We start from the raw sequence: 115,343 nt of genomic DNA, 5'->3' as shown, positions 1-115,343 counted from the left end.
ACACAAAGATTACAATCAATACAATCGCCTTTGCCAGTAGAAGCTCTGTCTTCGTTTTTATTGAATTTGGCTCTTCCTATTTCTTTTTCACCACGAACATGGTCATAGGCAACATTGATAGATTTATTATCTAATAAAACACCTTGCATTCTACCATAAGGACAAGCGATAATACAGACTTGCTCTCTAAACCAAGCATATATAAAATAGAAAACAGCAGTAAAAATCAATAAAGCTATTAACGTGCTGGTATTGTTGAAAGGACCATCTTCTATGAGTAAAAATAATTTATCACTACCAATTAAATAGGCCAAAAAAACATTAGCAATACCAAAGGAAACTAGAAAAAAGATAAACCATTTAAGCAAACGTTTTCTGATTTTTTCTGCGTTCCATTCTTGTTTGGCTAACCGAATTTGTGCTCCTCTATCGCCATCTGTCCAAAACTCAATGCGGCGAAATACCATTTCCATAAAAATGGTTTGAGGACAAAACCACCCACAAAATATACGTCCGAAAGCGACTGTAAATAAAGCAAGTCCCACTACTCCAATAATCATGATAATCACAAATATGTGAAAATCTTGTGGCCAAAAAGGAAAACCAAAAATGTTAAAACGACGTTCTAACACATTGAACATCATAAACTGATGGTGGTTTATTTTTATAAATGGGGCAGAGATTAAGAATAGTAATAGGAAATAACTAACCCATTTTCTGCGCTCATATAATACTCCTTTTGGAATTTTTGGAAATACCCAAGCTCTTTTTCCTTTCGCATCAATAGTACTTATACTATCTCTAAAACTATCATCATTCAAATCGGACATGTCAGTGTTTTTTTAAGTGCTGTTTTATTTAACCGCAACTTTTGTACTATCTACAGAAGCGGCTACTGCTTCTTCCTTCCACTCTACAGCTTCTGGTTCTGTAGGTTTTGGATCTTTTGGATTTGTTCCTTGCAATGAAAGTACATAACTAGCTACTTTTTGAATATCTGAGGGTTTTATTGATGCTTTCCAAGAAACCATCCCTTTTCCGTCTCTTCCACCTTCCATTACAGTGTTAAAGACATTTTTAATACCACCACCAAGTAGCCAATATTTATCAGTTAGGTTTGGTCCTATTTGTCCACCACCATCAGGACGATGACACGCCACACAATTAGTAGTAAAAATAGCTTTACCAGCGGCAAGACTAGCTGCATCAGTTAATAACGTCACTTTCTCTTTACTCATCATATCAGGTGCCGTTTTCAGGTATTCATCTACGGCTAATTTTGCCTCTCGCATCTCAGTTTCAAATTCTTGCTTTTGGTCATAATCACCCATGACCTCGAATCGTACTAAATAGATACCTGCAAAAATAATAGTCCCATAAAATAGATATACCCACCATGGCGGAAGGACATTGTCTAATTCACGAATACCATCATAATTGTGATCGAGCATTACATCTGCTTCTTGCTCAATAGTTTTAGAACGTGTTAATTTCTTTAAAATATTTTGATAGAAAGTACTTTCTGAAAATGAGAAAGATTGAGCTTCATCTAATTGTTTCTTCTGTTCCTCTGTTAGCAAATGATACGTTACATTATCCACTGCGCTTGCTACAATTTCTATAGCTATCAGTAAGAAAAGAAATACGGCTAAAAACAACCCTACCATCGGAAATTTAATAAAGGCAGGTTGGTCACCAGAGTCGATGAAATATTCCAATGCTCCAAAAACAAAGGCAAAAATCAATGGTACTCTTACATATACTGGAATTATTTTTTTCATGTGTATATACTTTTAATTATTCTTTAATTGGTAATTCACTCAACTCTTTGATTGTTTCTTTCTTATAGGTATAAACCCAAACAAATAGACCAACAAAAAAAGTAAAACAAATGAGTAAGGAAATGATGGGATAAATGGCTACACCATCAATAGTTTCTAAATTATGTTTGATAAATTTTAGCATGGCTTACTATTTATTGTTTTTAACTTTTATATCGGTTCCTAAACGTTGTAAATAAGCAATCAGAGCCACGATTTCTCTATCTTTCATTGGAACAAATGCTTCCCCTTTAGCGGCTGCTTTTTTCTTGCTATCTTCATACGATTTTACAAAGTCAGGATCGTTGTATAGATTTTTTTCTATAGTGGCTGCTTGTTTGTCAATACTTTGTTTGGCATTGGCAATTTCAGCATCTGTATATGGAACACCAAGTGTTTGCATTGCTTTCATTTTAGCTTCTGTACTAGAATAATCCATAGCTTCATTAGCATACAACCATTTGTACCCTGGCATAATAGAACCTGGCGATGTACTTTGTGGGTTCCATAAGTGGTTAAAATGCCAATTGTCATTGTATTTTCCACCTTCTCGATGTAAATCTGGACCAGTTCTTTTTGAACCCCAAAGGAATGGGTGATCATAAACATATTCTCCTGATTTTGAGTATTCACCATAACGCACCACTTCAGATCGGAACGGTCTAATCATTTGAGAGTGACAACCCACACAACCTTCACGGATGTATAAATCACGACCTTGTAATTCTAATGGTGTATAGGGTTTTACCGCTGCAATGGTAGGAATATTTGATTTTACCATGATCGTAGGCACAATTTGAATAATTCCACCTATTAATATAGCAACAGTAGCTAATAAAGTCAATTGAATAGGACGTCTTTCTAACCAAGGGTGGAATTTTTCACCTTTTAATCTTCCTGGAGTTATCTTGGTAAGTTCAGGAGCTTCTGCTAATTCATCTTCAATAGGACTTCCTGCTTTAACGGTTTTAACAATATTGTAAATTAATACAATCATTCCTGTTAAGTATAATGTACCTCCGATGGCTCTCATCCAATACATTGGCATAATTTGGGTTACTGTTTCTAAGAAGTTACCATATTGTAATGTTCCGTCTGGTTTGAATTGTTTCCACATAGAAGCTTGGGTAAATCCAGCAACATACATTGGTAAGGCATATAATATAATACCTAAAGTTCCAATCCAAAAGTGGAAATTAGCTAGTTTTTCGGAGTACAATTTAGTTTTAGTCATTCTTGGTATTAACCAATAAATCATACCGAAAATTAAGAAACCATTCCAAGCTAAGGCACCAACGTGAACGTGAGCTATAATCCAATCGGTAAAGTGAGCAATCGCATTTACATTTTTCAAAGAAAGCATTGGTCCTTCAAAAGTGGCCATACCATAACCTGTAATAGCTACTACATAAAATTTCAAAACCGAGTCGGTACGAACTTTATCCCAAACACCACGCAAAGTTAACAATCCGTTAATCATACCACCCCAAGATGGCGCAATCAACATAATGGAGAATACCACTCCAAGATTTTGAGCCCAATCGGGTAAGGATGAATATAATAAATGGTGTGGTCCAGCCCAAATATAAATGAAGATTAAAGACCAAAAGTGAATAATAGATAATCGATAAGAATACACTGGACGATTTGCTGCTTTTGGTACAAAATAGTACATCATTCCTAAAAATGGTGTGGTCAAGAAAAAAGCCACCGCATTGTGTCCATACCACCATTGCACCAAAGCATCTTGAACTCCAGCGTAAACTGAATAACTTTTTAATGCTGAAACAGGCAATTCCAAACTATTGAAAATGTGAAGAACAGCAACAGTAATAAACGTAGCGATATAAAACCATATGGCTACATATAAATGGCGCTCTCTTCTTTTTAAGATTGTTCCAATCATATTGACACCAAAAGCCACCCAAATTAATGCGATAGCAATGTCTATTGGCCATTCTAATTCGGCATATTCTTTTGAAGTAGTATATCCTAAAGGAAGCGTTATGGCCGCAGCTACTATAATTAATTGCCATCCCCAAAAGTGAAGATTACTTAAAAAATTACTGAACATCCTTGCTTTTAGTAAACGCTGTAAAGAGTAATATACTCCCGCAAACATAGCATTACCTACAAAAGCAAAAATAACAGCATTGGTATGTAAAGGTCGTAATCTTCCATAGCTCAAAAACGATATTCCGTCTGTTAAATTTGGGAAAAGATATAAGGTAGCTAATAAAAGCCCTACTATCATTCCCACTAGACCGAATACGATCGTCGCATAGATAAACTTCTTTACAATTTTGTTGTCGTAATAAAATTGTTGCATTTCCATAATTAATTTGGTTTTTGTTCTTCTTTATTTGTTTTGGTTACTATTGGTACTTCTGTAATTTCAAGAGCACTTTTTGTGACAATTTTAGTATTGGGAGTTTTCTTTATTAACTCATCATCAAAAAGCATTCTAACTGATGGAGTATAATCGTCGTCATACTGACCCGTTTTTACGGCTCTAAGGAAAGCGTATAAGAACGCTACGGCAACAATAATACTAATGGAGATTAATAAATAAATGACACTCATACCTCTAATTTGTGTTACGCAAAGTTATTGTGATGGATTTTATAAAAACATGACATTTATCATACATAGTAAGATTTATGAAATAGTAGTTTCATTATGGAAATTTAGAAATAAAAAAATGAACTCGATATAAAATTTTAAGATTTTTTTTTAAATTGTTTAATTACCCTAAACTGTTATAAAAAATAACAATAAAACAAATCCAATATTGTCTTATGAAAGTATTTATAATTATTGCTTGCGTTCAAAAAAGTACTGCAAGACGACAAAAAAGTACTGCAAAGCCGCAAAACATATCTGCACAACTCCAAAAAAGTACTGCTACGCTTCAAAAAAGTAGTGCTCACGTTAAAAAAAGTACTGCAACACTCTGAAAAAGTAGTGCTCGAATGAAAAAAAGTACTGCAAGACGACAAAAAAGTACTGCACAAGCGCAAAAAAGTACTGCAAGACAGCAAAACATATCTGCAAAACACCAAAAATGTTGTGTTATTTGGCAAAACTGATTTGCTAAACACTAAAAAAATGGTGCAAAGCGCTCTTGTTGTTAAGTTATTTAGATAGGAAAATGATTAGTTGGGAATATTTTATATTTTAGGGACGAACTAGATAAAGCGAATAAAACATTCGCTTATGCACCCAAAAAGCCCATTATTAACTAAGCCTAGCAGGTTTGCTAAGCGCAATAAATAAGTTGGTTTCATTGATTTAGATTGCGTTTAAAGAAAAGAGTTGAGTGGTCTATCCAACTCCGTTACAAGTCTAACACGACCAGTGAGAGACCAGTAACTACACCCAACTGGCGGTTAGTAGATATTTTACCGCACACACGACAAAATAATCAAAAACTTAATCTAAAATATGACGATTTTAAAAATGAAAGATAACATTAAAGTATTTTGGTGGACATCAATTCTTTCAACAACTTTATTCTTTACTATAGGATACATTTTTTTTAGTGATATTCTTAATTATGGTGATTGGGTATATGTCTTTTTTCCAATCCATATTATTACCACTTTTTTTATTATGCTACCATTGTTATTGCCATTTTGGCTAATTGAAAAAAAGAATAGTTATACGAAAAACGATTTATTAATTAGAATTTTAAAAAAGACATTAATTGGAATTGTTTATATTATTTTGATATTGTGGATTTCAATTTTCAGTGACTCGCAACAAAGACATAGCAACCCTTTTAATTATTATGAGGACTTAAAATACTTGGGAATTTGTTCAATCATAACAATATTTACCTTTGTTTTAACTGAATATTATTTTACGTCAAAAAAAACTAAACTAGTTCATAATGAAATAAATATAAAATGAAAAAAATACTTTTCATACTAATTCCTTTTGTTTTATTTTCATGTTTTGAAAGAACAAAAAAAGACAAATACATAAACAACGAATTTGTAAAATTGCTCTGGAGCAACGAAAAATTTGACTGGATGCCTTCTTCTTTAATTTCTTATAACAATCAATTATATTTTGCAGATTTAAAAAACAATTTTTATTCCATAAATATAGAAAACGCAAAAGTTAATTTTAATATCAAAACTGATTACAATCCTATAAATAAGCCCCTAATTCAAGAACACAATTTATTCTTAACCGAATATGGAAATGACTTAAATTGTTTCGATAAAAACGGAAAATTTAAATGGAAAATTAATGGTGAAATAAATTTAAGAAATGATTTAGCTGGATATAATAAATCAATTTATGGTTCAGTAAAAGGAAATGGGTTTAGTAAAATAGATACTACTAATGGAAAAGTAGTTTGGTTTTTACCAAAAGATTCTAACATCACAGAAACAAATAAACCGACTTTTTATAAAGAAATAATTTATCTCGGCTTTTCAGAACTTTCATCAAAACTGTTGGCAATTAATAATGATAACGGAAAAATCATTTGGGAAAGAAAATATGAAAATTTTAAAACTATCAAACAATATAAAACTGAAAATGGACTTTTAGTATTACTTGATAAGAATTTTAAAAACGGAAAAATTTTAATGCTAAATTTTGAAAATGGTAATGAAATTTGGTCTAAATCGTTAAATCCTGATTTACACTACGAACCTTGTATTGTAAATAAAAATATAATTTTGAGTACTTATGACAACAAAATCATTTCTTTAGCTACTGAAAAAGGAAAAACAAATTGGATATTCAACATAAATAAAGACCAAGCAGCAACTGAAATTGTTAATCATGAAAAGAATATTTATTTTGGAACAATTAACAGAGATTTATATTGTATTAATTCTAACAACGGGAAAATTAATTTCATTCAACCTTTTAATTATGGAATTGTGAAACCAATTGTTTTAGAAAACAAAATATACTTTCCAACAGGTGGAAATGAAGTTTGGGTACAAAAATAAAAACATCTGCTAACAGCCGTAACCGTTGCACAACCTCTCCTAAAAACTAATTGTTCAAAATAAACACAAAAAACAACCTCGTTTAAGCACTTTTAAGCGAGGTATGTTTTATAGTAAATCTATTTCCTCCTCGCAAAATAATTACTCATAATCGTAACAAAACTTACAATAGTAATTGTGCTCAAGGGCATAATAATGGCGGCTACTATAGGCAATAGATTTCCTGTAATGGCAAAACCTAATCCAACTACATTATATAACAAAGACAAAATAAAACTCATATAAATAGTAAGCATGGCATTTTTTGAATAGCCCAAAAAGAAATCTATCCTGTTAAATTGAGAAGCATCCAGTATTCCATCACAAGCTGGTGAAAAAACATTCACGTTTTCTGAAATAGAAATACCTACGTTGCTTTGGGCTAATGCTCCAGCATCATTTAACCCATCACCTATCATCATGACGTTTTTACCTTCTTCTTGTAGTTTTTTTATAAATTCTAGTTTTTGTTCGGGCTTTTGATTGAAAACCAAAGTGGTTTTGGAAGGTAGCATTTTTTCTAAAATTTTGCGTTCTCCATCATTATCACCCGATAAAACGATAAGATTATAATTCTTGGCCAAATTTTCAAATAACAGTTCTAAACCCTTTCTATATTGGTTATTAAAAATATAACTTCCTTTATAAACACCATTGATTTCAACGTGTACTTTTGTTTTCTTATGGGTATTTTCGCTCATGTGTTGCAAAAATTGTGAAGAACCGAGTTTTACAGTTCCTTCTTCAAATGTTGCAAAAATGCCTTTCCCGATAATTTCTTCAAAATGCAACGGTTCTTTTTTGTCTTGACTTGAAATAAATTCATACAATCTTCTACTCAATGGATGATTGGAACCTCGCAAAGTATTATTCAATAATTGGAGTTCAAAATCATTCAATGCTTCGCCTTCATAGGTTATGGAAGTTTTTTTATTGGTGGTAATAGTCCCTGTTTTATCGAATACAATACTATCTACTTTGGCTAACTGTTCAATTACAATGGCATTTTTAAGATAAAATTTCCGATTGCCCATTATTCTTAAAACATTACCCATGGTAAAAGGTGCCGTTAATGCTAATGCACACGGACAAGCCACAATGAGAATAGCGGTAAAGACATTAAAGGCAGTGGTTACATCAATAAAAACCCAATATAAAAATGACACTACTGACAATAAAAGTAAAGCTGGAGTAAAATAGCGACTAATTTTATCGGTAATAGTTTTGTGTTGTTGCTCCACTCTTTTTTGAAAAACATCGTTGCTCCACAATTGGGTCAAATAACTATTGGAAACCGAAAAAAGTACTTCCATTTCAATCACTTTTCCTAATTGTTTGCCGCCAGCAAAAATCTTATCGCCCGATTTTTTCTCAATAGGAATGGCTTCACCAGTTACAAAACTATAATCAATAGCTGCTTTTGATGAAATTAAAATACCATCAACAGGAATTAATTCTTGATTTCGAATAAGTAATCGGTCTCCTTTTTCAATATCGTACACTTGCACCGCTTCTTCTTTTCCATTGGGTAAGACTTTGGTAATGGCTATGGGGAAATAGGATTTATAATCGCGTTCAAAGGATAGAAAATCATAGGTTTTTTGCTGGAATAACTTCCCTAATAACATAAAGAAAATAAGTCCACACATACTATCAAAAAAACCTTGTCCGTAGTTGAAAATGATATCCACAGTGCTTCGAACAAACATGACTACAATACCTAATGCAATAGGAATTTCGATATTCAGCATACCTTGTTTGATACTTTTCCAAGCAGCAACATAATATCCAGAAGCCGAATAAATAAAAGCTGGCAAAGCCAAAACAAAAATGAGCCAACGAAAAAAATCTTTGTATTGGTCAATCCAAAACTCATTGACTTCAAAATATTCAGGAAACGATAGTAGCATGATATTTCCAAAACAAAAAAAGGCAACCCCAATTTTATAGATTAAAGAACGATCAACTTTCTTTTTGCCTTCATCAAAATTGTCCAAAGTAATATAGGGTTCATAACCAATAGAACAGAGCATTTCCACAATTTCTTGTAATGTAGTTTTCTCGGGATTGTAGGTAATTCGTACTTTCTTTTCAGGAAAATTTACTTGCGATGTATTTATTCCTGCTTGAAGTTTTTGTAGATTTTCCAAAATCCAAATACATGAACTACAGTGAATATGAGGAATATAGAGTGAAACAATATGAGTTGTATTCTCTTCAAATTCAAGTAGTTTTGAAACAATGCTTTCATTGGCTAAAAAATCATATTTACCTTTAATATCTTGTGGCGTTGCACCTGGTGCCGACTGAAAATCGTAATAACACGTTAAATCATTTTGACTGAAGATTTCATAAACTGTTTTACACCCGTTACAACAAAAACTTTTATCATCAAAAAAAACAACGTCTTTCTCGATGATATCATTACCACAATGGAAACACTGTGATGTATTCATAATTTGCTCATTTTACCTACCACAAAAATGGGATTATGTTGTCCTCTAAAATATGATAATTATCATACTTTTGAATATATTTGTATAAAATTTATTTTTTATCTCTAATGAGTAAGTGTGAACAATGTATCGTAAGGCAATTTAGCTCTCTCAAAGTGCTGACAAAGGATGAATTGATAAAAATGTCTGATTGCAAAACATCATACACCATAAAAAAAGGTGAGTCTATTTTTGATGAAGGTGATATTACCAATGGCATTTATTGCATCAAGGAAGGTGTATGCAAACTCTCCAAACTAAGTTCCAACGGTAAAGACCAAATTGTGAAATTGGTGAAATCAGGAGAATTATTAGGTCAGCGTTCGGTTATCAGTGATGAACCTACAAATTTGAGTGCTGTGGCGTTAGAGGATATGGAAGTCTGTTTTATTCCTAAAACCGAAGTGTTACAATTTTTTACTGATAACAATAATTTTTCCATGAATGTGATGAAAAACATTTGTGGCGATTTAAAAGAAGCAGATGACCACATTGTCGATATGGCACAAAAAAGTGTAAAAGAACGATTGGCCGTAACACTTATTTACTTAGAAAAAACATTTGGCACCGACAACGATGGATCACTTCACATACAACTTTCTCGTGAAGAATTAGCCGGAATGATTGGCACCGCAACCGAAAGCTGCATTAGAATACTATCGGAATTTAATAAAAATGGTGTAATCGAATTGCTTGGCAAGCGTATCAAAATTGTTGACAAAATAAAGCTTAGCCGTTTAGCTGAATAGAAATATAAAAAACCCACTTAAATCCTTCGACCTAAGTGGTTTAAATTTTAAGGTAATGTTATTTATTTTATTGCTTTCTTGGTAAATGTTTGTCCATTATCTAAAGTTACTCTTACTATAAGTATTTGTTTTTCCCCAGACAATTGAATAGTCTCTAATGAATTAGAATCTACACTATTTTGATTGAAGAGTAATTTACCCAAAACATCAAAGATTTGAATTTTATTAATTTTTGTAGAAGTACTATAAACTGAAATACCATTATAGTTTGAAACGACTTTGATATTGTCCTCAGAAATTGTTGAAGTATTTGTCTCAATCGCTTTACTATATCTTATTTCAAATCGGTTATTAAAAATTCCTTTATCAGTGGCGAAATTGTAGATTCCAGCTTTTAAATCATGGTAAATACCAGTTTTTTTATCCAATAGATATATATTTTGTTTTCCTGCAAATATTCCATCAGTATTTGCTATGTTAATAGTATAATTGCCTGCATTTGATACTCGGTATCCGATTGGAACAACATCAGTATCAACAAAAGGTAAAGCTCTTCCTTGAATTACCAAATTATGTTTTTCAAAAATTGAATAAATATCAATATCATTACTTGTGAATGATTCTCCATCATAAAGTCGGTCAAAACTGTTTGTGGCACCATTGACATAACCAATAATCATTTGTCTCAAATTATTTTCGCTTGATAAGTTCAACCAAATTCTGTTTCTTTCAGTCTCTTCAGTTGTCACTCCAGAAGTTCTAAAAAATTGAGTATTGCTGCCTTTTTCTCTCATAGTATTATCAAAACTAATTGTTCCATCAGAAAAAACTTGAGCGAAAAATCCTTGTCCTGCTGCAATTTTTCCATTCGGAACCAAACTAGTATCTGTAAGTGGCGCAGTTCCTCCTGTCAAATTCCAACTTCCGTAATCTTGAATATTATATGGTCCTGTACCAGAATAAATTGTTACAGCTGTCCAGAAAAAGAGAGTACCGCCTAGCTCAGTATTATTTGGATGTTGTAAAAACTTTTTAGCGTCAATAGCACTTGGGTATGGATTGGCTAATAGCACAGTATTCCCTGGAACCATTGATGATACGTCATAACTATCCACATTTACATTAATAATTCCATTGTTAGGTTTACCTACGAATGAAAAGTTTACCGTTCCTGTGCCTGTTGAAAATGGTGCTATATTTTTAACTCTAGTAATAAATCCTTCGCCCAAACTAGTTGAACTTAGAGGATACCATACCCCATCTTTTGTTCCTGAAAGCCATCTGTAACTTAAATCGAACTGACTTGGAATTTGAGAAAAAACATTACCCTCTATAGGTGAACCCCAATATACATAAGCCCATCTTGTCATTGGTCTGGTAGTTCTAACGTAAGTAATATTTCCTGTGTTAACAGAAGCGTCATTAATTTGAACCAAACTGGCAGAATTATCAAATTTCAATGAACCTCCAGAAACGGTTACTTCATTTGTTATTAATAATGTATGCCCTGCTTTAAACTCAACATTTCCAGAATTTACTTGACAGGAACAACCTTCAACATCAGAAGTAGAAGTAAAATTACCAGCAAAAACTAGTCTTTGAGAACTATTTGGTGTCCCTGTAGACCAAGTAGAACCATTCCATGTATTTGTTGACGAAATCAAAGTTACAGTTGTTGCTGGAGAAATACAGCCAGAAGAGTTTTTTGCTGTTACGCTGTAAGTTCCTGCTGGTACTGAATTGAAGATAGTTGTATTATAGTAATTAACCCCATTTATACTGTATTTCATTCCAGTTTCTGTTGGAGCAGTAATAGTAATAGTTCCTGTGGCAGATGTACAAGTAGGTTGAGTAATTGAAACTGTTGGTTTTAAAGCAGTTGCTCCCGTATTTACAGTCACAGTTACAAAAGCTTCAGAAATCACACCTGTATTTGACTTCATTTTTACTGAAAAAATACCAGAATTAGAACCTGTAGCTATTAAAGTGTAAGTTGTAGCACTACTAAAAGCCGTTTGTGAAAGCCCTGGTCCAGACCACGAATAAGTATAAGGTCCATTACTTGGTGGAGGTGTAACTGAAAGTATAATTGAATTTCCTTGACAAACTGGAGAATTTGAAGTTACACTACCTGAACCACCTTGGTTTACTAAATCAGCAAAATTTAGGTCAGCATTAGCTCCACCATTACAACTAGCTAATAAATTGCTTCCAATGTAAATTCGTTCAGATGCATTACAACTCGCATCAGATAAAGTCCCACCATTGATAAAAATTATTGAAGAACCTTCAGCTAGAGTTAGTCGATTATTTCCTGATCGAAAAAATATAGTGGCATTATTTACTATAACTTGAATTGGTCCTAAACAACTTAAATCAAGGGCATCATTCATCGTAAGAGTTATATTATTTGTACCATTCCCTATATATAAGACACCATTACAAGCAGTAAGTGGAGCTGTTCCACATACAAGAGTACTTGCATTAACATTAGAAGAGATTGTACACTGAGCTACTCCTATAAAAGATGAAGAAAAGAGTAGAATTAATAATAGTATTTTCGCTTTCATAATTCCTATTCATTAAATTAAACATAAGTGATTTTAATCACTATTAAATTTACGCATTTTTCTCGAACTATAAAAATAAACTCGATATGCTACAAAATAATCCTTTGAAATACGACATAGTAAAAATAGAATCAAAAATAGTTTTTGATATGAAAATCAACACCTTATTTCTAACTTAAATGAAGGCTCTGAAATAATTTTTATTGTTAAGTATAATAGATGAAGCTCTAAAATAAAACTTGAATCTTAGTTAAGAAATTATGTTTAAAATGTTTGATAGATTCACACTATTATAATTTATATATTTGAATTTGAATTTATAGAGATGGAACAATACGGCAAAATTTTATTGATTGCAATGCCCTTTTTTCTATTACTGATTGTAATTGAAAAAACATACGGCTATTTCAAAGGTGTCAATCATGCTCCAATGATGGACAGCATTTCAAGCATCAGTTCGGGAATGACTAATGCTGTGAAAGATGCTTTAGGATTAAGTATTGCTATTATTTCCTATGAATGGATGGTTTCACATTTGGCTTTGTGGCATTTAAATGAAACTGTCCTTATTTATGTAGTAGCATTTTTCACCATTGACTTTTATGGCTACTGGAGCCACCGATGGGCACATCAAATCAATTTTTTTTGGAACAAACATGCTATTCATCATAGTAGTGAAGAATTTAATTTGGCTTGTGCCTTGCGTCAACCCATTTCTAGTTTTGTGAGTTTATTTACTTTTTTATTATTGCCTGCGGCTATTTTTGGTATTCCATCAAATGTGATTGCGATTACTTTACCCATTCATTTGTTCCTTCAATTTTGGTATCATACGCGTTACATTGGTAAGCTTGGATTTTTGGAAAAAATAATTGTTACACCTTCTCACCACAGAGTGCATCATGCTATTAATCCCGAATATATGGATAAAAATCATGGACAGATATTTATTTTTTGGGATAAACTTTTTGGTACTTTTCAAGAAGAATTAGAAACTGTTCCTCCTGTTTTTGGCATTACGCGACCTGTAGAAACTTGGAATCCAATCCGAATTAATTTTCAGCATTTGTGGCTTTTAATAAAAGATGCCTATCACGCTGATAATTGGAAAGACAAACTCACTATTTGGTTTAAACCTACGGGTTGGCGTCCAAAAGATTTTGAAACTAAATATCCAGTTAAAAAAATTACTGATGTTTATCGATTTGACAAATATGGAAAGCAACATTCGTCACTTTTAATGTATTGGTCATTAATACAATTGTTTGCTACCTTAGGTTTGATAAGCTACCTTTTTGGAGATATCGCAACCATTGGTTTGCCCAATATATTTGTGTATGGCTTTTTTATTTTTCTTACCATTTATAGTTACACCGAATTGATGGACACTCGAAAATTTTCAGTTTTTTGGGAAGGTTTTCGTTTCCTTTTTTCAATAGGAATTATTACCTATTATGGCGATTGGTTTGGGATGAATAGTCTATTTCCTTATGCTTCAATTATCTTAATTTCCTATTTTAGTATCTCATTACTCATGAGTTTGTATTTTGTTTTTGTAGATTTCAAACAATTTAAAACACCAAAAACGATATGATTACCTCATCAAATTCATTAAAAGGTTTTTTAGTTTTTAGCTTTTTGTATTTGGCTATTGTGTTGTTCAATTTTGAAACTATTAGTTGGTTTTTGAAACCTTTCTTAATACCATTTCTTTTTTATACTGTTTTGAATTCAACACCATTTACTACTAAAAAGTGGTTACTTTTAGCGCTACTTTTCTCTTGGATTGGGGATTGTATTTTACTTTTTGCAGATAAAGGAGAATTGTATTTTATCTTCGGGTTAGTTTCTTTTTTGATAGCGCATGTACTTTTGATTACTCTTTTTGTAAAACAAAAATCAAGTGCTAGTCACAAACAACATAAAGGTTTTTGGATAGGTTTTGTATTGGTATTACTGTATCTATTCGGTATGTTATTTTTATTAATTCCAAAATTAGGAGAATTAAAAATGCCTGTAGAAATTTATGCTATTATTATTTCGCTAATGTTGATTGAAACCGTAAAAGGAGTTTTCAATTGGAACGATAAATCCAAATATTTAGTACTATTTGGTGCCGTATTCTTTGTTACATCTGATAGCATTTTGGCTTTCAATAAATTTTACACACCTATACCTTTAGCATCATTTTGGATAATGTCAACCTATTTGATAGCTCAATTTTGCATTACTATTGGAGTCTTAAAAATGAATGAAACTAAATCTTAATTCATTCTTCCGATAGCACAACTTACAAATGATTTTGCTTTTGTTCCAAGAGAATTGTCGTCTCCTTGTTCTGGATAACCAATGGATTTAAGTGTTTCTTTAACGTTCTGTAGTGCCAAATCATCAGTATATTCAAAGGCAACTTCATTATCATCAACAATAACTTTTACATTAGTAATATTTGATAATTCACTCAATTTCTTTGTGATGGTATTTGCACAACCGCCACATTTTAAATTCTGAATTTTAACGGTAGTTTTCATTTTACTATTATTTTTTACAAAGTTACAATTAAAACAAAGAGTAAAGAATAATAACCATCTCGATTTCAATAATTTAATGTGGTAATTTGTCTTTTAAAACTCCATATAAAAATGTTCCAAAAACAGCACCAATTAAAACCAATCCAACACTGAAAAATCCTGCGCCTAAAAGAATAAAAATTGGTCCAGGGCAAGCACCAACCATGGCCCATCCTAATCCGAAAAGAATACCACCAATCCAATATCGAGCATTCCCTTTTTCTTTGTCTTGAATATAAAATGGATGACCATCATAATTCTTCCACTTTTTTCTTTTAATGAATTGAATGCTAATTAATCCGGTTGCAATGGCCGTCATAATAATGCCATACATGTGAAATGATTGAAACTGAAACATTTCATAAATTCGATACCAAGAAACTGCTTCCGCTTTTGTTAAAACAATACCAAAAATAAATCCAACAATACAATATTTTAATAAATTCATGGTTTAAAAAATTAGAGGTAAAATAAAATGAGCCATAATCAAGCCACCGATAAAAAACCCAATGACTGCTTTTAAAGACGGTAATTGCAAATTACTTATACCAGCAATGGCATGCCCAGAAGTACAACCTCCAGCATATCGTGAACCAAAACCAATCAAAATTCCTCCAAGGATGAGGATAAAAATCATTTTTGGTGATTGAAAAATTTGATTACCAAATAAAGTATCTGGCAATAACTTTCCATTAGGAGCATCAATTCCCATTGCGGTTAATTGAGAAATGGTTTTAGGATTTAAGGTTACATTGGAAGCATCACTCAAGAAATGAACAGCGACAAATCCGCCTATCATAGCTCCAAAAACAACGGCAAGATTCCAGCGTTGTGATTTCCAATCCCAATCAAAAAAAGGAACTTTTCGTCCAACACCAGTCATAGCACACAATGAGCGAAGGTTAGAGGACATTCCAAAAACCTTTCCAAAATAATTTAAAGAAAGCATGACCATTGCTATCAAAAATCCGGCAATTGACCAATGCCAAGTTTGCGTTATAAATTCCATTTCAATTTTTTTTTACAAAAATAGAAATATAAACTAGTTTGTAGCAACTAATATTTATTGAAAATAAAGTAATTTTGAAATCAAATCTAACACTGAAAATGAAAAATTACAACATAGAAATAAAATGGACAATCCGCTTTATATTATTGGTATTAGCTTGGGCCATTGGTGAAAAATTTATCGGATTACATGATATTTACATTGAACATTATGGCATATATACTAATCTATTCATTATACCAGCTTTTCTTTTTTATTATTTGGCACTAAGCGAAAAGAAAAAATACTTTTATGAGGGCAAAATGAGTTTTTCACAAGGGTTTGTAAGTGGTATTATTTTATCTTTTTTAATAGCGTTGTTAATGCCAATGGCACAATTTGTAATATACAAAAGCATAACACCTCATTTTTTTGATAATGTTATTGAATACAAATTAAAGCACAACTACATGACTTTAGAAAATGCCAAAACCTTCTTCAATTTAAAAACGTATATGATTGAAAGTTCCTTTGGTGCATTGTCTAAAGGTATCGTAACAGGAGCCATTTTTTCCTTTTTTATCAGAACAAAAAATAACGTAGCATGATTATTGCGTAACCGTAAAAAACTTTTAATACCATGAAAAAAATAATAAAACTTTCGGTAGTTGTTATTTTACTTTCTTTTTTTTCATCTTGTGTAAGCACACAATCTACGTTGAAAAATGTAGATGATAAAGCACCTATTCCAACAATTTCAAAAAACAATACTTTTGTTTTAACCGAATACAGCAAAGACAAAAATTATGGTTATGAACCAGATTATCCTATAAATGTTTTTTATAAAAACACGAAAGATGAAAATCTGAATGCAGAGCGATTTCTAAATGCATTGGCTGGTCCAAAAGGGGAAAAAATCACATATACCAAGCTCGAAAGTTGTTGTCCGTTTCCAACAAAAAGAAGCGAAATGGGAGCAGGTTTTTTGGATGTTTATGAGTTAAAATGGGAAGGTCAAAGCAAACCTATAAATCTATATTTAAACATATATGAAAAAGGGTATTTATTGGTTCCTGTGGGACTTTCAATAAAAAAATAAGACCTCAAATTATAAATTCACCATTATTAATTTATTGCTAACTTTGCACCTTAAAAATTCAATATATCATGAATATAAATTCCATTCCACAAATTAAGAATGTAGATAGTGGAAATTTCTTTGTTCTCGCTGGTCCTTGCGCTATTGAAGGAGAAGAAATGGCGATGAGAATTGCAGAAAAACTAGTAAAAATCACAGACAAATTAGCAATTCCATATGTTTTTAAAGGATCATTTAAAAAAGCCAATCGTTCTAGAATTGACAGTTTTTCAGGAATTGGTGATGAAAAAGCTTTAAAAATACTTCGTAAAGTTTCTGAAACATTTCATATTCCTACGGTAACGGATATTCATACTAATGAAGATGCAGCTATGGCAGCACAATATGTGGATGTATTGCAAATCCCAGCTTTTTTAGTGCGTCAAACTGATTTGGTTGTCGCAGCGGCCAATACTGGCAAAGTAGTTAATCTAAAAAAAGGCCAATTCATGAGTCCTGAAAGCATGAAACATGCTGTTCAAAAAGTGTTGGATTGTAATAATCAAAATGTGATGGTTACGGATAGAGGAACTATGTTTGGCTACCAAGACATGATTGTTGATTTTCGAGGTATTCCAACCATGCAACAGTATGCCACAACCGTTTTAGATGTTACTCATTCACTACAACAACCTAATCAAACTACTGGCGTAACTGGTGGAAGACCTGACATGATTGAAACCATTGCCAAAGCAGGAATTGCTGTTGGTGTAGATGGTATTTTCATAGAAACTCATTTTGATCCAGCTAATGCAAAAAGTGATGGTGCCAATATGCTTCATTTAGACTATTTTGAAAGTCTAATGACCCGATTAGTTGCTATCAGACAAACCATAAATCAGTTTTAATATTTATCTACCTATAATTTTGAAAAAAATAATTTTATTTTCAATTCTGTCTTTTATAGCAAGTCCTCAAACTATCTTTTCACAAGACACCATCGCTAAAACACCTGTCAGATATACAGCCCATAATAAAGGGAAAATATATGTTTATTGGGGTGGAAATCGGGAAAATTTTACAGAATCAGACATTCATTTTGAAGGAAATAATTATAATTTTACTTTGTATGACGTTGTTGCTCATGACAAACCAAAAGGCTGGCATGTTGATTATGTAAACCCTTCAAGGATGACTATTCCGGAAACCAATTTTAGAATTGGGTATTTCATTAACGACCATTATAATATTTCCCTTGGACTCGACCATATGAAGTATGTAATGGAACAAAATCAAGAGGTAAATATAAATGGTACCATAAATGAAGGAACACCATTTGATGGTTCTTACTCGAATGAACCCATTACTCTAACCGAAGATTTTTTAACTTTTGAACATACCGATGGCTTGAATTACATCAATACAGAATTTTGTAGAGTAGATGATATTTCACATATTTTCAAAGTCAAAAACACTGATAAATTCCAATTAAATATAACCGAAGGTGTTGGTGCAGGCTTATTATACCCTAAAACAAATGCGATGCTACTCGGAAAAGAAAGGCATGATGACTTTCATTTTTCTGGCTACGGTGTTTCTGCAAAAGTGGGGCTTAACTTTACCTTTTTCAAATACTTTTTTGTGCAAACAGAATTAAAAGGAGGTTATATTGACATGAATGATATCCGAACAACCAGTAGTCCTTCTGATACTGCTTCGCAACATTTTTTCTTTCTTCAACGAATTATTGCTTTTGGCGGAATTTTTAAAGTGTAATTTTTATTATTAACTTTAGTGCTTTAAAATTCTATTATGAAAAAAATTGCACTAAACTTTTTATTAATATTACTTTCCACATCAACCAATTCGCAGGTTACTTTTAAAGATTTTGCATCAGCAAAAGAGGCTAACGTAGTACCCTATTTTTCAATTAATAGTACGCTAGTTGTTCCTCTTTTTCTTCCTCCAGCACCAATTTGTAATGGAGATGTTGCTCCTGTATTACCTTTAACTTCTGAAAATGGTATTACAGGAACTTGGTTGCCAGCAATTGTAGATAATACACAAACAGCTACTTATACCTTTACACCAAATGCAGGTCAATCCGCTTCAAGCACGACCATGGTGGTAACCGTTTATCAAAATTGTGCTATAGGAAGTTTCGCCAGTGCCGTTTGGTTAACCAATTGTGCTTCGAATAATTTCTTCAATACTGTTGGTTCTGGTGCTTCTATTATTGGTCCAGCTCAAAATATTTTTCCAAACAATGATTTTGGAACTTATATTTCAAATTCAGGTACTTTTAAATTAAGAGGTGGAGAAGTTAAGACTTTCAAAACACCTTCAGCCAATATGTGTAGTGCGCGATTACATTATAGGATTTATCCACAATCAGGAACTCCTGGAGTTTTCACTGTTTTGGATTTACCCTTTTTTAATAATTGTGTAAGTGGTTCTTTCCCAAGCGGTGGTCCTTGTAATACTGGTGATCAAAAATGGCAAAGAGTATTGAATGATAGTCAATCTCCTATTGATTTAACCGCTTTTCCTCCAGGAAATTACGTAATTGAAGTATTTTATGATATCACTGGTGATGTAAATTCAACAACCCAATGTGATGATACTATTGTAATTAATAATAATGGCGCTAATTTTATAGCTTACTATACTTTACAAAACAACCCAACCTATACTTTTACCAATCCAACAAGTTGTGGTGCTTCGGATGGTTCAATTACTATTGAAAATTTAGCACCTGACACTACTTTTAGTTTGACATATTCCGATGATACAACTATCATTGGTCCAATAACAATCAATTCAAATGCTACTGGACAAGCAATTCTATATGGTTTAAATGCTGGAGTATATTCTAACTTTAACTATACCGTGAATGGTTGTGCATTTTCAACTACAAATACAGTGACCTTGACGGAACAACCAGTAACGCCAACATTTAATCCTATTGCACCAATATGCGCAGGCGATACAATAAGTCCTCTTCCAACCGTTTCCAATGAAGGAATTAGTGGTACTTGGACACCTGCTTTAAATAATCAAGCAACAACTACTTATACTTTTACTCCGAATTCCATTAATCCATCACCTATTAATTTAATAGTCAATGGAGATTTTTCTCAAGGAAACACAGGTTTCACTACAGATTACCAATTTATTACTAATGCAGGACTTGGTGGTATTCAAAGAGCGTATGGGATAGTTACCACAGCCAACTCATGGTTTCAATTTTTTCCTCCATGTTTTAGTAATTCTCCATCAGGAGGAAATATGATGGTGGTAGATGGCTCAACTTCAAATGGTGGAAATGATAAAGTTTGGGGTCAAACAGTAGCCGTTCAACCAAATCAAACCTATACGTTTAGTTATTGGTTGCAAACAATTGCCATGCCAAATCCCGCAGTGATTGAAGTTACCATTAATGGCGTTTCTATTGGAAGTATAACTGCTCCTTTAAACAACTGTCAAACTACTCAATATACATATACTTGGAATTCTGGTTCCAATACAACAGCACAAATAGCTATTTATGATAGAATCTTACCCTCAAATGGTAATGATTTTTCATTAGATGATATATCACTTGTTGCTAACACCAGTAGTCCATGTGTTACGACAACTACACTTACTATTACTGTTAACCAACCTACTCAGGCAACATTTGCTCCTATTCCAGCTATTTGTTCAGGTGGAATTGCGCCTACATTACCTGCAACTTCACTAGAAGGATTTACAGGAACTTGGTCTCCAAGTATAGTTGATAATACCCAATCCTTACTATATACTTTTACTCCAACGGCAAATCAATGTGCTATAGCTGGTTCGGTTGCTATAACAGTAAATCCTTCAATAGTACCAACATTTGGAATCGGAACAAATATTTCAGCTTGTGAAGGAGTTTCTTTGCAAGTAGTATTACCAACAACATCAGATAATGGAATAACAGGAACCTGGAATCCTTCAACTTTAGATTATTCAATTGTTGGAACAACAGTATATACTTTTACACCTTCAACTGGAATTTGTGCCAATATAACAACATTAACAGCAGTTATAAATCCTAATATCACTCCAACATTTACTCAAGTAACTCCTATTTGTTTTGGCGGACAATTGAATCCTTTACCTTCAACATCTTTAGAAGGAATTACAGGTACATGGTCACCAGCACTCAATAATTTGGCTACTACAACGTATACGTTTACTCCAACAACCGGTTTATGTGCTGTATCAAGTACAATGACTATAACGGTTAATCCTTATATTACTCCAACATTTAATGCTATTGCACCTTTGTGTGTTGGCGAAACTTCTCCTTCACTTCCAGTTACATCTATTGAAGGAATTTCTGGAACATGGTCTCCTTCTTCAATTAATAACACTGCTTCTGGAATTTATACATTCACACCAAGTAGTGGCGAGTGTGCTACTAATGGAAGTCTTTCTGTAACTGTTCAAGATGGATTCGATTTTGAAATAAGTGGAGGTTGTGTGGATTTTAAATTCATCCTTGAAGTAAAAGCTTTAAATAATAGTTTTGATATCAGTACAGCAAATTTTGAATGGTTCAACAGTAGCCAACAATCAGTTGGAAACAACTCAAACACTTTTAATGTTACTGAATATTTAAATTCTACCACTGCCATCGAAGAATTACCTATTACTTTCTCAGTAACCGTGTCTACTTCAAATGGTTGTTATAAAACCGAACCAATGACATTAGACAGAATATTTTGTGGCATTCAAAAAGGAATTTCTCCTAATAATGATGGAGATAATGAGTTTTTTGATTTACAATTGTTGAATGTGAAACACTTGAGCATTTTTAATCGTTACGGAATGAAAGTATTCAACAAAAGCAACTATACTAATGAATGGGTTGGTCAATCTGATCAAGGTGATGAATTGCCAGATGGAACATATTACTATGTGATTGACTTTAATGACAATTTACCTTCAAAAACGGGTTGGATTTATAAAATATCTGAAAAGTAAAAGTAAAAACGTCCCGAAAATCGGGATGTTTTTTTTTCATTCTTGGTTATAATTAATCAATCCCATATTGATCAAACAAATACATTAGCGAAGCCATGGTAGCAGCACCCAATTCCAATTCTCTTTTATTCACTGCATCAAAAGTGTCATTGGCTGCGTGATGGTGATCAAAATAGCGTTGAGAATCCGGTTTTAATCCTGCTTTTACTATTTTTTTCGAGGTTAATGGATTGATGTCTGCACCGGTTCCTCCTTTTACAAAACTGTGGATGAGATAGGGTTCAAATAAGGGTTTCCAGTTTGTTATTTTAGTAAAATTAGCATCATCACATTCAAAGGAAAATCCTCTTGGAGAAAATCCACCCGAATCACTTTCTAACGCAAAGATGTGATTTTCATTAGTATTCTTTGCTACTTCTTCGTACTTCTTTCCGCCATTTCCACCGTTTTCCTCATTCATAAAAAGTACTACTCTAATCGTGTTTTTAGGTTTGTAATTTATTTTTTTGAAGATTTCCAAAACACTCATACTTTGTACACATCCCGCACCATCATCATGAGAACCATCGGCTAAATCCCAAGAATCTAAATGTCCGCCAACCACCATGATTTTTTCAGGATGTTCTGAACCCTTAATTTCTCCTATAACATTATACGAAAGCACATCATCATAATGTTGACACGATTGTTTCATAAAGAATTGTAAACGACTGTTTTCTTTTAATTTTTTGCTCAATAATTCTGCTCCATTTGTACTAATAGCAGCTGTAGGTATGTATTGCGATTTTGGCAAATCACCATAGCTTTGAGCACCAGTATGCGGAAAATCGTCCAATCTTAAATTCATAGAACGAACAATGGTTGCTACTGCACCAAACTTTGCTGCTTCTTTGGCACCAGCATATCTTTGATCAACACAATTGCCATAGGATTTGCCAGTTTCTATATTTTCTGGTTCCATTGGTCGATTGTAAAAAACAATTTTCCCTTTTATTTTATCAACACCTAGAGTTTCTAGTTCTTTTATACTTTTCACTTCTATAACCTCAGCGGTAATTCCACTTTTAGGCGTAGCAATTGAACCGCCTAGGGCACAAATAGGAACAATAGTTTTTGTTTTTTTATCCAATATATAAGCCGTTTCTTTTTCGCCTCTAACCCATTTTGGCACCATCACTTCCTGAAGATAGACTTTGTCCAATCCTAAACTTTCTAATTGTTGCTTGGTGTAAGCCACTCCTTTCGCAGCACCTTCAGAACCCGATAAACGCGAACCGACTTTATTGGATAAATCGTCCAACCATGAGTAACATTTAGAATTAGTCAATGCTGTTTTGTAAATTGTAGACAACGTTTGTTCGTCTTTATTTTGGGCATGTAGCAATACAGAAAACAAAGGCAAAAAGAAAAGGATTTTTTTCATGGAATAATTTTTACCAAAAATAAACGAAAAAACATTTGGTCACAGAAAAAATATTTATTTACTTTGTATTTCAAAGTACTTTAATATGGAAAATAAAGATTATCTAAAAGACATTCAAGACATCAAACAAATGATGACGCAATCCTCACGATTTATTTCGTTAAGTGGTATATCAGGAATATTGGCTGGAATTTATTCTTTGATTGCAACATGGTTGGCCTACAAAACCATATACTTTGACACTTCCACCCTTGGTTCTTATGAAAATTTAGTTATTTCCTACGATGCAGTAGTACGATTATTTGTTATTGCAGCATCACTAATGATTGTTTCTATTTTTACTGGATTGCTGTTAAGCTTGAGAAAAGCTGCAAAAGCAAATGAGAAAATATGGAATCCAACATCTAAAAGACTATTGATTAACTTTTTAATTCCTTTGTTAACTGGTGGATTTTTTATCGTTTTCCTTATCGAAAAAAACATTTTCGGACTTGTAGCGCCTTTAACATTGATCTTTTATGGTTTAGCTTGTGTCAATGCCAGCAAATATACTCTTGGCGATGTTCGCTATTTAGGAATTACCATGATAATATTAGGATTATTATCAACATGGTTCTTGGGTTATGGTTTATTATTTTGGGCATTAGGATTTGGAGTTTGCCACATTTTATATGGTAGCATTATGTATTTTAAATATGATAGAAATTAATTGAATGAAAAGCATCATCCATAACATCAACAAAGCTTTTGACCATCGAATACGCCTTGGCATCATGTCTATATTAATGGTAAACGAAAGTGCCGATTTTAATATGCTAAAAGAATTACTTGGCGTTACCGATGGAAACCTTGCCAGTCATACAAAAGCACTAGAAACCGAAAATTATATTATGATAGAAAAGCAATTTATTGGTAAAAAACCAAATACACGTTATATCGCTACGGCGGAAGGAAAAAAAGCATTCAAGGAACATATTGATGCACTAGAAAAATTATTATCAAAAAACTAACGCTATTTTTTTATTCATATACTTTGAAATTCAAAGTACTTTTAAACTAATTAAAACATGAACAAAATCGTAACCATTTATTTTCTTAACAAAAAACAAAATTCAGTTTTAATACTGTTAGCATTGCTATCATTGACTTTGATACTATTGCGTGTAAAAATTACGCATGACATTTATTTGCTCTTTTTGATTTGGAATCTTTTTCTGGGCTATGCTCCTTATTTCCTTTCATCTAAAATAAGAACCACAATTCCTGGAACTTTTCTTTTCTATTTACTTTTAATTACTTGGCTACTTTTTTTGCCAAATGCATTCTATCTAATCACAGATTTTGTTCATCTTCATCACACCAATGCCATACTCTATATTTTTGATATTGTACTGTTAAGCTGTTTTACAATTGCAGGATTTTATTCAGGCATACTCTCTTTATTTGATATTCATTTCTTATTACAGATGAAATATTCATCAAAAATAGCTAGACTACTAATTGTCATAATTATTTACCTATCCGCTTTTGGAATATACCTTGGAAGAATACTTCGTTTTAACAGTTGGGATGTTCTCCATAATCCTTTTGACCTTTTTAACAGCATGTTAAAGAGTATTTCCTATTTCAATACTAATCTATTTACCATCACTTTAGGAACCTTTATTTTAATTATTTATAGTTTCTCATATTCATTAATAAACAAAAAAACAATTTAACTCATGGAAAATCAAGAAAATCAAAACACAGAAGGAAAATCATTTTTTCAATCAACAACCGCCAAAATGATTATGGTAGGTTTGCTCACGCTCTTTTTATTAATTCCCTTATTATTTGTTCAGGATTTAATTCAGGAACGCTCTCAACGCAAGTCTGAAATGATCAATGAAGTATCAGAACTTTGGGGAAAAGACATTATTTTTTATGGTCCAATTTTAAGAATTCCATATAATACATTTGAAAACTACAATGTTACTGATACCAAAACTGGGGTTACCACCATTCAGAAAAAAGCAACCACTAATTATGCTTATTTTTTCCCAAATGAATTGAGCAGTAATTCAAACGTAAAGAAAAACGAATCCTTGAAACGAGGTATTTTTAACCACGTAGTTTTCACGGCAGACATGAATTTCAAAGGAAATTTTACGGCTCCTTATTTTTCAAAGCTGAATATTGCTCCCGAAACTATTCAATGGGACAAAGCATCCATCATTGTTAAAACTACCAATTTAAAAAGCATTAAAAGCGAATTAAAAATTCAATTGAACAATGAAAAACTATCCTTTGAACCTCAGAATAATGATAAAAGTGAGTACAGCATTTTAGCAACCAATATCTTCGATTACAAACAATTAGCAAGCAATGACAAAATCAATTTCAATTTTGGAATAACGTATAACGGAAGTAATAGTATCAAGTTTATTCCTATTGGAAAAGTAACGAATGTTGCTATTGATTCGGACTGGAAATCACCAAGTTTTGAAGGTTCTTTTGCGGCCAATGATGCTACCAAAACCATTTCTGCAACAGGATTTCACGTTGATTGGAAAGTATTAGACATCAACAGAACGTTTTCTCAACAATACACCAATGTTTTACCCGATTTGGACGATTACCAATTTGGTGTGAAATTAATTGAAACTGTGGACGAATACCAGCAAAACGAAAGGGTTTCCAAGTATGGTTTCCTAGTTATTGGGCTAACGTTTCTTATTTTCTTCTTAATCCAATCGATAAGCAAAATCAACATCCATATTTTCCAATACTCCATGATTGGAATCGCTTTGATAATGTTCTACACTTTGTTGATATCCATAACAGAGCATAGTAGTTTTAGTTTTGCCTATGCAATTTCGGGAACTGCAGTTGTTGCGATGATTACTATATATTCTATTTCAATACTGAAGAATAGAAAGTTTCCATTGTTTATTGCAACGTCACTTACTGTTTTATATACTTTTATCTATGTGATTATTCAAATGGAGGATTATGCACTTTTAGTAGGTAGTATTGGATTGTTTTTCATACTCGCTGCGGTGATGTATTTCTCTCGAAAAATTGATTGGAGTAAATAAAATGAGTAATATCGTAAAGAAAGAATAACATGGAAATAACAACTTTAATTTATTCGATAGTTTTGATTTTTGTATTTGGAATGTGCAACATAGCTTTAATCATCTTATTTAATCTCAAAAAAACTAATAAATTTTTAATTGTCTTTATAGCTATACTATGGAACTTTGGGATGTCATTTTATGTATTTGAATTATTTCCTGGAGCTGAAAATTACTTTGCTAGCAAACGAATAGAAAGTTGGACTGGTCAGGAAATAAAAGTAAAAGATGTTTATGTTTATGAAGAAGTTGATGGCTTAAATGGAGATGGCTATTCACTGTTTTGCTACGATTTAAAAGATAATCAAAAAATAGATACCGTAAGACTTAAAAAACATTCTATTCAAGATGGGAATTGGGATACTCTAAAATGGGGAAAAGCACCAATTAATCCTTCAGATTCAATCTTTATGGAAAGTGCAATATTTTTAAATCTTAATAACAACAAAGATAGTCTGAGATTAAAAAAAATATATGATATCTTAAGATCAGATAGTTCAAAAAATAGTAGTTATTATTCATTTTTAAAAAAGAAAAATCGGAGTGGCATTTTATTAATGTATTTATCAGTCACCAATAAAAAATTTGTATTAATAAATAGTAGTTCTTAAAAGAATTAAAAAAAACACTTAAAAACCTGTTCTTTCGAACAGGTTTTTTTATTCAAAATTATCTAAGTCAATTTTCCAATCCAAGTCATCTCGATACCAAAGTTGACCTTGAGAAACTTCAAGCGGACAATCAAAATTATTGGTATATAAACTTCCTGTTCCTAAACCTTGCGGCATCAAATTATTTTGTAAAAAAGTAAATTGGACAATCGCATTCAAACCCACATTACTTTCTAAAGCGGAAGTAATCCACCAACCAATATTTAATTTTTCGGCTAATGAAATCCATTCTAAAGTACCACGAAATCCACCGATGAAACTTGGTTTCAAAATGATGTATTGTGGTCTGATTTTTTGCAATAATTGTTCTTTTTCAACAACCGAAAACACACCGATGAGTTCTTCGTCCAAGGCAATGGGCAAATTAGTGTTTTTACACAGAACTGACATCATGTCAGTATGATTTTTTTGTATCGGTTGCTCTATGCTATGTAATTTAAAACCAGTTATTTGATTAATTTTATTTAAAGCTTCATTTTCATTAAAAGCGCCATTCGCATCCACTCTAATCTCGATGGTTTTCTCATCAAAGTTTGCTCTGATAAAGCGCAATAAATCCAATTCTTTGTCAAAATCTATAGCGCCAATCTTGAGTTTTATACAGGTAAAACCTTGTGCAATTTTCTCCTCAATTTGTTGCTTCATGAATGCTTCATCTCCCATCCAAACGAGTCCATTTATGACAATAGATTTTTCCCCTGATGTAAATTTTGACGGAAATAAAACAAACGGATTTTGACTTTTTAAAGACTGAAAAGCCATCTCAATTCCAAACTGAATAGAAGGAAATTCGATTAATGCCTCCCACAATTTTTGCTCACCGAGATGAATATTTTCACAAGTCCATTGTAGTTTTTCTTCATAATCAGGTCTGTCATCAGCAGAAAGTCCACGCAGAATTCCACACTCGCCTATTCCTTTTTTACCGTTTTCTTCGAGTAGAATAAACCACGTTTCTTTGTTGGTCAAAACACCTCTTGAAGTTCCCGAAGGTTGCTTAAAATGAAGTATGTATTTGAAGTAATTTGCGGTCATTTTAGAGTTTAATACTTTCCCCTATTTCCAGCAACATTAAATCTTTGCCAGCATCAAAAAATTTCTTTTTGGCATCATCATGATTGATTACGATAAAACCAAATGTATCAAAATGACATCCTAAAATCTTATCACATTCCACAAAATCAGCGGCAAGTATCGCATCATCTACATCCATTGTAAAACAATTACCGATTGGTAAAATGGCTAAGTCTAATTTGGTTCGCATTGGAATGAGTTTCATATCCATAGTCAAAGCAGTATCGCCCGAAATGTAAATATTTTTATGTTCTCCTTCAATTACAAAACCTCCTGGATTTCCACCATAAGTACCATCAGGAAAAGAACTAGAATGCACAGCAGCAACATATTTTACTTTTCCAAAATCAAACTGCCAACTTCCACCATGATTCATAGGATGATATTGAAATCCTTTATTCCCAAAATAGGTTGCTATTTCCCAATTGGAAACAATCACAGCATTATTGTTTTTGGCAATTACTTCCACATCTTGAATATGATCAAAATGAGCATGTGTGACTAGAATATAATCTGCTTTCATTGTATTGACATCTATATGCGATGCCTTTTCATTACCGGTAATAAATGGATCAATGATGATGTGCTTTCCACTAACTTCAATTCCGATAGTCGAGTGTCCGTAGAATGTTATTTTCATGACTAATTATTTTAATTAAATATAATTTACGACCATATCTGATATAAAAAATATCAAACATAAAGCCAATAAGATTGATAATAAAAACGTACTTATAGCTAATTTTTTCAACTCCGGATCTAATAGTTTAGGGTTTTTATTTCGACTAACAGTCAATAAATGTCCAATCAATGGAAAATAAGCCACTACAAAAATGTATTGATCAAAATGAAATTCATTTAAATAGGCAAATAATAAAACCAGTAACATGGCTGAAATCACTAAGAAATAATGATACTTTTTAGCATTTTCTCCACCCATTTTTACTACGATAGTATTTTTCCCTGCCTTTCTATCACTCTCTTCGTCACGCATGTTATTTAAATTCAAAACGCCCACACTCAAAAAACCAATGGCAGTAGCAGGCAATAAAAGTAACCAATCCATACTTTTTGAAAACATAAAGTACACACCGAAAGTACTCACCAAACCAAAGAAAATAAAAACAAACAAATCACCAAAACCCCTGTAACCGTATGCCCTTTTTCCAACTGTATATCGAATTGCAGAAGCTATAGCCAAAATGCCTAACATCAAAAAGAACAAAGAATACAGGAGATAACTTTCTTTGAAGGCAAAATAAATTAACAACACAGCAAAAGTAAGTGTAACGAAAGAAGTTAACCCAATGGCTTTTTTCATTTCTTGAGGCGTTATAATGCCGCTTTGAATGGCACGTTTGGGTCCAACTCTATCTTCGTTATCTGTTCCTTTCACGCCATCACCATAATCATTGGCAAAATTGGAAAGAATTTGCAATCCCAAAGTGGTCAGCAAAGCAAAAAGTACAATATTCCAATTAAACATTCCTTGCGACATCGCATAAAAACTTCCCACAATAATTCCCGATACCGAAAGCGGTAAAGTTCGAACTCGTGCGGCTTCAATCCAGTGTTTCATTTTATTTAATATTAAATTTTAGATATTAAATTTTAGATATTTGATATTTGATATTCGATATTTAAAATCTAATATTTTTCTTTACATCCAATTGCTATTTGAGGTTTCAATTTCATACAGCCAAATGTTGACATACTCGTTTATTGTATCAAAATTTCCCAACTGGAAAGTAATATTACCGCCAGCTGTATGAATGGTTAATGAACCAATATTTAAACTCTTATGCCAAAATAATTGCGATATCGTTATGGCTTGTATCTTTCCAATTTCAACAATATCATTATCAATATCCCAAGCGCCACTTTGCTTAATAATATGATTTTCATTTATAAATAATCGATAATTTGAAAAACTAAAAAACAATACTGTAGCACAAAATACAACATAAAAAATCACCAAAACAGCATATTCAAAAACGATTTTGTCAATATAATTACCAAAAATATAATAACCAGTTAAAGGTAATACAATTAAAAGAAAAATTGAAAAAACCAATTTTCTAAAATTAGGACGCATGATCGCTCCTTTTTCTGGTAGTTTTTTAAACAATAGTTTCAAAATGGCATCGCGCTCAAATGCAGTGCAACCCGGAACTTCAATTAGCGATTTAGCATCTTGCTTTTCAGCACTTATAGCTTGTTTTATTTTAATTTCAAGCACATTCAATTTCTTTTGCAAGTAGTTTTGTGATACTTTGACAATTTGTACTTTCTCTGGCTTAAGTATAGTGCTTTTAGTATTAATCAACCCATAAGAAAGCAGTAAAGAGCCTTTTTGTTTGGTTATTGTGTAATCGAAAAACTTTAACAGTGTTCGCCCAATATTGATTAAAAACACAACACTAAACATAACAAGCACAAATACCAAACCCGAATACCACAACGAATTTTCGTCAACAAAACCTTCAAATCGCTCTGTACTAATAACATCCTCCGCTCCAGCTTGATGCAAATTTTCATAAATTGTAAAAAAGAAAGTCAAAATCAAACCGACGCTTTTAACGTAGTTAGACGTAATTCCTATTTTTAGCAAACTCAACAAATTAATTTTTATAAAAGGAATAAGGTTATCCTCAAGCTTTAATTCTGAAACTTTTTCTTCAGCGCCAACTGCTTTTCTACCATCATTTTCAAGTAATTTTGATTTTAGAGCAATCGCCATTTCATGAGAAATGGCTTTGATATTTCCCTCTTTGGTATCGCTTCCAGCGGTGTCAACATCTAAAGCATACACGCCAATAATCCGCTGAATTAAAGATTGCTGGATATTTACCTGCTGAATTTTGTGCAACTGAATAGTTGTTTTGGTTTTATTGATTATCCCATCACTGATGATAAACTCGTCGTTTTCATCATCAATGTAGAACGTAAAATTTCTATATTTTAAAAAAGAATAAACAGCCAAGTAAATGAAAATAACCGCTAAAATCAAAAATCCAATGAGAACAGATTTTGTATTGGCTTTCAACAAACTAATCACAATAATAGGCCAAGTGGCTTTAAGAACTTGAAAAACTGACTCTAAAAATATCACTAAAACACCAAACAAAGATTGGCGTTGTGGTTGATTAAAATTTGATTTCATTAAAGCTGTTTTTGAATTTTACCCATTAGCAATTGCTTGATGTTTTTAGCTTGTTCTATTGCTATTCCCGGGATTTCAATATCACTAGAGTTTCCGCCAGCGGTGAATATTTCGACTTTAGCTAAACCAAAAAAACGTGAAATAAAACCTTCATGCACGGCAACATGTTGCACTCTATTATAGGGAATAACCATTGTATTGGTGGAGATAATTCCATTTCTAAAAATAACGTCGTGTTCTCTGAAAGCAAAACCACGTTTGTTAAAGGATATTTTGGCAAAAAACAAGGTGAAAAAAAGTAATAACACAATAAGACCTCCTAAAATTAATGCCATATCCAATAATTCCTCAATAAAAATAACACCGAAAACTGCTGAAAATGTGATTGTAGTATAAACCAATAGAATATTGATAAGGATTACTTTCCAATACTTGGAATGCAACTTATTCAAGTTTACCGCTTCATATCTTGGTAAAGCGGCAATATCAATTGGTTCGTTGGTGAAGTTTTGCATACTATAAAATTAACTTTGTATTAATACTGTTAGCTATACACTAATTAAGGCAACCATTTTTTCTCAAAATTAGGTTTGCGTTTTTCTAAGAAAGCATCTCTACCTTCTTTGGCTTCTTCTGTCATGTAAGCCAAACGTGTTGCTTCGCCTGCAAAGACTTGTTGTCCTACCATGCCATCATCGGTTAAATTCATAGCGAATTTTAGCATTTTGATGGATGTTGGCGATTTAGCCAATATTTCTTGTGCCCATTCATAAGCCGTATCTTCTAACTCTTCATGAGGAATAACGGCGTTTACCATTCCCATTTCAAAAGCTTCCTGAGCGTTATAATTTCTACCTAAAAAGAAAATCTCACGCGCTTTTTTCTGTCCAACCATTTTGGCTAAATAGGCCGAACCATAGCCGCCATCAAAACTCGTTACATCAGCATCAGTTTGTTTAAAAATAGCATGTTCTTTACTTGCCAATGTTAAATCACAAACTACATGCAAACTATGTCCGCCACCAACTGCCCAACCTGGAACAACAGCTATCACAGCTTTTGGCATAAAACGAATTAAACGTTGTACATCCAAAATATTCAATCGATGATAACCATCTTCGCCCACATAACCTTGTTGTCCGCGTGCCTTTTGATCACCACCAGAACAAAAAGAATACACACCATCTTTGGAACTTGGACCTTCGGCAGAAAGCAACACTACACCAATTGAGGTATCTTCTTGAGCATCATGAAAAGCTTGGAGTAACTCAGCAGTAGTTTTTGGACGGAAAGCATTGCGAACATCAGGTCGATTGAATGCAATTCGGGCAACACCATTACATTTCTTATAGGTTATATCTTCAAACACTTTAGCGGTTTGCCATTGTATTGTAGTCATAAATTTAAGTTTTATTTATTCTTGAGAATTAGTGTAAAAATAAATCATTTTTTGACTTATTCACTATGGGTTTTCATATTCTTGTTAATTAAATCTTTCTGCACTTGTGAAGTAAGTTGGAAGAACTAGAAATCATGCTTTGTTGTTTTTGTTTTTTTTGCTTCTAGATATTATTTTTAAAAGTTAAAACTGGCGTTTTCTCTTTTAAAAATCGCACGAAGTGACGAACATAAGATTAAAACGAGACGGCATCCCAAGTTTGGGATATTGTGTATTTTATTTTTTATATATTTATCAAACTAAACCAAACCCATGAAACATTTTACCCGCAATGAAAAATTTAAATTACTATTCAGTTTTCCTGTAATTATTGCAGCTCTTGGCTATTTTGTGGATATATATGATTTATTGCTTTTTGGAATTGTTAGAATTCCTAGTTTAAATGATTTGCATTTGGATGCCGATAAAGTAGGCACTATGATTATCAATTTCCAAATGACAGGAATGATTGTTGGTGGTGTTTTATGGGGAGTTTTTGGAGATAAAAAAGGAAGACTTTCGGTTTTGTTTGGATCTATTTTGATGTATTCATTAGCCAATATTGCTTGTGGACTTTTACCCCAAATTAATTTTGGCGATAAAGCTATGATTTATGCTTGGTTGCGATTCATTGCAGGAGTTGGACTAGCAGGAGAATTGGGTGCGGGAATTACGCTAGTTTCAGAAACATTACCAAAAGAACTTCGCGCTATTGGTACTTCTATAGTAGCAGGCTTTGGTGTTTTAGGAGCAGTTGTGGCTCATTTTACAGTAGAACTTTCTGGGAGTTGGTCAACTGCTTATCTTATTGGTGGCGGTTTAGGTTTGGCTTTATTGGTGTTGCGCATTAGTGTGGTAGAAAGCGGCATGTTCAAATCGGTTAAAGAAAATTCAAAAATTAAAAGAGGTGATTTTTTATCCATTTTTACCCATAAAACACTTTTTATTAAGTACATGAAATGTATTTTGATTGGTGTTCCTATTTGGTATTGTATTGGAATATTGGTTTTTATGGCCAATCAATTTGCACCCGAAATGGGCATTGCCAAAATTGATCCTGCAAAAGCTATCGTGTGGACCTATAGTTTCGGGGCTATTGGTGACTTTTCTAGCGGTTTTATTTCTCATTTGTTGCATTCCCGAAAGAAAACAATTCTTTACATGATGTTATTTACAGCATTAGGCGTTGGATTATTACTTTTTGGTGGAACTAAAACTGAAAACACCTACTATTTCTTTTGTGCATGGATGGGTTTGAGCACTGGATTTTGGGCCATGTTTGTCACGTTAGCTGCCGAACAATTTGGAACTAATTTGCGAAGCACTGCCACCACTAGCATTCCTAATATGGTTCGTGGCTGCGTTCCTTTAATGCTAATCGGATTTGATCAGTTAAAAATGACCCAAAGTGTAATAACTTCAGCAGCAATAGTTGGTGCCATAGTTTTTATACTCGGAATATATTCTGTAATAACGATTAGCGAAACCCATAACAAGCACATGGATTTTTTAGAATAACGAGATATTTCTACCAATTATAATAGTATAAAAATTAGAGTTTTTATAACTATTGTTCTACGGTTTACCTTTGTATATTTGCATTGTTAAAAATTTGAAAATGGAAACAGTTTTAAATAATGATTTACCAATTGTTGGTAAGCCAAAATGGCTGAAGGTAAAATTACCTATTGGTCAAAAGTATACTGAACTTCGCGGTTTAGTTGATAAATACAAACTCAATACGATTTGTACATCAGGAAGTTGTCCTAATATGGGAGAATGTTGGGGAGAAGGCACTGCAACCTTCATGATTTTGGGAAATATCTGTACGCGTTCGTGTGGTTTTTGTGGCGTGAAAACGGGCAGACCAGAAACAGTAGATTGGGATGAACCTGAGAAAGTGGCGCGTTCTATAAAAATCATGAAAATCAAACACGCCGTTATTACTAGTGTAGATAGAGACGATTTGAAAGATATGGGTTCAATCATTTGGTTGGAAACCGTTCAAGCCATTCGCAGAATGAATCCAGAAACGACATTGGAAACACTTATCCCAGACTTTCAAGGCGTAGAAAGAATCATCGATAGAATTGTGGAAGCTAATCCCGAAGTGGTTTCTCATAATGTTGAAACCGTTCGTAGATTAACTCGAGAAGTACGAATCCAAGCCAAATATGATAGAAGTTTGGCAGTATTGAAATACTTGAAAGAGCAAGGAATTAAGAGAACCAAATCAGGCATTATGCTTGGTCTTGGTGAAACCGAAGAAGAAGTAATCCAAACTATGCAAGATTTGCGCGATAATGATGTTGATATTGTTACAATAGGTCAATACTTGCAACCTAGTAAAAAACATTTACCTGTAAAAGAATTCATCAGACCGGAACAATTCGAGAAATACGAAAAAATCGGAAAAGAAATGGGTTTCCGTCATGTAGAAAGTGGTGCATTGGTTCGTTCTTCTTATCATGCTGCAAAGCATATTTTGTAACTTTTTATAATGGAAATAACCCACCAAGAATCAGCTATAAAAGCTACCTATTTTAGCCTGATAGGAAACATTGGATTAGCTTTAATAAAAGGAATAGCTGGTATTTTTGGTAATTCATATGCTCTGATTGCAGATGCAATCGAGTCGACAACTGATATTTTTTCTTCGTTCCTAGTTTTGTTTGGATTAAAATATTCTAACAAACCTGCAGATGAAAATCATCCCTATGGACATGGAAGAGCTGAACCTTTAGTTACATTTATTGTAGTTGGTTTTTTAATCACTTCGGCAACCATTATTGCCCATGAAAGTATTCAAAACATTGGAACACCTCATAAATCACCTAAATCATGGACACTAATTATTTTAGGTCTAATTATTATCTGGAAAGAATACTCTTTTAGAAAAGTAATGCAAAAAGGAATTGAAACCAATAGCTCTTCCCTTAAAGCTGACGCTTGGCACCATCGAAGTGATGCCATAACTTCAATAGCTGCATTTATAGGAATTTCAATAGCCATATTTTTTGGAAAAGGGTTTGAGTCTGCTGATGATTGGGCGGCACTTTTTGCCTCTGGTTTTATTCTATACAATAGCTATTTGATTTTTAGACCAGCATTAGGAGAAATAATGGACGAACATTTATATGATGATTTAATAATAGAAATCAGGCAAGTTTCCCATAAAGTTGAAGGCGTCATTGATACTGAAAAATGTTTTATCAGAAAAGCGGGAATGAAATACCATGTTGACCTTCACGCAACAGTTGATGCCAATATTTCAGTAAAACAAGGACATGATATTGCACATCTACTAAAAGATACTTTAAGAAGTAAAATCCCTCAATTAGGGCATGTACTGATTCATATCGAACCCAATGAATAATAAAACAAAAATTGCTATCAATGGTTTTGGAAGAATTGGTCGTAACTTGTTCCGATTGCTTTTAAACCATCCAACAATTGAAGTGGTTGCTATAAACGATATTGCCGACAACCGAACGATGGCACATTTGATAAAGTACGACAGTATACACGGTGTTTTACCCTGTAATGTTTCTTTTGATGAAAACTCAATTATTGTTAATGGAAAATCCTATTCCTTTTTTCATGAAAAAAAAATCAGCCATCTGAAATGGGAAAACATTGATTTTGTGGTGGAAAGTACTGGTAAATTCAAAACATTTGAAGACATCAACCAACATATTTTGGCTGGAGCCAAAAAAGTAATTCTCTCTGCGCCATCTGAAGTTCCTGAGATTAAAACTGTAGTATTAGGTGTAAACGAAACTATTTTGGACGGAACAGAAACTATTGTTTCCAATGCTAGTTGTACAACCAACAATGCTGCGCCAATGATTAAAGTGATAAACGAACTTTGCGGCATTGAACAAGCCTATATTACTACGGTTCACTCCTACACTACTGACCAAAGTTTGCATGATCAACCACATAAAGATTTACGCCGCGCGCGCGGTGCAAGCCAATCCATTGTTCCTACTACAACTGGAGCAGCTAAAGCATTGACCAAAATTTTCCCAGAAATGGAAGGTAAAATTGGTGGTAGTGGCATTCGTGTTCCTGTTCCCGACGGTTCATTGACGGATATTACGTGTTATGTAAAAAAACAAGTTTCTATTGAACAAATAAATAGAGCTTTTAAAAATGCCTCCGAAAACAACTTAAAAGGAATTTTAGCCTACACCGAAGATCCCATTGTTTCAGTCGATATAATTGGCAATACAAATTCTTGTATTTTTGATTCTCAACTCACATCGGTAATCGGAAAGATGGTTAAAGTGGTGGGTTGGTATGACAATGAAATTGGATATTCTAGCCGAATAATTGATTTAATTATCTACACTTCTAAATAATTTCTTAACTTAGGCATATAAAATGCTGTAAGAAATCAATTTTGAAGAAAAAATTACTTTTACTTTTATTAATACCAATGTTTGTCTTTTCACAAAAAAACTCAGTGAAAGAGACCGACAGTGTAGATTATTATCTAGAATTAGTACGTTTTTCTAAAACCCAAAACAATTATAAAGACTGCCTAAATCTCTCTCAAAAAGCAATTGATTTTGCCATTCTAACAAAAAATCCAAAAAAAATAGCACACAGTTATTCAATGCTTGGTGAAATTTATATTGAATTAAAAAAATATGATTACGCCATTGATGTTTTCAAAAAAAGCATTGTCATTTATAACACTTTAGAATATTCTCCAGAACAAGCATATACCTACTATAACATTGGAATTTGCTATATGGAAAAATATAACTTTAAGATTGCTGAACTTTATTTCAATAAAGCCTTTGCTATTTTTAATACCCTTAAAATTCAAAGTGCCATTGATATGCTGAATCTTCAAAAAGCAATTATCTACAAACAAAAAGGTAAAAAAAAATTGGCTAATGACATTTTTCTAGAATTAATTTCTAAAAATGATACCGCCAATTTGAACAATATTTTATCCGAAGCTTACTATCAAATTGGCATTTCAGAAAATGAAAATTACAGGTATAATTTATCTATTAATTATCTGAATAGAGCGCTAAAAGCAAACCTTAAAAATCTTGACCAAAAAGCAAAAATAGCATTAGCATTAAGCGACTCGTATGAAAAAAATGGAAACATTAATAAATCATTGTTCTATTTAAAAAAACATATGCAATTAAATGATAGCATATTGTATGATATTCATACAAAAATAGGAATTAACGACGTTAACTCTTTCAAAAACTCTGAAACCTTAAAACAAATCGAGCAACTAGATAAAGAAAAAAAATCACAAGAAAAAGCACAAATCTTTTCTAAACTAGTAAATATCTTAGCCATTTCATTGGTAATAATATTAACCATTTTAAGTATCATATTATACAAAAATAACGTCATCAGAAGTCGCTCGAATGAATTGTTGAGAGAAAAGAATTTCGAATTACAAATTGCCAAAGACAAAGCCGAAAAAGCATCTCAGGCAAGAGCTGAATTTCTTTCTACAGTAAGTCATGAATTGCGAACGCCATTAAATGCTATAAACGGAATTACACATTTATTATTAGAAGAAAATCCTAAAAAAAATCAATTGAATTATCTTAACTCGTTGAAATTTTCTGGACATTACTTACTCACTTTTATCAATGAAATTCTTGAAATTAATCGCATTGATTCCAATAAAATCGAAATTGAATACATTGATTTCAACCTAAAAAAATTGTTGCTCGACATTCAAAATTCGATGCATGAGATTGCAACTATCAACAATAATAAATTTTCGATAGAAATTGATGATAAAATTCCAGAAATACTACAAGGTGACCCAACTAAACTATCTCAAATATTCATAAATTTAATCAACAATGCGCTTAAATTTACTAAAAACGGAGAAGTAAAAGTTATTGCAAAACTCCTAGAAACTGGAGATGATTTTTCGAAGATAAATTTTGCAGTAGAAGACACAGGAATTGGAATTCCAAAAGAAAAACAAGAAACTATTTTTGAAAGTTTTTCCCAAGGGTCAATTGAAATTAACAGAAAATATGGCGGAACAGGTTTAGGACTCACTATTGTAAAAAAACTAATTGATTTATTAGGTGGTGAAATTACTCTTAAAAGTGAGGTGAATGTTGGCACAACTTTTTACTTTGAACTAAACTTGCGTCATGGGAATGAAGTAATTAAAGTTGAAAAGCCAAAATATTATTCTGATGAAATGTTGTTAGGAAAAAAAATATTGGTGGTTGAAGACAACAAAATAAATCAAATGGTAACCAAAAAAATGTTAGAAAAAAAAGGCATGATTTGCAAGATTATTGACACTGGAGAAGACTCTATTGAAATCCTAAGTAAAGAAAATGATTTTGATTTAGTACTTATGGATGTTCATTTACCAGGCATTAATGGAACCGTTGCAACAGAACAAATTCGGAAATTTGACACTTTAAAACCCATTATAGCATTGACTGCTATTTCACTTAATGAAAATAGAGAAACACTATTATCGTTTGGCATAACTGATGTAATTACCAAACCTTTTGAACCCGAAAATTTCTATAACATAATGGCAATTAATATGGTTTAATACTGAAGTATTAACGCTCTAATCAATTGTCTAACTTTGGGTTCTGCAGCGTTGGCAGCTTTCAAAACTTCTTCATGAGTAATACTTTCTAAATGTTCCTCACTACCAATATCAGTAATTACAGAAATTCCAAAAGTCTCCAACTCCATATGACGAGCAACAATAACCTCTGGAACTGTTGACATTCCTACACAATCAGCACCAACCACTTTTACCATTTTGTATTCATGCAAGGTTTCAAAAGTTGGCCCTTGTAATCCTAAATAAACACCATCAAAAACTTCAATGTTGGATGCTTTAGCAATTTCTTTGACTTTGGCAATCATTTTCACGCTATAAGGTTCGCTCATATTTACAAATCGTGGACCAAAACGTTCCTCATTTTTTCCTCTCAATGGATGTTCTGGCATCATATTAACATGATCTTTAATAAGCACAATCGAGCCAATAGTATAATTAGGATTTACACCACCAGAAGCATTGGAAACAATCAATTTTGTTACGCCTATATACTTCATCACACGAACAGGAAATGTTACTTCCTGCATGGAATACCCTTCATAGTAATGAAATCTTCCTTGCATGGCAACCACTTTTTTATCACCAATAGTTCCAAAAACCAAAGCACCTTTATGACCTACAACTGTTGAAACCGGAAAATTTGGAATTTCGTCATATGGCAAGGTAAATTCTATCTGTAAATCATCAGTAAAACTTCCCAATCCTGAGCCAAGTATCACGCCATATTCGGGAGTGAAATTGGTTTTATTTTTAATATAGTTAACGGTTTCTTGAACAAGTTCCCACATAGTTTAAAATTGTTTTGTCAAAAACAGCTTGCTCATTTACAAACTTACTTTTGATAGGTAAATAAAATAATTGTTTTTTTAAAATTTCAGCGTCCAAACGTACAAAATCCTTTTCGGTTGTGACGATGATTTTATCAACAGCTTGACTTTTTATAGTTAAAATGTCACTTTCAGTAAAATGATGATGATCAGGAAATTTCATAAGTTCATCATCGCCAGATTGTAAATACTCAAAAAACGGTTTTGGCTTGGCAATTCCAGCTAACAAAACTTTTTCTTTAGATTTTAATTTATCCACATGCAAACTTTCATTGTCATTATAAACGGTATCGTCATAATCTACAAAACTGAAGAAAACAACCTTAGTATTGTCATTCCGAGGAACAAGGAATCTCATCAACTTTGTTCTAATTTCTTCCTGCGCAAGTTCAGAAATGTTTGATGGACATTTAGTGACAATTATCATGTTGGCTCTTTTAGCGCCACTTCGACTTTCGCGAAGATTTCCTGTAGGCAACATAAAGTCATCGCAAAACAAATCGTCATACGCAGTTAAAAGAATGTAAAAACCTGCTTTCACTTTGCGGTGTTGGTAAGCATCATCGAGCAAAATTACTTCAGGCTTTGAAGATTGAGAAAGTAATTGTTCTATTCCATTTTTTCTATCGACATCTACAGCGACTTGAATTTCAGGAAACTTTTTATAATATTGAAAAGGCTCATCACCAAGTAATGCTGCATTAGCATGGGCATCAGCCAAAACAAAACCTTCCGACTTTCTTTTATAACCTCGACTCAATGTGGCAACTTTATATGTAGGCGAAAGCAATCGAATTAAATATTCTATTTGAGGCGTTTTTCCTGTACCACCAACACTTAGATTGCCAACAGCAATAATTGGGATATCAAAAGAATAGGATTTTAGTATACCTTTATCATAAAGATAATTTCTAATTGACGTGATTAAGCCATACAGTATGGCAAAAGGGAAAAGAATTTTTCGCAACAAAATCATAGTACGAAAGTAGAGAATTTGCCTCGAATACACGAATGAAATGTAGAATTTTAATAAAAAAGATTTTATCTTTGAAAAGTTTCAATTCAAAAACGATTAGCATTTATAGGACTGTAACAATGAAAACATTTCACTTCATAATTACTCTTTTTTTCATAACCACTGTTTCTGTTTTTTCACAAGAAACAGAGAATGCTGCTATTCTAAAAGTCATTTTTACAAAATATTACAAAACCGAAAAAGTAATTGCCAAAGGCCGTTTACAACTCCTTAGTTTTTATTGCAATAAAGCACCAAATAATGAGGAAGTCTTAGAAGTCATTTCGGGTAATGAATGGTTGAAAAAAAATGCTACAGAAATAAAAAAACAGATTGTATTTGTCAATGAAAATTGGTCTGAAGCCTACAATATATTGTTCAACAATCAAAATCAATATCTAAAAAGCAAAGTCAACGCCTGCTTAACATTAGAAGAATTTCAAGAAATTTCAAGACAATACGGCGAAAACAATCAAAGATTACTCATTATAAATAAACCGATTTACTTTGCCAACACTAGTTTCGCTCTAGTTAAAGTGGCTTTCTACAGAAATATTGAGCACAATAGCGGACGTTTTCTATTGCTGGAAAAAGTAAATGGTGAATGGATTATTAAAGAATATTTAAACGAATGGGCAACATAGTTAGTAAACAGTTGTGAATTGTACTAAGCAGTAAAAATATGAAGATACAAGAAATAATTTCCGTACTCGAAGAAATGGCGCCTTTGGCTTACGCCGAAGATTTTGATAATGTAGGTTTGCTTGTTGGCGATGCTACAACTGAAGCCACAGGAATTTTGGTTTGCCATGATGCATTAGAAAGTGTAATTGATGAAGCCATTGCCAAAAAATGTAACTTAGTAGTGTGCTTCCATCCCATTATTTTTTCAGGTTTGAAGAAAATTACGGGTAAAAATTATGTAGAACGCGCGGTGCTCAAAGCAATCAAAAATGATATTGCCATTTATGCAGTTCACACGGCATTAGACAATCACAAAAATGGTGTCAATAAAATATTTTGTAATGCATTAGGATTGGTAAATACCAAAATTTTAGTTCCCAAACAAAACTTCATTCAAAAACTGGTTACGTATACCATTCCCGAAAATGTAGAGGAATTGCGCAATGCCTTGTTTGATGCTGGTGCAGGAAAAATTGGCAACTACGAAGATTGCAGTTTTAACTCGAAAGGAATTGGAACCTACATGGGCAACGAAGATAGCAATCCCGAAATCGGTGAACGATTTGAATTTGTTGAAAATGAGGAAATCAAAATCGAAGTAACTTTTGAAAAACAGTTGCAACCCAAAGTATTAAAAGCGCTTTTCAAAAACCATGTGTATGAAGAAGTAGCTTATGAAATTTATGATTTACAAAATTCACATCAAAATATTGGCCTCGGTATGGTAGGTGAACTCGAAAAACCGATGAATGAAACCGAATTTCTCTCTTTTGTAAAAGAAAAAATGCAATGCGGCAGCATTCGTCATAGTGCATTTTTAGGAAAACCAATAAAGAAAGTAGCCGTACTTGGCGGTTCGGGAAGTTTTGCAATTAGCAATGCAAAGCAAGCTGGAGCTGCTATTTTTTTAACGGCCGATTTGAAGTATCATAATTTTTATGAAGCTGAAAATCAACTGGTTTTAGCCGATATTGGTCACTTTGAAAGCGAAAGATTTACAAAAAATTATATTGTTGATTTTCTTAAGAAAAAAATCCTTAATTTTGCAATCATTTTTTCGGAAGAAAATACAAATCCAGTTAAGTACTTATAAAATATGGCGACTACAAAAGAACTAAGTGTTGAAGACAAATTAAGAGCTATTTATGACCTTCAAATCATAGATACTAGAATTGATGAAATCAGAAACGTTAGAGGAGAATTACCTTTAGAAGTGGAAGATTTAGAAGATGAAGTTACCGGCTTAAGCACTCGTTTAGATAAATTAAAAAGTGATTTAGTTGTAATTGAAGAACAAATTAAAGCTAAAAAGAATGCTATTGATGAACATCAAGCAGCTATCAAAAAATACACGACACAACAAAAAGAAGTTCGTAACAACAGAGAATTCAACTCATTGACAAAAGAAGTAGAATTTCAAGAATTAGAAATTCAATTGGCTGAAAAGCAAATCAAAGAATTGAAAGCGACTATTGAACATAAAAAAGAAGTTATTGCAATTTCAAAAGACAAATTAGAACAAAAAACAACGCACTTAAAGCACAAAAAAGCGGAATTAAATGATATCATGGCTGAAACTCAAAAAGAGGAAAGCTTTTTGATTGAAAAATCAGCAGAGTATGAAGCTTTAATTGAAGAAAGATTATTGGCTGCTTACAAAAGAATTCGTTCAAGTGTTCGTAATGGTTTAGCAGTTGTATCTATTGAGCGTGGTGCTTCGGCAGGTTCATTCTTTACTATTCCACCACAAATACAGGTAGAAATTGCTGCCAGAAAAAAAATCATTACTGATGAGCATTCAGGAAGAATATTAGTAGATGCTTCCTTAGCAGAAGAAGAAAAAGAAAAAATGCAAAAATTATTTGCTCATTTATAATATACTAATCCCGATTTTTTCGGGATTTTTTTATGAAGAAGATTCAATATTACATTCTTACCAAATCCATAGGGTTATATTTAAACTGCCTGAGTTACTTTAATTTGGAGAAGGCAAGAAACATGGCCTATCAACTTTTTAGTCAACCAAGAAAAGGTAAACTTAAAAAAGACAAGTTACCCAAAACTTTGCAAAGTGCCACATTGGAAACTTTTCAATACCAAGAGGATAATATTCAAACGTATATCTGGAAAGGTGATGAAAATATAATTCTCTTAATTCATGGCTGGGAAAGCAATTCCTCGAGATGGAAAAAATTATTGCATCACATCAAACCTTTAGGAAAAACCATTATTGCAATAGATGGTCCAGCCCACGGTTTAAGCGATGGAAAAGAATTCAATGCACCAAAATATGCTGAATTTATTCATACCGTAACACAAAAATACCAACCCGAAATTGTCATTGGGCATTCCATTGGCGGTGCAGCAATTGCCTTTTATCTCCACAAATACAAAAACCCACTAATAAAAAAGGTTATTCTACTTGGTTCACCTTCCGATTTCAAAATCTTGAGTAATAATTTCGTTTCTCTTCTAAGTTTGAATTCCAAAATCAAAACAGTATTAGAAAACTACTACCACGAAAAATTTGATATTCACATCGATCATTTTTCTGGACATGTATTTGCTGAAAGCTTCCCTCAAAAAGCATTTATTGCTCACGATAAAGAAGACAAAGTGGTGTTGGTTCACGAAGGACGCAAATATGCTTCCACTTGGAAGAACGCTGTTTACGTTGAAACTACAGGCAATGGACATAGTTTACACAATAACGAATTGTACCAAAAAGTGATTTCTTTTATCAAAGAGGCATAAATCAACATTCTTTACTTTCTCCTGAAACACTTTTATATTCTTGAAAATCTGTACTCAAAAGTGAAAAACTTTGGAGTTTTACTTCATTTTTACTATTTCTACAAAAAAAATAGCAGTAGAAAACAATTATTTCCTATTTTTAACAAAATCATTACTAATTACTTTTATTAATCACCCCTAATAATGAAAATAGATAAAATACAAGCACTTCGTGGCCCAAACATTTGGAGTGTTCAACGTAAAAAATTAATCCAAATGCGTCTTGATTTGGAAGAGATGGAACAATTTCCAACCAATAAAATTGAAGGATTCCGTGAACGAATAGAAGCTATGTTTCCTACCATGATTGAGCATCGTTGTTCAGAAGGAACTCGTGGTGGATTCTTTTCGCGTATAGAACGTGGGACATGGATGGGACATGTTATAGAACATATTGCGCTAGAAATTCAAACATTAGCTGGAATGGAAACTGGCTTTGGAAGAACTCGTGAGACCAAAACACCCGGAATATACAATGTTGTTTTTAGTTACACAGAAGAAAATGTGGGACTATTTGCTGCCGAAAGTGCCGTAGCCATTGCCGAAGCCTTGATTGCAGGAACCGATTATGATGTCGAAGCTGATATTCAAAAAATGCGGGAAATTCGGGAACGTGTTCGTCTTGGTCCAAGTACAGGAAGTATTGTAGAAGAAGCGGTGGCGCGAGATATTCCTTGGATTAGATTGGGAACAAATTCATTAGTACAATTGGGTTATGGTGTCAATCAGATGCGTTTTCAAGCTACCATTACTTGTAAAACGAGTAGTATTGCAGTAGACATTGCTTGCAATAAAGAGCAGACCAAAAGAATGCTAGATTTAGCATCTATTCCTGTAGCAAATGGAGGAATTTGTGTAGACGAAGAAGATTTAGCCGATGTTATCAAAAAAATTGGCTATCCTATCGTGATAAAACCATTAGATGGAAATCATGGTAAAGGCGCATCCATTAATGTAAAAAAATGGGAAGACGCTGTTGAAGGATTGGCCTATGCCAAAAAATACAGTCACCGAGTTATTGTTGAAAAATTCATAACAGGATATGATTTTAGAGTGTTGGTTATTGACAACAAACTAGTTGCCGCTGCAAAAAGAGAACCAGCACACGTAAAAGGTGATGGCAAACAAAACATTCAACAACTGATTGATGAAACAAATCTTGACCCAAAACGGGGTTATGGTCACGAAAATGTACTAACTCAAATTGATGTAGATAGAGACACCATCGATTTATTAGAAAAATTAAATTACACCTTAGAAACAGTTCCCAAAAAAGGAGAAATAGTGTATCTAAAATCTACGGCTAATTTGAGTACTGGAGGAACTTCCGTTGATGTGACCGACATGATGCATCCAGAAAATATATTCCTTTGCGAACGCATTTCTCGCGTTATAGGTTTAGATATTTGTGGTGTAGATATTATGGCCGAAAATTTAACGCAACCACTCAAAGAAAACGGTGGTTGTATTCTTGAAGTCAATGCTGCTCCGGGTTTCCGTATGCACTTAGCGCCAAGTGAAGGATTACCTAGAAACGTCGCTGCGCCAGTTATTGACATGCTTTATCCTCCGGGAAAACCTAGTCGCATTCCGATTATAGCCGTTACCGGAACCAATGGTAAAACGACTACTACTCGATTATTGGCTCATATTGTAAAAAACAATGGGTTCAAAGTAGGTTTCACCACATCCGATGGAATTTATGTGCAAAATCACATGATGGAAAAAGGAGATACCACAGGACCAATTTCTGCGGAATACATTTTGAAAGATCCAACGGTTGAATTCGCAGTGCTTGAAACGGCTCGCGGAGGAATTCTTCGCTCAGGATTGGGTTTCAGTCGATGTGACATTGGAATTATAACTAATATCCAAGAAGACCATTTGGGACTTAGCGATATTCATACATTAGACGATTTAGCTCGTGTAAAAGCTACTGTTGTTAGAAGTATCAAAAAAGATGGTTGGGCAATTTTAAATGCCGAAGATGAGCAATGTTTGAAAATTGCCAATGAATTAAGTTGTAATATCGCCTACTTTAGTATGAATGAAGATACTAAAATAGTAAAGCAATTTGCCAAAGAAGGAAAGATTGTAGCCGTTTATGAAAATGGATTCATCACCATCAAAAAAGGAGAATGGAAAATTCGCGTTGAAAAAGCTTCTCATGTTCCACTAACCATGGGTGGAAAAGCAAAATTCATGATAGCCAATGTATTAGCTGCAACACTTGCTAGTTATTTACACGGATTTAAAACAGATGACATTAGTTTATCATTACAAACATTTATTCCAAGTACGGCACAAACACCTGGAAGAATGAATATTTTTGAATTCAAAAAATTCAAAGTTTTGATAGATTTTGCACATAATCCAGCAGGATATCGTGGTATTGAAGATTATTTACACAGTGTGGAAGCCACCAAGAAAATCGGAATTATTGCTGGTGTTGGTGACCGTAGAGATGAAGATATTAAAGAATGTGGAACTATAGCAGGTAGAATGTTTGACCATATTATTATTCGACAAGAAAAATATTTACGCGGCAGAACCGAACAAGAAATCATAGATATTATCGTTTCCGGAATTAACGAAGCCAATAGAAATGTGACTTATGAAATTATTCCATTAGAAACGGAAGCTATCAAGCATGCCATTGACCACGCTGAAGATGGAAGTCACATTACAGCTTTGAGTGATGTGGTAACCAATGCCATTAATATAGTTCAAGAATATTTGGATAAAGAGAATGAAGATAGTGATGCATAATAATCTTAAAATCTAAAAGTTAAGTCCCAAATTCCGAAACGGTTTTTGGGATTTTTTTAAAAATCAATTTTTACATGAACGAACTACACCAACTTATTGACCAACTTGAAAAAAATGTTGTAATACATCAAAAAATAAATCTTGAAGTTTCACAAGCATCCGTTAGTTGGCATATCGATCATAGTCTTCTAGTTATCAATGGAATAATAACACAATTAAAAGTTGCTAATCCAAAAGAATACCAATGGTCATTCAATTGGAAACGTACTTATATTCAAGTGCTAAACAAATTTCCAAGAGGAAAAGGAAAAGCTCCCAAAGTGGTTCAGCCTTCAGAATCGGCAACAATTGAAAGTCTAATTTCAAAAATAGAAGTGGCAAAACAGAATGTTGCTGACATGGAAAAACTTGACCCTAACGCGTACTTTTCACATCCTTACTTTGGTAATTTAAACTTAAAAGCAACATTTTGGTTTTTAAAACTTCACACCAAGCATCATTTGAAAATTATAAAAGATATTAATTCTGAAGCATAATATTTTAAATCAAATAAGCGTTTTATACTATATTTACGCCCAATAAAAAAACTACTTTATGAACAAAAAGATTTTACTATTCGTTTGTTTTTTGCTGGCTTTTTCAACTCAAGCCCAATTAAAAAAATTCACCTTAGAAGAGGCTGTTTTACAACAAAACAGAAAATTTGGTGCCGATAAATTAACCGGTTTTCAATGGATACCTAATTCCAATAATTATGTTTATTATACTGATTCTTGGACAAAAATGATGTCGGCTTCCACTACTAATGTCAAAGCAGTAGAACTTGTAACTTTAACAGAAGTTAATACCGCTTTAGGAACTAAACTTAAAAACTTTTTTGGGTTGCAATGGATTGATGCTACTAACTTTATTGTATTTGAAAGTGATAAATACTTTACTTATAATTTAGTATCAAAAACGGGAAAACAAAGTTTTCAGTTACCAGAAACTGCCGAAAACGATACCTTCGACAAGAGCAACACGAACTTGGCTTTTACCGAAGAAAATAATTTATACTTCTTGAATAGCAAAGGAGAGAAAATTACTGTTACCAAAGAAAGCAACAAAGGAATTGTTTCAGGACAAACTATTTCTAGAAACGAATTTGGAATAAAAGGTGGGATTTTTTGGTCACCAAAATCAACATACCTCGCATTTTATCAAAAAGACGAAACCGAAGTTGCCGATTATCCTTTGTTAGACATTAATGAAACTCCAGGAAAATTAGTTACAATAAAATACCCAATGATTGGTCAAAAATCTGAAAAGCCAAAAGTTGGTATTTATAATTTGGCTATGCAAAAAACAGTTTTCATTTCTCCTAGAGGCAATGCCGATGATTATTTAACCAACCTCACATGGACACCTGATGAAAAATACATTTTGATTGCCGAGTTAAATCGGGGTCAGAACGACATGAATCTTAACCTTTATGAAGCCGCAACTGGTACTTTTGTAAGAACACTTCTTAATGAGAAAAATGAAAAATGGGTTGAACCAGAACATGATGCTTTTTTTCCAAATCAAAAGTCAAATAATTTCATCTGGTTTAGCGAAAAAGACGGTTTTCAAAACTTGTACTACTATACTATTGAAGGAAAGTTGATAAAACAACTAACGGCAAATAAATTTCCAACCCGGGAAATCATAGGTGCAAATCCAGCCGGAAGTGAAATATATTTTAAAGCAACTGGTCAAAATGGAACTAACATGCTTGCCTATAAAGTAGATTTAAAAGGAAAACAAACTTTGATTACTAAAGATGAAGGCCTACATAATGTTATGATTTCTTCAGATTACAACTGGATTTTAGACGAATATTCCAATCATTCCACACCTTCAAAATCATTGTTATATGACAAAAATTTGAAAGCGAATACTTTGTTGGAAAGCAAAAATAAATACGATGGTTACGAAATGGGAACTGCTGATATCAAAACGATTAAAGCAGCTGATGGAACTACTGATTTATACACACGTTTAATAAAACCAAGTAATTTTGACCCTTCAAAAAAATACCCAGTTTTGGTTTATGTTTATGGCGGACCACATGCACAAATGATTACCAATTCCTATTTGGATGGTGCTAATCTTTGGATGTACTGGATGGCAGAACAAGGTTATTTAGTATTCACTGTTGACAATCGTGGTTCGGATAATCGTGGTTTTGCTTTTGAAAGTGTTATTCATGGTAAAGGTGGTACTAACGAAATTGAAGACCAAATGAAAGGTGTTGAATACTTAAAATCATTGCCTTATGTAGATGGAAATCGTTTAGCTGTTCACGGATGGAGTTATGGTGGTTTCATGACAACGTCTTTGATGACAAGAAAACCAGACACTTTCAAAGTAGGCGTTGCCGGTGGACCAGTTACCGATTGGAAATTCTATGAAGTGATGTATGGCGAACGTTACATGGACACGCCTGAAGAAAACCAAAAAGGATTTGACGAAGCGTGTGTGATGAATTATGCCAAAGATTTAAAAGGAAAATTACTTTTAATTCACGGTACTAGTGATGATGTGGTGGTAGAGCAACACAACCTTACGCTGGTTAAGAAATTTGTTGAATTGGGTAAACAAGTAGATTATTTTCCCTATCCAATGCACAAACACAATGTCATTGGTAAAGACAGAGTGCATCTGATGACTAAAGTGTTGAACTACATTATTGAGAATAATAAGTAGTAAAAAATAGCAAAAATAAAATCCCAAATTCCGATAACTTACTTTGGAATTTGGGATTTTTTTATTGGAATTTTAAAAACTACGTTTTTTGTGGTTTCTTTCTCGCTGCTGGAAACAAAACATTATTCAATATCAATCTAAAACCCGGAGAATTTGGATGTAAGTCTAAAACAGTAGGTTCATCTCCTACTCTATGCTGATAATCCTCAGGATCGTGACCACCATAAAAAGTGAAAAATCCTTTTCCTTTTTGTCCGTGAATGTAACGTGCTTCATCATTCAATTCATTTTTACCTAAAATCAATACATTCGATTTTATTAAATTACTATCAAAAGAAGTAGTTTGTCCCATAAAACCTTTCACCAATTGGGTATGATTTTGACACAACATCGTTGGAATGACATCCCATTTGGCTGAAAATTCCATTAAGGTGAAATAGTCTTTCTCAAAAGGAATTCGACGTTTTTCAGTCATATCAATATCCGAAAACTCATATCGCTCTGGTCTTCTTTCTAAAATAAAATTTTTGAAGGCAAAAGTTTTAGAATAGTCAATTTTTGATTGATAATTAGGGTCGCTATCGTCTCCATCAAACATGGGTTCGCAAATATCCAATCCTTCTGCTGAAAGTGCAATGTCAAAACTATCAGTCGCAGAGCACATAGCAAACATAAATCCACCACCAATCACGAAATCTCGAATCTTTTTGGCAACCGCTAACTTATCTTCTGACACTTTTGTAAAACCTAATTTGGCAGCTAAGGCTTCAGCTTCTTTCTTTTGTTCAATATACCAAGGAGCATTTCTGTAAGCACCATAAAATTTACCATATTGTCCAGTAAAATCTTCGTGATGCAAATGCAACCAATCGTATAAAAGCAGTTGATCACTCAAAACTTCTTCATCATATACCACTTTAAAAGGAATTTCGGCATACGTCAACACCATTGTTACGGCATCATCCCAAGGTTGCTTTCCTGGTGGTGAATACACCGCAATCTTTGGTGCTTTTTCCAAAACTACCGTTTCCATATTTTGTGACGGACTGGAAATATCTGCCAAAATAGATTGCATTTCTGCATCTGATACAATCTCAAAACTAACGCCTCTAATTTGGCATTCTTTTCTAATTTCTGGAATATCGGGCAAAAGGAATGAACCACCACGATAGTTTAACAACCAACTCGCTTTATATTGTTTATCCAAAGCCCAATAGGTAATTCCATAAGCTTTTAAATGATTTTTTTGGGTAGTTTCATCCATGGGCAACAAAATAAAATTAGCCTTAATGGAAAAGGAAATTAATAATAGAAAAATATAAAGAGACTTTTTAAACATTTTTAGTAAAATTATATCCCAAAGATAATAGTTTTACTGTGAACAAAAACATAAAAAAATCCCGATTGCTCGGGATTGTATTTTAAAAAGGAACATCGCTGTCATCATCATTACTATTGATATTACTTCCAAAAGCTTCATTTGCCGATGGCAAGTTTTTAGTCATAAATGGATTATCATCATGGTTCATTTTCGATGGTAAATCATCAAATGCACTTCCATGATCTTCTAGATTGTCAAATTTTCCGAGACTTCCAATGAATTTCAATCTCACATTTTCAAGAGAACCATTTCTGTGCTTGGCTATAATAAATTCAGCTTGACCAGCTGTTGGGGACTGGTCTTCATCATCCCATTCATCAATTTTATAATATTCTGGACGATAGATAAACGATACAATATCAGCATCTTGCTCAATCGCACCCGACTCACGAAGGTCAGAAAGTAAAGGTCGTTTACTAGAACCACGAGTTTCTACAGCACGTGATAATTGTGACAAGGCAATTACTGGAACTTCGAGTTCTTTGGCCAAAGCCTTTAAATTTCGAGAAATAGTAGAAATTTCTTGTTCACGATTTCCAACACCTTTACCATTACTTCCACCAGCAGTCATCAGTTGAAGATAATCAACAATAATTAACTTAATACCATGTTGTGATGACAAACGTCGCGCTTTAGCTCTTAAATCGAAAATGGATAATGAAGGTGTATCATCAATATACAAAGGTGCTTTTTCTAAATCTTTTACTTTGGTAGAGAGCTGTTCCCATTCATGTTTCTCTAATTTACCAGTTCGCAGTTTCTCCGAAGGCAAACCAGTTTCCGAGGAAATCAAACGAGTAATCAACTGCACCGAAGACATCTCCAACGAAAACAACGCTACAGGATGTCCAAAATCAATGGCCATGTTGCGTGCCATCGATAATACAAACGCTGTTTTACCCATACCCGGACGAGCAGCAATGATAATTAAATCACTCGGCTGCCAACCCGAAGTTATTTTATCCAACTTGTCAAAACCAGTAGCTATTCCACTCATTCCTTCTTTGTTGGCAATATCTTCAATTCGCTTTTTGGCCTGAATTACTAAACTTTGCGCCGTTTCTGAACTTCGTTTGATATTCCCCTGAGTAACTTCATACAGTTTGGTTTCCGCTTTATCTAGCAAATCAAAAACATCAGTCGTTTCATCATAGGACTCTTCAATGATTTCCGAAGATATTTTTATCAAGCTCCGTTGAATATATTTTTGCAAAATAATTCTAGAATGAAACTCAATATGTGCCGAAGAGGATATCTTTTGCGTAAGTTGAATGAGGTAAAAATCACCTCCAGCCAAATCTAACTTAGCGGTCTTTTTTAACTGTGCCGAGACTGTTAATAAGTCAATAGGTTGAGAGTCTGTGAATAACTGAAAAATAGCTTCAAAAATATGCTTGTGTGCTTCTTTGTAAAAGGCATCTGGCTGCAAAATATCAATAACCTCATCTACTCCTTTTTTATCAATCATCATGGCACCAAGCACAGCTTCCTCAAGATCGAGCGCTTGTGGCGGTAGTTTCCCTTTTTCTAGGTTAATAATAGCAGTTTTATCTACTTTAATGGGGTTTATATTTCTGAGATTTTCCATGTAACGAAAGTAACTATTTTATAAAAATTATTGGAATTGAGTTATTCAAAATCAATGTTCATAAGTTTAGGTTTTTTGTTGATAACCATAAAAAAACCGCCTCGTTGTTGACGAGACGGCTTACTATTATTTTATAAGATTTTACTCCTTATACTCGCCCATCTTACTGTATTTGTCCATCCTTTGCGCCACTAATTCTTCTGTTGATAAATCCTTTAATTCATTAAAAGCTTTCATAATATATTGCTTTACAGTTTTGAATGTAGTTTCTTTATCGTAATGCGCTCCACCAAGTGGTTCAGGAATAACATCGTCAACTAATTTTTGCTTTTTCATATCAGTGGATGTCAATTTCAAAGCCTCAGCAGCTTGTTCTTTGTACTCCCAACTTTTCCACAAAATAGAAGAACATGATTCAGGAGAAATTACAGAATACCAGGTGTTTTCCATCATCAATACTCTATCGCCTACACCTATTCCCAAGGCACCACCAGAAGCACCTTCGCCAACAATAACACAAATAATAGGCACTTTAAGTCGGCACATTTCAAAAATATTTCTAGCAATGGCTTCTCCTTGTCCGCGTTCTTCCGCTTCTAATCCAGGATATGCTCCAGGAGTATCAATCAAGGTCACTACAGGAATATTGAATTTCTCCGCCATTTTCATTAGTCGTAATGCTTTTCTATACCCTTCAGGATTGGCCATACCAAAATTACGCAACTGACGCATCTTGGTATTAATTCCTTTTTGTTGTCCGATAAGCATAAAAGATTGACCATCAATTCTACCCAATCCACCTATCATAGCTTTATCATCTTTGAAATTTCTGTCGCCAAACATTTCTAAGAAAGTACCATTAGTCAAATTGGTGATATGCTCTAACGTGTAAGGTCTGTTAGGATGACGAGATAATTGCACTCGTTGCCAAGCCGTTAGGTTTTTGTATATTTTTCTTTTGGTTTCTTCTAATTTCTTTTCAATTTGCTTGCAAGTTGCGGTGACATCAACATTAGATTCGGCACCGATTATCTGACATTTATCGAGTTGATCTTCTAATTCTTTGATTGGAAGTTCAAAATCCAAATATTCCATAGGGTTGTTTGTTTTGTTAAATCGAATAGCAAATATAAAATTTTATATTGTGATAAAAAGCACTTTTTAGGGATTAGTTTTAAACAAATGTTAACCTAAAAGTAACATCAATTTAATTTTACTTTTCTACTTTTTAGTATGGCATTTAAAAGTACGGTAAGCAAAATAATGAATGCTCCAATATAAAATTCAAAACTCATTTTTTCCTTTTCCTGAAAAACTAAAACGGCTAAAATAATTCCATAAATGGGTTCTAAATTAATGGTAAGCATCACCGTGTAGGGCGTCAAAAATTTCATGATGGAAGTAGAAGCAATAAATGCATAAGCGGTACAAACCGAACTTAAAATCAACAAATACATGAAATCCTTAGCTGAAAGCACAAAGAAATTAGACGAAAAACTGTTGGTCATTATCAACAATAGCGTAAAAAAAATAACACCACCACTAAGTTCATAAAAGGAAATAACGGTAGCATCGTGTGTTTTAACAAACTTGCTATTTATTACAGCAAACAAAGCCGAGAGAAAAGCAGAAGTCAAAGCAGTCAAAATTCCCCAAAAATAATTCCCTTCTACATTGAAAATAATATACAATCCAACTATCACGAGCATTCCAAAAAACACTTCATAAAACACAATTTTCTTTCCATACAAAATGGGTTCCAGCAATGACGTAAAAAAAGCACCAGTCGAAAGACAAGCTAAGGTGATGGAAATATTAGAAATTTTAATCGCTCTAAAAAAGGTAAACCAATGCAAGGCAATGATAAATCCGGCAATTAAAAATTGTAGTGCCGTTTTAGTAGAAATTTTGATTGGCATTTTTTTGTACCAAATGTAAATGACTATAAAACCAACAGCAAAAAGCATTCGAAACCAAACTAATGGTAACGCATCTAGTGTAATTAATGCTCCTAAAACAGCGGTAAATCCCCAAATAAAAACAATTAAATGAAGATGAAGGTAACTTTTGAGGTTATCGTTTAGCATTGCGGAGAAGGTAAATAGCTAAAATCCCAAAAACAATATTAGGTGTCCAAACAGCCAACAATGGTGGTGCAGTTGATTTTTCGGCTAAAACACCAAAAACTTTATCCAAAAAAACGAAAGCAAAAGCTAGAATAATTCCAATGGCCAAATTTGATCCCATTCCACCACGACGTTTCATGGAAGACACTGATACCGCTATGATAGTGAGGATAAAGGCTGAAATAGGAATACTATATTTTTTATATAATACCACCAAATACACATTTATATTCGAAGACCCACGCAATTTTTCTTTATCAATGAACTTATGCAATTCATTTAAAGGCAATGTTTCCGCAATATAAACTACAGGAGTTAAATCTTCTAAATCAAAGTTAAAAACCGTATCCTTTGTTTCACCCGACTCAATAATATCACCAAATGCTCCTACTTTCCTTTTGGTATAATTATAAAGTGTGTAATTCTTTTCCTTTTCATTCCACTTTATCCGACTGGCGATGAGTTTGTATTGCAACTTGTCTTTATCAAATTTCTCCATGGAAAAATTAAAGGCCATTTTTGAAATTTCATTAAAGTTACTCACAAAAATATATTCGTCTTTACTGATTTGTCGAAACACATCCGTATTGTCTCGCATCTCACTTTGACCACCACCGATAAGATAGGTATACCTAAAGTTTTTAAAACCCGCACTAGCACTTGGAACTAAAAAAACACTCATTATCAAGGCAAAAACAGATACTATAGTTGCTCCTATAATATAAGGACGTAAAAATCTTGTAAAAGAAATTCCCGAACTTAAAATGGCAATAATCTCAGTATTATTGGCTAATTTGGAAGTAAACCAAATTACCGATAAGAACAGAAAAATAGGAAATAATAAATTGGCAAAATAAATGGTAAAGTCCAAATAATAACGAGCAATACTGGCAAAAGGCACTTTATTCTCAATCATTCTATTGACTTTTTCAGACACGTCAATCACTATCCCAATAGGAATAAACATCAGCAACATTACAGTGAATGTTCCTAAGTAGCGTTTGAGAATGTATTTGTCGAGTATAGTTAACATTAATAAAGTTTATGGTTTATGGTTTATTGTTCATGGTTCAACAACAAACCACAAACTAAAAACTACAAACAATTAAAGACGTTGACTCATTTGTTTCACCATCATATCTTTCCAAGTTCTGAAATCTCCTGCTAAGATATGTTTTCTTGCCTCACGAACCAACCACATATAAAACCCCAAGTTGTGAATGGTAGCTATTTGTTTCCCCAAATATTCATTAGCAGCAAACAAATGACGCAAATACGCTTTCGTATATTCGGTATCCACAAAAGTGTGTCCCATTTCATCTACTGGAGAAAAGTCATCTTCCCACTTTTTATTTTTAATATTAATAGTACCATGTGCCGTAAACAGCATTCCGTTACGAGCATTTCGTGTAGGCATCACACAATCAAACATATCAATTCCTAGAGCAATATTTTCTAAAATATTAATTGGAGTTCCAACACCCATTAGATAACGTGGTTTGTCCTGAGGCAAAATAGCCGTAACTACTTCGGTCATGGCATACATTTCTTCGGCAGGTTCACCTACAGATAATCCTCCAATAGCATTACCTTCTGCTCCAGCATTGGCAATATATTCCGCCGATTGTTGACGCAAATCTTTATAAGTACTTCCTTGAACGATTGGGAAAAAAGTTTGGTCGTAACCATATTTTGTTGGCACTTTTTCCAAATGATTAATGCAACGATCCAACCATCGATGGGTCATTTTCATCGATTTTTGTGCATAACGATAATCACAAGGATACGGCGTACACTCGTCAAATGCCATGATGATATCCGCACCAATGGTACGCTGAATTTCCATAACGTTTTCGGGAGTGAACACATGATACGAACCATCAATATGTGATTTGAATTTTACTCCTTCTTCTTTAATTTTTCTATTGGCCGAAAGAGAATACACTTGGTAACCACCACTATCGGTTAAAATATTTCTATCCCAATTCATGAACTTGTGCAAACCACCGGCTTTTTCCAAAATTTCAGTTTGCGGACGCAAGTATAAATGATAAGTATTTCCAAGAATAATATCGGGATTAATTTCTTCTTTCAATTCACGCTGATGCACTCCTTTTACCGAAGCAACGGTGCCAACAGGCATGAATATAGGGGTTTCAATCACACCATGATCCGTAATAATACTTCCGGCACGGGCACTTGAATTTGGGTCTTTGGCTAGTAAATCAAATTTCATATAGGTATTTTATTCCCAATGTTTCGGGACGGCAAAGATAAAAGAATTGTGAATTGGGTTTTGTGAATTATGATTTTATTTAACAAGTTGTATTTTATTCTACAATTTAAAATCTCTTTAAAGTACCTCTTTTTATAGCAAAAACCGAAATCATTATTGAAAATGATAAAATTAATGTGTTATTTTTGAAATCTAATAATCAGTACCAATATGATCAAGCGAAGTCTGGCACTAGCGTTTTTATTGCTTTATTTATTTTCGACAACTGAATTTCATGAGTTGTTGAGACTTCCAGCCGTGTTTGAACATTTCGATAGTCATAAGAAAGAAACTCCAACTATTTCCCTTTGGGAATTTTTATGCATCCATTATGCCCATGGAGAAGTACAAGATGATGATTATGACAATGACATGAAACTGCCTTTCAAAACTCATGATGGTTGTAATAGTCAAAATTTTGTTTCATTAATCCCCGAACAAAAATACAGTTTGGCAAAGATTAATCCTTCAATAAGTAGAAAGCACACACATAAATATCAAGCTGAATTTACTATCAGTATCTATTTAAATACTATTTGGCAACCTCCAAAACTTTGTTAGTTTATTTTTTTCTAAAAATCCGTAAATACCTCTTTGTTTGCGGATTTATAGTTTTCAAATTCAAATTAACTAACATGTATCTCTATGCTAAATAAAATTATAGCGTTCTCCATCAATAATAAACTGATTGTTGGACTTATGGTAGTTGCCTTAGTGGGTTATGGCATTTATCAAACTACTAAATTACCCATTGACGCTGTGCCTGATATTACTGATAATCAGGTGCAAGTCATTACAATAGCACCTTCATTTGGTGCGACCGATATTGAAAGATTGGTCACTTTCCCAATTGAACAAGCCAATAATAATATTTCTGGATTAAAAGAAATAAGAAGTTTTTCCCGATTTGGATTATCATTAGTAACTATTGTTTTTGATGATGAAACAGATATTTATTGGGCAAGACAACAAGTGGCAGAGCGATTACAAAAAGTACAAACCGAAATCCCTCAAGGTATTGGAGTTCCAGAACTTGGACCCGTTTCTACAGGTCTTGGCGAAATTTACCAGTATGTAGTTCGTCCAAAAAAAGGATATGAAAAAAAATACGATGAAACCGAATTAAGAACCATTCAGGATTGGATTGTCAGAAGACAATTGCTCGGTGTTAAAGGTGTTGCCGAAGTAAGTAGTTTTGGCGGAAAATTAAAACAATATGAAATTGCTGTAAATCCAAATAAATTACAATCCTATGGACTAACCATTAGTGATATCTTTTCGGCTGTTGAAAAGAACAACCAAAATACTGGCGGTTCTTACATAGAAAAAGGAGCAACTTCATTATTTATAAGAAGCGAAGGGCTGATTGGTACTGTAGAAGATATTTCAAATATTGCCATAAAATCCACTCCTACAGGAACACCATTATTTCTTAGAGATGTGGCAGAAGTAAAAATAGGTTTTGCCACACGATATGGAGCAATGACCTATAACGACGAAGGCGAAGTTGCTGGCGCTGTGGTCATGATGCTTAAAGGAGCCAACAGTAGCGATGTCATAAAAAATGTAAAAGAACGTATAGTCCAAATTCAAAAAACACTACCCGAAGGTGTAGTTATTGAGCCGTTTCTTGACCGAACCAAAATGGTTAACAATGCCATTGGAACGGTAGAAAAAAACTTATTAGAAGGAGCATTAATTGTAATTTTTGTTTTAGTCCTCTTCCTTGGGAATTTAAGAGCAGGATTAATTGTTGCATCGGTTATCCCATTATCCATGTTATTTGCTATTATTCTAATGAATACCTTCGGAGTAAGTGGAAATCTGATGAGTTTAGGAGCATTAGATTTTGGATTAATTGTTGACGGTGCGGTCATTATAGTAGAAGCCGTGATGCACCAATTAACGCATAGTAAAAAATTTAAAACTGTCGAATTACTATCTCAAAAGAAAATGGACAAGGAAGTGGAAAGTTCCGCTAGTAAAATGATGAACAGTGCTGTTTTTGGACAAATCATTATCCTTATCGTGTACCTTCCTATTTTTACTTTAGAAGGCATTGAGGGTAAAATGTTTAAGCCTATGGCACAGACGGTAGCCTTTGCCTTATTGGGAGCTTTCCTTTTATCATTAACCTATATTCCTATGATGAGTGCTTTATTTTTAAGCAAAAAAGTGAAACACAAAGCCAATCTTTCGGATAGAATAATGATTAAAATTGAAATTCAATACCAGCACTTACTGCAAAAAGTACTCAATTATCCAAAAACTATTATCGCTTCTGTGGTAACCTTATTTGTACTAGCCATAATAACCCTTGGCTTTCTCGGAGGTGAATTTATTCCGGCGCTAGAAGAAGGTGACTTTGCCGTTGATACTCGTGTTTTAACGGGAAGTAATTTAACCACTACAATTGAGAGTACACAAAAAGCAGCTCACATCTTGAAAACCCAATTTCCAGAGGTAGAAAAAGTAGTAACAAAAATTGGAAGTGGCGAAGTTCCAACCGATCCTATGCCAATGGAAGCCAGCGATATGATGGTGATTATGAAAGATAAAAGCGAATGGACTTCGGCAGAAACCTTTGATGAAATGGCAGAAAAAATGGGGAAAGCACTAGAGGATGTTCCCGGAATTACTGCAGGATTTCAATATCCAGTTCAAATGCGTTTCAATGAATTGATGACTGGTGCCCGACAAGATGTAGTGTGCAAAATATTTGGAGAAAACTTAGACACATTAGCAGTCTATGCACAAAAATTAGGTAAGATTGTAAATACAATAGAAGGAACACAAAATCTTTTTATTGAACCTATTACAGGATTACCTCAAGTAGTTATTGCGTATAACCGACCAATAATTGCTCAGTACAACCTCAATATTGAAGAAATAAATAAAGTCGTCAATACCGCTTTTGCTGGACAAAGTACGGGATTAGTTTTTGAAGGCGAAAAGCGATTTGATTTGGTTGTTAGATTGAATACCAATCAGCGTAAAGATATTGAAGATGTTAAAAACCTATTAATTCCAACGCCACAAGGAACACAAATTCCACTATCGCAACTGGCTGATGTTGATATCAAAAACGGTCCAAATCAAATTCAACGAGAAGACGCTAAACGAAGAATCGTTGTGGGTTTCAATGTTAGAGGTCGTGATGTGCAAAGCATCGTAACTGAATTACAACAAAAAGCAGATAAATCAATTCAATATCCCACAGGGTATTATACAACCTATGGCGGAGCATTTGAAAACTTGAATAAAGCCAAAGACCGCTTGATGATTGCCGTGCCAGTATCCTTATTGCTGATATTTTTACTGCTCTTTTTTGCATTCAATTCCGTGAAACAAGGCTTGTTGATTTACTCTGCTATTCCACTTTCTGCTATTGGAGGGATTTTCTTTTTAGCACTAAGAGGCATGCCGTTTAGCATCAGTGCTGGCGTTGGATTTATTGCATTATTTGGTGTTGCGGTGCTAAACGGAATTGTATTAATAACGGAATTTAACCAATTAAAATCTGAAGGAATGACCGATTTACACAGAATTGTTATAATGGGTACCAAAGTGCGTTTGCGTCCCGTGTTGATGACTGCTTTTGTAGCATCATTAGGTTTCTTACCTATGGCCATCAGTAATGGCGCTGGTGCCGAAGTACAACGACCATTAGCCACAGTTGTTATTGGTGGATTGATGATTGCCACATTCCTTACGTTGTTTGTACTACCCATTTTATATGTTATTTTTGAAAAAGGAATAAGCTTCAATCCATTCAAAAAAAATAAAACCATAATAATGTTATTGCTATTGCTTTCTTATGTAAACACTAATGCACAAACTCCTATAACATTACAAACCGCATTTGACATAGCTTTAAAAAACAACGCTTCGATAAAAAGTGAAAGTCTCAAAGCCAATTACCAAGAAAAGCTAATCAAGTCGGCTCATAATTTACCAGCTACGAATATCATAGCCGATTATGGTCAAATTAACAGTTATTACAACGATAATCGCATTGGAATTTCACAAACCTTCAACTTCCCCACCATTTATAGCAGACAAAAAAGCTTATTTACGGAAGAATGGAAAACGGCATCATTAACGTTGAAACTGAAAGAAAACGAACTAAAAAAGGTAGTTTCACAAACTTTTTATTCATTAGTCTATTTAAATGAAAAAGAAAAACTACTTCAAAAAAGTGACACCCTATTTGCTGAGTTTTTAAAAAAATCCATGCTTCGATTTAAAAAAGGAGAAAGCAATATTCTTGAAAAAACAACTGCCGAAACCCAACGAGGAAACATAAAATTACAATTAATTCAGTTGCAGCAAGAAAAAGAGGTTTTGAAAAGTCAATTTCAACTGCTTCTGAATTCCGAAACCGAGTATGAACTAAAAACGGAAGATTTAGTATTGACAATAGACAAAACAATCGATAGTACTTTAGTAAAACAACATCCAAATCTGAAAGTTTTAGAGCAACAAAAGAAAGTAAGTTTGGCTACTTCAAAATTAGAAAAGTCAAAATTATTGCCCAGTATTACTTTAGGTTACAACAATGGATCAATTACCGGAACTGGTGCTGATAATGTTTTTTATGATAAATCAGAAAGATTTCAATCAGCACAACTCGGGTTGGGAATTCCTATTTTAGGTGGTTCACAAAAAGCAAAAATGGCAGCAGCAAAAATAGCCGAAGACATCGCCGAAAATGAGTATCAAAAAGAGAAAGCAAGTCTGGAAATGGAATATAAAAATGCCATTGCACAACTGAATATAAATCTGGAAAAACTGGATTATTATGAAAAAACAGGACTGCCAAATGCCAAAATAATTATGGAAACTGCCAATAAACAATTTTATAATGGCGATATAAATTATTTGGACTGGGTAGTATTGACCAACCAAAGCATTGATATCCGAAACAACTATATTGATACTTTAATCAAGCATAGCGATACAATTATTCAACTTAATTACCTTACTTCAAAACAACAATAAAATGCGACATACATTCACTATAATTTTATCATTTCTAATTCTTATTGGATGTAATTCCAAAAAAGAAGAACAAAATGCAGATGCCCAAGTACTAAACAACAATAGGGTTACACTTTCTGATGCGCAATTAAAAAATGCCAATATCGAAACGGGGAAACTCGAAAAAAGGAGTATTTCTTCTACCTTAAAAGTAACGGGAAAAATAGATGTTCCTCCACAAAATATGGTATCAGTCAGCATGCCTTTGGGTGGTTATTTAAAAACAACCAAGCTTTTACCGGGGTTACACTTCGTAAAAGGAGAGATAATTGCCACTATGGAAGACCAACAATATGTGCAACTGCAACAAGAATATTTAACAACCAAATCACGTTTGCATTTTGCTGAAAAAGAATACGAACGCCAAAAAGAGTTAAACCAAAGTCAAGCCAGCAGCGATAAAGTGTATCAACTGGCAGAAACTGAATATAAAACACTGCGAATTACTGCTAGTGCTTTGGCGGAAAAACTACGATTAATCAATGTCAATCCAAATACACTTTCGGAAAAAAACATTTCAAAAAGTGTGAATATTTATGCTCCTATAAATGGATTTGTTTCCAAAGTAAATGTCAATATTGGAAAATATGTAAATCCATCCGATGTGTTATTTGAGTTAATAAATCCTGCCGATATACATTTGAATTTGAAAATATTTGAAAAAGATATTACCAAATTATCCATTGGACAAAAACTCGTGGCCTATACTAACAACCAACCTGAAAAAAAACACCCCTGCGAAATACTTTTGATAAGCAAAGACCTATCAGCAGAGGAACACTCAGCCGATGTGCATTGCCATTTTGAAGATTATGACAAAACATTATTACCCGGAATGTATATGAATGCGGATATTGAAATAAAAAGCAATGATGTCCTAACAATACCGAGTGAAGCTGTAGTCAATTTTGAAGGCAAAGAATATATTTTTATTGTTAACAATAAAAACCAATTTGATATGACTGAAGTTAAGACAGGTAGTGCTGAAAATGGTTTTATAGAAATTTTAGAAAATGAACAGTTTTTAAATAAAATCATCGTAACAAAAGGAGCATACACACTTTTGATGACATTGAAGAACAAAGCAGACGAATAAAACTAAATAGTAACTTGTGTCTTAAATACATTTTAACTCAGCTAGTTTTGAATTTTTATAATTTCAAAGCTTAATCTAGTCGTTGGGTGTAATTAACAGAAATTTCAATTATTGATTTAACAAAAAACACATAGAAAGAAAGACCGGCATAGCCCAATTATTGGGTTCCCATAGTTATGGTTTTCTTGAATTAAGTGAAACGTCTTTCATAATTTACAAAATCTATGTTGCTATGCGGTTGAAAAAAGTTTGGAAATCGAATTACACCCAAAAGGATTAATTGGTTTTTATCAGAAAAACATAAAACTAATTAACACCAATAAATGCTTAAACTAGAAACATCGTATTATTAATAACTTGTGATAAAATCATTTGCCATCCTTTAAAATTAGAATTACTTTTGACGGCATATAATTTTTAACTATTTATAATGTCTAACACACAACACTTACAAGATTTTACAACACAAGTACGAAGAGACATTCTTCGCATGGTACATGCCGTAAACTCGGGACATCCGGGTGGTTCTTTGGGCTGTGCCGAATTTTTCACGGTACTATACCAACACGTATTGAAAAGAAATCCAGGATTTGACATGGATGGTAAAGGCGAAGATGTATTCTTCTTATCAAACGGTCACATTTCTCCAGTTTTCTACAGCGTTTTAGCTCGTAGTGGCTATTTCCCTGTTGCCGAATTGGCTACGTTCAGAAAACTAAACTCACGTTTGCAAGGTCATCCTACTACTCATGATGGCTTACCAGGAGTGCGAATGGCTGCAGGTTCATTAGGTCAAGGATTATCAGTGGCGATTGGAGCGGCACAAGCTAAAAAATTAAATAAGGATACTAATTTAGTTTATGCCCTAACTGGCGACGGCGAATTGCAAGAAGGACAAAACTGGGAAGCCATAATGTATGCTTCGGCTAAAAAAGTAGATAATCTTATTGCCACAGTTGACTTCAACGGACAACAAATTGATGGTGCTACCAATGATGTTTTGAACATGGGTAATCTGAAAGCTAAGTTCGAAGCATTCGATTGGGATGTTTTGGAAGTAACCGAAGGCAATAACATCGAAGCCATTATTGCAGGATTAAATGAAGCAAAAAGCCGAACTGGAAAAGGAAAACCAGTTTGTGTTTTATTGCATACCGTTATGGGTAACGGCGTTGATTTTATGATGCATACTCACGCTTGGCATGGAAAAGCACCAAATGATGAACAATTAGCAATAGGATTGGCACAAAATGCTGAAACTTTAGGAGACTATTAATTGAATGACTAAATTCATAGGCATAGTACTCTTTCTTTTTTGTCAAAATGTTCTTTGTCAAGAATATCATTTTGATAGATTAATACAATACAAGGAAACAAGTGTTGCCTTTACTGGAAATCGTTTAGTTACTGTGTTGTTTAATTCAAATAATACATCCTATTATTTTGTTAATCGGAATTGGAATGATGAATTAGATGCTTACTTGGTAGATAACAATTTGAATGTAACCCATGTTTACACTATAGATGATATCAAGAAAAGTAAAGACTACGAATATTTATATTCAAAACGATTCAATCCTGATAACTGTTCCATTGACTGCTCTTGTATTAGCATTGAAGAATCTAAAAATGCTGGACAGTTTTCAAAAATTTTAATGATAAAACATATCAATAAGAAAAAGAAAAAAAAGGAATATGAAATTGAAGTTATATCAAAACCATATGAATTTGCTGTTTTAAAACCATTAATAGAAATACTGCAACATCATTTTTTGTTTTGTGAAGAAATAAAAGTTGATGGATACAGTATCCCAACATGGATAAAATTAAACAAAGGTGGTCAAATAAAATCTGAGCAAAGTTTGGTGTTAGATAATGCTATCGATGTCAATTTTAGCGTAAAGAAAAAAGATTTAGTTTTCAGAGAATAATGATATGAGGAAGCTATTTTTAGTGCTGTTTTTGGGTTTTGGTCTTGCTACATATAGTCAGGAATATAGTTTTGATAGTTTTTATGAGTACAAAAGCAATAAAAATAACGTTATTTTCTTTTTTGTCAATTCGTTAGATAGCAATTATTTTTTTTATGGCTATAGTAATTCAGATGGGATTACAGGTTACATACATGATTTAAAAAAAAATGAATCTCATCATTATAATTTAACCAATTTAAATGATATAGTAACTTTTGATTACATAGATTCTAGAAAATATAGTAGTTATTACCCTTTCGCTTTTAATAAAAAAATTAAATATGAATATTCATCAATTGAAATAGATAGTAGTACTAACAAACTAAAAATTGAGAAGTTTAAACAAAGTAAAAAGAGAAAAAATTTAGGATTTTATGAATTACAATACCAGAAGAATGATTATATATTTCATGACTCTGTTTTAAAATTTTACTCTCATGGTTTTTTTGATAATAGAGATTTAGAATTTACTAATAACAGATTACCTACATCAATAACTTTTAACCGTTATGATAACTATTATGGGAAGTTAACATTAACAAAAAAAGGAAAAATAAACACAACACTTAAAATAAATAAAATTAACTACAAACAATGAAAAAATATACCAACACAGGAAGTAAAGATACCCGTTCAGGGTTTGGTGCAGGAATGACCGAACTAGGACAAAAAAATGAAAACGTTGTGGCGCTTTGTGCCGACTTAATCGGCTCATTAAAGTTTGACGATTTCAAGAAAAACCATCCAGAACGCTTTTTCCAAATCGGAATTGCAGAAGCCAATATGATTGGAATTGCAGCAGGTTTAACCATTGGTGGAAAAATTCCATTTACGGGAACATTTGCCAACTTTTCAACTGGAAGAGTATACGACCAAATTCGCCAATCAGTAGCCTATTCTGATAAGAATGTAAAGATATGTGCTTCGCATGCTGGTTTAACACTAGGTGAAGATGGTGCTACACACCAAATTCTAGAAGACATTGGTTTAATGAAAATGTTACCTGGAATGACAGTAATTAACACTTGTGATTACAACCAAACCAAAGCAGCAACTATTGCTCTAGCCGATCATCACGGTCCGGCCTATTTGCGTTTTGGTCGTCCAGTAGTACCTAACTTCACTCCTGCCGATGAACCTTTTGTCATTGGAAAAGCAATCTTACTAAATGAAGGAACCGATGTTACTATCGTAGCTACAGGACATTTAGTATGGGAAGCATTAATTGCAGCAGAAGCTTTGGAAGCCAAAGGCATTTCTGCCGAAGTCATCAACATTCACACTATTAAACCATTGGACGATGCTGCCATTTTAAAATCAGTAGCTAAAACAGGTTGCGTGGTAACGGCTGAAGAACATAATATCTTAGGTGGATTAGGCGAAAGTGTAGCTAGAGTTTTAGCGTTGAATAATCCAAAACCACAAGAGTTTGTAGCGGTAAACGATAGCTTTGGCGAAAGTGGAACACCAGAACAATTGATGGAAAAATACAAGCTCAACCATCAAGCAATTGTGGAAGCTGTGGAAAAAGTGATTATAAGAAAGTAAGGTAATTTGCAATACTAAAAAAGTCCAGATGTATGTCTGGACTTTTTTTATGGATGATATATTTTAATGGCAAACATTTGAAAGATGTTTCTTCTTCCCATCACTACAGGTTGGAATTAAAGCGAAAGGAAAAGGTTCATTCGTCAATGGATTTTTGATTTCACTTTTAGTAGTAAATAAATCATCATCGTCATCAAAGTCTAAAAAGTCTGGTTTTTCATCACCATCTGTGTCATCTGGATTTACTACATCTTTAGCTAAAACATTCATATAACCATCAGGAATACCATTGATGATAGTAACAGTACCATCAGCATTTACAACTGAAGTGGCGATATCTTCTTGAAAAGAAGAAATGCCATCATTATCTTGATCGGTTCTTTGTATTTCATATAATTTAAAAGAAAAAATCAGAGGCGAATAAGAAGGAATGGAGGATGGCGAAGCAGAATAATAAGCCAATCCTGATGGAATAAACATAACGCCAGCACCAAAGTCAAAATAAGAAACTGTCCCATCTGGATTTCCTGTATAAGATCCTGTTTTAAAAAGCGGAAAAATTTCGCTCCATCCTTTAATAACCCCTGTCAAATTAAAATAAGTTTGAGGGTTTATCGACTCTTCAAATTGAGTTGATTTGATAGTTTTAACCTCAACTTCATCAACAGTTTCGGTACTGGTGTAAATATATTCACCACGATAGGAAGTCAACACTTGATCAACATTACAAGGTGATTTACTATTTGGTCCCGAACCTTGTCTGAGTTGCAAGTAATATATTTTATAAACAATATCGTTTTGTAGAACCAATCGTGTTTGCAACGGATACTCAGTTTGATCCCATATAGAAGTTTGTGTTCCTCCTTCTGGAATTAAGGTATAGGTAACACTTTGATCGTCGGTAGCACCCGGATTATTGACAACTTCCATATAATGTGTCTGAAGATATTCCTCGATAGCGGCTATATCTTTCACATACTGCTCAGAATAATCACGCAATGGTGGTGTATTGGTATCGTTTGGATTACAAGAAACTATGGCCATACATAAAATTACAAGTACAACGATTTTATTAAAAATATTCATTTTTGTTTAATTTTTAAGCCCGCAAGATACAATATTGATTTATTTTTGTAAACTATTTAACGTTGATTTTGGAAAAAAATGAGAGTGGATAAATATTTATGGTGCATACGCTATTACAAGACTAGAAACATGGTCACCGAGGCCTGCAGAAAAAATCATATCACGGTCAATGGACAAGTAGCCAAGGCATCGAGAGAAGTTTTTCCAACAGATAAAGTGACCTTTAGAAAAGACCAAATCACCTATGAAATAACCGTATTGGATATTCCTGCCAATCGTGTGGGTGCAAAACTAGTAGATATCTACAGGAAAGACAACACACCTCCTGAAACTTTCGCCCATTTAGAATTACTCAAACTATCCAAAGAACACTATCGTAAAACGGGCACAGGCAGACCTACCAAAAAAGACCGAAGAGATATAGATGACTTTGGTTTGGATGTTGATGTTGAAGGAGAGGAATAGTATTTGAAAACAATACATCTAAAAAAGAATGCATATGATATTTAACAAAAAAATGATATTCAATATATTATTTTTTTAGTTACTACTTTTTCATTTTCTGATTCAATTTTTATAAGTAATACTTGTTGCGTTGTAGGTAAATTGGTAAACACCGTTTGAGTATTTCCTATCTGTATTTTTTCAGCAATTAGTCTACCTCTCATATCAAAAATTTTTACATTTTTCATATTAATACTACCTGTATTGATATTTAAACCAAATAGATCTTTGTAAACCACGACACTATTTTCATCAAATATAGAATTATTATTGCCTAGCGTCTGATTTGTATACCTAAGTATAAATCGACTCTCAAAGGTGCCACTCACCGTAGTAAAAGTGTAAGCAGCTGCTTTTAAATCATGAATAAGTCCCAGCAGGGTATCTTCTAAATAGATATTTTGGGTTTGGAATAAACCATCAAAATTGGTTAAGGCAATGGTATAATTTCCATTGCTAGTAGATTTAAAACCTAATGGCAGCATCTCATTTACATCAAATGGCATTGGTCGACCCTGAATACTAAGTTTTGTATTATCAGCCATAGTATAAAGCGTTATGGCATTACCTACATCCACCATTTCACCATCGTATAATCGGTCTAGACTTGTAGTAGCCCCATCTGTATATCCTATTAATACTTGCTTGTATGCACCAGAAGTATTATAAATATCCAACCAATAACGGTGTTTTTCAGGTTCACTAACCGAAGAAGTCGTGTTGGATGCCATTCTAAAGAATTGGTTGTTATTGCCCGCAATCCTCATGCTGTTTTTAAAGGTGGCCGTTCCTGTATTCAATCCTTTAATAAAAAATCCTTGACCAGAAGCTATTTTTCCGTTAGGTATGGTGCTTGCACCAGAAGTAGCAGCAGAACCCGTCCCAACGCCACCCATATAATTATATACTGCATAATCGCTACCTGTATAGTTATTTGCCGTTATTGGAGTGTAGTGTGTCCATAAATAAATAGTACCACTCAACGTTGTTGAATTACTCGGGTCTGTTATTAAAGCATCTGCAGAAAGTGCACTAGGATAGGGATTACCTAACAAGTTTAATTGATTGCCTCCACCTACAACAGGTATTGATATAGTTCCTGTATTTGGTACACCTATAAATGGTGCTGTATATAAAGCAGGAACAGAAGTATTGTAATTAAAAGGAGCTCTAATGATGTAACCTTTCCCAGGGGTCATTGCTGTGATTGAATTAACCCACTGCCAATTGTTGATAGAAGAGTTGAACTCATAATAAAAATCTGATGGAGTTAACGGTGAGACATTAAACAATGTTTGGGGAGAAACAGGTGATGACCAATAGGTGTAATCAAACTTAAGAATAGGTGTTGTAGTTCTATTATAGGTTATATTTCCAGAATTGGTAAAAGGAACACCCACATTATTTAAAGAATTTACCTGTACTAAACTGGCGTTATTTTGAAAGGTAAGAGAACCACCTGTAACTTTAACATCATTTTGTACGGTTAAAGTGTGAGCCGAATTTATCGTTACAGCACCCGATAATACCTCTACAGAACAGGCATTAATATCAAATGTAGAACTGAAATTTCCACTAAACACAGCTCTTGTTGTAGCTGTTGGAGAACCATTACTCCATGTTGTTCCATCCCACGTGGTGGAAGGAAAACTAACTAAAACAAAATTAGAATATACCACAGGGCATGTTCCTGTTTGAAGAACTACTCTAAAATAGCGATCACCAATATAAGTTCCAATTTGAGTTGGTATGAGTGTAGTCGTGGTATTGGCTATTGCTGTCAATCCTGTTGTAAAAGCAGAATCTGTTGCATATTCCCATCGAACTATAGTGCCTGTAGCACCCACCAAAGTTAATGGAAGTGGAGCCCAACCAGCGCAAACTGTTTGACTACTAGATAATAAACCTAGCGACACTCCGGGTATAACACTTATAGTTGATGTACTACTTACAGAACAACCATTAGAACCGACAACACTCCCTGTATATGTTGTAGTATTATTTGGCTTGGCATAAACTGTTGCTGTTGGTGTTCCTGTAATATATGGGATAGTAGCAGCAGAGTCGACATATAATTCAGTCGGAGGTAACCAACTTACTTCAAGAGCAAGATTACCAGTTATTGCTACATTATCAATAGCCCAACCATAATCCCATGTAGCTTCATAAATGAATCTAATTTTAACATTAGAATTACCTACTAAACTATTTAAACTGACTGTAGCATTTACAAATGAAGTGAATCCCCCTTGAGTACCATTAAAAACAATTAATGTTGTCCATGTACTACCCCCATCAACACTAGTTTCAACTTGTGATTTGTTACCACCTATATACCTTAAATAATGCCAAAAATTTAATGAAGCAGTTGTATAACCTGCTAAATTAAATGAAGGTGATATTAATTGAGTTATTGTTCTATTGGTACCCGGACTACCTGAAGCATCAGAATTTGAAAAATAAAATTGAGTATTATCATTACTTCTCATATTGACAAGATTCCAATATGTAGACGTATAATTATAAGGACTTTGTCTCAATGTCCATGCTGTTGCTAAAACATTCCCTCCTATAGAAGAATTAACTGTTATCCAATTATTTGTAGATGAATTGAAATTTTCGCTATATATTGTTACAGGTGTTGATAATGCTAAAGAAGCTGTTAAAGTTTGTACTGCTCCTTCACAAATACTAACAGTCGATGGAACAATTGTTATAGCGGGTGGTAATGGCCTTACGGTAACTGTTAGAGAGATTACAGAAGTACATAAACTACCTGCAGATTGTGAAGCGGTAAAGCTATAAACTGTTGTTGTTGTAGGATTAAATGTAAAACCAGTAGAAATGGTACCATTAATTCCAATAGTTGTTGACCAGTTAAAAACATTGTATGCTGAACTTCCAATTACATTTACAACCCCTGTGGTTTCACCACTACAAATAGTTTCTGAAGAAGAACTAAATACTATGACTGGAGCTGCAGATACTGTAGCCGTTACTGGCGTTAATAATGAACGACAAATATTTGAAAACTTCCAATTATAAGCATACAAGTAATAAGTTCCATCATAGCCATTTCCTGTGATGTTGGCAATAGAAGAAGTATAGGGATAAATAGCGTTGTCAATATTAACCACCAAACCTCCCACAGGTAAGCTATCCATGTAAAGAAGATAATTCCCCGAATCCAAATCAACATTTAAAGAAATTGTTTGTGCTGTGTTCCCACCTGCAACATTAGTTATGTATGAATAAGTGGCAATTATAGCATTAGAAGAGTTCCGAATAGTTATTACCCCATTTTGACCTGAAATCATTGGATAAATATCAACCGATTGCAAATTTGTAGTAGCAGTAACTGAAAAAGTTATGAAAGTCTGTGTTTGAAGAACTCCGAACGAACCTCCAGCATCTGTAGGTGAACTAGGTCCTGCTAGTATTAGACCACCCGGAGCTTTAGATTGAGCATAATAAGTAGTATTTGAGAATAAAATAGGCGTTACAAAATTAGTTCCAGTTCCAACCAAATTTGTTCCGGATGCATCAGAAAACCAATCTATAGTTGAACCAGGGTTTGAAGAGGCTACTAATGTAGTTGTCCCTCCTGAACAAAGTGTTCCATTAATAACAGTTAATAAGGATGATGTTGAACAATCAGTACTAAAGGATTGTACTAAACTCCAGACACTTTTATCGATTGGACTACAATCACCTCTAATCCAAACATAATATAAAGTAGCTGGGGTCAAACCAGTTATTGAAGCTGTTAGCACTCCTGCTCCTACTGAACCTGTAGGTGTAACGGTATCACTTGGCGTAGTATTTGAAGTGCTCAAATAATACTGGTATCCGACGGCTGGAGGTGGAATAGATGCTTCCCAAGAAATACTGACAGTAGTACTGCCTACTGAAGCGACAGCAACATTGAATGGTTCAAAACAAGTGGGTGAGACAATAATACTGATATCATCTATCACAATCTTACTTTGATTAGAAAAACTATACCCTTGAAAACCTAAGTAAAATACTTCATTGGTAACAGGAGTAAAATCTACTATTGCAGTTTGGTATACAGTATTGATAAGATTAGGAAAATCCAATAAAGTATTATTCATTTCAGCTTCAGAAGCACCTGTACCTAAACGTACTTTGAGATTTTCAGCAAATAGCCCTGCGCCTTGAGTATTGTATTTGAATTTTAATCGATAGGTAACTCCTATTATCAAATTGAGTCCGGGAGTAAAAAACCAATCGTTGCTATCAGACACGGTATTTGTAGCCAAATGAATGGCGTTCGGTGTGGAAGCTGCTAATGAATTTTGTACTTGCCATACTATACTATCTGAATTACTATTGGTTACGGTAAAACACGTTGGTATCGAATTAACTGGTGTTGTATCAAAATTTTGAAAATAGGGAATTGGAAAAGCACCACATGTAGTTGTTACAGTTACAGCGCTACTATTAACAGAACATGAAATACCAACGGCTCTTACCCTAAAATAATAAGTGACCAAAGGATTTAAACCAGCTAATATGGCACTGACTGCTCCTCCTGTTGAAAAATTAGTATAGGCAGGAAGTGTAGCGGTGAAGGTACTATTGGTAGCAATATCAAGTTGATAATCTGAAGCTCCAGCAACAGTATTCCATGAAGCTACAAAAGAGTTTCCTTGTACTGAAGACGCTATAACTCCGGTCGGTGCAGTAATACAAGTTGTCTTTGAAGCGGTAATCATGGAACTTAGATTATAAATAGGTCCGCTCAAACAACCTGCATTATAGGGTATAACCCAATAATAGTAGGTAGTATTAGGAGACAGGGAAGTCTGGAGAAACGAAGTAGCATTTGAGGTGCTAATCACAGTATAAACACCTGATATAATATCATTAACGGCCCAATAGGTACGATTAGGAATTATCAGTCCAGTTGGTGGCGTATTCGTAGTACTCCTTAATATTAAATAATTAGTAGGTGCAGTAGTGGCCGGTGTAAAACTATTGCCTACAAAACTTGTAGAATTAACATTTGAATTTCCGACCAACAAATTGGAAGGAATTCCTGTAGGTGATAAACAATTCGTAGATGGTGTATAGGAATATTTGAGACCATTATTAGGATACTCAGTAATACTTGTACGAACCGTATTGGAGTTGGCTGTACCTAAAACCGTTCTTCCAAACCATGTAGAATTTGTATTTGTTCCTGATTGAAATCTGTTATTAATATTTCCTTGAAGAAAATCATTGCTTACGCCACGAATACCTACTTGAGCATTAAAAACAGAAGGGTTACTTGGAGCACAAAGACCATAAGATAGTTCAATAACATTTGAGGTTTCCAGTAATCGTATTTGAAAATTAAAGTTTCCAGTCATTGGTTTTCTCCTCGCATTGGACCATTGTACAACAAAAATCCTATTTGGAGCAGTACCAATTGTACTGTAAACAATATTATCTGTTGAAGAAGTAGAATTAGAAATCAAGTCCATTCCAAGCGCACTTACTGTCCCTCCAGATGTAAATAAAGTTGAAGTACTTAGCGGTAAATAAGTAGTAGGTGAAGGTTGAACAGCACCAAACGATATAAATCCATTAGGATTAATGTAACAATCTGTCTGATTAACTCCATCATACCTAAAAGTAAATCCTATAGGGGCTAATACTGCAGATCCAGAAACATGGTCATCCCATGGTGCTGAATAGGCCACAATTGGAGTTGGAGTTGATAAAGGTGAGTATGAAGTAACCGATTCCGAAAAACCGTAGGTAGCCACTTGGCTAGAAGCAAATTGAGTTACAAGCATTAAAATAAACACCGCAAAAAAAACTAAATTATTCCATTTTGGATGCTTTACATTATTATCGGAGAAGAAGGTATTCATTTTTTACATTTAAAGCATTATAATAAAAAAAAAAAACTATTAACGGATTGAATATAAATTCATTGTAATGTTGAATAAGTTTTTTTCAAGGATGTAAATTTATATGAAAACTTGTTAAAAAAAAGGAATGTTCAAATCTTTTTTTATAATATCGTTAAACGTTTAGAAAACACCGATGATTTAAATAGCGATAATACAATTAGTCTTATATTTTTAATAAAGGTAACTAAGTTCTAAAACATTCTTTAGGATTTGTTTCATCTAAACCTTTCTAATGAAAAATCTTAAATAATAAAATCAGATACAATTTGCTTAAAATTAAAACAAACAATCCTAAGAAATAAAAAATCTATTTTTATCTTTGAAAAAAGTAAATTCATGAGCCAAAACATCATCCTTAATCATCAAGAAATTGAACATAAAATCAGACGAATAGCTTTTCAAATACTAGAGACCTTTGTAGATGATGGTGAAATAATATTGGCTGGGATAGCAGATAATGGGTTTATTTTAGCTCAAAAAGTAGCTTTAGTGTTAAAAGAAATTTCAACCATTGAAGTGATTTTGTGTAAAGTTAAAATTGATAAACAAAATCCGTTTAACCCTATAACCACATCCATTCCAAAAGAAGTGTATAGTAACAAAAGTATCGTACTGGTAGATGATGTTTTAAATTCAGGTACGACATTGATATATGGTGTCAAACATTTTTTAGAAGTGCCAGTAAAGAAATTCAAAACCGTGGTTTTGGTAGACCGAAATCACAAACGATTTCCTGTAAAGGCTGATTTCAAAGGCATTTCACTCTCAACATCCTCAAAGGAACATGTTCATGTAGTTTTTGAAGACAACAACAATTACGCTTATTTAGTTTAGTAATTGACCTATTTCATCGGTTATTTCTTCTGGTGTTTTAGTATCAACATTAATCTTAACCGTAGCTTGATTATAAAAATAGCTTCTATCAAACAGATTTTTGGCAATAAACTTTTTTAATTCATCCTCAGTTTGATTTGCCACTAAGGGTCGTTCGCTCTTAGCCTTTTTCAATCGCTCAAAAATAACTGGTATTGACGCTTGTAAATAGACAGAAAAAACGGCATCACCATTTAGAAAAAGGTGGTTATTAGCGTAACATGGAGTGCCTCCACCAGTACTAATAATGAGTCTTTCATTATTCTCAACCAATTCTTTAAAAACTTCGTGTTCTATTCTTCTAAAATAAATTTCTCCTTTTTGTTGGAATAGCTCCTTGATACTTAAATTCATTTTTTTTTCAATGGTTTTGTCCAAATCCACCCATTTCCACTTCATTTTTATGGCTAACAATTGTGCAATTGTTGTCTTTCCCACAGCCATATAACCTATTAAAATCACTTTCTGCATTACAATAAAACCTTATAAATTAAGCCATTAACACCCTTGGTCAAAAAAAGGTAAATTTATAATAAAATTGCTTTGAAATATAAATAATAAGGCCTTATATTTGCACCCGCATTCAAGAAAAGAAAAAGACTCGATAGCTCAGTTGGTAGAGCACATCACTTTTAATGATGGGGTCCTGGGTTCGAGCCCCAGTCGGGTCACATTTTTTTTCTAGAATACGGTTAAGACTCGATAGCTCAGTTGGTAGAGCACATCACTTTTAATGATGGGGTCCTGGGTTCGAGCCCCAGTCGGGTCACACAAATTTTAAAGACGTTGCCATGCAACGTCTTTACTTTTTTTGGCCACGTGGAGAAATTGGTAGACTTGCCATCTTGAGGGGGTGGTGTTCGAAAGGACGTGTGGGTTCGAATCCCATCGTGGTCACATTAAACGCCTATTTAAAGGTGTTAGCAAAGGTTTTAGTCAACATTTAGTCCATATAATTAAATGTTTATTAAAACCTTTTCATTTAAAGTACTTTTATTATCTACTTCAACTAAGGACTTAATTAGTGCACCTACTTAATGGCATTATCCTAGATTAGTTTTAAAATTAAACTAAGTCAAGCTAAAAAAAAACGTTCGATAACGGATTATCAGTGCTTAAGTGCTAAGTAAAAATTACAAATTGATTGACCTTTATTATTTTTTATAAAGTTTTCATAGTATTTAATTAGTTGTAAACTTATTTTAATTACTTTTGTTCAACTAATTTAATTAAAAGATGAACAATATTAAAAATATTTTTAGTATTAAAGATTTAGAAAATTTATCTGGAATAAAAGCACATACCATAAGGATTTGGGAAAAAAGATATAACGTTTTAGAACCAATGCGAACTGAAACAAATATTAGAACTTATGATTTATCAAATCTTCAAAAGCTTCTAAATATTACTTTATTGCACAATCATGGATATAAAATTTCAAAAATATCACAACTTCCACCAGAGCGCATTCCACAATTAGCTAATGAAATTATATCGGATAAAAGTGTAAAACACCATGCGATTAGTTCGTTTAAAATGGCGATGATGAATTTTGATCACGCTGCATTTTTTAATACTTATAACAACTTATTATCGGAAAAATCATTTAGAGAAGTTTTTTATGACGTTTTCATCCCACTTATACAAGAATTAGGATTCCTTTGGCAGACAGATACAATCTCTCCTGCGCATGAACATTTTATAACGTATCTAATCAAACAAAAGTTACTGACAAATACCGAAAAAATTCAAACCAAGCCACCTACTAAAACTGATCGAATTTTTGTTTTATACCTACCAATGAATGAAATTCATGAATTAGGACTAATGTATTTGAATTATGAGATATTAAGTCTTGGGTATAAAACCATATATTTGGGAGAAAGTGTGCCTATTGACAGCTTGAAAGATTTGAAAAAATATTTTGACAATATTACCTATATCTGTTACACAACGGTAGAACCAGATAAAAACGAAATCAATAACTACATACAAAAACTCAACGAAGAAATTCTCGAAGAAACTTCGAACTTATGGTTTATTGGAAGGATGATTGAAAACATAGACGCAAAATATCTCACACAAAAAAACACTACCTTTACTTCCATAAAAGAATTAGTTGAATACATTGAATAAAAAACTTTTTTATTGTTTAACTTTTTTTTACTTTTGTTGGACAATATGAAAAAGAAAATAAAAATAATTGGTTCAGGATTTTCCTCACTGGCGAGCGCTTGCTATCTTTCCCAACAAGGTCATGAGGTAACAGTTTTTGAAAAAAACCCAACTATTGGTGGTAGAGCCAGGCAGTTGATTAAAGAAGGTTTTACTTTTGATATTGGACCATCTTGGTATTGGATGCCCGATGTTTTTGAGCGTTTCTTCAACGATTTTAATAAAAAACCTTCTGACTATTACGAACTCAGTAAATTATCTCCTGCCTATAAAGTTTTTTTTGGCATAGATGATTTTGTCACTATTTCAGATAATCTTCCAGAAATAATAGAAACATTTGAGTCTATTGAGAAAGGTAGTGGAAAACAATTAGAATCATTCATGAAAGAGGCCAAAAGCAATTATGACATTGCTATTAAAGATTTGGTTTATAGACCAGGTGAATCACCTCTAGAATTGATAACACTTCAAACAGCAACAAAGGTTAATCAGTTTTTTTCTAATATCAGTAAAGACGTTAAAAAGAAATTTAAAAATAAAAAACTCATACAAATTTTAGAGTTTCCTGTACTATTCCTTGGTGCAAAACCCTCAGATACTCCCTCTTTTTATAGTTTCATGAACTATGCTGATTTTGGACTAGGTACATGGCAACCCAAAGACGGAATGTATAGCGTAATTCTGGGTATGGAAAAGTTGGCAAAAGAATTAGGAGTTACTATTCACACTAATTCAGCGGTCGAAAAAATTATAGTGACAAACAAAAAAGCAACAGGCATTGTCATAAATGGAAATACTACAGATGCCGATATTGTTTTAACTGGTGCTGATTATCATCACTCAGAAACATTACTCGATCCTGAATATCGTCAATATTCTGAAAATTATTGGGAGAAGAAAACATTTGCACCTTCCTCTCTCCTATTTTATGTTGGTTTCAATAAAAAACTAAAGAATGTAGTGCATCACAATTTATTTTTTGATGTGGATTTTGATATTCATGCTTCTGATATTTATGATATTCCTAAATGGCCTGACGAACCACTTTTCTATGCTAATTTTACATCTATAACAAATGAAAATCTAGCTCCTGAAGGTTGTGAAAATGGCTTTTTCTTGATACCTATTGCACCAGGAATTGAAGATACAGAAGAGTTGAGAGCACTTTACTTTGAAAAGATTATTTCTAGATTTGAAAAAATCACACAACAAGATGTAAAAAATAATATTATATTTAAGGAATCTTTTTGTGTTAAAGACTTTATTAAAGAGTACAATTCATATAAAGGTAATGCTTACGGAATGGCTAACACGTTGTTACAAACAGCGTTTTTAAGACCAAAATTAAAAAGTAAGAAAGTTAAAAACCTTTATTTTACAGGACAATTAACGGTTCCTGGACCAGGTGTTCCTCCAGCATTAATCTCTGGAAAACTTGTTGCTGAACTTATTGAGAAAAATTTATAATATATGAAATCAATTTTTGACACCATATCTTTCGATTGTAGCAGAAACGTTACCAAGTCTTATAGCACGTCGTTTTCTGCTGCCGTTAAAATGTTAGCACCTAGTATTCGTCAAGATATTTATAACATTTATGGATTTGTTCGTTTTGCTGATGAGATTGTGGATACTTTTCATGATTATAACAAAGAAGTGCTATTTGAAATGTTTGAAAAAGATTTAGCTAGTGCTTTGGAAAACAAAATCAGTTTGAATCCAATTCTGAATTCATTTCAGCACACCGTTCATCGCTACAATATTCCTATGAGTATGATAAATGCCTTTATGAAAAGTATGAAATTGGATTTACACAAGAGCGAATATAAAACTGTTGACGAATACAATGAATACATTTATGGCTCAGCCGATGTGGTTGGACTCATGTGCTTAAAAGTTTTTGTTAATGGCAATGATACCAAGTTTTTAGAACTAGAACAATCTGCTATGAGATTAGGGTCTGCTTTTCAAAAAGTGAATTTCTTGCGAGATTTGAAAGCCGATTACGAAGACTTGAACAGAACGTACTTCCCAAATACTGATTTATCAAAACTTGATGAGCATTCAAAAAATGAAATCATCAAAGAAATTGAAGCTGACTTTCACGCAGGTTTTGAAGGTATTTTAAAATTACCGATGGAAGCAAAATTTGGTGTCTATACTGCTTTTGTTTATTACAAAAAGCTTTTGTCTAAATTAAAGAAAACGCCTTCTACAGAAATTAAAAACACCAGAATTCGCGTTCCCGATTATCAAAAATTTGGACTTATGGCAAAATGTTATGTTAACTACCGTTTAAATTTATTATAAAGATTATGTTACTACAAATTTTAGTTTTTTTTATCACTTTCATCGTCATGGAATTCATGGCATGGTTTACTCATAAATACATTATGCATGGCTTTTTGTGGAGCTTGCATTCCGACCATCACAAAAAAGATCACGACTCATGGTTTGAACGCAATGATGCTTTCTTTATTTTTTATGCAGTGGTAAGTATTGGTTGCTTTTTATTATGGCAAAACGGAATTTTTGAACTAGGTATAGCCGTTGGATTAGGAATTTTTGCCTATGGACTTGCCTATTTTATTGTGCATGATATTTTTATTCACCAACGTTTTAAACTATTCCGAAATGCAAATAATATTTATGCAAAAGGAGTAAGAAGAGCACACAAAATGCATCACAAACATGTTGGTAAAGGAGATGGCGAATGTTTTGGAATGTTATTTGTTCCATTTAAATACTTTAAAAAATAAAAAAAAGTTCCAAACAATGTTTGGAACTTTTTGTTTTAAATAGCATAGGTACTTATTTCATTAAATCTTTCAACGGTGCTAATTGTGCGGTATCAATTTTTGCTTCTTTTAAAACCGAAAGCATCGTCATAATATTGTTTGGATTCATATCATTGCCCAAAATTCTCACTACCGCAAATCCGTTTTCTTTTCTCTTAGCAAATACAACAAACTCGTCGATGTTATCTTCATCGCCTACAAAACTGATGGAAGCTGCGTCTTTTCCTGATCCTACTTTCATCAATTGCTGATAATCTTCGCCTTTCATAATTTGAGTTACCTTTTGGCTTTCTGATTCATAATCTTCCTTATTATTTTTATCTAATTTGAAAGCTAGAATATTCATTTTTTCAAAGGAAGCTAAAGCTGTTTTTTGATCAGCAGACAGTTTTGTTTTATCTACATTCAAAATAGAAGGCGAAACATCCAACACTACAAAATTGTTTTTTTCTGAATTTTCTACAAAATATTTTTGAAGTGTAGGCTCATCATTGCAACTTAGTAATACAAGCGAAGTCAAGATAGCTATTAAAAAAACTAGGATTCTCATGCTTTCTTACTTTTTACCTTTTGAAGCTTTTTTCAAATCATCACCTCCAGGTAATTTCATTTTATCGGTCAAAACAGAAAGTTCTTCCAAATCAAAATTCCCAGTCAGTGACATCAAAACAGTTTCTTCGCTTCCGCTACCTTCTACAAACATTAATAATTCTTTGATTTGCGAATCGGTAGCACCTGATTTTACATAAATCTTCACACTTTTACCTTTTTCATTCACACGCATCAATTCTTCTAATGCTGATGTTTTAACATATTTATCAGAGACAGCTTTCATCTCGTCTGATTTCTTATCGCTTTCAGTTACAAACACTCTCAAATTGTCTAATTTCTTAATCAAATTGACGTATTGTTGTTCTTGTTTGTCTTTTACTTCCATTTTACTCAACAGCGAAAACATTTTCTTGTTGACAATTACTGCAGTAATACCATCTTGTTCTTCAAATTTATCGAAAACAGTTTGTGCAAAAAAAGTGCTTGTCGTTAAAACTAATGCGATAGTAAAAATTAATTTCCTCATGATTTCTTGATTTTTTTTTATTTAAAAATTTTGTCTTTTGATTGTTCGTATTCATTTAAATAGCTCATACCTACAATGCCTTTATTTACACTTTCTGAAATTAAAGCCAATGCCTTTTGCGTTTCTCTAAACGCCACTTCAGGATCATCATAAGTACCTAAATCTTCCGATGTTGGCTGGTTATAATGATTGTATGTAAATAAACCCACGCCAAGTAAAACGACCACAGAAGCTGCAACTGATAACCAAACTGCACTATAACGCTTCTTAGTTTTTAATGGAATCATTGCGGTGAACTGTTCTTGTTTTGCTTGAGTTGCATAACCAAATAATGGTTTGTATTGTTCTAGATGTGGCGCCACATCTGAAGAAGCAAAATAGTCTTTCAACTCTTTTTCTTCGGCAATACTGGTTGCTGCTTCAAAGTATTTCTCTAGTATTTTTTCTATTCTATCCAATGCCATAATGATGTGTTTTTATCATTTTTTCTCTTATCGTTTTTCGTGCTCTTGACAATGCCGTTCTGATGGCTTGTTCGTTCATGTCTAAAATCGTACCAATTTCTGAAAACTCCATTTCTTCGATGTCTCTCATTTGTACGATTAGTTTTTGTTGTTCGGGTAAATCGTTCATTATTTTCTCCACCCAATTCCAAGTGTCTTTATCTTCCACTTTTTGTTGTAAACTCGCTTGACTATCGATGAAATTGCTATGTACAATCGTCATATTACCAGCGCGTTTTGATTTCAGTTGATCCAAACAATAATTCTTGGTCATCGTCATGGCCACAGCTTCGACACTTTTATAACCTTCCAAACTTTCGTTCCTATTCCACAATTTTACCAAAACTTCTTGAGTAGCATCTTGGGCTTCTTCAGTGCTCACGAGTAATCGTTTTGCCATTCGGAAGAGTTTATCCTTAAAAGGATTTACCAATTGCATAAACTCATTTTGGTTCATTGAAGCTATTTTGGTTATTGGTTATACAGTCAAGACGACACACATTTTTATTTGTTACAATCAAAATGTAATTTTAAATCTAAACTTAGTAAATTTACGGTTATTAAAATGAAATACTGCTATGAAAAAAATTGTAAAAACCTTTTTACTGTTATTACTTTTTGCTCTTCCACTAGGTTGTGAAGATATGGATGATAATGCGGTTCCGAGTAATCTTGAGATTAATGACTTCGTATGGAAAGGCATGAATTTATATTATCTATGGCAAGCAGATGTTACCGATTTAGACGATGACCGTTTTGCTAATCAATCGCAGTTGAATGTTTTTCTTGAAACTTTTGATGATCCAACCACACTTTTCAATGCGCTTCGTACTGACACTTCTATCGACAGGTTTAGTGTCATTTTTAGTGATTACAATGTTCTTGAAGGTGTGATTTCGGGAAATACTTTGAACAACGGAATGGATTTTGGATTAAAACATATTAATGGAACTACTAATGTATTTGGTTGGGTTAGATATATTATTCCCAATTCTGATGCTGCTACCAAAGATATTCAGCGCGGTGATATTTTTTATGCGGTCAATGGAATTCCATTGACAGATGATAATTATAGATCCCTTTTACTTAGTAGTACTGAAACCTATACCGTAAATTTAGCTAATTATAGCAGTGATAGTAACGGTTTTGTCACAATTACGCCAAATGGACAATCGGTAACGCTCACAAAAACAGCATTGGCCGAAAATCCAATTTTACTGAGTTCCGTAATTACTCAAAATGAAAAGAAAATTGGCTACTTGATGTATAATGGATTTTATCCTTCTTTTGACAATCAGTTAAATGCTGTTTTTGGGGATTTTATAGCTCAAGGCGTTACACATTTGGTACTCGATTTACGCTACAACTCTGGTGGCTCTGTGAACACGGCAACCAAATTAGCCAGTATGATTACAGGACAATTTACTGGAGAATTATTTGCTCGCCAACAATGGAATGCCAAAGCACAAGCCTATTATGAAGACAATAATCCTGGTTCATTACAAAATAAATTCGTCGGTGGATTGAATAGTTTGAACCTCAACAAAGTATATGTTTTAACCTCTAAAAGTTCGGCTTCTGCAAGTGAATTGGTTATCAATTGTTTGAAACCCTATATTAATGTAGTTCAAATTGGAGATGTTACCACAGGGAAAAATGTAGGTTCGGTTACGCTATATGATTCACCAACTTTTAGAAAAGAAAATGTAAACCCAAACCATAAATACGCCATGCAACCCATAGTATTGAAAATTGTGGACAAAAACGGTTTTGGCGATTACACCGCAGGCATCGCTCCTACTCTTTTATTGCCCGAAAACTTGAACAACATAGGTGTTTTAGGCAATGTGGACGAACCATTATTAAATGCTGCCATCAACCAAATTATCGGTAGTGGAAGAATGTTCCCTCAACTGCCAAGCGTTATAGAACGTGACTTTACCGATGCCAAAGCGATAAATCCATTGAGAACAGAAATGCATGTGGAACTTCCGTAGAAAGATACCAACCAATTCCTGAACCAATAGGCTTGTAACAGCAAAAACTTCCAAAGCATTCTTTGTAGTGTTTTGTTGTAACAATCACTCTAAAAATGAGTTAATCACTTCCAAAATAAGTTAATCACTTCCAAAATGAGTTAATCACTCTTCCAAAATTAGAAAACGAGGCTTTTTACCTCGTCGAAGAGGTTCTGAACTTGCTCGACGAGGTTATTAACCTCAACGATGAGGCTTTTTACTTCTTTGAAGAGGTTATTTGCATCTTCGAAGAAGCTTTTTGCTTGAATGACGAGGTTATTTGCTTGTTCGATGAAGCTTTTTGCTTGTTCGAAGAGGCTTATTGCTTCTTCGAAGAGGTTATTAACTTGGAAGAAGAGGTTATTTGCTTCTTTGAAAAGGAAAATTAATTGTTATATTTGGGGGAAATGTGCTAGATTGTAGCATGTATATACGAGTTAGCAAACAAATCAGATGAATCGTTTTATAATCATATTTTTATTAACTTTTTCGAGTTGTTTCTCTCAAAATGACAAAACTAATGCTTCTTCAAAATCTCGCATAAAATTTCAAAAAAAAGTTTTTAATAATCTTAAAATTGGAGATACAATAAAAATTCCTTTCGGCACACAAACTAACTATGAAAAAGAAGGAAATACAGACTTAATTGTTTACTCAATTTATTCTGATATGAAAAATTATGAATGTATTATCGAAGGAGTAGTATTAAGTAAAAATAAGAAGAATAATGGATATAATATTCAATACAAAATAACAAATATTGATTTATGCAAGTTTGACAAAATTGTGCATTATACTCGAAAAGTTAAAGGATCAGAAATAGTCAACAATATGAAAGAGATGAAAGTTGGCGAAATATTGATTCACAATATTAAATATTATAAATTATTGAATTAATACTTTAGTAACAAAAATTTTGGACGTTCACTGAAAAAAACTATCTTTTATACTATCAAATAATAGTATTAATGAAACCCGATAGCTCGGATTTGTAATCCGTGACCATAAAAAAAGCCAACCTCTCAGTTAGCTTTTCTCCTCAATTAACAAAACAATAGTTAATCAATTACAAAACAATATTTACACCCAACTTAAAATTTCTTCCTCGGGTGGAATAACCTATGTTTTCTGTGAATTCCTCATTCAATATGTTGGTTACTGAACCAAAAAGGGTCAATCGGTTTTTAATCAATTCCTGTTTTATCATGGCATTGAATAATTGATAGGAGCCCAATTTTACTTTGTTCGTGGCGAATGTATTGCCATCAAAAAAAACATCATTTCGTGCATCAAAATACTGGTAACTCACATTGAACAAAGTTCGATTTGTAGGTTGAAAATCAATGCTAGAATTCACTTTATGTTTTGGAATTAAACGATTGAGTGCTTCATCCACTTGGGTAAAAGTATAATTTGCGTTTAATAGTAATGTGTTAGTAATAGCATAACTAAGTCCGGTTTCAATACCTTTGGCTTTGTTTTTTCCATCAATATTGATGTAATAAGCATCAAAAGTATTGGGGTCAAAATAAAAATCAATTGAATTGTTTTGGTCACGGTAAAACCCTACCACATTTAGTTTTAGATTTTTGCGCAACAATTCGGTCTCAAAACCAGCTTCAACGGTGGTATTATCTTCGGGTGTTAAACTCGTATTGCCATATTCGGAATAGAGTTGATATAAACTAGGCGTGATAAAAGCCGTGCTGTAAGAAGCCAAAACCTTTAGAGGAAAAGAAGTTTTAAAATTATAGGACGGATTGAAGTTATACACCCAATTATTTCCATATTCACTATGCACATTCAATCGTGAACCCGCATTGATATTCAATCCAAATTTTGAAGTGTACACTAAAGTTACATATGGATCAACCATGCTGAACTTGGTGTTTTCTCGTTCAAGATTACCAAAAGGTGTTTCGCTAAGCATGTCATGAAACTGATAGTTGATACCTGTTACGAGAAAAAATTCCTCATTGAATTGGTACTTATTAAAAGCATCAACAATAGCACTGCGCGACTCATACAACGAATAATCAGTAGTTGTAGTAAAGCTATTGAACTCATTATAATCTCTGGTAATTTGGTTAAAAGCAGCATTAATATTCAGCTCGCCTTTGTTATATTTATACTTTGGTAAAAATCCAACACGAAATTGCTCCGAACTTGTAGTATTAACAGCAATATCGTTGAAACCAGTATTATCAAAGGTACCATCATAATTATTTTTGATTTTATCATAATTACCAAAGAAATCCAAGGTCAGTTTCTCGGTGGCTTTAAACCCTAATTTTGTCAAAACATTTTGTCGAGAAAAAATATCTTCTTCATAATTTAAACCCGAACTTGGAGCAGCAATTTGTGACATATTTCCAGTTTCGGTGCTATTGAAACCTGCAAAGAAATTTACCTTATCGGCATTCCCATTCACCGAAATTCCTTGATTAAAATCCTGTCCATTATATTTATTATCAAATGCAGTGTTGTTAGAACCAATGTTGATATACGCATTACCTTCCAACGCTTTTTTGGTTGCTTTTTTCAAAGTAATATTGATAACTCCTGTCGCTGCACCAGTTCCATAAAGTGTGCTAGCTGCTCCTTTCATCACCTCAATGCGTTCTACTTGTTCTACTGGCAACAAGCGCAAATCATATTCCAAACTAATTCCCGAAGCATCGGTCACAGGAATACCATCAATCAAAATTAGGATTTGTCTGTTTTTACCACCACGAATGTAATAGCCTAAATTTTTTCCATTTGCCGATTGGTTTCCGTTGATTTCCACTCCAACAACTTGCGATAAAACGGTAGCTAAGTTTTGCCCCGCTTTATTTTCTAAATCGGTAGCCGAAATGACTTCGATTACTTTTCCTGATTTTTCTTTGCTCTGCGCAAATTTGGTGTCAGAAATCACCACTTCGTCTAAAGAATTCACTTTGGTAGAATCCTGTTCTTGTGCATAGGCACAAGTGTTTAGCAAGGCAAGAATAGCCACTGCTCTAACTGTTTTTTTCATTTTTAGTTCAACAATAATTTTAATAATCTAGGGAGAAAAGTATAGAATTTACCCATACCCAAACCTTTTTTCCCGAAAGTTTGTTACTCGATGAAATAAGGCAGGTCTCCTGGCTTGCGTCTTGTTGTTTACCTTCTCATTCCGCCATTTCGGAACAATGGTTTTGCAGATAACAACAAGCTTTTTAGCTTACAGTTGCGGGAACAGCTTTGGTTTTGAACCAAATTCCCTTTTAATGTAATTTTAAAAATTAAAATCACAACCTTAATTCGGTAGCAAATGTAAAGGAATTAAAAGTGAATTTCGTTAAAAATACAATAGTTTATTTTTCTTTCTTTTTTGAAAGTTTGAAAATCAGCCAAATAAACCCAACAAGAAAATGAAGAAAAATAATTCCTCCAATGATGTATATAAAAGTATTAGAATCGCTTCGCATAAATTCTTTTTATGCGAAATTAGGAATTACTAAATTTTGAAACTGCATCAATTGTTACATAAAAGAAAAATAGTAGTAACATTGTTTTACTTTTGCAAAAAATATTTTGATGAAACCCTATTTTTACACTTTGGCACTCGTTTTTATTTCATTTGGTTTTATCCAATGTAAAAATGAAACAAAACCAGCAATAGTAGCATCTCCAAAAAATACTGTGCGTTACGCCAAAGGTTTTTCCATTGAAAATTATAATGGCTATTCGGTTGTAACGGTGAAAAATCCTTGGCCAAATGCCAACAAAAACTACACCTATATTCTAAAAGAAAAAGAGGGTATTATTCCCGATAGTTTGCAAAAAAATAGCATCATTTCAATTCCTATAAAAACTATTGTAGTTACTTCTACAACACATATTCCTTCGCTAGAGATGCTTGATGAAGTAAAAACTTTGGTTGGTTTTCCAAACTTAAATTATATTTCTTCCGAAAAAGTAAGAGCTCGAATTGAAGCCAAAAAAATAACAGAACTAGGTAACAATCAAAGTTTAAATACCGAAGTCTTACTCGACTTGCAACCCGATGTGATTATTGGATATGGCATTGACAACAGCAATCCTACTTTGGACAACTTGCAAAAAAGTGGGTTAAAGGTTATGCTCAATGGCGATTGGAACGAGGAAACACCTCTAGGAAAAGCAGAATGGATTAAGTTTTTTGGCGTTTTATATGGCAAACAAAAAGAAGCTAATGAAATCTTTTCTAAAATTGAAAAGGATTATTTGAATACCATTGAAATTGCCAAGAAAGCAAAAGTTACACCAACCATTTTAGCCGGTGACATGTTTGAAGATCGATGGTATTTACCTAAAGGGACTAGTTGGGGAAGTTTGCTTTTAAAAGAAGCCAAAGGCAACTATTTATGGTCAGACACTAGCGGTACTGGAAGCTTGTCCTTATCCTTTGAAACTGTTTTTGAGAAAGCATCAACTGCTGATATTTGGATTACCTCAGGACAGTTTTCTTCGTTAAAGGAAATGACCGACATGAATTCTCATTATGCCAAATTTGATGCATTCAAGAATAAAAATGTATATTCGTTCAGCGGTAAAAAAGGAAAAACTGGTGGCATTTTGTATTATGAATTAGCTCCAAACAGACCAGACATTGTACTGAAAGATATTGTCAAGATTTTGCATCCTGAATTGTTACCGAGTTACAAACCTTTCTTTTTTGAGAAATTAAAATAGTAAACACTACAATCTTGTCATTCCGAGGCACGAGGAATCTCATAGTTTGAATCATAGTAATGTGATTCCTCCTTCGTCGGAATGACAAAAACTAAAATATAAATGCTTAAAAATAGGAATACAATTCTTTTCTCAATTTTGTCAGTTGCTTTGCTATTGGCTTTGCTATTGAATATCTCATTAGGGCAAGTGAGCATTCCAATGAAAGAGGTTTTTCAAAGTTTGTTTGGAGGTAATGCTTCAAAAGACACTTGGGAATACATCATCGTTAATTTTCGTTTACCAAAAGCTATTACGGCTGTTCTTGTTGGTATCGGACTTTCCATCAGTGGTTTGTTGATGCAAACATTATTCAGAAATCCATTAGCTGGACCTTATGTTTTAGGATTAAGCTCTGGTTCAAGTTTGGGCGTTGCTTTTGTGATTTTAGGAGCTAGTGCTTTACCTGCTTTTTTGTCGCAATTTTTGTTATCGCAATATGGTATTATTTTAGCTTCTTGTATTGGAAGCTTGTTGGTATTATTTTTAATTCTAATTGTTTCTCAGCAATTGAAAGACACCATGTCCATCTTGATTGTGGGATTGATGTTTAGCAGTTTTACAAGTGCTATCGTGAGTGTGTTTACTTATTTCAGTTCAGCCGAACAATTACAGAAATATACTTTTTGGTCTATGGGAAGCATTGGAAATTTGTCTTGGGAAAATATTATGTTGTTGACTACTGCTGTCTTTTTTGGATTGTTGTTGAGTTTACTGTCTTTAAAACCTTTAGACGCATTGTTATTGGGAGAAAACTATGCCAAAAGTATGGGATTGAATATCCAAAAAGCTCGCTACATTATTATTATCGCTACGAGTATTTTAGCCGGAAGTATTACTGCTTTTGCTGGTCCAATTGCTTTTGTTGGCTTAGCGGTTCCACATTTGGCAAAACTGTCTTTCAAAACTAGTAATCACAAAATATTGTTTTTTGGAACAGTGTTAATTGGCGCTATTATCATGCTTTTTTGTGATATGGTTTCGCAAATGCCAGGATTTGATTTCACATTGCCAATCAATGCCATAACCTCTATCATTGGTGCACCAGTTGTTATTTGGTTAATTGTTAGGAAAAAAAGTATTCAATAAAGAGGATTTTAAACACATAAATGAGTTCGAACAAAAAAATACTTTCTACATCAAATTTATCCATTGGTTATACCACCAAGAAGGGGAAAAATACTATTGCATCTGATTTAAACCTAAGTTTGGAAGCAGGAAAACTCATTGCTCTTGTTGGCGCAAATGGTATTGGAAAATCAACTTTATTGCGCACCTTGACGGGAATTCAAAAACCATTAAAAGGAAATGTTTTATTGAACGAAAAAAATATTCACGAATACAACCCATCGAAACTTTCACAAAATTTGAGTTTGGTATTAACAGAAAAATTACCGCCAAGCAACTTAACTGTTTTTGAATTAATCGCTCTTGGCAGACAACCTTACACCAACTGGTATGGAAAGCTCTCGGATGTAGATTACACGGCTATAAATCAAGCAGTTGCACTCACACACATTGAGCATTTACTCGATAAAAAACATTATGAAATCAGTGATGGACAATTGCAAATTGTTTTAATTGCCAGAGCTTTGGCACAAGACACACCGCTAATTATTCTTGATGAACCTACTACGCATTTGGATTTACCTCACAAAGTTTCGGTTTTTAAATTGCTAAAAAAACTATCGCAAGAAACTGATAAATGTATTTTATTTTCTACTCACGATGTGGATTTAGCCATTCAATTGAGTGATGAAATGATTGTGATGACAGAGGAAACTGTGGTACAAGACCAACCTTGCAATTTGATTACTAAAGGCGTTTTCAATTCACTTTTTAAAGATTCGGCTATTACTTTTGATGGCGAAAAAGGGAAGTTTGTTATTTCTTAATTCTTTCCTTCTTTCAACTTTAATCTCTTAATTTCATTTTCGACCAAAACCTCAAAACTATCTACATCAGTACCTTCCGAGTGTATTTCACTTTTATATTGCTCAAATAAAAAATTCTTTCTTTCATAAATATCGTAAGTACAACAAGCACCCAAGAATCCATGGTATTTATTATAAATTACAATTTCTTCATTTTTAAAAACAATTTCTTCTGGCATTATTGGGAATAATAGCATTGACAATAAAATTCCAACCAAAAAAACACCTCCAAAAAGATAACCCAAAAGCATTACTAGAGGTGTAATAAAATAATATGAAAAATAAAAAGTTAATTTTCTAAATGGCTTTAAATGATAAATAAAAAGCATGAAACCAGAAAGATATAAAACAATTTTCAGTGCAAAAATAATAGTTTGGTTTAAACCATAACCTGTTAATTTTTTTATGATAAAATGGATTATCAAAAAGACTAATAAATATAAATGATATTGAGTTAACTTACTTTTCATAACATTATTTCAAACTAATCTGTCTTCTCGCTTCGCCAACCACAAAAGCCACTGAATTAGCAATATTATAACTACGAATTAAACTCGACATTGGAATTTTCAAATGGTTTTCAAATTGATTTAAAACTTCTTCGCTCAAACCCACACTTTCTTTACCAAAGACTAACCAATCGCCATCTTGGTATTCCACTTCATAGATGGATTTTGTAGCACGAGAACTGGTTAAAAAAACTCTGGATTTATCTGGGATTTGTGCCATCCATTCGTCAACTGTTTCGTATTCTGTCCAATCCAAATGCACCCAATAATCCAAACCGGAACGTTTCAAATTCTTATCGGTAATTTCAAATCCGTAGGGTTTTATTAGATGCAATTTACTTTCAGTTCCTACACAAAGGCGACCAATATTTCCGGTGTTATTTGGGATTTCGGGTTCTACTAAAACTATGTTGAGCATGATGATTTAGGTTTAAAAAAAAGTTTCTACTTCTTGTACTTCGCCGACTTTCAATTGCAAATGTATGTCACCTACTCTAATTCTTACTAATCTTAGCGTTGGAAATCCAACGGCAGCAGTCATTTTTCGCACCTGTCGAAATTTCCCTTCGGTTAAGGTTATAGAAACCCAACTCGTTGGTCCATGACGTTCATTACGAATTTTTCTGCCTACACCAATACAATCTGGTAGTTCAAATACCAATTTAGCATCACATTTTTTGGTAACATAACGAATTCCATTGAAACCGATTTCAACTCCATTTATTAACCGTTCAATGGCTTCTTCAGTAATTAAGCCATCAACTTGTGCATAATATTCTTTCTCAACTGACTTACTTCTAACTATTTCACTCATCATTCCATCTGTAGTCAACAGCAGTAATCCTTCCGAATCTTCATCCAAACGACCAATTGCCATTGTTCTTTCGGGAAAATTATGCAATTCGCCAAGCAATCTTTTATTTCGCTTTTTGGCATAAATAAATTGACTTAAAAAGCCGTGAGGTTTGTGAATTAGGAAGTGTTGGTGCATGGAATTTATTTGGAACAAAAATACATTTTTCAAATCCGTAATTTCAATTTAATGCTTATTTTTACAAAAAACATATTACTATAATGACTGATTCTTTATCTGTACTACTCACTTTCATCATTGCCTTAGCCATAGGAATTTTCATTGGTAAAATTATTTTCTCTGCCAATGCAAAATCAGATAAAGCCGGATTGGAAGAAAAACTTAATGGCTTACTGCAACAAATTGAACAGTTCAAATCGCAATTGAATCAAACCATTCAAGAAAGAGAAACTATTCGAACCGAGAAAGAATCGTTAGCCATTCAACTATCCAAAAAAGAAACCGATTTTGACAATCTTTGGGAACGAAACAAAGAGCAAAAAGAAGAAGTAGAAAAACTTCAGGAGAAATTCACCAAAGAATTTGAAAACTTAGCCAACAAAATCTTGGAAGAAAAGACCAATAAGTTCACCGAACAAAACAAAGAAAACCTCAAAAATATACTAACGCCATTGCAAGATAAAATTCAACTTTTTGAAAAGAAAGTAGAAGACACACACAAGGAAAGCATTGATTATCATGCAGCATTGCGTCAACAAATTTTGGGTTTAAAAGACATGAACGAGCAAATGAGCAAAGAAACATTGAACCTTACTAAAGCCTTGAAAGGTGATAGTAAAATGCAAGGCAATTGGGGTGAATTAATTTTGGAAAGAGTATTAGAAAAATCAGGTTTAGAAAAAGGAAGAGAGTATGAAGTCCAACAAAGTTTCACCACAGAGGAAGGCAATCGTGTGTTTCCAGATGTCGTGATTAATTTACCCGATGGCAAGAAAATGATAGTCGATTCAAAAGTAACTTTAACAGCTTATGAACGATACATTAATGAAGAAGATGAAACTGCAAAAACACAACATTTAAAAGAACATGTTATGGCGTTGAAACGTCATGTGGACCAATTGAGTGAAAAGAATTACCATGATTTGTATCAAATGGAAAGTCCCGATTTTGTGTTACTTTTTGTTCCTATTGAATCGGCTTTTGCTTTGGCTTTAAATGAAGATACAACACTTTACAACAAAGCCTTTGAGAAAAATATAATCATTGTTACACCTTCAACATTATTAGCCACTTTGCGAACTATTGACAGCATGTGGACCAATCAAAAACAACAAGAAAATGCGCTTGAAATTGCCAGACAAGCTGGAGCATTGTATGATAAATTTGAAGGTTTTGTAGCTGATTTGGTGAAAGTAGGAAACAAAATAAAAGATTCTAAAACAGAATATGATAATGCTATGAGTAAACTAGTTGATGGCAGTGGCAACCTTATCAATAGAGTTGAAAACTTGAAAAAAATGGGCGCGAAAGCCAAGAAAGCTTTACCCGAAAATATTTTACAAAGAGCCAATAAAGATGAGCAACAATTTTAAAACAGTACAATCCTCAAAAGTTACCATATCGCAATTGATGTTACCTTCCTACACTAATTTTAGTGGTAAAATTCATGGTGGATACATCTTGTCATTACTTGACCAAATTGCCTTTGCTAGTGCTTCTAAATTCTCTGGTCATTACTGTGTAACCGCTTCTGTAGATACTGTTGATTTCTTAAACCCAATAGAAGTTGGTGAGTTAGTAACCATGAAAGCCAGCGTTAATTATGTTGGCAAAAGTTCAATGATTGTTGGCATTCGGGTAGAAGCCGAAAACATACAAACGGGCAAAGTAAAACACTGTAATTCTAGTTACTTTACAATGGTAGCCAAAGACGAAAAGGGAAACAATGTTGAAGTTCCTGGTTTGATTTTGAGTAATGATGATGAATTAAAACGTTTTTGTAACGCTATCAAACAAATAAGTTTAAAAAAGGATAGAAATCACTTTGAAGATATTTTCGATTATCATTCAAAAGAAACCATGAAAAAGCTTAAAAATTATCGTGTTAAATTGGATGATTTTAAAGAATAGTTAAAATATTCTCATGAATGCGTTCCAAATTGTGTTAGTAATTTAATAATTTATAGGTTATTACAAAAAAAATATTATTTTTGGGAAGCATTTAAAATTTTTATGAAAAAACATTACTACCTACTCACTGTTTTACTTTTACTTTTGAGCATTTTTATAGCTTGTACAGATCAAGATGATGAATACACACCCGTTTCACCTGTTGTTGTTGATTTAACACAAGTGCCTTACCCAAAACTATCCGATTACAAATTTTTCGAAGGCGAAATGAAAAATCAAATTCCTTCGTTGAATGTCATTCCTTATGAACCTAGAAGTGTTCTTTTTTCTGATTATGCTCATAAAAAAAGATTTGTATGGATGCCAGACGGAACAACAGCAACATTCAATGGCGATGAAAATATTTTAGAATTACCAGTTGGTGCTGCACTAATCAAAACATTCTACTATGATAATGTGCAACCTAACAATACAACTAGAATTATTGAAACCAGAATAATGATTAGAAAATCAACTGGTTGGATTTTTGCTGAATATGTTTGGAATGCAGAACAAACAGAAGCATTTCTCGATTTAGCTGGTAGCTATACTCCTTTAAGTTGGAAAGATGAAAATAATGTGATTAGAGATGTTAATTACAGAATACCTTCCGAAGTTCAATGTATTGTATGTCATAAAGTTAAAGAAAATGTAGATAATGTTGAAGTTACAGTCTATTCACCAATTGGAATTAAGCCACAAAATTTAAATTTTAACTACAATTATGGTTCGGTTACTAAAAATCAATTAACTAAATGGATTGAACAAGGTTATTTGGAAAACAATTTCACTTTTCCTTCAGCTGAAAATACTGTTGTGGAATATAATGATTCATCTAAACCTTTGGAGCAAAGAGTGCGTTCTTACTTAGATATTAATTGTGCTCATTGTCACAAAGAAAAAGGTCACTGTGATTATAGACCAATGCGATTTGCTTACAGCGAAACAACTGGCACAAACGGACTAACTAATATGGGAGTTTGTGTAAATACTCAGGATATGCAGGATTTCGAACCATCACTTGGTAAAATTGTAACTCCTGGAAATCCAGAAAGATCAATGATGTTTTATAGAATGAACACAACAAACGAAGCATATATGATGCCACTTCATGGCAGATCAATAATACACGAAGAAGGAGTAGCCTTAATTGAAGAATGGATTAACTCTTTATCTGGATGCCCTTAATTAATTTAATAAAATGAAAAAATGAAAAAAATTACACTATTATTTGTATTATTATTTTTAACTCAAATTACAAAAGCACAAGATACTTGTGCTTCGGCACAACCAATTACAGCTGGCACTTATGTCGTAACTGTAATAGATGGAACACAAGTGCCAAATCCTGTATGTGCTGCAAACGGAGCTACACCAGCTACTCGTCCTCCTGCTGGCGAATGGTATTCATATACACCAACACAAAATTACACCGTTACAGTAACTTCTGATTTACAAATAAATAATGGAAAAGACACTCGTTTTCATGTTTATACCGGTGGTTGTGGCGCATTAACTTGTTACAGCGGAGACGATGATGGCGGTGCCATTGGAACTGGCTATTTATCAGTTGCATCGTTTGATGTAACAGCGGGAACAAATTATATTATTGCTTGGGATAATAGATGGTCTTCAACAGGTTTTACTTTTCAATTAATAGAAGCGCCTATAGTAGTTCCTCCACCTACACCTATATCTTATACTTTACAAACAATTAATACAATCAACAGTACTTTCAACTTGTGTGTTGTAGATATGAATGGCGATAAAAAAGATGATATAGTTGGAGTTAGTGCTAATAATTTAAGAGTTCATAATCAAGGAACTGCTGGAACTTTCTCTGTTACCGATTTCCCAATTTCTGGAACAAGTGATATGCCGAACTGGAGCTTAGCAGCAGGAGATTATAACAAAGATGGCTTTAATGACATACTATTAGGAAGTGGTAGTGGACTCACATTTTGGAGATCAAATAGTACAGGTACAGCATATACTAATGTAAATCCATCGGATTATATTTTCTGTCAAAGAACCAATTTTATTGACATTAATAATGACGGAAATTTAGATGCTTTTTCTTGCCATGATGTTGCTCCTAATGTTTATTATTTAAATGATGGACTGGGGAACATGACTTATTATCAGTCTGGAACACCTGGAGCTTATAACCTTGGTGTTACAGCTAGTGGTGGAAATTATGCCTCTTTATGGACAGATTTTGACAATGATGGTGACCGAGATATGTTTATTTCAAAATGTTCAGGTCCACCATGTGAACTTCACAGAAATGATGGTAATGGTGTTTTCACAGATATTTCTGCAGCTGCTGGAATTAACGTTACTCCTATTCAAACATGGTCATCTGCGATTGCTGATTTTGATAATGATGGCGATATGGATATTATAATTACAGCAAGTGCTGGTACTCATAAATTTTTTAGAAATAATCTAGATACAGCAACTGTAGCGTTCACAAATATTACTGCTGGTTCAGGTTGGGATACGAATACTTCTACCAACATTGATAATATAGCTTATGATTTTGATAATGATGGTCGTGTAGATGTGCTCGGTGGAGGAAATAAAATAATGTTCAATCAAGGAAATAACGTTTTTGCACCAGTAAGCTATTCTGGAATTAGTGTTGGAGCGGTAGGCGATTTAAACAACGATGGTTTTCTGGATATTTTAAACGGAAACACTATACGTTATGCCGTTCCTAATGGAAACAATTGGATTAAAATGACATTCCAAGGAATTCAAAGTAATAGCAACGGAATAGGTGCCAGAGTTGAGATTTACGGACCATGGGGAAAACAAATAAGAGATGTTAGAAGTGGTGAAGGTTTCAAATACATGAGTTCACTTAATGTACATTTTGGATTAGGTACTGCTACTACAATTACTCAAGTTATTGTAAGATGGCCATCGGGTGTAGTTGATACTTTTAACAATGTAACTCCAAACCAGACTTTTTCAGTAGTAGAAGGTTCAACGTTAGGTATAAATTCTTTTGAAAGTTCTGTGTTCACCATGTATCCAAATCCTGTGAAAAATAATATTACTATTGCAATAAATACGGCTAATCCTGTTGAATTTACCACTGCAGAAATATATGACTTAACAGGTAGAAGAGTTCAAGTAACAACTGTTATTAATCAAAATGTAGGTGTAGATGCATTAGCTACTGGTACTTATATTTTAAAATTAACAGATACCAACAATAAAAATTACAGTCAAAAATTCATAAAAGAATAATATCTTTATTCTTTTAAAAAAGTCCTCTCAATATCAATATTCGAGAGGACTTTTTTTATAGCTGAACTTTTTCAAATGCATTTAATTTGTCAACATGAAGAATAGTTCTATCTGAATCGCTACTTTTAGAAAACATAGGAGTGAATTTAGCGCCGTAAACAATTTCAGAAAAAGCATAAGAAGTTCTTTTGACTACTGTTGTACTAAACATATCATCAAATACTTTTAAAAAGACAAGTACTTCACCATCAATATTTTCATAATCCTCTTTACTTAAATTGAATAATGGACTGTTTTCCGTTATAGGATGAACTAAAGTCCAACTCAGTGTTAAAGAATTCACTTTGGCCATTTCCAATTCCAAAGAATAAAACTTATTGACTAATTTACCGCCTTCCTCTTGAACCATTCCCAAAGTGATTTTAGCTTCAGCATCTGATAAATTTGTGTTTTTATAAGGTGTAACTCTTAGCATTAGTCCAGTTCCTTTACCAAATGGCGCTACCAAAGCATTTTGTGAAAAAAGTAAGAAAGCAGTAGGTTTACTAAATCTTCCATAAAATAAACCTGTAGCAATGGCAAAACTCAACAATCCAAATAATGCTTCAACTGCAGCAACAAAACTGGCTAAAAAACCACTCGGACTAATATGTCCATAACCTACAGTTGTAAAGGTTTGAATGCTAAAGAAAAATGCTTGTCCATACTTTTCTAGAGTAGAAGTTGCATTTACTCCGTTGAGATGTTCGACACCGACCAAATAATAGATACTTGCAAAAAACAAGTTCACTAAAAAGTAAAACAAAACCACAATAACTAAAAATTTCCAACGCGGAATATTGAGCATTGTATGATACCAACTGATACTATCTAAAAATCCTATTCCTGATTTTTTAACATTAGCTTTACCGCTTTTATTGATAAATCGCCCACCATAACTAGAGGCATTCGATCCAAAACCCGAATTAGATTCAACCTTTGCTTTACTATTTATTTTCTTTAGGAACTGCATAATTTTACATTATAATTTTTTTTCCATCACATAATCATCCATCACATAACCTTCGCCAATATCGATAACTTCCTCAAATCTAATAGAAAACCCAAGCTTTTTATAAAAATGTTGGGCAACATTGTACTTATTCACATTAAGACACAACGCTTCTTGATGCTGTTTTTTTGCTTCAGATTCTATGTACTCAATCAGTAATTTTCCAATTCCCTTTCCTTGTTGATGAGATAAAATATATATTTTATGAATTTTAGTATTATTCGTTTCGCTATAATTGAATTCATAAGATGCAAAGCCGAGCGTAACTCCATCCTCTATTGCCAAAATAAAATGATGCCTTTTGATGTCGGCTTGAATTTGTAATGCTTCAACACTATACATCATTTTCATCATGTAATCCAATTGCGAATTGCTGAGAATGTCACCATAGGCAATTGGCCAAACTTCATGAGCAATAGCTCTTATATCTGTAAAATTATAATCGGTATTATTTACTAATGAAATCATTTTTTGAATGCCGTTTCATATTTTGTAATCCAATCATTTACAGAAACTTTTGTTGCTAATTCTGCTATTAATTCAAAAGGAATGTCATCCATTTTTTTGAAACGAATGCAACTTTTACCCATGTCTAACTTGGTTTTACAATGTTTTAGATATTCAGCCACAAACCATTCTAAAAGACTATTATCGACATAAATCCCCATATGATACAAAGCAATAAAATTCTTTTGCGAAGCCAAATTTATAAAAGGCAAAGGCAATTTTGGGTCACAATGATATCCTTTCGCGTAAATAGAATGAGGAACAACAAAGCCTAACATTCCATAACTCAAAACTTCTTCAAAACCTTCAGGAAGATTGTTTTTCAAAATATTTCGTAGCTTTTGCATAGCTTCTCTCCTATCTTCGGGCAAATTGGAAAGATATTCCTGAGGTGTTAGTGCTTTTGATTGCATTGATGTGTATTTAGTTTCTCAAAAATAGAAATAAATTTAATAGATTTACGAATTGGTTATTTTTACTTTATTATGTCAAAAAGTTCACTCAGAAAAGATAAAACATGTTTAAACTGCCGTTATGTAGTTGAAAACAGATTTTGCCCTAATTGTGGTCAAGAGAATACTGATACTAGAAAAACATTTTATCATTTATTTGTTCATTTCTTCGAAGATTTAACACATTATGAAAATGCATTTTGGAAAACTATAAAAAATTTATTACTCAAACCAGCAGCATTAACCAAAGAATATCTTTCGGGAAAACGCCTTTCCTATTTGGCACCTATTAGACTTTATATTTTCATCAGTTTTGTTACTTTTTTTATCATTGCTGTTTTTCCAAATGAAACTAATTCTGATTTTATAAATATTAATAACAATACTAAAAATAATCTTGGAATTAAAACGAATATAACTGTTGAAAAAGCAAAACTTAAAAAATTAGTCGATGCCAAAGTTATATCTCAAGAGACAGCAGATGAATTGCTTAAAACTGCTATTAAACTCGAAGAAGAAGCCATTATAAAGGAAGAGAAAGACTCAAGTTTTATAGATTTTGGATACAAAACATTTGAAGAGCTTGAAGAACATAAAAATGAAATGGGTCCACTCCAATATGCTCTAAATAAAAAAACAATTCCTATCTATCAAAAATATACTTACACTCAAATTAAAGAAAAGTTTGTAGAATCTGTCATTAGAAATTTTCCAAAAATCTTAATTATCTACATGCCTTTGTTTGCTTTTGTACTGTGGCTATTTCATGGTAAAAAACGTTGGTATTATTTTGATCATGGTATTTTCACCTTGCATTATTTTTCATTTTTATTGCTTATCTATTTATTATTATTCTTGTTTAATAAAATTATAGACTCTTTTGTAGTTAATACAGTTACAAATACAATATCCTCAGTTGTTAATTTTATAGGATACCTTTGGATGATATATTATTTCTTTCCGGCACATCGAAGATTTTATGAAGAATCGAGATTCGTTTCAATTATCAAAACGAGTTCCATGTTTTTCATCAATTTAGTACTAATAAGTATCATAATGATATTTTATATCGTATATTCATTCATTAACATTCATTAAAAATCATGATCAAAAAAGCATTTACGCTATTCCTATTTATTGCTGTTTTTTCTAACTGCACCTCTCAAAAATCAAGTAAAAAAGATGTTGACTCCTCAGACTATTACAAATTCATAATACAAGAGAGTTTAACTACTAATTTAACGATTATCGCTTCCGATGAAATGCAAGGACGCGAAACTGGAACTGAAGGTCAAAAAAAAGCAGGACGTTACATTATCGACTTTTACAAAAAACACGGAATTAGATTTCCAAAAGGAGCAAACGATTATTACCAACCCATTCCAGCTGAATACTTAAATGCACAATACAACGAAAACCTTCCCGATTCTGAAAACATTTGGGCATTTATAGAAGGTTCAGAAAAGCCAGATGAAATTGTAGTGATTTCTGCTCATTACGACCATGTAGGAATAAAAAAAGGCGAGATTTATAATGGTGCAGACGATGACGGTTCAGGAACTGTTGGTATTATGGAAATTGCGGCTGCATTTCAAAAAGCAAAAAATGAAGGTCACGGACCAAAACGCTCTATTCTTATTCTACACGTGACTGGAGAAGAACATGGTTTACACGGCTCACGATATTACTCTGAAAATCCATTATTTCCATTGGCAAATACAGTAGCTGATGTAAATATAGACATGATAGGTCGTCGAGATGAATTTCATAAAGACAGTAATAATTATGTTTATTTAATTGGTTCGGATTACCTATCGACTGATTTATATACTTTGTGCGAAGAAGTAAATAAGAAAAATAATTTGTTAACTATTGATTATAAATACAACGACAAAAAAGACCCAAATCGTTACTACTATCGTTCTGACCATTATAATTTTGCCAAAAATGGAATTCCATCGGTATTTTTATTTAATGGAGTTCATGATGATTACCATAAAGCTACAGACGAAGTTAGCAAAATTGAGTTTGATGCTTTGACCAAAAGAACACAATATGCATTTGCCATTGCTTGGGAAATTGCTAACCGTGAAAAAAGGTTGGTGGTTGATAAAGATGATGCTAAGTAGAAATATTTATAGTATTAAAACAAAAAAAGTCCCGATTTCTCGGGACTTTTGCGTTTTTGGGTGGCTGACCGGGTTCGAACCGGCGACCCTCGGCACCACAAACCAATACTCTAACCAGCTGAGCTACAACCACCATTTTTAACGAGTGCAAATATATTACATTTCTTTTCTTTTGCAAAGAATAATTTTATTTTTTTAAATCAAATTTGATAAGCTATTGACTGCCACATACCTTTCTGTAGTGAAACCTTCAGCATATTCTACGCCTACTAATCGTCCAAAATCCTGAGAGCGATAATGAATACTTTCTAAGAAATTTTTAGTAGCGATTGGCGTTATGGGTTCATTTGAATTTTCAGAATAAAATTGCGAACCATAAGCCAAAATTGACTCTGCTTTCTTATCAATAAAATCACTAATGTCAACTACAAAATCGGGTTCGATATTTTTCCATTGAATATAATGATACACAACTTTTGGTCTCCAAGCTTCTTGCAAAACTCCATCTAGCCTTGTTTCAATTTTTCTCAAACCTGATAAAAAACATGCATCCGAAACCAGCTTACTTCCTTTGCCATGGTCTATGTGTCGGTCTTCAATTGCATTGCAAATCACTATTTCAGGTTGGTATTTTCTAATCATTTCAATGATTTTCAGTTGGTGTGCTTCATCATTTACAAAAAAACCATCACGCATATCAAGATTTTCACGAACGGAAACACCTAGTATTTCGGCAGCAAGTCTTGCCTCGTTATCTCTAATTTCAACAGAACCGCGAGTGCCTAATTCACCACGAGTCAAATCGATGATACCCACTTTTTTCCCTAACGAAACTTCTTTCGCTATTGTTCCACTGCAGCCCAACTCCACATCATCTGGATGCGCACCAAAAGCCAATATGTCTAATTTCATAATCATTTATCTTGTTACAAAAATACAATTTACAGTATACATTTTTTCATTGTCATTGATTTATTCACTGTTTCCAAAAATTCATCCGCTGGAATACTGTCTTTGGTAATGCCACAACCTATAAAAAGTTCAGCAGTATTTTCAACTATCTTCATGCAACGCAAATTAACAAACAAATCAGATTGTTTGGTTCTAAAAGAGGCTAAGTCAATGTTCAACTCTCCCAAAAATCCAGAGTAGTATTCTCTATCATACTGCTCATTTTCTAAAATAAATTCTTTGGCATTTTCTTTTGGCAAACCACATACTGCAGACGTAGGATGTAAAACCGATATGATTTCACCAATTGCTTTTTTGGATTTAGCTGTCGCAGTAACATCCGTTTTGATATGCCACAAATTTCCTGCTTTAACAGAATAAGGGCTTGATACAATCATATCTGTAACTCTTCCTTCTAATCCTGCAGTAATAAAATCAGTAACTAATCGTTGTTCCTGTATTTCCTTTTCGTTCCAATTTATTTTATCCGAATTAGCCACTAATTGTGTTCCAGCTAATGCAACAGTTTGAATTGATTTTTCATTAATTTTTAAAAACTGTTCGGGAGTTGCGCCAAACCACATTCCAATTTTGGGATGGTAAAAACAATAATTAAAAGCAGTTGGATAACTTTGAGTGAGTTTTTTGAATACAGTTTCTAAATCAAAATCATTCAATATGACTGTTTCTTTTCGAGACAAAACCACTTTTTGGAATTGACTATTTTTAATAGCGTTCACTCCTTTTTGAACTAGATCTTCAAAGGCATTTTTGGCTTCATCATCTGTTGAAGAAGCAGTTATTTTTTCAAAATAAAAATCTAAATCGCCAACCTTTTCAACTATTACATCCGAATATAATTGAGGAATATAAGGAATTGCAACACTATCAAAAGGAGCAAAAACAAAACCCGTTTCTTTGAAATTTTCTAAAAAATATAAGTGGTCATTCTGTTGAAATAAGCCAACAATTCTATCTGAATTAGGTTTGCAATACAACGCAAAAGGGAGTTGTTGCTCGTGTTGAATTTTGACTTTTATAAATAAATCCGTCATTTAGCGTCGGGGTAAAATCATGTTAGTTAGTTTACAAAGCGAAATAAGCCTATCATTTTCATCGGTAATTTTTATTTCCCAAAGATGAATACTTCTGCCTTGGTGAATAATTTTTGCAGTACAAAATACAGTACCTTCTTTTTTACTTCTCAAATGATTAGCAGAAATTTCAATTCCGCGAACTTCTTGTTTTTCTGTATTGATGAACATGAGTGAAGCTGCACTTCCCACGCTTTCGGCCAAAGCTACGGTTGCACCACCATGTAATAATCCCATAGGTTGATGAACTCTTGAATTTACGGGCATTTTAGCAGTTAAAAATCCTTCGCCAGCATCAATATATTCAATTTCTAAGGTTTGCATCAAAGTATTATCGCACCAGTCATTACAAAGTTGTAATACTTTTTCTCTATCAAATGCCATAGCTTTTTTTTTTGTAAAAATAGTATTTATTTATAAGATACTAAAAGACAATATATGATGAATTGCCCGTTGCTACAATAAAATTGGAATTTCTACGTTATAACTTTAGAATTTTTAAATTCTCAATATATTAGCTACATTTACCAAAATTAAAGATACCAATGCGCAATTTTATTATACTATTTTTAGTTGGTTTAGCCATTTCTGTAAGTTCATGTCGTCAAGATTTTGTTTTTGAGCCAAGCACAGGAGATTTAACTTTTTCAAGAGACACAGTATATTTGGATACCGTTTTTACTAATATTGGTTCAAGTACTTATACCTTGAAAGTTTATAATAAAAGTAGCAAAGACATCAAAATCCCAACTATTCAAATGGGTAAAGGATTAAATTCTAAATACCGTATGACAATTGACGGAATGATGGGCGAAAGCAATAGAATTTTTCATGATGTAGAATTGCTAGCCAAAGACAGCATGTATATTTTTATTGAAGTTACTTCAGATGTTGCAGATGCCAATCCAACCGATTTCCTTTATACTGACCAAATCCAATTTGACAGCGGCGAGAATTTCCAAAAAGTAGAATTAGTAACCTTAATTCAAGATGCCTATTTTATATTTCCAAACAGAGAAAATGGCATCTATGAAACCATTCCAATTGGTTTTGACGAAGACAATAATGTAGTGGAAACGCAAGGAAGAAATTTAAATCACAATCATCCCGATAATGGAGATGAATATACTTTTAATACCGACAAACCCTATGTCGTCTATGGGTATGCGAGTGTGCCCAATGGGGAAACATTGACTATTCCTGGTGGTGCAAGAGTTCATTTCCATGCCGACTCAGGTATTGTGGTTCAAGAAGGTGCCACTTTAGAAGTGAATGGAAGTATTTCAAATACAGCTGCTCTTGAAAACGAAGTAATTTTTGAAGGTGACAGATTAGAACCTGGTTTTTCGGATGTTCCAGGACAATGGGGAACAATTTATTTACGACAAGGAAGTACTAATCATAAAATAAAAAATTTAACCATTAAAAATGCCATTATTGGATTGCTAGTTGAAAACAATTTTGGAACGACTATGACGATTGAAAACACCCAAATTTATAACAGTTCCAACGTTGGTTTACTAGCCAGAGCTGCAAATATTGATGGAAAAAATATGGTGATTAACTATGCCGGAGAAGCATCTTTGGCTTGCACATTAGGCGGAAGTTATGAATTCAAACATTGTACTTTTAATAACAATTGGTCAAGTTCGAGACAAGTAGCCGTTTTGGTTAATAATTATTATACTGATACTACAACCAACCAACAAGTAGCTTTTGATTTAGAACAAGCCAATTTTAGAAATTGTATTATTTTTGGTTCTAATCAAGTGGAATTACTAGTAAATAAAAGCACTGTTAGTCCAGAGACCAATTGGACAACTCCAATTTTCAGCAAATGCCAAATCAAATTCAACAATACGGCTAATCAATTCACTAACAATCCTGATTATGCTTTCATTAATGACACCAATGAAATCATCAAAAATGGCGACCCCGATTTCTTTGATGTAAATAATAATCAATTAATGATTGGCGATGACTCTGATGCTAAAGGTTTTGGAAACGATGTTGGAGTGACCAATGACATTTTAGGAAATCCAAGAAATGGCGTTTTTGATTTAGGCGCTTATAACTCGATTGTTTTTCCGAGTAATTAAATTTAGTAAACCAATTTTAGGTTTCATTTTTTTACGCTAAATTTGCACCTACAACTAACGTACTAACAACACAACACAATGATTCATTTCTTCGGAAACGAAAGTAATACTGTTTTTGCCGTTCAAACGCAAAACGAACTTTCAGCAGAAACTATCTCAAAATTAAACTGGTTATTTGCCAACGCCTATAAAATAGAAAAATCCGTCCTGACGGATTTTTTTATTGGTCCACGAGCTGCTATGGTTACGCCTTGGAGTACCAATGCGGTAGAGATTACTCAAAATATGGGAATCGAAGGCATAATCAGAATTGAAGAATTTAAAAAAGTCAATACAGATTTCAATGACTTTGACCCAATGCTTTCGCAAAAATATAGCGAACTAAATCAAGCTATTTTCACTATAAAGATTAAGCCAGAACCCATTCTTGAAATTGAAGATATTGCAGCATACAACAAGCAAGAAGGATTAGCATTAAGCCAAGAAGAAGTAGAATATCTAAATGATGTTGCTAGAAAAATAGGTCGAAAACTTACCGACTCAGAAGTTTTTGGTTTCTCCCAAGTCAACTCAGAACACTGTCGTCACAAGATTTTCAATGGGACTTTTGTCATTGATGGTGAAGAAAAACCAACATCATTATTCAAACTCATCAAGAAAACATCAGCCGAAAATCCAAACGATATTGTTTCGGCCTATAAAGATAACGTAGCGTTTATCAAAGGACCAAAAGTTACACAATTTGCTCCAAAAACAGCAGACAAACCTGATTTCTATCAAACGAAAGAATTCGATTCTGTGATATCATTAAAAGCAGAAACCCATAATTTCCCAACAACGGTAGAACCGTTCAATGGTGCAGCAACAGGTTCAGGCGGAGAAATTCGCGACCGTTTGGCTGGTGGACAAGGTTCGTTGCCTTTGGCTGGAACTGCAGTTTACATGACTTCTTACTCCCGATTGAACAAAAACAGAAATTGGGAAAATGGCATGAAAGAAAGAAATTGGTTGTATCAAACCCCAATGGATATTTTAATAAAAGCTTCCAATGGTGCTTCCGATTTTGGAAATAAATTTGGTCAACCGCTTATCACAGGTTCTATTTTAACATTTGAACACGAAGAAGAAAACAGAAAATTAGGTTATGACAAAGTTATCATGCAAGCTGGTGGAATTGGTTATGGAAAATTAGACCAATCTATAAAAAAGAAACCAACAGCTGGAGATAAAATTGTAATTCTTGGTGGCGAAAATTATAGAATCGGAATGGGTGGCGCTGCAGTTTCCTCTGCAGATACTGGTGCTTTCGGTTCAGGAATTGAGCTCAATGCGATTCAACGTTCCAATCCTGAAATGCAAAAACGTGCTGCTAATGCTATTCGTGGCATGGTAGAAAGCGATGAAAACACTATAATTTCTATTCACGATCATGGTGCTGGTGGTCATTTAAATTGTCTTTCAGAACTCGTTGAAGAAACGGGCGGTTTGATTGATTTAGACAAATTACCAATTGGTGACCCAACACTTTCTGCCAAAGAAATTATTGGTAACGAATCTCAAGAAAGAATGGGATTAGTCATCGGTCAAAAAGACATTGATACATTACAACGCATTGCCGATAGAGAACGTTCACCAATGTATCAAGTTGGTGATGTAACAAATAATAATCGTTTTACATTTGAAAGCAAAAGCACTGGTGCTAAGCCAATGGATTTTGCGCTTGAAGACATGTTTGGTAGTTCTCCAAAAACCATCATGGCTGACAAAACAATCAATAGAAATTATACAGATTTAGAATATACAGAACAAAATATTCCAAACTATTTAGAACAAGTATTACGCCTTGAAGCCGTAGCTTGTAAAGACTGGTTAACCAATAAAGTCGACCGTTGTGTGGGTGGAAAAGTAGCCAAACAACAATGCGTTGGACCTTTACAATTGCCTCTAAACAACGTTGGTGTAATGGCTTTGGATTATAATGGAAAAGAAGGAATTGCAACCTCTATTGGGCATTCGCCAATTTCAGGTTTAATAAATCCAACAGCTGGCAGTAGAAATGCTATTGCCGAATCCTTATCCAATATCGTTTTTGCACCTTTAAAAGAGAATTTAAAAAGTGTGTCACTTTCGGCCAACTGGATGTGGGCTTGTAAAAATGAAGGCGAAGATGCCCGTTTATATGAAGCTGTCCAAGCCTGTTCCGATTTTGCTATCGAATTAGGAATCAATATTCCAACCGGAAAAGATTCACTGTCAATGAAACAAAAATATCCAAACGATGAAGTGATTGCACCCGGAACGGTCATTATTTCAGCCGCAGGAAATTGTTCCAATATTACTAAAGTGGTAGAGCCAGTTTTACAGCATAACGGCGGTTCTATTTATTATATCAATTTGTCGCAAGACGAATTCAAACTAGGCGGAAGTTCATTTGCGCAAACGCAAAATAAAATCGGAACCGAAACGCCAACCATAAAAGATGCCGCTTTTTTCAAAAGAGCATTCAACACCGTTCAAGACTTAATCAAAGACCGACAAATCTTGGCTGGTCACGATATTGGAAGCGGTGGTTTGATTACGACACTATTGGAAATGTGTTTTGCGGATGTGAATTTGGGTGCTACTATTGATTTCAATTCATTCAAAGAAAAAGATGTAGTAAAAATTCTTTTTGCCGAAAACATTGGATTGGTATTGCAAGCAAAAGACGATGCAACATTTGAAAAAGCATTAAATTCAAATAATATCGAATTCTATAAAATTGGAAATGCAACTGCTTCAGAAACACTTTCAATTCACAATTCACAATTCACAATTCACCATTACAGAGACATTTGGTTCGAAACCTCATTCCTACTCGACCAAAAACAAACCAAAAACAACAAAGCAAAAGAACGTTTTGAGAATTTAGGAAAACAACCTTTACAATACAAATTTCCAAATCATTTTACAGGAAAAATGTCAAACTCCCTACCCTTTGGGGAGGGTCGGGGTGGGGCACCTAAAGCCGCCATCATTCGCGAAAAAGGAAGCAATTCTGAACGTGAAATGGCAAACGCCATGTACCTAGCAGGTTTTGATGTAAAAGATGTACACATGACCGATTTGATTTCGGGACGTGAAACCTTAGAAGACATTCAATTCATTGGAGCCGTGGGAGGATTTTCAAATTCAGATGTCTTAGGTTCTGCCAAAGGTTGGGCTGGAGCATTCAAATACAACGAAAAAGCAAATACAACTTTAAATAATTTCTTCAAACGCGAAGACACACTCTCTGTTGGAATTTGCAACGGTTGTCAATTATTCATGGAACTAGAATTGATAAATCCAGAGCACGAAATCCATGGAAAAATGCAACATAACGATAGCCACAAACACGAAAGCATCTTTACCTCAGTAACCGTTCAAGAAAATCATTCAGTAATGTTGAAAACCCTAGCCGGAACAACCCTTGGTGTTTGGGTTTCCCATGGCGAAGGTAAATTCAAATTGCCCTACGAAGAAAGTCAATACAACATTGTAGCCAAGTATGCCTACGAAGGCTATCCTGCCAATCCAAACGGTTCAGACTTCAACACAGCCATGATGTGCGACACCACAGGAAGACATCTCGTGATGATGCCACACATTGAGCGTTCAACCTTCCCATGGAATTGGGCGCACTATCCAACCGATAAAAAAGACGAAGTTTCTCCTTGGATAGAAGCTTTTGTCAATGCACGTCTGTGGATTGAAAAAATTAATTAAAAATGAAAACTTTATATAAATATCCATTCACATAATCCTAAACAAGTCTGTCACCCTGAGCGCAGTCGAAGGGCACATAGCAAAAACCCAATCCGATTATTCAGATTGGGTTTTTTAATTAAATAACTATTACATTTAATATTTTGATTAAAATGCAATCTAATAGTACAATTCAAAATCATTTTACTGAAAAGTCAATACCTTTTTTAAAATCTTTTATATATTAGCATTAAATCAATTATCAGACTAACGTGAAAATATACAGACTTTATTTTACTGTTATTCTTTCTATTTGCTTCACATTTTTGAGCGCACAGAATAGAACATTAGAATTAAAAAACTCCGACATTCAAATAGGCATAGACTACAAAAACAAAGACTATCTTGTCTTCAACGGCTTTGAAGTTTTCTACAAAAAATCATTTCAATCACAGGAATGGAAAATAATTCCATACAAATACAACGAACTCCCGAAAACAAAAGACTTTCCATACAATTTTTTCAACATTAAAGGGAAAAATTATTTAGTTTACTCAGGTTGCGGAGAAATTTATGAATTTAAAAATGACAGTATAATACGAATCGATAACTCATTCCAACACAAAAATCAATTTGGATCTTGCTCTTTTGTCTATAATGACGAAATCTATTATTTTGGAGGATATGGTTTATTTACATATAAAAACATCTTAACCAAGTTTGACTTTAAAACAAAAGAATGGGAACTTATAAAATACAACAATTATAAAAATATTCCTCAACCAAGAGACAAAGCAATCTCTTTTATAAAAGGGGACAATCTCTATTTACTTTCCGGTTATTCTGAAAATTATGACACAGACCAAGTTACTGGAGTAGGAAAACAATTATTTGATATTTGGAAACTTAATCTAAAAACTAAAGTTTGGAAATATCTTGGCGACTTAAAAGACAAAAGTATTGTTTCAACATTAGCAGATAATAGCAATAGCTATCAAAATCAAAACAATTTTTACTATGATAGTAATTATATTTTTCAATTAGATTTTAAAAATAACAAAGTCAATTATTTCAAGCAGGAAAACAAATTTTTTCTTTCAGGGTTTGAAAAATATAACTTAGAGAATAACGAAATCATATATTCACAAAAAAGTACAGATTTAAGCATACGAGATATCAAAATAATAATTGAACCATTTGATAATTACAGTGGTAAAATTATAAAGACTGAAAACTTAGTTTCAGGTTTCAACTTCAACTATACTCTCATTCCATTAGTTATTCTATTAGGTTTAATTATTTTATACTTAACAAAAAAGAGAAAACAAAAAATGGTATTTGAAAATTGTATTACTTATAAAAATAATACATTCTTTCACCAAAACAAGCCTATTAATAATCTCTCAATAGATGAGATAAATTTATTGTCATTCTTTTTTAGCAACTATAACAACCCAATACAAATGAACGAAGTAGTTGATTTTCTCTCAAAAAACGATGATACAAGTTACAACACACTAACAAAGAAAAAAGACACCATTCTTAATAGTCTAAAACAAAAGTTGGCTTTTGTTTTAGATATTAATGAAGAGGATTTGTTTATCTATCAAAAAAATAATGAGGACAAGCGTATTAAAGAAATACAACTTAATCCTCAGTATTTTATAAATTAAAAAACACAGTGTTTTAATGAGTTGCTAAATAAGAAATTTGTTGTTGAGTTAAAGCAATATTGTATATTCTAATGTCATCTATTTTACCATTAAAAAATCTCCATAATGAATTCCCTAAATTGTCTGCTCCAATATATAGAGAATTTGTTGTACTGCACTTACTGCCTAAAAGTGAGTTAGAACTGATTAAAACACCATTTATATATAATTTTCCACCTGTTTGCTCATCATGTATAAATGCAAAATGATACCATGTATTAGTGTTAATTATTTGGTTTTGCGAAAAAAAAGAGGTTTGATTATAAAATTTAGTGGCACATACAAGTCTTGCAGAATTTGAAATTGTTGCTAATTCTACTATGTAATTTTCAGCATCAATATTACATCCACTTTGTTGGAGCCATTTACTTATAATTGCTCTTGCGTTACCCTGTACACCATTTGGCAAATTATTAGTATTAAACCAACCACTTATAGAAATAGAAGAACTGTTTAGTGAACTTGAATTATTTACTTTTATAAAATCAGTTGTCCCATTAAAAGAATAACATGAGTTGGTATTACCAAATCTATCCGTTGATAATGTCGCACCATTAACTGTTCCAGTATTATTATTACCACTTAGGTCATTTGCATTCCCATCAAAAGGATAAAACGCAATTAATCCAGAAGAAACATCTATACTTGAACCTGTAGTTATTGTAAATTCATTTGAATAAGTCAATGAATTCCCTACAGCATTAAAAGCATAAACTCTATAAGTATAATCTGTATCTGTAGATAAATTAAAATCACTAAATGTTGTGATATCAGAATTAACAGAGGCTATTTGGCTGAAATTTCCCGAACTTGTTTTCCTTTCAATCTTAAATCCTTCTTCATTTGTTGAGTTATCTGTCCAAGTTAAATTAACTTGATTATTAGAAACTAAAACTCCATTTAACAAAGTAGGAGAAATTGGCACTACTGTTACATTTCCATTTTCATCAGAAGAACAGCTTGTTAAAACTAAAAAGATGCTTAATAAAATTATTTTTTTCATAGATATTAGTATTGGGTTAATTAAAATTCTTAACTAAAGTTTGTATTGACAATTTAACAATAAAAATATTAAAAAGGTCGTGAAGATATTTCAAATTTTAAATTGATGGAATATGTATTCTATCTTCAAAAGTTTCAAGAATAAAATTAGAAATACAATCCTTAACCTTCTGATTTTATTTATTTAAAATATTTACTGCAAAATAATTTTCTTAGTATTCACAACATTTCCTAATGAATCATAAATTTTCACAAAATATAATCCATTTCCTGTCCAACTATTTAATTGTACTACATATTGCTGAGTATTCATTGGCGCAGCAAATACTTCTTGACCTAATGTATTTGTTATTTTAATATTCCAACCTGTAACATTAGCTAAGTTTCCACAATCAATAGTAATTTGAGTATTTGCTGGATTTGGATAGATGATTACTGTATTATTATAGGAAACTGGATTAAATCCTAAAATACCTGTATTAATTACCAAAGTTTGACAAGTTGTGTCAGAATTATAAAGTGCTGATATTTCTTCTTGTGTTAAGACACGATTCCAAATCCCAATATCATCATAATTTCCAATTAAAGAATTGTTTAAACCATTAGGACTTAACCCCCCAAATCTAAAATATCCAATATTACTTTGCCCAACTATTTGGCTATTATCAGTAGACAATAAATTACCATCAATATAAATTTTTGACCCAGTACTATCCATTGTTACAACACAATGATGCCAAATATTATCTATAACATTTATAATTGCCTGATGACGTAATTCAAAACCTGGAAATGTATAAAAGACTACTTTCCCATTTTCAATCCAAAGTGCTCTATCCCAAACACCCCCATGAGAACACTGGCCGTTGTTAAATCCGATTAAATGTCCTGCGACAGTAGAATTAGTTTTAAACCAAACTGAATAAGATAGAATATTCGGAGAGTTAAAACTTGTACTTGTACAGATTAAATTTGAACCATTATTATACTGATAGGCAGTATTATTATTTCCAAATCTATCATTTGACATTATTGGACCATTTACTATTCCATTATTACCATTCCCCGACTCATCATTAGCATTGTTGTTAAAAGGCCACCATCCAATTAATCCATTTGTTGGAACATATGAAGGAATGGTTTGAGAAAAGGAAGTGAAAGTAAATAAAACAAACACATAAATAAGTAATTGATTTTTCATGATATATAAATTTAAAATTAACAATTCAAAAGTATAAGGGTTCTATTAATTATCTTAAAATAATATAAGAAAATATATTTTCATCTATTTAAAACGCAAATAAAATGAACATTTTCTCATACCCAGCTCTGCGAAGTCTCTTGACTTCGTAGCCAATTCAAAATCACAATCCCACAGAAATTAAATAGCATCAGCAACGAACCCGTTGAAAAAAAATAAAACCCATTACGGTTTACCGTAAAATAAACCCAAAACAACCCAGAAATTCGAAGTCTCCTAACTTTGTAGCCAATTCAAAACCACAATTTCATAGAAATACACTTTCGCCAGCAAAGATTTCAACCCATTAAAAAATCCCTGAAATCCGTGGCAAAAAACCATCGCATACTTTGCAGTAAACTTAGCGTACTCTGCGGTAAATAATTCTGTGAATCAGTGGCAAAAAAACATCGCTTACTTTGCGTAAAACTTTGCGCACTTTGCGGTTAAAAAAATCAAAACAAAAAAATTTGTGAATTTGTGGTAAAAAAATCAAAAAAAATAGCACCCATTACGGATTCCCGTAAAATAAATCCAAAATAACCTAATAGCTTTGAATAATAGTAACAATATAAAACTTAAAAATCATGGCATCAACATCAGAAACAGGACACGCAAAAAACATTGCAAACCTAAAACTACTAATCACAAACATCCTCGGATTAGGCACACTCTACAACCCATCCAATCCAAACATTACGATAGAAGTACTCCAAACTATCTATGACAAAGCATTTGCAGACCAAAAAAATGTAAACGAACTAGAATCACCCTATAAAAATGCAGTGGCAGAAAGAGAAAACCTCTTCAAACCACTAAACCGTCTGATATCAAAACTTAGAAAAGTGTATAAAGCAACACAAGGAGTTTCCCCCAAAGAACTGGAAAACTTTATGACAATCGCTCGTAAAATAAAAGGAGATAGAAAAAAACCAATATCAGAATCATCAGAACCAGCTAGCTTAGAAAAACAATACTCAGTCTCACAACTAAGTTACGACCAAAGAACAAACAATCTAGACCTGCTCATAGGATTATTAGAAAACACCCCAAACTTCAATCCAAACGAAGATTCCTATAAAACCACAACACTCCGTGCAATGCACGACGAAATGCTATTAAAAACAGAAGCCGTCGGAACTACATTCGTTCCCTTCAATAATGCAAGAAACAGAAGGAACAACAGAATATACTTCGAACCAAACAATCTAGTCGATGCTGCCTACACCGCAAAAGACTACATCTTCACTATCCTAGATGTCAATTCAACACAATACAAAACAATAGCAAAAATAAAATTCTCCCGCATCTAAAACCAAAACTCCTCCAACAACGAGGAGTTTTTTTTATGACCTACACAGGTTAATTAAACATAAC

Annotated in this window: 98 protein-coding genes, 4 tRNA genes and 1 riboswitch (1 of these 103 running past the window's edge); of the genes, 57 read left to right on the top strand and 45 right to left on the bottom strand. The window is 33.2% G+C overall.

Annotation, left to right across the window (positions count from 1 at the left end; translation table 11 throughout):
- The 5 genes in view from ccoG to ccoS are tightly spaced (at most 24 nt apart) and all read right to left on the bottom strand, a layout consistent with a single transcriptional unit that may run on beyond the window.
- Positions 1-830, bottom strand: partial view of a cytochrome c oxidase accessory protein CcoG gene (gene ccoG / locus ACSVH2_RS08210; RefSeq protein WP_438092686.1) — the 5' portion only. 589 nt of this gene lie to the left of the window's left edge; 830 of the gene's 1,419 nt are visible here — the first part of the coding sequence; the start codon lies at positions 828-830; the stop codon falls past the left edge of the window.
- A gap of 24 nt (positions 831-854) precedes the next feature.
- Complete coding sequence (locus ACSVH2_RS08205) at positions 855-1,781, bottom strand: cbb3-type cytochrome c oxidase N-terminal domain-containing protein (protein WP_438092685.1); 927 nt, start codon at positions 1,779-1,781, stop codon at positions 855-857.
- A gap of 16 nt (positions 1,782-1,797) precedes the next feature.
- Positions 1,798-1,965 (bottom strand): CcoQ/FixQ family Cbb3-type cytochrome c oxidase assembly chaperone, encoded by a 168-nt coding sequence (locus tag ACSVH2_RS08200; protein WP_438092684.1) that lies wholly within the window; start codon positions 1,963-1,965, stop codon positions 1,798-1,800.
- A gap of 6 nt (positions 1,966-1,971) precedes the next feature.
- On the bottom strand, positions 1,972-4,155 hold the full coding sequence (gene ccoN, locus ACSVH2_RS08195; RefSeq protein WP_438092683.1) for a cytochrome-c oxidase, cbb3-type subunit I: 2,184 nt from the start codon (positions 4,153-4,155) through the stop codon (positions 1,972-1,974).
- Positions 4,156-4,157: 2 nt separating this feature from the next.
- Positions 4,158-4,403, bottom strand: a complete 246-nt coding sequence (gene ccoS / locus ACSVH2_RS08190) for a cbb3-type cytochrome oxidase assembly protein CcoS (RefSeq protein ID WP_438092682.1) — start codon at positions 4,401-4,403, stop codon at positions 4,158-4,160.
- Between the two features lie 1,325 nt (positions 4,404-5,728).
- Between ccoS and ACSVH2_RS08185 the strand changes: the two genes are divergently transcribed.
- Positions 5,729-6,793: an outer membrane protein assembly factor BamB family protein gene (locus ACSVH2_RS08185; protein ID WP_438092681.1), complete on the top strand. Its 1,065-nt coding sequence runs from the start codon at positions 5,729-5,731 to the stop codon at positions 6,791-6,793.
- Positions 6,794-6,912: 119 nt separating this feature from the next.
- On the opposite strand, the gene ACSVH2_RS08180 is transcribed toward ACSVH2_RS08185, so the two are convergent.
- Positions 6,913-9,288 (bottom strand): heavy metal translocating P-type ATPase, encoded by a 2,376-nt coding sequence (locus ACSVH2_RS08180; RefSeq protein WP_438092680.1) that lies wholly within the window; start codon positions 9,286-9,288, stop codon positions 6,913-6,915.
- Positions 9,289-9,395: 107 nt separating this feature from the next.
- Between ACSVH2_RS08180 and ACSVH2_RS08175 the strand changes: the two genes are divergently transcribed.
- Entirely contained in the window at positions 9,396-10,076 is a 681-nt protein-coding gene (locus ACSVH2_RS08175) for a Crp/Fnr family transcriptional regulator (RefSeq protein ID WP_438092679.1), read from the top strand.
- 62 nt (positions 10,077-10,138) lie between these two features.
- Here the strand turns inward: ACSVH2_RS08175 and ACSVH2_RS08170 are convergent, their stop codons facing one another.
- Positions 10,139-12,646, bottom strand: coding sequence for a T9SS sorting signal type C domain-containing protein (locus tag ACSVH2_RS08170; protein WP_438092678.1), 2,508 nt, complete (start codon positions 12,644-12,646; stop codon positions 10,139-10,141).
- A 325-nt stretch (positions 12,647-12,971) separates the two neighbouring features.
- Here ACSVH2_RS08170 and ACSVH2_RS08165 point away from each other — a divergent pair, with 325 nt between their 5' ends.
- Both ACSVH2_RS08165 and ACSVH2_RS08160 read left to right on the top strand, forming a co-directional pair.
- On the top strand, positions 12,972-14,240 hold the full coding sequence (locus ACSVH2_RS08165) for a sterol desaturase family protein (RefSeq protein ID WP_438092677.1): 1,269 nt from the start codon (positions 12,972-12,974) through the stop codon (positions 14,238-14,240).
- Positions 14,237-14,914, top strand: a complete 678-nt coding sequence (locus tag ACSVH2_RS08160; protein WP_438092676.1) for a lysoplasmalogenase — start codon at positions 14,237-14,239, stop codon at positions 14,912-14,914. The genes ACSVH2_RS08165 and ACSVH2_RS08160 overlap by 4 nt, the downstream gene beginning before the upstream one ends.
- Here the strand turns inward: ACSVH2_RS08160 and ACSVH2_RS08155 are convergent.
- From ACSVH2_RS08155 to ACSVH2_RS08145, 3 genes are all read right to left on the bottom strand, one after another.
- A complete protein-coding gene (locus ACSVH2_RS08155; RefSeq protein ID WP_438092675.1) occupies positions 14,911-15,177 on the bottom strand; it encodes a heavy-metal-associated domain-containing protein in 267 nt (88 codons plus the stop codon). The genes ACSVH2_RS08160 and ACSVH2_RS08155 overlap by 4 nt on opposite strands.
- A gap of 73 nt (positions 15,178-15,250) precedes the next feature.
- Positions 15,251-15,664 (bottom strand): DUF6691 family protein, encoded by a 414-nt coding sequence (locus ACSVH2_RS08150; RefSeq protein ID WP_438092674.1) that lies wholly within the window; start codon positions 15,662-15,664, stop codon positions 15,251-15,253.
- 3 nt (positions 15,665-15,667) lie between these two features.
- The gene (locus tag ACSVH2_RS08145; RefSeq protein WP_438092673.1) at positions 15,668-16,225 is read right to left on the bottom strand and encodes a YeeE/YedE family protein; all 558 of its coding nucleotides are present in this window, start codon (positions 16,223-16,225) and stop codon (positions 15,668-15,670) included.
- Between the two features lie 98 nt (positions 16,226-16,323).
- Here ACSVH2_RS08145 and ACSVH2_RS08140 point away from each other — a divergent pair, with 98 nt between their 5' ends.
- The 5 genes from ACSVH2_RS08140 (at position 16,324) to ACSVH2_RS08120 (ending at position 22,295) form a co-directional block, all read left to right on the top strand.
- Positions 16,324-16,812, top strand: a complete 489-nt coding sequence (locus ACSVH2_RS08140) for a DUF4199 domain-containing protein (protein WP_438092672.1) — start codon at positions 16,324-16,326, stop codon at positions 16,810-16,812.
- Positions 16,813-16,844: 32 nt separating this feature from the next.
- Positions 16,845-17,303: a 2-dehydro-3-deoxyphosphooctonate aldolase gene (locus ACSVH2_RS08135; RefSeq protein ID WP_438092671.1), complete on the top strand. Its 459-nt coding sequence runs from the start codon at positions 16,845-16,847 to the stop codon at positions 17,301-17,303.
- Between the two features lie 68 nt (positions 17,304-17,371).
- Entirely contained in the window at positions 17,372-18,190 is an 819-nt protein-coding gene (kdsA, locus tag ACSVH2_RS08130) for a 3-deoxy-8-phosphooctulonate synthase (RefSeq protein WP_438092670.1), read from the top strand.
- Between the two features lie 19 nt (positions 18,191-18,209).
- Positions 18,210-19,058 carry a hypothetical protein gene (locus ACSVH2_RS08125; protein ID WP_438092669.1) on the top strand — a complete coding sequence of 283 codons (849 nt, stop codon included), beginning with the start codon at positions 18,210-18,212 and terminating at the stop codon, positions 19,056-19,058.
- Between the two features lie 36 nt (positions 19,059-19,094).
- Complete coding sequence (locus ACSVH2_RS08120; protein WP_438092668.1) at positions 19,095-22,295, top strand: gliding motility-associated C-terminal domain-containing protein; 3,201 nt, start codon at positions 19,095-19,097, stop codon at positions 22,293-22,295.
- Positions 22,296-22,347: 52 nt separating this feature from the next.
- Here ACSVH2_RS08120 and ACSVH2_RS08115 read toward each other — a convergent pair whose 3' ends face one another.
- On the bottom strand, positions 22,348-23,718 hold the full coding sequence (locus ACSVH2_RS08115) for a M28 family peptidase (RefSeq protein ID WP_438092667.1): 1,371 nt from the start codon (positions 23,716-23,718) through the stop codon (positions 22,348-22,350).
- A gap of 85 nt (positions 23,719-23,803) precedes the next feature.
- Between ACSVH2_RS08115 and ACSVH2_RS08110 the strand changes: the two genes are divergently transcribed.
- The 5 genes from ACSVH2_RS08110 to ACSVH2_RS08090 are packed head-to-tail and all read left to right on the top strand — an operon-like array spanning position 23,804 to position 27,445.
- On the top strand, positions 23,804-24,427 hold the full coding sequence (locus tag ACSVH2_RS08110; RefSeq protein ID WP_438092666.1) for a hypothetical protein: 624 nt from the start codon (positions 23,804-23,806) through the stop codon (positions 24,425-24,427).
- Between the two features lie 4 nt (positions 24,428-24,431).
- Positions 24,432-24,728, top strand: coding sequence for a winged helix-turn-helix domain-containing protein (locus ACSVH2_RS08105; RefSeq protein ID WP_438092665.1), 297 nt, complete (start codon positions 24,432-24,434; stop codon positions 24,726-24,728).
- Positions 24,729-24,785: 57 nt separating this feature from the next.
- Positions 24,786-25,436: a DUF1361 domain-containing protein gene (locus ACSVH2_RS08100; RefSeq protein ID WP_438092664.1), complete on the top strand. Its 651-nt coding sequence runs from the start codon at positions 24,786-24,788 to the stop codon at positions 25,434-25,436.
- A 3-nt stretch (positions 25,437-25,439) separates the two neighbouring features.
- The gene (gene creD / locus ACSVH2_RS08095) at positions 25,440-26,795 is read left to right on the top strand and encodes a cell envelope integrity protein CreD (protein ID WP_438092663.1); all 1,356 of its coding nucleotides are present in this window, start codon (positions 25,440-25,442) and stop codon (positions 26,793-26,795) included.
- 29 nt (positions 26,796-26,824) lie between these two features.
- Positions 26,825-27,445, top strand: a complete 621-nt coding sequence (locus tag ACSVH2_RS08090; RefSeq protein WP_438092662.1) for a hypothetical protein — start codon at positions 26,825-26,827, stop codon at positions 27,443-27,445.
- A gap of 48 nt (positions 27,446-27,493) precedes the next feature.
- Here the strand turns inward: ACSVH2_RS08090 and ACSVH2_RS08085 are convergent, their stop codons facing one another.
- From ACSVH2_RS08085 to ACSVH2_RS08060, 6 genes are all read right to left on the bottom strand, one after another.
- Positions 27,494-28,540: an o-succinylbenzoate synthase gene (locus ACSVH2_RS08085; protein WP_438092661.1), complete on the bottom strand. Its 1,047-nt coding sequence runs from the start codon at positions 28,538-28,540 to the stop codon at positions 27,494-27,496.
- A gap of 1 nt (position 28,541) precedes the next feature.
- Complete coding sequence (locus tag ACSVH2_RS08080; RefSeq protein WP_438092660.1) at positions 28,542-29,219, bottom strand: metal-dependent hydrolase; 678 nt, start codon at positions 29,217-29,219, stop codon at positions 28,542-28,544.
- A gap of 15 nt (positions 29,220-29,234) precedes the next feature.
- On the bottom strand, positions 29,235-30,158 hold the full coding sequence (locus ACSVH2_RS08075; protein WP_438092659.1) for a 1,4-dihydroxy-2-naphthoate polyprenyltransferase: 924 nt from the start codon (positions 30,156-30,158) through the stop codon (positions 29,235-29,237).
- An 81-nt stretch (positions 30,159-30,239) separates the two neighbouring features.
- Positions 30,240-31,742, bottom strand: a complete 1,503-nt coding sequence (locus ACSVH2_RS08070; protein ID WP_438092658.1) for a PH domain-containing protein — start codon at positions 31,740-31,742, stop codon at positions 30,240-30,242.
- Positions 31,742-32,257 carry a PH domain-containing protein gene (locus ACSVH2_RS08065; RefSeq protein ID WP_438092657.1) on the bottom strand — a complete coding sequence of 172 codons (516 nt, stop codon included), beginning with the start codon at positions 32,255-32,257 and terminating at the stop codon, positions 31,742-31,744. The genes ACSVH2_RS08070 and ACSVH2_RS08065 overlap by 1 nt, the downstream gene beginning before the upstream one ends.
- A gap of 44 nt (positions 32,258-32,301) precedes the next feature.
- Complete coding sequence (locus tag ACSVH2_RS08060) at positions 32,302-33,141, bottom strand: 1,4-dihydroxy-2-naphthoyl-CoA synthase (protein WP_438092656.1); 840 nt, start codon at positions 33,139-33,141, stop codon at positions 32,302-32,304.
- A 312-nt stretch (positions 33,142-33,453) separates the two neighbouring features.
- Here ACSVH2_RS08060 and ACSVH2_RS08055 point away from each other — a divergent pair, with 312 nt between their 5' ends.
- The 5 genes from ACSVH2_RS08055 (at position 33,454) to ACSVH2_RS08035 (ending at position 39,754) form a co-directional block, all read left to right on the top strand.
- Positions 33,454-34,698: an MFS transporter gene (locus ACSVH2_RS08055; RefSeq protein WP_438092655.1), complete on the top strand. Its 1,245-nt coding sequence runs from the start codon at positions 33,454-33,456 to the stop codon at positions 34,696-34,698.
- A 100-nt stretch (positions 34,699-34,798) separates the two neighbouring features.
- Positions 34,799-35,671 (top strand): lipoyl synthase, encoded by an 873-nt coding sequence (lipA, locus tag ACSVH2_RS08050; RefSeq protein WP_438092654.1) that lies wholly within the window; start codon positions 34,799-34,801, stop codon positions 35,669-35,671.
- A 9-nt stretch (positions 35,672-35,680) separates the two neighbouring features.
- On the top strand, positions 35,681-36,556 hold the full coding sequence (locus tag ACSVH2_RS08045; RefSeq protein WP_438092653.1) for a cation diffusion facilitator family transporter: 876 nt from the start codon (positions 35,681-35,683) through the stop codon (positions 36,554-36,556).
- Positions 36,549-37,544, top strand: a complete 996-nt coding sequence (gene gap / locus ACSVH2_RS08040) for a type I glyceraldehyde-3-phosphate dehydrogenase (RefSeq protein ID WP_438092652.1) — start codon at positions 36,549-36,551, stop codon at positions 37,542-37,544. Before ACSVH2_RS08045 ends, gap begins: the two co-directional genes overlap by 8 nt.
- A 104-nt stretch (positions 37,545-37,648) precedes the next feature.
- Positions 37,649-39,754, top strand: coding sequence for an ATP-binding protein (locus ACSVH2_RS08035; RefSeq protein WP_438092651.1), 2,106 nt, complete (start codon positions 37,649-37,651; stop codon positions 39,752-39,754).
- On the opposite strand, the gene ACSVH2_RS08030 is transcribed toward ACSVH2_RS08035, so the two are convergent.
- The gene (locus ACSVH2_RS08030) at positions 39,751-40,563 is read right to left on the bottom strand and encodes a purine-nucleoside phosphorylase (protein WP_438092650.1); all 813 of its coding nucleotides are present in this window, start codon (positions 40,561-40,563) and stop codon (positions 39,751-39,753) included. The two genes, ACSVH2_RS08035 and ACSVH2_RS08030, sit on opposite strands and share 4 nt — an antisense overlap.
- Complete coding sequence (gene lpxK / locus ACSVH2_RS08025; protein ID WP_438092649.1) at positions 40,535-41,578, bottom strand: tetraacyldisaccharide 4'-kinase; 1,044 nt, start codon at positions 41,576-41,578, stop codon at positions 40,535-40,537. Before lpxK ends, ACSVH2_RS08030 begins: the two co-directional genes overlap by 29 nt.
- 119 nt (positions 41,579-41,697) lie before the next feature.
- Between lpxK and ACSVH2_RS08020 the strand changes: the two genes are divergently transcribed.
- The 7 genes from ACSVH2_RS08020 to ACSVH2_RS07990 all read left to right on the top strand — a co-directional run bounded on the left by ACSVH2_RS08020 (position 41,698) and on the right by ACSVH2_RS07990 (position 50,590).
- Positions 41,698-42,261, top strand: a complete 564-nt coding sequence (locus ACSVH2_RS08020; protein WP_438092648.1) for a hypothetical protein — start codon at positions 41,698-41,700, stop codon at positions 42,259-42,261.
- 38 nt (positions 42,262-42,299) lie between these two features.
- Positions 42,300-43,394, top strand: coding sequence for a Nif3-like dinuclear metal center hexameric protein (locus tag ACSVH2_RS08015; protein WP_438092647.1), 1,095 nt, complete (start codon positions 42,300-42,302; stop codon positions 43,392-43,394).
- A gap of 3 nt (positions 43,395-43,397) precedes the next feature.
- Positions 43,398-44,177, top strand: coding sequence for a zinc ribbon domain-containing protein (locus ACSVH2_RS08010; RefSeq protein ID WP_438092646.1), 780 nt, complete (start codon positions 43,398-43,400; stop codon positions 44,175-44,177).
- A gap of 122 nt (positions 44,178-44,299) precedes the next feature.
- On the top strand, positions 44,300-45,055 hold the full coding sequence (locus ACSVH2_RS08005; RefSeq protein ID WP_438092645.1) for an alpha/beta hydrolase: 756 nt from the start codon (positions 44,300-44,302) through the stop codon (positions 45,053-45,055).
- A gap of 183 nt (positions 45,056-45,238) precedes the next feature.
- Positions 45,239-47,863: a cyanophycin synthetase gene (gene cphA / locus ACSVH2_RS08000; RefSeq protein ID WP_438092644.1), complete on the top strand. Its 2,625-nt coding sequence runs from the start codon at positions 45,239-45,241 to the stop codon at positions 47,861-47,863.
- A gap of 74 nt (positions 47,864-47,937) precedes the next feature.
- Positions 47,938-48,399, top strand: a complete 462-nt coding sequence (locus tag ACSVH2_RS07995) for a DUF1569 domain-containing protein (protein ID WP_438092643.1) — start codon at positions 47,938-47,940, stop codon at positions 48,397-48,399.
- Positions 48,400-48,457: 58 nt separating this feature from the next.
- Positions 48,458-50,590 (top strand): DPP IV N-terminal domain-containing protein, encoded by a 2,133-nt coding sequence (locus ACSVH2_RS07990; protein ID WP_438092642.1) that lies wholly within the window; start codon positions 48,458-48,460, stop codon positions 50,588-50,590.
- A gap of 79 nt (positions 50,591-50,669) precedes the next feature.
- Here the strand turns inward: ACSVH2_RS07990 and ACSVH2_RS07985 are convergent, their stop codons facing one another.
- The 6 genes from ACSVH2_RS07985 to tgt all read right to left on the bottom strand — a co-directional run bounded on the left by ACSVH2_RS07985 (position 50,670) and on the right by tgt (position 57,921).
- Positions 50,670-51,929, bottom strand: coding sequence for an asparagine synthetase B (locus ACSVH2_RS07985; protein ID WP_438092641.1), 1,260 nt, complete (start codon positions 51,927-51,929; stop codon positions 50,670-50,672).
- Positions 51,930-52,011: 82 nt separating this feature from the next.
- A complete protein-coding gene (dnaB, locus tag ACSVH2_RS07980) occupies positions 52,012-53,559 on the bottom strand; it encodes a replicative DNA helicase (RefSeq protein ID WP_438092640.1) in 1,548 nt (515 codons plus the stop codon).
- Positions 53,560-53,700: 141 nt separating this feature from the next.
- On the bottom strand, positions 53,701-54,654 hold the full coding sequence (locus ACSVH2_RS07975; RefSeq protein ID WP_438092639.1) for an acetyl-CoA carboxylase carboxyltransferase subunit alpha: 954 nt from the start codon (positions 54,652-54,654) through the stop codon (positions 53,701-53,703).
- Between the two features lie 107 nt (positions 54,655-54,761).
- Positions 54,762-55,646: a DMT family transporter gene (locus ACSVH2_RS07970; protein ID WP_438092638.1), complete on the bottom strand. Its 885-nt coding sequence runs from the start codon at positions 55,644-55,646 to the stop codon at positions 54,762-54,764.
- The gene (locus ACSVH2_RS07965; protein WP_438092637.1) at positions 55,633-56,718 is read right to left on the bottom strand and encodes an LptF/LptG family permease; all 1,086 of its coding nucleotides are present in this window, start codon (positions 56,716-56,718) and stop codon (positions 55,633-55,635) included. The genes ACSVH2_RS07970 and ACSVH2_RS07965 overlap by 14 nt, the downstream gene beginning before the upstream one ends.
- A gap of 72 nt (positions 56,719-56,790) precedes the next feature.
- Entirely contained in the window at positions 56,791-57,921 is a 1,131-nt protein-coding gene (tgt, locus tag ACSVH2_RS07960; protein ID WP_438092636.1) for a tRNA guanosine(34) transglycosylase Tgt, read from the bottom strand.
- A 210-nt stretch (positions 57,922-58,131) separates the two neighbouring features.
- On the opposite strand from tgt, the gene ACSVH2_RS07955 reads away from it, so the two are divergent.
- The 7 genes from ACSVH2_RS07955 (at position 58,132) to ACSVH2_RS07925 (ending at position 67,617) form a co-directional block, all read left to right on the top strand.
- Positions 58,132-58,521, top strand: coding sequence for a hypothetical protein (locus tag ACSVH2_RS07955; RefSeq protein ID WP_438092635.1), 390 nt, complete (start codon positions 58,132-58,134; stop codon positions 58,519-58,521).
- A gap of 84 nt (positions 58,522-58,605) precedes the next feature.
- Complete coding sequence (locus tag ACSVH2_RS07950) at positions 58,606-62,961, top strand: CusA/CzcA family heavy metal efflux RND transporter (RefSeq protein ID WP_438092634.1); 4,356 nt, start codon at positions 58,606-58,608, stop codon at positions 62,959-62,961.
- A gap of 1 nt (position 62,962) precedes the next feature.
- Positions 62,963-64,096 carry an efflux RND transporter periplasmic adaptor subunit gene (locus ACSVH2_RS07945; RefSeq protein ID WP_438092633.1) on the top strand — a complete coding sequence of 378 codons (1,134 nt, stop codon included), beginning with the start codon at positions 62,963-62,965 and terminating at the stop codon, positions 64,094-64,096.
- 430 nt (positions 64,097-64,526) lie between these two features.
- Entirely contained in the window at positions 64,527-65,372 is an 846-nt protein-coding gene (locus ACSVH2_RS07940) for a transketolase (protein ID WP_438092632.1), read from the top strand.
- Positions 65,373-65,376: 4 nt separating this feature from the next.
- A complete protein-coding gene (locus tag ACSVH2_RS07935; protein WP_438092631.1) occupies positions 65,377-66,027 on the top strand; it encodes a hypothetical protein in 651 nt (216 codons plus the stop codon).
- A 4-nt stretch (positions 66,028-66,031) separates the two neighbouring features.
- Positions 66,032-66,667: a hypothetical protein gene (locus tag ACSVH2_RS07930; RefSeq protein WP_438092630.1), complete on the top strand. Its 636-nt coding sequence runs from the start codon at positions 66,032-66,034 to the stop codon at positions 66,665-66,667.
- Positions 66,664-67,617 (top strand): transketolase family protein, encoded by a 954-nt coding sequence (locus ACSVH2_RS07925; protein ID WP_438092629.1) that lies wholly within the window; start codon positions 66,664-66,666, stop codon positions 67,615-67,617. Before ACSVH2_RS07930 ends, ACSVH2_RS07925 begins: the two co-directional genes overlap by 4 nt.
- 63 nt (positions 67,618-67,680) lie before the next feature.
- Here ACSVH2_RS07925 and ACSVH2_RS07920 read toward each other — a convergent pair whose 3' ends face one another.
- Positions 67,681-68,703 carry an FKBP-type peptidyl-prolyl cis-trans isomerase gene (locus ACSVH2_RS07920; protein ID WP_438092628.1) on the bottom strand — a complete coding sequence of 341 codons (1,023 nt, stop codon included), beginning with the start codon at positions 68,701-68,703 and terminating at the stop codon, positions 67,681-67,683.
- Positions 68,704-68,781: 78 nt separating this feature from the next.
- Between ACSVH2_RS07920 and ACSVH2_RS07915 the strand changes: the two genes are divergently transcribed.
- Positions 68,782-69,168 carry an RNA-binding S4 domain-containing protein gene (locus ACSVH2_RS07915; protein WP_438092627.1) on the top strand — a complete coding sequence of 129 codons (387 nt, stop codon included), beginning with the start codon at positions 68,782-68,784 and terminating at the stop codon, positions 69,166-69,168.
- Positions 69,169-69,227: 59 nt separating this feature from the next.
- Here ACSVH2_RS07915 and ACSVH2_RS07910 read toward each other — a convergent pair whose 3' ends face one another.
- Positions 69,228-75,092 carry a T9SS sorting signal type C domain-containing protein gene (locus tag ACSVH2_RS07910; protein ID WP_438092626.1) on the bottom strand — a complete coding sequence of 1,955 codons (5,865 nt, stop codon included), beginning with the start codon at positions 75,090-75,092 and terminating at the stop codon, positions 69,228-69,230.
- 378 nt (positions 75,093-75,470) lie between these two features.
- On the opposite strand from ACSVH2_RS07910, the gene ACSVH2_RS07905 reads away from it, so the two are divergent.
- On the top strand, positions 75,471-75,968 hold the full coding sequence (locus tag ACSVH2_RS07905; RefSeq protein WP_438092625.1) for a phosphoribosyltransferase family protein: 498 nt from the start codon (positions 75,471-75,473) through the stop codon (positions 75,966-75,968).
- Here the strand turns inward: ACSVH2_RS07905 and ACSVH2_RS07900 are convergent.
- A complete protein-coding gene (locus ACSVH2_RS07900) occupies positions 75,960-76,478 on the bottom strand; it encodes a shikimate kinase (RefSeq protein ID WP_438092624.1) in 519 nt (172 codons plus the stop codon). The genes ACSVH2_RS07905 and ACSVH2_RS07900 overlap by 9 nt on opposite strands.
- Positions 76,479-76,605: 127 nt before the next feature.
- Between ACSVH2_RS07900 and ACSVH2_RS07895 the strand changes: the two genes are divergently transcribed.
- The 7 genes from ACSVH2_RS07895 to ACSVH2_RS07865 all read left to right on the top strand — a co-directional run bounded on the left by ACSVH2_RS07895 (position 76,606) and on the right by ACSVH2_RS07865 (position 80,941).
- Positions 76,606-76,678 (top strand) — tRNA-Lys (locus tag ACSVH2_RS07895).
- 25 nt (positions 76,679-76,703) lie between these two features.
- Positions 76,704-76,776, top strand: a tRNA-Lys gene (locus ACSVH2_RS07890).
- 44 nt (positions 76,777-76,820) lie between these two features.
- Positions 76,821-76,904, top strand: a tRNA-Leu gene (locus ACSVH2_RS07885).
- Between the two features lie 339 nt (positions 76,905-77,243).
- Positions 77,244-78,143, top strand: a complete 900-nt coding sequence (locus tag ACSVH2_RS07880) for a MerR family transcriptional regulator (RefSeq protein ID WP_438092623.1) — start codon at positions 77,244-77,246, stop codon at positions 78,141-78,143.
- 45 nt (positions 78,144-78,188) lie between these two features.
- Positions 78,189-79,649: a phytoene desaturase family protein gene (locus ACSVH2_RS07875; RefSeq protein ID WP_438092622.1), complete on the top strand. Its 1,461-nt coding sequence runs from the start codon at positions 78,189-78,191 to the stop codon at positions 79,647-79,649.
- A gap of 3 nt (positions 79,650-79,652) precedes the next feature.
- On the top strand, positions 79,653-80,492 hold the full coding sequence (locus ACSVH2_RS07870) for a phytoene/squalene synthase family protein (protein WP_438092621.1): 840 nt from the start codon (positions 79,653-79,655) through the stop codon (positions 80,490-80,492).
- Positions 80,493-80,497: 5 nt separating this feature from the next.
- A complete protein-coding gene (locus ACSVH2_RS07865; protein ID WP_438092620.1) occupies positions 80,498-80,941 on the top strand; it encodes a sterol desaturase family protein in 444 nt (147 codons plus the stop codon).
- A gap of 52 nt (positions 80,942-80,993) precedes the next feature.
- On the opposite strand, the gene ACSVH2_RS07860 is transcribed toward ACSVH2_RS07865, so the two are convergent.
- The 4 genes from ACSVH2_RS07860 to ACSVH2_RS07845 are packed head-to-tail and all read right to left on the bottom strand — an operon-like array spanning position 80,994 to position 83,018.
- Positions 80,994-81,530, bottom strand: coding sequence for a DUF4252 domain-containing protein (locus ACSVH2_RS07860; RefSeq protein WP_438092619.1), 537 nt, complete (start codon positions 81,528-81,530; stop codon positions 80,994-80,996).
- A gap of 6 nt (positions 81,531-81,536) precedes the next feature.
- Positions 81,537-82,058, bottom strand: a complete 522-nt coding sequence (locus ACSVH2_RS07855) for a DUF4252 domain-containing protein (RefSeq protein ID WP_438092618.1) — start codon at positions 82,056-82,058, stop codon at positions 81,537-81,539.
- A 17-nt stretch (positions 82,059-82,075) separates the two neighbouring features.
- Positions 82,076-82,522, bottom strand: a complete 447-nt coding sequence (locus ACSVH2_RS07850; protein ID WP_438092617.1) for a hypothetical protein — start codon at positions 82,520-82,522, stop codon at positions 82,076-82,078.
- Complete coding sequence (locus ACSVH2_RS07845) at positions 82,509-83,018, bottom strand: RNA polymerase sigma factor (protein WP_438092616.1); 510 nt, start codon at positions 83,016-83,018, stop codon at positions 82,509-82,511. Before ACSVH2_RS07845 ends, ACSVH2_RS07850 begins: the two co-directional genes overlap by 14 nt.
- 121 nt (positions 83,019-83,139) lie before the next feature.
- Here ACSVH2_RS07845 and ACSVH2_RS07840 point away from each other — a divergent pair, with 121 nt between their 5' ends.
- Together ACSVH2_RS07840 and ACSVH2_RS07835 are read left to right on the top strand one after the other, a co-directional pair.
- Positions 83,140-84,558, top strand: a complete 1,419-nt coding sequence (locus ACSVH2_RS07840) for a S41 family peptidase (protein ID WP_438092615.1) — start codon at positions 83,140-83,142, stop codon at positions 84,556-84,558.
- A gap of 474 nt (positions 84,559-85,032) precedes the next feature.
- A complete protein-coding gene (locus ACSVH2_RS07835; protein ID WP_438092614.1) occupies positions 85,033-85,476 on the top strand; it encodes a hypothetical protein in 444 nt (147 codons plus the stop codon).
- Between the two features lie 169 nt (positions 85,477-85,645).
- Here ACSVH2_RS07835 and ACSVH2_RS07830 read toward each other — a convergent pair whose 3' ends face one another.
- Complete coding sequence (locus ACSVH2_RS07830; RefSeq protein WP_438092613.1) at positions 85,646-87,598, bottom strand: TonB-dependent receptor plug domain-containing protein; 1,953 nt, start codon at positions 87,596-87,598, stop codon at positions 85,646-85,648.
- 82 nt (positions 87,599-87,680) lie between these two features.
- A riboswitch (cobalamin riboswitch) is annotated at positions 87,681-87,880 on the bottom strand.
- 263 nt (positions 87,881-88,143) lie between these two features.
- On the opposite strand from ACSVH2_RS07830, the gene ACSVH2_RS07825 reads away from it, so the two are divergent.
- The 3 genes from ACSVH2_RS07825 to ACSVH2_RS07815 all read left to right on the top strand — a co-directional run bounded on the left by ACSVH2_RS07825 (position 88,144) and on the right by ACSVH2_RS07815 (position 91,214).
- Positions 88,144-89,280 (top strand): ABC transporter substrate-binding protein, encoded by a 1,137-nt coding sequence (locus tag ACSVH2_RS07825; protein ID WP_438092612.1) that lies wholly within the window; start codon positions 88,144-88,146, stop codon positions 89,278-89,280.
- A 102-nt stretch (positions 89,281-89,382) separates the two neighbouring features.
- Positions 89,383-90,408 carry an iron chelate uptake ABC transporter family permease subunit gene (locus tag ACSVH2_RS07820; protein WP_438092611.1) on the top strand — a complete coding sequence of 342 codons (1,026 nt, stop codon included), beginning with the start codon at positions 89,383-89,385 and terminating at the stop codon, positions 90,406-90,408.
- A gap of 20 nt (positions 90,409-90,428) precedes the next feature.
- Complete coding sequence (locus tag ACSVH2_RS07815) at positions 90,429-91,214, top strand: ABC transporter ATP-binding protein (RefSeq protein WP_438092610.1); 786 nt, start codon at positions 90,429-90,431, stop codon at positions 91,212-91,214.
- Here the strand turns inward: ACSVH2_RS07815 and ACSVH2_RS07810 are convergent.
- Genes ACSVH2_RS07810 through ACSVH2_RS07800 form a run of 3 tightly spaced genes read right to left on the bottom strand, consistent with a single transcriptional unit; the run spans position 91,211 to position 92,753 of the window.
- Entirely contained in the window at positions 91,211-91,723 is a 513-nt protein-coding gene (locus ACSVH2_RS07810) for a hypothetical protein (RefSeq protein WP_438092609.1), read from the bottom strand. The genes ACSVH2_RS07815 and ACSVH2_RS07810 overlap by 4 nt on opposite strands.
- 4 nt (positions 91,724-91,727) lie before the next feature.
- On the bottom strand, positions 91,728-92,180 hold the full coding sequence (locus tag ACSVH2_RS07805; RefSeq protein ID WP_438092608.1) for a tRNA (cytidine(34)-2'-O)-methyltransferase: 453 nt from the start codon (positions 92,178-92,180) through the stop codon (positions 91,728-91,730).
- 12 nt (positions 92,181-92,192) lie between these two features.
- Complete coding sequence (locus ACSVH2_RS07800) at positions 92,193-92,753, bottom strand: pseudouridine synthase (protein WP_438092607.1); 561 nt, start codon at positions 92,751-92,753, stop codon at positions 92,193-92,195.
- An 83-nt stretch (positions 92,754-92,836) separates the two neighbouring features.
- Here ACSVH2_RS07800 and rmuC point away from each other — a divergent pair, with 83 nt between their 5' ends.
- From rmuC to ACSVH2_RS07780, 4 genes are all read left to right on the top strand, one after another.
- Positions 92,837-94,168, top strand: coding sequence for a DNA recombination protein RmuC (gene rmuC, locus ACSVH2_RS07795; protein ID WP_438092606.1), 1,332 nt, complete (start codon positions 92,837-92,839; stop codon positions 94,166-94,168).
- Entirely contained in the window at positions 94,152-94,706 is a 555-nt protein-coding gene (locus ACSVH2_RS07790; protein ID WP_438092605.1) for an acyl-CoA thioesterase, read from the top strand. Before rmuC ends, ACSVH2_RS07790 begins: the two co-directional genes overlap by 17 nt.
- A gap of 102 nt (positions 94,707-94,808) precedes the next feature.
- The gene (locus ACSVH2_RS07785; protein ID WP_438092604.1) at positions 94,809-95,933 is read left to right on the top strand and encodes a hypothetical protein; all 1,125 of its coding nucleotides are present in this window, start codon (positions 94,809-94,811) and stop codon (positions 95,931-95,933) included.
- A gap of 21 nt (positions 95,934-95,954) precedes the next feature.
- Entirely contained in the window at positions 95,955-98,003 is a 2,049-nt protein-coding gene (locus ACSVH2_RS07780; RefSeq protein ID WP_438092603.1) for an FG-GAP-like repeat-containing protein, read from the top strand.
- A gap of 55 nt (positions 98,004-98,058) precedes the next feature.
- Here ACSVH2_RS07780 and ACSVH2_RS07775 read toward each other — a convergent pair whose 3' ends face one another.
- Genes ACSVH2_RS07775 through ACSVH2_RS07765 form a run of 3 tightly spaced genes read right to left on the bottom strand, consistent with a single transcriptional unit; the run spans position 98,059 to position 99,974 of the window.
- Positions 98,059-99,015 (bottom strand): ion channel, encoded by a 957-nt coding sequence (locus tag ACSVH2_RS07775; RefSeq protein WP_438092602.1) that lies wholly within the window; start codon positions 99,013-99,015, stop codon positions 98,059-98,061.
- Positions 99,016-99,024: 9 nt separating this feature from the next.
- Positions 99,025-99,522 (bottom strand): GNAT family N-acetyltransferase, encoded by a 498-nt coding sequence (locus tag ACSVH2_RS07770; RefSeq protein ID WP_438092601.1) that lies wholly within the window; start codon positions 99,520-99,522, stop codon positions 99,025-99,027.
- Positions 99,519-99,974 (bottom strand): DUF1801 domain-containing protein, encoded by a 456-nt coding sequence (locus ACSVH2_RS07765; protein ID WP_438092600.1) that lies wholly within the window; start codon positions 99,972-99,974, stop codon positions 99,519-99,521. Before ACSVH2_RS07765 ends, ACSVH2_RS07770 begins: the two co-directional genes overlap by 4 nt.
- Positions 99,975-100,046: 72 nt before the next feature.
- Between ACSVH2_RS07765 and ACSVH2_RS07760 the strand changes: the two genes are divergently transcribed.
- Positions 100,047-101,111, top strand: a complete 1,065-nt coding sequence (locus tag ACSVH2_RS07760) for a DUF3667 domain-containing protein (RefSeq protein ID WP_438092599.1) — start codon at positions 100,047-100,049, stop codon at positions 101,109-101,111.
- 8 nt (positions 101,112-101,119) lie between these two features.
- On the top strand, positions 101,120-102,142 hold the full coding sequence (locus tag ACSVH2_RS07755; RefSeq protein WP_438092850.1) for a M28 family metallopeptidase: 1,023 nt from the start codon (positions 101,120-101,122) through the stop codon (positions 102,140-102,142).
- A 59-nt stretch (positions 102,143-102,201) separates the two neighbouring features.
- Here the strand turns inward: ACSVH2_RS07755 and ACSVH2_RS07750 are convergent.
- From ACSVH2_RS07750 to ACSVH2_RS07735, 4 genes are all read right to left on the bottom strand, one after another.
- Positions 102,202-102,275: transfer RNA gene (locus ACSVH2_RS07750), tRNA-His, on the bottom strand.
- A 62-nt stretch (positions 102,276-102,337) separates the two neighbouring features.
- On the bottom strand, positions 102,338-103,054 hold the full coding sequence (gene bshB1, locus ACSVH2_RS07745; RefSeq protein WP_438092598.1) for a bacillithiol biosynthesis deacetylase BshB1: 717 nt from the start codon (positions 103,052-103,054) through the stop codon (positions 102,338-102,340).
- Between the two features lie 29 nt (positions 103,055-103,083).
- Positions 103,084-104,148 (bottom strand): chorismate-binding protein, encoded by a 1,065-nt coding sequence (locus ACSVH2_RS07740; RefSeq protein ID WP_438092597.1) that lies wholly within the window; start codon positions 104,146-104,148, stop codon positions 103,084-103,086.
- Positions 104,149-104,571: a PaaI family thioesterase gene (locus ACSVH2_RS07735; protein WP_438092596.1), complete on the bottom strand. Its 423-nt coding sequence runs from the start codon at positions 104,569-104,571 to the stop codon at positions 104,149-104,151. It abuts the gene before it with no gap.
- 161 nt (positions 104,572-104,732) lie between these two features.
- Here ACSVH2_RS07735 and ACSVH2_RS07730 point away from each other — a divergent pair, with 161 nt between their 5' ends.
- The 3 genes from ACSVH2_RS07730 (at position 104,733) to ACSVH2_RS07720 (ending at position 111,685) form a co-directional block, all read left to right on the top strand.
- Positions 104,733-106,286, top strand: coding sequence for a hypothetical protein (locus ACSVH2_RS07730; protein WP_438092595.1), 1,554 nt, complete (start codon positions 104,733-104,735; stop codon positions 106,284-106,286).
- Positions 106,287-106,364: 78 nt separating this feature from the next.
- A complete protein-coding gene (purL, locus tag ACSVH2_RS07725; protein WP_438092594.1) occupies positions 106,365-110,033 on the top strand; it encodes a phosphoribosylformylglycinamidine synthase in 3,669 nt (1,222 codons plus the stop codon).
- Between the two features lie 251 nt (positions 110,034-110,284).
- Positions 110,285-111,685: a kelch repeat-containing protein gene (locus ACSVH2_RS07720; RefSeq protein WP_438092593.1), complete on the top strand. Its 1,401-nt coding sequence runs from the start codon at positions 110,285-110,287 to the stop codon at positions 111,683-111,685.
- A gap of 13 nt (positions 111,686-111,698) precedes the next feature.
- Here ACSVH2_RS07720 and ACSVH2_RS07715 read toward each other — a convergent pair whose 3' ends face one another.
- Complete coding sequence (locus tag ACSVH2_RS07715) at positions 111,699-112,727, bottom strand: LamG-like jellyroll fold domain-containing protein (RefSeq protein ID WP_438092592.1); 1,029 nt, start codon at positions 112,725-112,727, stop codon at positions 111,699-111,701.
- 192 nt (positions 112,728-112,919) lie between these two features.
- Entirely contained in the window at positions 112,920-113,927 is a 1,008-nt protein-coding gene (locus ACSVH2_RS07710) for a LamG-like jellyroll fold domain-containing protein (protein ID WP_438092591.1), read from the bottom strand.
- Between the two features lie 626 nt (positions 113,928-114,553).
- Between ACSVH2_RS07710 and ACSVH2_RS07705 the strand changes: the two genes are divergently transcribed.
- Positions 114,554-115,279 (top strand): hypothetical protein, encoded by a 726-nt coding sequence (locus ACSVH2_RS07705; RefSeq protein ID WP_438092590.1) that lies wholly within the window; start codon positions 114,554-114,556, stop codon positions 115,277-115,279.
- Positions 115,280-115,343: the final 64 nt, after the last annotated feature.

This window comes from Flavobacterium sp. RSB2_4_14 (assembly GCF_051547085.1).
Taxonomy (GTDB): domain Bacteria; phylum Bacteroidota; class Bacteroidia; order Flavobacteriales; family Flavobacteriaceae; genus Flavobacterium.
Note: the sequence above shows the minus strand (reverse complement) of the source record. Positions and strands in the feature narration are given on the sequence as shown.

What these genes read in the sequence shown, in the direction of transcription:
- ACSVH2_RS08205 (WP_438092685.1), bottom strand. Translation starts at nt 1,781, where the DNA reads ATGAAAAAAATAATTCCAGTATATGTAAGAGTACCATTGATTTTTGCC.
- ACSVH2_RS08200 (WP_438092684.1), bottom strand. Translation starts at nt 1,965, where the DNA reads ATGCTAAAATTTATCAAACATAATTTAGAAACTATTGATGGTGTAGCC.
- ccoN (WP_438092683.1), bottom strand. Translation starts at nt 4,155, where the DNA reads ATGGAAATGCAACAATTTTATTACGACAACAAAATTGTAAAGAAGTTT.
- ccoS (WP_438092682.1), bottom strand. Translation starts at nt 4,403, where the DNA reads ATGAGTGTCATTTATTTATTAATCTCCATTAGTATTATTGTTGCCGTA.
- ACSVH2_RS08185 (WP_438092681.1), top strand. Translation starts at nt 5,729, where the DNA reads ATGAAAAAAATACTTTTCATACTAATTCCTTTTGTTTTATTTTCATGT.
- ACSVH2_RS08180 (WP_438092680.1), bottom strand. Translation starts at nt 9,288, where the DNA reads ATGAATACATCACAGTGTTTCCATTGTGGTAATGATATCATCGAGAAA.
- ACSVH2_RS08175 (WP_438092679.1), top strand. Translation starts at nt 9,396, where the DNA reads ATGAGTAAGTGTGAACAATGTATCGTAAGGCAATTTAGCTCTCTCAAA.
- ACSVH2_RS08170 (WP_438092678.1), bottom strand. Translation starts at nt 12,646, where the DNA reads ATGAAAGCGAAAATACTATTATTAATTCTACTCTTTTCTTCATCTTTT.
- ACSVH2_RS08165 (WP_438092677.1), top strand. Translation starts at nt 12,972, where the DNA reads ATGGAACAATACGGCAAAATTTTATTGATTGCAATGCCCTTTTTTCTA.
- ACSVH2_RS08160 (WP_438092676.1), top strand. Translation starts at nt 14,237, where the DNA reads ATGATTACCTCATCAAATTCATTAAAAGGTTTTTTAGTTTTTAGCTTT.
- ACSVH2_RS08155 (WP_438092675.1), bottom strand. Translation starts at nt 15,177, where the DNA reads ATGAAAACTACCGTTAAAATTCAGAATTTAAAATGTGGCGGTTGTGCA.
- ACSVH2_RS08150 (WP_438092674.1), bottom strand. Translation starts at nt 15,664, where the DNA reads ATGAATTTATTAAAATATTGTATTGTTGGATTTATTTTTGGTATTGTT.
- ACSVH2_RS08145 (WP_438092673.1), bottom strand. Translation starts at nt 16,225, where the DNA reads ATGGAATTTATAACGCAAACTTGGCATTGGTCAATTGCCGGATTTTTG.
- ACSVH2_RS08140 (WP_438092672.1), top strand. Translation starts at nt 16,324, where the DNA reads ATGAAAAATTACAACATAGAAATAAAATGGACAATCCGCTTTATATTA.
- ACSVH2_RS08135 (WP_438092671.1), top strand. Translation starts at nt 16,845, where the DNA reads ATGAAAAAAATAATAAAACTTTCGGTAGTTGTTATTTTACTTTCTTTT.
- kdsA (WP_438092670.1), top strand. Translation starts at nt 17,372, where the DNA reads ATGAATATAAATTCCATTCCACAAATTAAGAATGTAGATAGTGGAAAT.
- ACSVH2_RS08120 (WP_438092668.1), top strand. Translation starts at nt 19,095, where the DNA reads ATGAAAAAAATTGCACTAAACTTTTTATTAATATTACTTTCCACATCA.
- ACSVH2_RS08115 (WP_438092667.1), bottom strand. Translation starts at nt 23,718, where the DNA reads ATGAAAAAAATCCTTTTCTTTTTGCCTTTGTTTTCTGTATTGCTACAT.
- ACSVH2_RS08110 (WP_438092666.1), top strand. Translation starts at nt 23,804, where the DNA reads ATGGAAAATAAAGATTATCTAAAAGACATTCAAGACATCAAACAAATG.
- ACSVH2_RS08105 (WP_438092665.1), top strand. Translation starts at nt 24,432, where the DNA reads ATGAAAAGCATCATCCATAACATCAACAAAGCTTTTGACCATCGAATA.
- ACSVH2_RS08100 (WP_438092664.1), top strand. Translation starts at nt 24,786, where the DNA reads ATGAACAAAATCGTAACCATTTATTTTCTTAACAAAAAACAAAATTCA.
- creD (WP_438092663.1), top strand. Translation starts at nt 25,440, where the DNA reads ATGGAAAATCAAGAAAATCAAAACACAGAAGGAAAATCATTTTTTCAA.
- ACSVH2_RS08090 (WP_438092662.1), top strand. Translation starts at nt 26,825, where the DNA reads ATGGAAATAACAACTTTAATTTATTCGATAGTTTTGATTTTTGTATTT.
- ACSVH2_RS08085 (WP_438092661.1), bottom strand. Translation starts at nt 28,540, where the DNA reads ATGACCGCAAATTACTTCAAATACATACTTCATTTTAAGCAACCTTCG.
- ACSVH2_RS08080 (WP_438092660.1), bottom strand. Translation starts at nt 29,219, where the DNA reads ATGAAAATAACATTCTACGGACACTCGACTATCGGAATTGAAGTTAGT.
- ACSVH2_RS08075 (WP_438092659.1), bottom strand. Translation starts at nt 30,158, where the DNA reads ATGAAACACTGGATTGAAGCCGCACGAGTTCGAACTTTACCGCTTTCG.
- ACSVH2_RS08070 (WP_438092658.1), bottom strand. Translation starts at nt 31,742, where the DNA reads ATGAAATCAAATTTTAATCAACCACAACGCCAATCTTTGTTTGGTGTT.
- ACSVH2_RS08065 (WP_438092657.1), bottom strand. Translation starts at nt 32,257, where the DNA reads ATGCAAAACTTCACCAACGAACCAATTGATATTGCCGCTTTACCAAGA.
- ACSVH2_RS08060 (WP_438092656.1), bottom strand. Translation starts at nt 33,141, where the DNA reads ATGACTACAATACAATGGCAAACCGCTAAAGTGTTTGAAGATATAACC.
- ACSVH2_RS08055 (WP_438092655.1), top strand. Translation starts at nt 33,454, where the DNA reads ATGAAACATTTTACCCGCAATGAAAAATTTAAATTACTATTCAGTTTT.
- lipA (WP_438092654.1), top strand. Translation starts at nt 34,799, where the DNA reads ATGGAAACAGTTTTAAATAATGATTTACCAATTGTTGGTAAGCCAAAA.
- ACSVH2_RS08045 (WP_438092653.1), top strand. Translation starts at nt 35,681, where the DNA reads ATGGAAATAACCCACCAAGAATCAGCTATAAAAGCTACCTATTTTAGC.
- gap (WP_438092652.1), top strand. Translation starts at nt 36,549, where the DNA reads ATGAATAATAAAACAAAAATTGCTATCAATGGTTTTGGAAGAATTGGT.
- ACSVH2_RS08030 (WP_438092650.1), bottom strand. Translation starts at nt 40,563, where the DNA reads ATGTGGGAACTTGTTCAAGAAACCGTTAACTATATTAAAAATAAAACC.
- lpxK (WP_438092649.1), bottom strand. Translation starts at nt 41,578, where the DNA reads ATGATTTTGTTGCGAAAAATTCTTTTCCCTTTTGCCATACTGTATGGC.
- ACSVH2_RS08020 (WP_438092648.1), top strand. Translation starts at nt 41,698, where the DNA reads ATGAAAACATTTCACTTCATAATTACTCTTTTTTTCATAACCACTGTT.
- ACSVH2_RS08015 (WP_438092647.1), top strand. Translation starts at nt 42,300, where the DNA reads ATGAAGATACAAGAAATAATTTCCGTACTCGAAGAAATGGCGCCTTTG.
- ACSVH2_RS08010 (WP_438092646.1), top strand. Translation starts at nt 43,398, where the DNA reads ATGGCGACTACAAAAGAACTAAGTGTTGAAGACAAATTAAGAGCTATT.
- ACSVH2_RS08005 (WP_438092645.1), top strand. Translation starts at nt 44,300, where the DNA reads ATGGCCTATCAACTTTTTAGTCAACCAAGAAAAGGTAAACTTAAAAAA.
- cphA (WP_438092644.1), top strand. Translation starts at nt 45,239, where the DNA reads ATGAAAATAGATAAAATACAAGCACTTCGTGGCCCAAACATTTGGAGT.
- ACSVH2_RS07995 (WP_438092643.1), top strand. Translation starts at nt 47,938, where the DNA reads ATGAACGAACTACACCAACTTATTGACCAACTTGAAAAAAATGTTGTA.
- ACSVH2_RS07990 (WP_438092642.1), top strand. Translation starts at nt 48,458, where the DNA reads ATGAACAAAAAGATTTTACTATTCGTTTGTTTTTTGCTGGCTTTTTCA.
- ACSVH2_RS07985 (WP_438092641.1), bottom strand. Translation starts at nt 51,929, where the DNA reads ATGTTTAAAAAGTCTCTTTATATTTTTCTATTATTAATTTCCTTTTCC.
- dnaB (WP_438092640.1), bottom strand. Translation starts at nt 53,559, where the DNA reads ATGGAAAATCTCAGAAATATAAACCCCATTAAAGTAGATAAAACTGCT.
- ACSVH2_RS07975 (WP_438092639.1), bottom strand. Translation starts at nt 54,654, where the DNA reads ATGGAATATTTGGATTTTGAACTTCCAATCAAAGAATTAGAAGATCAA.
- ACSVH2_RS07970 (WP_438092638.1), bottom strand. Translation starts at nt 55,646, where the DNA reads ATGCTAAACGATAACCTCAAAAGTTACCTTCATCTTCATTTAATTGTT.
- ACSVH2_RS07965 (WP_438092637.1), bottom strand. Translation starts at nt 56,718, where the DNA reads ATGTTAACTATACTCGACAAATACATTCTCAAACGCTACTTAGGAACA.
- tgt (WP_438092636.1), bottom strand. Translation starts at nt 57,921, where the DNA reads ATGAAATTTGATTTACTAGCCAAAGACCCAAATTCAAGTGCCCGTGCC.
- ACSVH2_RS07955 (WP_438092635.1), top strand. Translation starts at nt 58,132, where the DNA reads ATGATCAAGCGAAGTCTGGCACTAGCGTTTTTATTGCTTTATTTATTT.
- ACSVH2_RS07950 (WP_438092634.1), top strand. Translation starts at nt 58,606, where the DNA reads ATGCTAAATAAAATTATAGCGTTCTCCATCAATAATAAACTGATTGTT.
- ACSVH2_RS07945 (WP_438092633.1), top strand. Translation starts at nt 62,963, where the DNA reads ATGCGACATACATTCACTATAATTTTATCATTTCTAATTCTTATTGGA.
- ACSVH2_RS07940 (WP_438092632.1), top strand. Translation starts at nt 64,527, where the DNA reads ATGTCTAACACACAACACTTACAAGATTTTACAACACAAGTACGAAGA.
- ACSVH2_RS07935 (WP_438092631.1), top strand. Translation starts at nt 65,377, where the DNA reads ATGACTAAATTCATAGGCATAGTACTCTTTCTTTTTTGTCAAAATGTT.
- ACSVH2_RS07930 (WP_438092630.1), top strand. Translation starts at nt 66,032, where the DNA reads ATGAGGAAGCTATTTTTAGTGCTGTTTTTGGGTTTTGGTCTTGCTACA.
- ACSVH2_RS07925 (WP_438092629.1), top strand. Translation starts at nt 66,664, where the DNA reads ATGAAAAAATATACCAACACAGGAAGTAAAGATACCCGTTCAGGGTTT.
- ACSVH2_RS07920 (WP_438092628.1), bottom strand. Translation starts at nt 68,703, where the DNA reads ATGAATATTTTTAATAAAATCGTTGTACTTGTAATTTTATGTATGGCC.
- ACSVH2_RS07915 (WP_438092627.1), top strand. Translation starts at nt 68,782, where the DNA reads ATGAGAGTGGATAAATATTTATGGTGCATACGCTATTACAAGACTAGA.
- ACSVH2_RS07910 (WP_438092626.1), bottom strand. Translation starts at nt 75,092, where the DNA reads ATGAATACCTTCTTCTCCGATAATAATGTAAAGCATCCAAAATGGAAT.
- ACSVH2_RS07905 (WP_438092625.1), top strand. Translation starts at nt 75,471, where the DNA reads ATGAGCCAAAACATCATCCTTAATCATCAAGAAATTGAACATAAAATC.
- ACSVH2_RS07900 (WP_438092624.1), bottom strand. Translation starts at nt 76,478, where the DNA reads ATGCAGAAAGTGATTTTAATAGGTTATATGGCTGTGGGAAAGACAACA.
- ACSVH2_RS07880 (WP_438092623.1), top strand. Translation starts at nt 77,244, where the DNA reads ATGAACAATATTAAAAATATTTTTAGTATTAAAGATTTAGAAAATTTA.
- ACSVH2_RS07875 (WP_438092622.1), top strand. Translation starts at nt 78,189, where the DNA reads ATGAAAAAGAAAATAAAAATAATTGGTTCAGGATTTTCCTCACTGGCG.
- ACSVH2_RS07870 (WP_438092621.1), top strand. Translation starts at nt 79,653, where the DNA reads ATGAAATCAATTTTTGACACCATATCTTTCGATTGTAGCAGAAACGTT.
- ACSVH2_RS07865 (WP_438092620.1), top strand. Translation starts at nt 80,498, where the DNA reads ATGTTACTACAAATTTTAGTTTTTTTTATCACTTTCATCGTCATGGAA.
- ACSVH2_RS07860 (WP_438092619.1), bottom strand. Translation starts at nt 81,530, where the DNA reads ATGAGAATCCTAGTTTTTTTAATAGCTATCTTGACTTCGCTTGTATTA.
- ACSVH2_RS07855 (WP_438092618.1), bottom strand. Translation starts at nt 82,058, where the DNA reads ATGAGGAAATTAATTTTTACTATCGCATTAGTTTTAACGACAAGCACT.
- ACSVH2_RS07850 (WP_438092617.1), bottom strand. Translation starts at nt 82,522, where the DNA reads ATGGCATTGGATAGAATAGAAAAAATACTAGAGAAATACTTTGAAGCA.
- ACSVH2_RS07845 (WP_438092616.1), bottom strand. Translation starts at nt 83,018, where the DNA reads ATGAACCAAAATGAGTTTATGCAATTGGTAAATCCTTTTAAGGATAAA.
- ACSVH2_RS07840 (WP_438092615.1), top strand. Translation starts at nt 83,140, where the DNA reads ATGAAAAAAATTGTAAAAACCTTTTTACTGTTATTACTTTTTGCTCTT.
- ACSVH2_RS07835 (WP_438092614.1), top strand. Translation starts at nt 85,033, where the DNA reads ATGAATCGTTTTATAATCATATTTTTATTAACTTTTTCGAGTTGTTTC.
- ACSVH2_RS07830 (WP_438092613.1), bottom strand. Translation starts at nt 87,598, where the DNA reads ATGAAAAAAACAGTTAGAGCAGTGGCTATTCTTGCCTTGCTAAACACT.
- ACSVH2_RS07825 (WP_438092612.1), top strand. Translation starts at nt 88,144, where the DNA reads ATGAAACCCTATTTTTACACTTTGGCACTCGTTTTTATTTCATTTGGT.
- ACSVH2_RS07820 (WP_438092611.1), top strand. Translation starts at nt 89,383, where the DNA reads ATGCTTAAAAATAGGAATACAATTCTTTTCTCAATTTTGTCAGTTGCT.
- ACSVH2_RS07815 (WP_438092610.1), top strand. Translation starts at nt 90,429, where the DNA reads ATGAGTTCGAACAAAAAAATACTTTCTACATCAAATTTATCCATTGGT.
- ACSVH2_RS07810 (WP_438092609.1), bottom strand. Translation starts at nt 91,723, where the DNA reads ATGAAAAGTAAGTTAACTCAATATCATTTATATTTATTAGTCTTTTTG.
- ACSVH2_RS07805 (WP_438092608.1), bottom strand. Translation starts at nt 92,180, where the DNA reads ATGCTCAACATAGTTTTAGTAGAACCCGAAATCCCAAATAACACCGGA.
- ACSVH2_RS07800 (WP_438092607.1), bottom strand. Translation starts at nt 92,753, where the DNA reads ATGCACCAACACTTCCTAATTCACAAACCTCACGGCTTTTTAAGTCAA.
- rmuC (WP_438092606.1), top strand. Translation starts at nt 92,837, where the DNA reads ATGACTGATTCTTTATCTGTACTACTCACTTTCATCATTGCCTTAGCC.
- ACSVH2_RS07790 (WP_438092605.1), top strand. Translation starts at nt 94,152, where the DNA reads ATGAGCAACAATTTTAAAACAGTACAATCCTCAAAAGTTACCATATCG.
- ACSVH2_RS07785 (WP_438092604.1), top strand. Translation starts at nt 94,809, where the DNA reads ATGAAAAAACATTACTACCTACTCACTGTTTTACTTTTACTTTTGAGC.
- ACSVH2_RS07780 (WP_438092603.1), top strand. Translation starts at nt 95,955, where the DNA reads ATGAAAAAAATTACACTATTATTTGTATTATTATTTTTAACTCAAATT.
- ACSVH2_RS07775 (WP_438092602.1), bottom strand. Translation starts at nt 99,015, where the DNA reads ATGCAGTTCCTAAAGAAAATAAATAGTAAAGCAAAGGTTGAATCTAAT.
- ACSVH2_RS07770 (WP_438092601.1), bottom strand. Translation starts at nt 99,522, where the DNA reads ATGATTTCATTAGTAAATAATACCGATTATAATTTTACAGATATAAGA.
- ACSVH2_RS07765 (WP_438092600.1), bottom strand. Translation starts at nt 99,974, where the DNA reads ATGCAATCAAAAGCACTAACACCTCAGGAATATCTTTCCAATTTGCCC.
- ACSVH2_RS07760 (WP_438092599.1), top strand. Translation starts at nt 100,047, where the DNA reads ATGTCAAAAAGTTCACTCAGAAAAGATAAAACATGTTTAAACTGCCGT.
- bshB1 (WP_438092598.1), bottom strand. Translation starts at nt 103,054, where the DNA reads ATGAAATTAGACATATTGGCTTTTGGTGCGCATCCAGATGATGTGGAG.
- ACSVH2_RS07740 (WP_438092597.1), bottom strand. Translation starts at nt 104,148, where the DNA reads ATGACGGATTTATTTATAAAAGTCAAAATTCAACACGAGCAACAACTC.
- ACSVH2_RS07735 (WP_438092596.1), bottom strand. Translation starts at nt 104,571, where the DNA reads ATGGCATTTGATAGAGAAAAAGTATTACAACTTTGTAATGACTGGTGC.
- ACSVH2_RS07730 (WP_438092595.1), top strand. Translation starts at nt 104,733, where the DNA reads ATGCGCAATTTTATTATACTATTTTTAGTTGGTTTAGCCATTTCTGTA.
- purL (WP_438092594.1), top strand. Translation starts at nt 106,365, where the DNA reads ATGATTCATTTCTTCGGAAACGAAAGTAATACTGTTTTTGCCGTTCAA.
- ACSVH2_RS07715 (WP_438092592.1), bottom strand. Translation starts at nt 112,727, where the DNA reads ATGAAAAAAATAATTTTATTAAGCATCTTTTTAGTTTTAACAAGCTGT.
- ACSVH2_RS07710 (WP_438092591.1), bottom strand. Translation starts at nt 113,927, where the DNA reads ATGAAAAATCAATTACTTATTTATGTGTTTGTTTTATTTACTTTCACT.
- ACSVH2_RS07705 (WP_438092590.1), top strand. Translation starts at nt 114,554, where the DNA reads ATGGCATCAACATCAGAAACAGGACACGCAAAAAACATTGCAAACCTA.